Origin of the sequence: Haladaptatus halobius (assembly GCF_020618475.1) — an archaeon.
Classification (GTDB): domain Archaea; phylum Halobacteriota; class Halobacteria; order Halobacteriales; family Haladaptataceae; genus Haladaptatus; species Haladaptatus halobius.
Genome location: NZ_CP085336.1, coordinates 1,125,810 through 1,235,923, shown reverse-complemented (window position 1 = coordinate 1,235,923; position 110,114 = coordinate 1,125,810). Strand labels below are relative to the sequence as shown.

Sequence of the window (110,114 nt, the reverse complement as noted above, 5' to 3'; positions counted from 1 at the left end):
TGCGGCTCGAAGTACCTGAGTCCCGCCGTCGCGCCGTGAAGGAAGACGATAGGTTGGCCGTCACCGTAGTCCTCGTAGTAGAGGTCTGCTCCGTTACACTGGATGACTGGCATAGCGGGAAAATACGGCACGCTCACCCATAATCGTGTCGAGCAAGACACCGAGATGTGCTGAATTCAATCTCTATAGTCAGCACGGCGCTCGTGACAGCCGTTCGGCAGTACGTTCATTTACTGCTGAATACAAGGCGCGTATCTCGCACGCCAGTAATTCAGAATACGCCGATGATAGAAAGCTACAATCATTCGGCTTCGGGACTGTCAACGTTCACGACGAGAGGGCCGGTGCCGACGAAACTTTCGATGATTATCGTGTCTTCATCAGTCGGATTTTCGCCGCTGTGGACGACTCCAGGTGCTGTATAATAGAAATCGCCCGTATTCAATTCGAGTAGTTTACGGTCTGGTCCGTACTCACCAATTGCATGACCCTTGACCACGTAGCCGTAGGTGTGACGGTCGGCATGGTGGTGCCATCCTGATTTCACACCCGCAGATAGGGTCGCATGAATCATGATGTTGTTGTCGGTCTCGAATACTTTTCATCGGACAATACCAGCTGTCCCTTCCGCCTCCTCTAATTCATCTTGCGTGATTACAGTCTATTGGATCTCTCCCATATTTATAACCATTTATCATTATATTCCGTAGGTGCTTAGCGTTGCCGAGCTATCCGTAGTCGCCACGCGGTGGTCGCCGCGCCAATCGTCATCCTCGTCGTGCTGGGTGAACTCGGACTCCGCCGGATTCATTACGCGTCACAGCCGATCTGATAGTCTGTGGATAGTCTCACTCGTCTCGTCGAATCAGTCTAGTTCACAGTCTGGTTTTTTACGGAATCTCACCGGACATTTGTCTAGTTCCCAAGGAAAAGTCAGTTCTATTGAGGCGCCTGGGACTGACTCGGCGCCTCAGATTGGTGTTCCCAGAGCGAGCGCCCGAAGATGATCCAGGCGAGTCCGTAGAGCAGCATCGGCCCAGCCCACGGATCAGCGCCCTGTCCCATCACGTAGGTCGTGAATCCGATCGCAAACGGGACGCCAATGGGGAGCGCGGCGACGAGAAGCCACGCGCCACGTCGCGACACTGTCGTCGCGTCGGTGCGCAGCATCGCAACGCCGAATATGAGCGCGCCGATCATGCCGACGAGCATCCCGAGTAGGAACGCGAAAAATGCCACTCCAGGGCCGTAGATCGCCACGGGGAGTGCGATGGTTGCCACGATCCAGCCGACGCTCAAGAGTCCAAAGCCGACTGTCGCCAGCCGGCCGAACCAGTGGTGTTCGCTCACGTACAACGCCGGGAGTGCGAGCGCCAGGAGGATCATCGCCACAGCACCAAGCGGCTCGACGATCACGAACTCCGCTTCGTCCAGGACACTGAGCATGGCGAGTCCCGTAATCGCCATCAACACCCCTCCGAGGAGGCCGCTGAGAATGCTCACTCGCATCCATCGTGGGGTGAGTGGCTGTGCTAGTTGCTGTTGTTTGTAGTGAGTCATTATTTCTCCTGATCCTCGTAGAGCCCGGTGAGAAAACACCCAGCTCGCGGCGAATCAGTATAAATATAGGTTTTCTAACAGCTTAGTCGTTGCGCTAGTACGGCCTCCGACAACTACTCAGCTACTTCTGGTCACCCTCACTTTCAATCAGACTGGCGAACCACCCTGCTAGCGCGATCATGAAAACGGGCGTCACTTGGGATGTTCCGAGAAGAATGCCCAGTGCGAACACGAGCGAGACGATTCCCATCACGACGAAGGCACCAGCGACGCCGATCCGCCACCGGGAATTGTTGGAGGAGGCGCCCATCGACGGAGAACGTGGTTACCAGCAGTGCCAACCGCCCCGAGCCCAAGGAGATATGCGCCGAAGAGGACATCGTAATTGGCACCTGCGGAGCCAAACGTGACTTCCAACAGGTCAAATCCGACGATGAGGAGGTAGCCCGGGATTTGGATGGGCTGAAACTGGATACTTTGGGCGAGCCCACAGAGACCGACCAGAACCACTGTCGCGACGATCGCGTCGCGAACAAAGGAGCGACCGTGGCGCGCTACCGCTTTCGGCACAGCCATACCCTCGTCTTGGTGTCACTGAGTCAAAACGTCATTGCACGACGGGGACGACACTATCTGTCGTGCATAACGAGAAATTCACGGCAGTGACACTTCATAAATACTGAGGCTCCGTTGGGCGACGGAAATTTGGTGAGGAAGAGAGTCCATCACGGACGGGTCAAGCGAAGAACTAGATTACTGAGTGACAGTGCTCGCTACTCATTTTTGAGCGCCGCTGCGATCGCTTCGAGTTCTGCCTTCTGGAAGGCCCGTGGGATACGTTCTGGATTATCGTCATCTAACTCGCCGATTTTCCAGAGGATGCCAGCCCGCATCTGTGGTTTCGACGGTAAATTGTTCGTGTCGATATCGTAGCTGACAGCGGTACAGAGTGCAGCGAGGGCTTCTTTGGTGAAGGCTGTCGATTCAACGCGTTCGTATCTTCCGACTGCCTGTCGGATTTCGTTTCGGAGTTCATCAACGGTTTGTGTCATAGAGACAATGGTGATTGGATTCGCCGTGTGTATTCTGGTTCCTTCTACAATGGAGTGATCGTAGATTGCTTGTCCGGCACGCTGCTACCGCTCTTCGATCGTTCTCGACCGGTAACTCCGGGCAACGGTCTATTCATATATCGAAATTACGGCTCACGAATTGCCATTAGTTGACTATCGTAATTGTGACCAGGGTTCGTCTGAATGTACGCCGTGTCTCCGACGACAACTGGCGGCCCATTACGCGTACCGATTTCCAGTCGCCAGCGTCGTATCCCATCTGCAGTTGCGACTGCTGCGAGTTCCTCACCTTGATTGATGTAGATAGTGTCACCGGCGATGGTGGGTGAGAGAATGGCCCCAGTCTCAGTCTGGTACGTCCATACGTTACTCCCGTCGGTCATATCAATGGCATGCAAACGGCCGGTGTCGGCGTCCGGATGCCACTTTCCAACGTAGAGGGTTCCGTCTGCATATGCCGGGGGACTGGGTGTTTTGCCCGTGAGTTCCCAGTCCCACGCGACGGTACCGGACTCGGCTGCAAGCGCAAACAGTCGCTCAGTCCCTGAGCACTCAGAATCATCTAATCCTGTCGAGATATGCGGCTTCAATGCCGAGACAAAGACATTGTCGGAACCGGCGACAACACGGTCTGTGAGATACCAGCCATCTCCGACCTTCAACTCGGCGATCCACTCGTGTTCGCCAGTCGCGCGATCAACCACATATACCTCCCGCGTCGCCTGATAGCTATCGTTTCTGTCGAAGGTAAACGCACGGTCGGCGGTGACGGCCGGCGTCACCCAGTCAGTCCGTCACGTCGGCCCATCTGAAGTGTCAATGACATGTTTCCCGAGCGTGGCCATCCATTCAATATCACCGGTCGCCACCGCACACGCGACTATTTACCCTCGGCAGAATCGGTTCGACGCTGTTGATGTAACAAATCGCCAGCGATAAATACAATTACGCCGTTGAAATACCGATACCATACGTCTGGAATCAGTTATCCGATTCGATCGGCGCTGCGATGTTCGCAAGCGCTTCGCCCATTATAATCGTTGCTTCTTGCGTTAGCGCATATAAGAGTCCATCTCGATCCGCTCGAATGGTTTGGAGTGGCTTATACGTCGTCGGATCGTATAATGTTCCAAGAAACGCACCGCTTTGGACAGATGACCCCACAGTCACGTTCGGATCAGAGCGGAAGAGACCGGACTCTGATGCGACGATGCGACCGAGATGATTACGAGCGAGGGTCTGTGGCCCCGTGTCGACCGGTGTATCATCGAGGATGTCAAGGTGTCGCAACACGTTAAAATGCCCGTAACACCAGTATTCACGGCGTCTTCGAGAATTTGTTTGTTATACGCCAACTCAGGTGTGATACTCGGAATCCCCTCTTCGACCGCAGTGACGCGAAGTTTCCCGCCAAAACTCCGCCGATGCCACTCTTCGCTCGCCGCTGTGTGCGCTTGCTCGGTGAGCAGTAACTTCGTGCCAAAGACACGACCGAGCGCAAGTGAGTCCGCGTGCCCTTCGAGTGCGACTACGTGAGGAAGCATATCTGGACTTCCCGTGTGCAAGTCGATGATCACATCCGCTTGGCGAGCATAGCTCCACAGCCGCGCGGCCATCCGTTCGTGAACGCTCCCATTTTCATTACCTGGCCAGACACGGTTCATATTTGGATGGACTGAATCCAGTTGCTCGGGAGTAATATACGAAACATGGTCGAAGGTAAGCGGATCTGCAACCGGCACAGCGATGACTCGTCCCATTAAATCGGCGTCAACGATGTGGTCGTGGAGCCGGCGAAGAACCTCTGCTCCGTTTACTTCGCGTCCGTGTTGTGCAGCTTGTAAATAAACCGTTGGCCCATCGTTTAAACCGGTATAAGTGTGTATCGTCGTCTCGATTTGCGTCCCCGATGGTAACCGTGCGAGCGTTTCCTGTGTCGCCGTATGCGTGCTCTCTCCCATCTCTGATACCATGCGCGCGAAAACGAATTCTCTTCCGAATGCTCTCAATGATTTGGTGTATTTCTTCTCCACAGCCTCTGATAGCCCCTCATGCGGCTACCAGGAGATACAGTTGCCGTAGCAACGCCGACGGTGATACGTGAGTTGGTAACACCCCCTGTCCCGTTGCTTCTGAAATCATGCTGGCGAAAACTCACCGTCATCTCCTGGATGTTCGGTGGTTCGGTATGATTTCGATGGAACTCACAGCACTCAGCTCCGAACGATTCCGTCTATCTCTCATCCGTTTAACAATGACGCGTCGTGGTATCGCGACCCTCGGAAGGGTTATTCATTGCTGGGACTACATTTGTTTTTAATGGTAAACGGTACGGTTGATTTCTTCAATCACCCTGGCGGCTACGGTTTCATTTCCACTGAGGATTCGGACGACGACGTGTTCTTCCACATGGAGGACGTTGGCGGCGCTGACCTCGAAGAAGGAACGGATATCAAGTTCGACATCGAACAGGCCCCTAAGGGCCCGCGCACGACGAACGTCGTCCGCGCCTAAGAGACACTCCATCGCTCGCGGCGACGATTGCTATAATTTATTTTTAGGCATCAGATCGTGTAGCGGCAAATTTGGTGATCGTAGTCGATAACCACCTTAATGGTATGCTCTGCTCAGCATTTTCGAAGTTTCGTCTAGAGTGGCGATATTATCGAGTTCTGTCTCAAAGCGATCGAATTCAATTGACGGGGAGAGGAGCGGTGTACCATCGGATTTTGAGTATTTAGTGTATTAAGGATTACAGCGAGGGCTAACTTAGGGATAGAGTTGTTCGGCCTCGAGAGTCTTCTGCACAGCGTCGTCGAAGCGTTTCCGTAACTCTTCGCTGAAGTTTTGGATGTTTGTATCCTGTTGCACCACTTCTAGTGAGTTCCAGTCACCAGATTCGGTTGCAGCGTACAGTTGTGTGAATTTCTCTCCGTTGTTTCCGTACGCAATTACGATCACATACGGTCTTACCTCTTCCGAATCTTCGACTGAATGTCTTTCATGCCACTCATCGATTTCAGTCACGCTCACCCGATCAAATGTCGTCAATTCTGCGCTGAATTCGCTGGCACTGAGGCGTTGTACCAACTGTTCCCGATTCCATTGTCGTGTCTCGCCAGTATCAACATCTGTTCCCGTTACGGTCTCTGCTGTAATCGACTCAATACGCCAATTCGTCAGTCGTGGCCCAGCCATCTCAGCGGTCGACCTTGTACTGACGTCACCTTCTTGAATACGGTTACCTTCCTGCACACGAATATAACGTGGATTCGAAGCTGGAAGGTCGATAAATATCTCTCCTGGATCTGTACTGACGAGCGCATCGACTCCATCAATCGTTCGAACTTCTACCGTTCGCTTTAGATTTTCTTTGTCCATTGTTGTTGGTTATGGTGTATTAGTCTTTGAGAGTTGCAAGGCGGTACTTAAATTGCCGTCCGTGAGTTCGACCGATAATCAATACAAGTCATAATCGCATCGACTGCACCCATTGGCTTCGTTACTGATTTCGACCGCGACTCTCCCTGCTCATTATAGTTGGTCTAGACGTTTTACCCTGTCGTCTATTATAGAAGTGTGTATATTTTCATAACCACAACAACTCCAAGTCACCACTCCATGGCCTGAGCGATTACGCGTTGACACCCCAGAAGAACGCAATCCCGAGAACGGTGACGATTGACAGGAGCAACTGCAACGGCGCGCCGACGCGGAAGAAGTCCGAGAACGTGTAACCACCAGGCCCGTAGACAAAGAGATTCGTCTGATACCCGACTGGGGTCATGAACGCCGTCGAGGCCGCAAACGTTACAGCCAACACGAATGCGAACGCGTTCGCACCGATTGACTGTGCAGCGCTGGCAGCGACGGGAATCATCAACACGACGCTCGCGTTGTTGCTGATGACGCTCGTCAACAGGCCGGTTGCCAGATAGAATACCCACAGGACACCGATTGCCGGCAGGAACGTTGCTGTCGAGGCCACAACCTTTCCGAGAAGTGCGGCTGCCCCCGTCTGTTGGAGGGCGATTCCAAGCGGGATAACACCCGCGAGGAGGAAAATCACGTTCCACTCGACGGATGAATAGAGTTCGGTCGGTTTGAGCACGCCGGTAAAGACCATCGCAACCACCCCTGCGAGTGCTGAGACGACGATTGGAAGGATGTTCAGCGCCGGCAACGCGACGACGCCGGCGATGATGCCGACCGCGAACGGGATCTTTTCACTCCGATAGGTTACCTCGTCGAACTCGTGGGCGACGATGAAGTCCTCGTTCTCGACGAGTCGAGTGAGGCTATCGGGTGGCGCTTGCACCAAGAGCGTGTCACCGACGCGAATGTGGATGTCCTCGAATCGGTCACGAATCACGTCACCACGAGTTCGAAAGGCGAGAACGTTCGCATCGTAGCGCTGCCGGAACGTCGAACTCGCGAGGGTTTCGCCGACGAGGAACGACCCCGACGGAATGACCACCTCGACGAGGACTGGTTCTTCCTCTCCTGGATAGAGGTCATCTTCGCTTCGGGGGCCTCCAGTGAGCGTGAGCTCTTCGGCATCCATGATGTGCTCAAGCGTCGTTCGGTTCGTTCTGAGCCGAAGTGTATCGTTTTCGTGAATCTCTTTGCGAGCAAGGGGTTCGTCGAAGTGTTCTCCGTATCGAATCAGCTGTAACACGTCGATATCGAGGTCGTCATCCCCAAGTGCCTCCTCGACAGTCTGCCCGATTAACCCCGAATTCGCCGGCACGACGACATCCGCAAGATACTCTTGGAGGGCATACTCCTCGACGAGATCCTCGTCGGCTGGAATTCGCTCGGGGAGTAGCTGGACGCCGACCGTCATGAGATAAACTGCCCCGACCGCGAAGACGATAATACCGAGCTTAGTGAACTCGAACATCCCAAAGGCGTGCAACCCGAGGCCGGGTGATTCTGCACCCAACTGGGCAGTGATATCGCTTGCGAGAATATTTGTCGACGTTCCGATGAGTGTCAACATTCCACCGAACATTGAAGCGAACGATAGCGGCATGAGAAGCTTCGACGGTGACGTGTTACCCTCATGCGCAAGGTCGGCGATGACCGGCACGAGTATCGCAACGACTGGCGTATTGTTGATGAATCCCGATACCGGCCCGGTGACACCAATGGTCGCAGCGAGCTGCTTGCGCCGGTCGGTGCCAGCGAATGCGGCCATTTTCCGACCGAGTAGCTGGACGATTCCAGTTCGATTGATACCTGTACTTAGAATGAGCATCGCTAACACAGTAATCGTAGCCGGATTTGCAAACCCTGAGATACCTTCCTGTGCGGAGATCCGTGTCCACGGCTCTAGTACCATCAACAGAACCATCACCAAGATGGCCGTGACGTCGATGGGGAACCATTCGGTTGCAAACAGAACGAGTGCGAGGAGAATAAGCGCAAAAACGACGATCATATCGCTAGTCACGGGAGTGGAACCTACGCTCTGGACTAACAGAGAGGACTCAGATAGAGACATACCGTAAAGAGACAGTTACAAGGAAAAAGGGCTGTGGCTCGGACAAGATAACTCCGAGTCCCATGCCAGGGGAGGAGAAACGGCAGTGTGGCCCTGCCAGTGGCTCGGTCATGCCGACGGGGCTGCAAACCAACAAATATTCCACCCTTACGTCACGAGTAGCCCCGGCGTAAACGCCGGGGAGGAGGTTACTACTCGTCCCTTGTTCCCTGCATAGATTGTGTACGTTGGATTACGAGACGTTCGATTCGAGTGTCTTCGACGGTCTCAACCTGAAGGACGTACTCATTCTGTTCGATCTGATCTCCCACTTCGGGGACTCTCCCAAGGCGACTGAAGACAAATCCCCCGATCGTCTCGACATCATCGCTCTCGAATTCAGTGTCAAGCCGGTCGTTTACTTCTTGGACTGGAACACCACCGTCGACGACGTATGTCCCGTCGTCTCGCTTCTTGATGGAGGGTTTCTGGGCTGCTGTGTCGAACTCATCCTGGATGTCGCCCACAATCTCCTCGAGAATGTCCTCAATAGTCACGATGCCCTCGAAGACCCCCCATTCGTCGATCACGACGGCCATCTGCCCGCCTCCATGCGTTTGAAACTCGGCAAGGATCTCGTCGATACGTCGCGTTTCTGGGACGACGAGCACCTCCCGTGCGAGCTCACGAGCGGTGAGCGAGTCGTCGTAATCCGTCTCCGTTTCGATCACCCGAAGAATGTCCTTGGCGTGGACGAATCCAATCGGTTTCTCCCCGTCCACGTCGAGCACCAGGTAGCGCGTATAAGCCCCTGTAGCAGCAACTGACCGGAGTTCCTGAAGAGGCATCGAGGCAGGTACAGTTTCTACGTCCGGGCGCGGAACCATGATCTCACGGGCGATCGTATCCCCGAGTTCGAAGACGCTCTCGATCATCTCGACCTCGTCAATATCGATATGCCCCGTCTCCTCCGACCGGGTAATGATCATTCGGATTTCTTCCTCAGTGTGGGTTTCCTCGCTCTCGGATGCCGGAGAGATACCGACGAGGCGGGTGAAGTAGTTGGCAGTCCCGTTGAAGATGATTATGCCGGGCACGAATGCGTAGTAGAAGAACTTCATGAGCGGGGCCACAAGGAGTGCGATACGTGTCGCCTCCTGGATGGCGAAGGTCTTCGGCGCGAGTTCACCGAACACGACGTGGAGGAACGTGATGAAGCCGAATCCGAGCGCGAATGCGACGAGATGAATCGTTCCAGTCGGAAGTACTTGAATAAGAACAGGTTCGATGAGTGCTGCCACGGCGGGTTCCCCGATCCACCCCAGACCCAGTGAGGAGAGGGTGATCCCGAGTTGGCTGACTGCGAGATAGTCGTCTAGGTTCTGAATGGCGTTCTGCACGAGAGCCGCACCGGGCTTGCCTCGCTCGACAAGTGCGTTCACCTGAGTCGGCCGGACTTTGACGAATGCAAATTCCGCGGCCACAAATATCCCATTCATGACGACGAGGAAGAATGCGAGGAGTAATCCTCCGACGGAAATCAGATCTACCATATTCTCTCATTGCCGTGAGGGCACTTGTAGGAGACGGATACCCAGTAAAGTCAACGGACGGGTATCGATTGTGCTCGTCCTTTCGGCACGACGTGTTTTTACACAGTTACCCGGATAAATCGCCATCTATACGTCAGCATGTTACTTGGCGATCGCCGTTATTCCTTGGCGGTGTTGGCGTCAGCAGCCGGTACTCCCGTCGCCATCAGTCGGCGGGCGATTACCACGATACCGTTGTCGAACCCTCTCTCAAACACGGCTTTCTCCGTGTTAGCCTCTCCAGCGGGATTTTCTTGCATCGAACTGACTAGGATCGTGTTCTGGTCGATGACCAGCAGCCGACTGATCGTGATGGCATCCGATTGTTCGATCGAAGAACCGTTCAGTCGCTCCAACCCCGAGATGAACACTTGGGCATCGGGCAGTGCCGTTTCAACGCGGCCACGTGACTGATCATCCACGGTTCCGATGAGAAGTTCTCGCGCTTCTTGAATCTGGATCGCAGTGAGAATGTTCCCGATCGACGACCACGATAACTCTTGGAGTGGTTTACCCGACCGCTTGACGAGGTCAAGATAGCCGTCCGGATTCGTCTGGTTCCGCATGAATGTAGTAGTACGTCAGTTATCTTCCCGTGTCGCCGCGTCCAGTAGCATGATGCTGCATCCGAGCAGCGCGCAGTTCTTCAGGAAGTTTATCTTGTTCCCTTGACGCTCCTTGCCTTCCATCGTCCAGAAATTGTGGATGACGGGCGTCGTCCCGAGGAAGAATACGATGAGGGCACCGGCGGAGGCTCGCGGATACTTCCAGAGGACAATTCCCACATTGGCCACGAAGAGCAGTCCCGTGACGAACGGGACGAGGAGTTCCGGAACGGGGACACCGCTTTCCTTTGCGATTTCGACTCGTTTCTCGTTGTTCTTGAAGCCGTCAATTGCCATGTACGCCAGAATCCCGCCGTACAGGAGTCGCCCCAGCGGGGACGGTGGTTCGTTCGATGTCATTGAATCGGTGGTGGTTGGTTTGTTGGATGGTGCGTTCGTGATCTGTCCCACTGACCGCTCCGTTGTTACTCCTCTGAATCAGAGTACTTTGATGCGGCTCACGTTCGACGACAGGTGGCCGACGCTGTGATAGGTGCCGTCGTCGTCCCGACGCATGATGCGCCCCTCGACATCGTCGCGTGCGTCGGGTACGTCGAAGAGTCCCGATCCGCAGATGACTGCTCCCTCGTAGACATCCCACGTCTCGATGACTTCGTGGGGTTCACCCGGATATGACACGCGCTCGAAATCGCGACCGAAGTTCGTCGACTCGAAGAGGGCAGACTCATGTTCGTCGTTGACCCACGCCGGCGGGGCCTCCTCACCGCCACAGAAGAACACGGTGCCGTCGTGGACGAACACGCGCCGGATGTACGAGAAGTCGTTTCCGCGGTCGAGACGCGTCCACGAGTCGCCAGCGTCGACCGTTCGGTAGAGACCCCCCTCGCCGACCGCGTGGCCCAGCCCTAGATTCTCTAGATTGTGGTCGAGGTAGCCGGTCGTCGCGAGCCACACGTCCTCGGAGATGGGGAGAATCTGATGGACGTCGTCGACGATGGTGTCCCGGCGGTCCGTCCACGTCCGTCCCCCGTCGTTGCTGAGGTGGATGCCGCCGGCCTCGACGCCCGCGATCAGACGCTCCGGGCGTCCCGGAACGGATTCGAGCGCGCGCAAACGGGCGTAGTGAGGGTCGATAGGGGATTCCCAGTGACCTCTGGAGGGGAGGTCGCGAAATCCCTTCAGTTCGAACCACGTCTCCCCATCGTCGACCGACCGGTAGATGTAGGGGTCGTTCGTCCCGACGTACAGTGCTCCGTCCGATGTTCCAAGAATCGACCAGACCTCGCTCTGTCCGGCGTGCCAGAACCGGTCACCAAGCGGAACGCCCAAATCCGTCCACGTCTTCCCTCTGTCCGTGGAACGGAACGCCCCTTCGGAGGACGCCACGAAGACGCCTCGGTGGTGGTCGAACGTCTTTACGGCGGTTACGACGCCGCAGTCCAAGACCTGCTCGGCGTCTTCCTTCTCGAACGGAATCTCGGCGACGCGATACAGTCCGTCGTCCGTTCCGATGAGCAGCGTCATATGGGATGTGAAAGCGTGGCACATAATAAAGATTTACCAAGCCGTAAAACGCTAAGTGGCGGCCCTTCCTAGGCGAACGAGAGGCGTTCGCGGCCACGCGAGTAACACTCACTTTATATCATGAAATCGACACCACCTACGAAGCGACCGACCGACGCAGCGCACTTGGACGATGAACCACACTCGCTCCCGACCGAGCTGCTCAACCTCCCGTGGATTGACGGGCACAACCACGCCCACACGCTCTCGTGGGACGACCGCGAGCGATACGCCCTCTCGGGCTGTGAGGGGATGGTCATGGTCGCATCGGGGTACCACTGGACTCCATACAAGCCGGTGAGGGCCGAGGACGTTCGATACCTCTGGGACGACGCGATCAACCGGCGAGCGGCCATCGAGCGCAACCACTTCTTCGAAGCGCGGCTCGGACTCGGCATCCACACCGGTGTCCGTATCCAGAACCCCAATGAGCTACTCGACGCGATGGCCGACTACTGCGAACTGGACGAGGTCGGCGCGGTCGGCGAAACCGGGGTGACACCGTCGCAGCACGTCGAGGCGTGGGACGTAGACGAACAGCGTGCCATCGTGCAAGGCCAGATGGAACTCGCGGCTGCGCGCGACCTTCCGGTAATCCTTCACACCCCGAATACGTCGGCCGACGGCGGTCGTAGTTACCGCCCCGAGCTCGGGACGCCGGGGTACGAGAAGAACACGACGCTCGGCCAACCGCCGGTCCTCCCGGGAGAGAACCCGGCCTTGGAGTCCGTGAAACTCGACTTCGAGGCGGCACGCGACGCCGGGCTGGACGAGACGCGCGTGGTCGCCTCCCACGCCGACGAGAACAACACGGAGTACCTGATGAAGGAAACGAACTGCTATCTCAGCTACACCATCGGCCACTCGTGGCTGATCGACATCGACGCCGAGGACGTCGCAAACGCAATCGACGAGTACGGGCCGGAGCGGATCATGATCGATACCGATTGCGCGAATGTCCTCCGCACCGACCCCTTTGCCATCAAGCGGACGATCTTCGAACTCTACCGCTACGGTATCGCTCCCGAGTCGATTCGGCAGATCGTCCTCGAGAACCCTCGGGAAGTGTACGGATTTGCCGGGTGAGGGGCTCTCGCCTACTCGATTCGCGAAGAGAGTCTCGCCGTTTACGTCGGCGTTCTTGGTGCGTCCACGGTTCAGCAAATCGAACGGAAAAACCGGAAGCGTGGCGTTCGTTCTTTGCACTTCAGACGAAGGGTGAAGTCAACGGCAAGCCCGGATACTGGGGCAACGCCGAAGATGGTCGCGATCTTCGGACGTACATTCGGAATACGTCGTACTCGGTTGTGTGGGGCGAGTATTCCCGACTTGAAATCCTCGTCGGTCAAGATCTGAAAGAGGAGTACGGATTGAGATACCGCGAACGTCTGCGACTCGAAATTCGGGACGACACCAACTGGAAAGAATACGACGCGCAAGGTCGGTTGGAATTGTACTACGACGAGCACTCGGACCAGTACAGGGCCTTTCAGCCAGTTACTATCGACACTTCTCGCCTGGCACACCCACTGGCGGACGAAACCGTCGCTCTGGACATCGGTGCGAACAACCTCGTCGCCTGTACGACCACGACCGGCAAGCAGTATCTGTATGAAGGGCACGACTTGTTCCAGCGATTCCGCGAGACGACGCGAGAAATTGCTTGGCGCCAATCGCTCTTGGACGAAGGGCAGTACATCAGTCACCGAATCCGACGGCTGTACCTGCGACGGACACGCAGACGTGACCACACTCATGACACTCTCGCCCATGACTTAATCGAACGGTTGTATGACGAGGGCGTTTCCACGGTGTGAGTCGGTGCACTCACAGACGTATTTGACACGCACTGGGTGGCGGAGACGAACGCGAAAACGCACAACTTTTGGACGTTTCGCGCGTTCATTGACCGGCTGGCGTGTACTGCCGAGGAGTTCGGTATCTCGGTCGAAGTTCGGTCAGAAGCGTGGACGAGTCAAGAGTGCCCGAACTGCGGTTCGACCGACCGGACGACGCGCCACTGCGACACGCTATCGTTCCCATGCGGATTCAAGGGGCACGCGGACCTCACGGCGTCCGAGACGTTTCTTCGGCGGCAGTCAGGCGTATCACGGCCGATGGCACGGCCTGTATGCCTCAAGTGGGACGACCACACATGCTCGGAGTTACCACGCTCTCACCGTCCTAACGAGGAGCAGACGAACCTGCAAATTGCCTCCGTGGGTCGGTAGCTGATACCCCCAGCGCGAGGAAACCCCGGCATTTACGCAGGGGTGGATGTCATTCGAACGCGCAGTCGTTCGTTAGCTCTCCGAGTTCCTCGATGCCGATGGTGACGCTGTCGCCGTCATCAAGAAGCACGGGTGGCTCTCGATAGACACCGACGCCGGGCGGTGTGCCGGTGAATATCAGGTCGCCCGGTTTGAGCGTGAACGCTTGACTACAGAATGAGACGAGTTCGTTGACGCCAAAGATGAGGTTCGATGTTGAGGAGTCCTGTAGTCGCTCACCGTTGACCTCTGCCCATATGTGTAAGTCGTGTGGATCGGACATCTCGTCGGCGGTGACCAGCTCCGGGCCGATTGGAGCAAAAGAGTCGAGGCTCTTGCCCCGAATCCACTGACCGTCGCCGTGCTGGAGGTCGCGGGCCGAGACGTCGTTTCCAACAAGGTAGCCCGCGACGTGGTCAAGTGCCTCGTCCTCTTCGACGCGTCGCGCCTCGCTCCCGATGACGACGACCAACTCTGCCTCGTAGTCGACCTTCTTGGTGAGGTCGGGACTCCACGTGATGGTGCTGTCCGGCCCCGTGACGGTTGTGGGGAATTTCGAGAAGAGTACCGGCGACTCGGGAATCTCGTTGTCGCCTTCCTCGGCGTGATCGCGATAGTTCAGCCCGACGCAGACGACCTTCTCAGGATTCGTGACCGGCGCGTGTCGGTTGATTACCTCTGCGTCGTACAGGCCGCTGCCGGTCTTTTGGGCGAACTCGACCGCGAGTTCCGCCTTCTTCTGCCACTCCCAACTGGCCAGCAGTTCAGTGCTTGAGTTAGGGAGATCGACACCAGCCCCTGTCCCTGCCTCGGGGAGGTTGACCACTGTCCCTTCATCGAGTCGTATTCCCGTCCACGGTACTTCTGAATCATCCGCACTGTATTGTCCGATTCGCATATCTGTGTCGTGTTTGTGTTTGGTTTACTGATAGTTCCAATGGAATGCTGGTGACTCTCACGTTATAAGTCGAGTCCGGCCTCCTCGACGAGGCGGTAGCCGGACTGGACGAACCGGGCGAATTCCTCGTTTACCTTCGGATTGAGTAGCTCACCGTCGGTCTTGACGATTTCTCCACCAACGAGTACCGTGTCGATGTGCGAAGGGTCGGACTGGAACACAGCAGTCTGGATGGGCGAGTGAGAGGGGGCAGTCATGAAGTCACTGGCGTCAATCATGATGATGTCTGCCCGCTTACCGGGGGCGAGTGTCCCAATCTCGTCCTCCATGTTCAGGGCCCGGGCTCCCTCGATGGTCGCCATCTCTAGAGTGTCGCGGGCGGTGAGATTCACGCTTGTCACTTCTTCTCCCCCCTCAAGAAGCGTCTGATTCTCGAGCATCCGCTGGACTTGGAGGCCAATCCGCATCTGGCTACCCATGTCACCGCTGATGTTGGAACAGACGTCAACGCCCCACGTCGGACGGCCATCCGCTTCTAGCACTTTGCCGGTGACGGGGATGCCATGGCCCATCTGCATCTCCACTTCGGGCGTCGCCGAGAACGAGACGCCCTGATCGACGGCGTGTTCGATGTCCTCCTGCGAGAAGTGATTCGCGTGGGCGATATTAACGTCTGAAGCCAGCAGGTCGCTGATTGCGCCGAAGCCCTGATAGTCTGGATTGTATTCAGAGGATGTCCATTGCGCCGCCCCCATGTGAATGGTGGCGACGACGCCGAGTTCACGGGCGAGTTCGATGTCGCTGCGTGCGACCTCCTCGGTCGTGAAGTCCGGGCCGCGGAGGGCAACCCCCAGCGACAGCAGGTCATCATCTGCGATCTTTTCGTCGCGAAGTTCTTTGACATGTTCCTCCGGGTGGTGCGTCGAGCTGCCGAACCACCATGTCTCGGCATCGTTGCCCGGTGGGCCATACGCATAGAGCGCCCGGAGCCCAGCGTCCTTAATACCGTCGACGGCCCGCTCGGCGTGTTCCGGCGTGTTGATGGCGTGCGACCAGTCCATGGCAGTCGTTGTCCCGGTGTAGAGCTTCTCGAGGGAACCGAACAGGTTTCCAAGATACATATCCTCGGGCTGGTAGAGTCCGGCGATGTTGCCGAGCATATCTTGAAAGTAGTCACCCATCAGCGACCAGTCGCCCGCAATGCCTCGCACCTGCGTCTGCCAAAGGTGGATGTGTGAGTCGACGAAGCCCGGCAACACAATGTGGTCGGTCGCGTCTATTACTTCCGCGTTCGAGGTCGACAGTTCTTGACCGATCTCGACGATCTCGCCGTCGTCGATCAGTATGTCGGCTTCCTCCAATTCCCCGATTTCGGGGTCGAGCGAAACGACCGTCCCACTTTGTATGACTTTGTCTGCCATGGACGGTCAGGGCTTCGGACTATTACGATAAATATTTTACCGTCCGGTAAATCAAACCGAGAATCGATAGCCCAGACGATACTCCGCCATCCGAACGACAATCCGAGTATCGGTTAACATAGTTAACTTACTACACAGTAAACCGGCCCTCCGCCCGGTAGAACAAGCGATAAATATGCGCCTACAAAGTATAGCATATATGAGTGAGTCCGGAGAGGAAACGGTCCCCACAGAAACTCGAGAGGCCATCATGGAAGCGACTTTTCGAGCCCTCAGCAAGCACGGCTACACCGAACTCCGGATGCGCGACATCGGCGAGGAGATGGACAAGACCCGGCAAGTCATCCACTACCACTTTGACGGCAAGTACGACCTGATGTCGCACTTCCTCGAGTACATCATCGACCAGTACGAGGGGAGTGTGGAGGTCAACGCCGACGCCCCGCCCCGCGAGGAACTTGACGCGCGCATCGACCAGTGTCTATTCGGCCCCGAGTTCGACGACTTCAGCCACTGGGATCGAATGAAAGTCTACCACGAGCTGTTCACCCACGCCCAGAACGACAAGAAACACCGCGCTATTTTCAATGATCACTACGAGCGAATCCGCTCAAGTATCACCGAGGTTGTCGAGGACGGAATCGTGAAGGGTGCCTTCCGCGAGGTTGACGCCGCGAGGATGGGCCAGCTCATCACCGACGTAATCCACGCTGCACGCGGTCGTAAACTCTCGCTCGGTCACGGTGACGCTCCCGAAGAAGCTCGAAAGGCCATCGACGAATTCATTCTCAACTCCCTCCACACCGAGCCTCAATAGCGACGAGTTTCTTAGCTTCAGGGCTCTCCGGGAGTGATATGTTTCAATGGACGTGCTGAATGCGTGATGCGAATCTACCAACACCATCATTTCCATTTCGACCATTTCTATGTCGATCTCAGACTGTACTTTGTGGGACCGATTTCATTGACTGCTGACACATGACGGAGCAGCGGATGAGCAATCCAGAAAACTGTCATCGAAAACAACCCAGTAGTCAAAGCAGCCATTACAAGATCGATTCCTACAGTCTCTCCCGCTATCCCTCTGAGAATAAAACCAAGCGGTTTCGCTGCTCCACTCGCACTGAAACAGAGTCGCAGAACATGAGTTTATCGAAGAGAAAGTGACGGACGACGAATCAATCGGTCTCCTCGTCTGCGTCGGAGAGACTGGAAAAGAACTAGCAGGCACCATCGGATTGAAGCAGGCGACCCCGTCGATGGGTCGACGGAAATCGGTATTGTGCTTGCCCCCGAGTTCTGGGGTGAGGGACACGGTACTGAGGCCAGTTGGTTGCTCACAACGTACGCATTTGAAGAACGCCGAATCCATCGGATGGAGGCAGTAGCTGTCGACGAGAACACCGACTCATGTCGAATCTGGGAGAAGCTCGGGTTTTGCCAGGGAGGACACTTGAAGGAAGCAGCCTATCACCAAGGTCGGTATATGGATCTTCTCATATACGCAGTACTTGAAGAGGAGTGGCAAGGATGACGAATACTGATCCTGGTTAGAGTGGTGTTTTCGCAGAGTCGGTTGCAAGGTGCCGAGAATTGGTTAGGGTGGTAGAAATCGTAGTAAACTCCACCATCGAAATGGCGTCTGGAAATATCAAATTTTTACCACCAATAGCAACAGTCATAACTTAAAAACTGCCGAAAAAGTTCGGCACTACTTCCATGCTTGTCCCCGTCTTTTCTGCACCTGTAAACGAATATGAGATGGTACGTGCCGCACCGATAATATTACTAAGCTAAATAGAAGAAACTAAAATGACAACAAACATCCTTTCCCGTGGGCAGAAAGACGTTCGGAAGACAGGACGGAAAACTCAGATCCTACACTACTCCCTGTGGGTTGTACAAGGGTTGCTCGCCCTCGTTTTCCTATCCGCAGGCGGTGTGAAGTTGATCACACCACTTGAAATACTGCTCGCACAAATGCCGATTCCGCTGCAAGGCTTGTTTGTCCAATTTATCGGCGTAGCCGAAGTACTCGGAGCGATCGGACTAATTCTTCCCGGACTACTTCATGTTCGTGAAGGCCTCACACCGCTGGCTGCCGCCGGATTAGTAATTATTATGACTGGTGCAACGGTACTTACTCTTATCGCTGGCGGGGGTGTACTTGCGCTCTACCCGTTCGTGATAGGGCTCCTCGCGGCGTTCGTCGCGTATGGCCGCTGGCAGTTTCGACCGTTGCACGGCTAAGGCGGCCTTATCGAGCGTTATCATAACTGCGGTATGCCTGACGCGCGCAGATTCCCGGGTTACAGTTCGGTCGGCATCACAGGCAGATGTGGCCGATAGCTATCGTTATATTCCAGACATTCGTTTAGATCATCTGTATGAGTGGGTCGATAGTCAAAGCAACAGATGCAGAGAAAAACGAATTCCAAGGAGTCAGCTTCGACGTGCTCGCGGTTGGCGAGAAGTCGATGGTGACGAAAATGCACTTCGAGGAAGGAAACGATGTGCCAGCCCACAGCCACAAGAACGAGCAGAGCGGCTATGTCGTCTCGGGTCGCTATCGAATTCAGTTTGGAGAGTACGACGAGGTTATCGAAGCAGGCGATAGCTATTCGATTCCCGGAACCGTCGAACACAGCTACGAAGTCCTCAAATCCGGCACCGTTATTGACGTATTTTCCCCGCCACGGGAAGAGTTTCGTTAATCGCAGTCTGATCCAATGAGGAAAAAGTGAGTCCCTAGTCAATATAGTAGAGTGAAAATGCGTTAATGGTTATTTTCAGAGCGATCAGTCTCAACCAGTCGTGACAACCGCTGCGATCGCCTGTTTCAAGATTGACCGTGCAATGCCTAATAGGAACCGGAGCGACTGAGTCCTATGGATGTCAGCAGCTTCTATCCAGTGATAATGGTTAACGACATCTCAGCATCGAAAGCATTCTACCACGACGGTGAAGTATCTCATGGTCGGTTTCTGGGTCGCACGGTCGTCCGTACTCGCAGGGTAGCTCGTCGGTGGATCTTCCACCTGCCGGGATAGCGGCCATGCTCTTCCATGCTTCCACTCCACGCATAGATCAACAACCTGCTATTTAAAAACTGCCGAAGGGATTAGGCAGCATCTCCTTGCTCCGTTCTGTCTTCTCTTTGTCTGCAAAAGAACGGGAGGTACTACAGATGAGCGACATTGACACAGCAGATAATAATCCAGACCAGACATCCGAAATGCAGCGAAAAGTGATCGTCTCGGAGTATGTATCGGTGGACGGTGTGATGGAAGCCCCAGGTGGGGGAGAAGAATTCGAGCACGGTGGTTGGACGTTCCAGTTCGACCGTGGACCCGAAGGTGACGAGTTCAAACTCAATGAACTGCGCGCAAGCGACGCGCTTCTACTGGGTCGGGTGACCTATGAGGGGTTTGCAGCGGCTTGGCCCTCCATGACCGATGAGCAAGGGTTTGCCGACAAGTTCAACAGCATGCCCAAGTACGTCGTTTCGACGACGCTCGAAGAACCTCTCGAGTGGAACAACTCGACGCTGATCGAGGAGAACGTCGCGGATGAAGTCTCCAAGTTGAAACAAGAACTGGATGGGGACATCCTAGTTAATGGCAGCGCACAGCTCGTCCACACGCTGATGGAACACGATTTAGTCGACGAGTACCGACTCATGGTCTTCCCCATTGTCCTGGGTAGTGGGAAGCGCCTGTTCGGAGACGCAAGTGATACGACTCCTCTGCAACTCCAGAAAACAAAGACAGTCGGTTCAAGGATTATCATTCTCACCTACCAGCCAGCAAGAGAGGAGGCGGAGGAATAAACGGAAATAGAATTCGACGGCGAGAATACACTGTGCTGTTAACTACTGCGACTGTAGGTATCGATCGGCGGTGGCTGAACTGGCAATATAGAGACCCGCGTAGATTCCGGTTGTTTCGGCCGGATTTGGGTAGAACAACAGTTCTCTTGAACACAACATCTCTAAGATTTCTTTCAGTAGAATGGCTCTGTTGAAACCCTCTTGTTTAGACATATACTCTCGTGAAGGAACTGGTCACTACAGGGCGTATACAACACGAATCAGTTTCGGTCTCATGTTCGTCATCGACTGGAAACATCTTGGATCGATGATATTACCCTACTCCTCGACGATACGAATGGGTTCCTCTCGGGTGCCGTTGGGGGCAGATCAATTCATAGTAGATATTCGCCTCCTCGTCTCCAACTCGTTGAGCCAATTCGTCGTCCGGCAGATCGATGTTTTCGCCCGGTATCTCCCATGTGACGGTCTCGCCGGGAGGAATTTGTCGTGAGACAGCCGCAATAGGTCGGTGTGGATACCATCCCTTGGCGTTGATACCACCGACAAAGCGACCGAAGGTGTCGCCGGCATTCGTTACGGTACACCTGAATGTCATGCGCCCACCGAGAGGGACTGTCCGTGGAACGTGCCAGTCCTCGACGGAGAGCGGCGGGAATGGGGCAGCCAACCGTGTTCGTAACTGCTCGTCGGGGTGCCACTAGCCCACCGGACAGACGAGCGCCGCATCGCTTGCGTCCCCGGTCGCGGGTAACGCGAAGAGGATCCAGCCGCGTCCTTCGTCCGCGTCGTAGTGCAACATCGACTCCGACTCAAAGCCACGATAGACCGATGGCAACTCGTCGATCCCCATCGGTCTATGCGTTTCACCGGTAAATCGGAAGACGATGTCAGAAAGTGTTGGTTTCGTGTCGGAGGTCGGGGCGATATCGAGATAGAGATACTGGGACGACGGTGTCGATTACAGTTCGAGATAATCGATATTCAGGACAGCGAGTGCTGACTGGAGGGCGTCATGTACGACCGTCAGCTCCATCTCGGCGGCCGTTGCTGTCGGTGGGGTGGTAAGGGCTTTTGTGGATGGAGTGTCAGCCGTACTCGTAGTGATCCGTCGACCGTCGCGCTGTAGTGAAGAACATCCCGCAAGGCTAACCAAACTGGCATCATAAAAGGAGAGTACTTCTCGTCGATGCATATCTGCTTCTTGCTTCCGAATATTGAATATCTTCTGTGGATCGAGTACTGCATCAGGTCTCTTCACTGAGCTATTGGATCTCATAGGTGAGAATCGCAAAAATGTCGCCATATTTCCGCACGTCGGCCAGTTTCAGGGGCGGGGTGGTGATCCTGCGCGGCAGTAGTGGTGCACCCGAACCGAGCGTGACGGGAGCAACGCTAAGAATGATCTCGTCGAGTAGACCGTGATCGTGGAACTGTCCTACGAGGTCACCACCACCGACGAGCCAAATGTTCTTGCCGTCTGCGGCATTCACCATGTCCGCATGAATGGGCGCGACGTCCCCCTGCACGAAGCGAACGTCCGCACCATCGACCACCGGTAATTCCCGACTGCTGAACACCCACGCCGGGACATCGTATGGCCACTTTTCCGGGTCCTCCAGTAGGTTCTCATGCTCGATTATCCACTCGTAGGTCGTCGAGCCCATGGCCACAGCGCCAACCTGGTCTACGAACTGCGGGTAGTCGTCCTGTACACCCTCGATCTCCTCGATCTCTCCGAACTGGAAGAGCCAGTCAAGTGAGTTATCTTCGTCGGCGAGATACCCGTCGATACTCGTCGCTGTGTAATATTGGGTCTTCATCTGTTCACCCGCCAATTAGGAAGCGTTCAGGCGGTATAAACGTAACATACCACCAGTCTGCCACGCGCCACCTTATAATCGTGGCTCCTGAATAGAGGGCCCGTATCTTGTCCGAACTACATTTCGGAATCCGCCGAAGACTACATCGTCTGTACTGCTCGTTAGAGCGTTCGATCAAGATTGGGGACGATACACGCAAGGACAAGTTCACGAAACTGCTTCCACCAGTGGCGTGAGCGTACGAACGCACCGTATTTCCGCTTGAGTCGAGAGTTCAACGTCTCGATCTGACTCCGTTGACCGTAGATTTCACTATCTAATCGAGCATTCCACGCTTTTTGAAGTGATGAGAACGTCCGATGTTTGATGAGCGGGCGAACCCCACCGCGGGCCAGATATCGCGGCGAACGTCCTCGTCGTCTGTCCGAACCACCACGTCGACCTCGACTACGGGTCGGTGAAGATAGATCCGGAGACGCTGGAGATCGCGCACGTCTACGAGGAGCCCCTGTCGGGAGAACGCTCGCCGTGGAGGACGGACACGACGCCGGCGAGGAGTATCTCCGGTACAACAATCGGCACGTGGCGACGTTCTGATTCGCGCCTATCGTGGAACCGGTCACGAGCGCGGGACGGTAACCAAAAAGGGGAACCGTCCGTTATCGAGCGCGATTTGTTTCTCTTTCGAGTTTTCGACGATAGCGGGCGTGGCACCTTCGACTCGTATCCGGTGACTCGGGCGCGCCGTACGGTACCGTTCGCACGCCAAGATAACGGCGACGTCGAGCAGGGAGAGTGCGGAGGGTAGGTGTTACGCGACGGGGAGGCTAGGGATACCATGGCACGGTTTCTACTCTCCCTGCGATAGAAATTTACGATTTCCAGTCCATATACATTATGGCTAAAACAATATCGTAATTGGTTGAAAATTAGGGAGCGCCGTCGTGTTCGACCTCGAACAGTGATAGCTATTCCGTTCGCCGTCTCACCGTGATTCGTCGACCCTCACGAAGACCGATTCGCCATCGGCGAGTCTCCGTCGAAGGCCTCTATCGCCACGTATGCGTTGTTGATGGGATGGTATCCGGGTTCGACTTCGGTACCTCGATTCGGGTCGTCGCGGTCGTTTTCCCGGGACAGTCGCTCAAACCAGTTTCCGTACTTCGGGTTGACGAAGTTCGCTTCCGCGTACTCCCACAGTCTTTCGTACCAGTCGAGGTACTCGTCGTCGATTTCGCCGAGAAGCGCCGCAGCACCGATGGCTTCTGCGACCGCCCACCCGTACTTGTCGGCGATGACCGGTGTACCGTCCGCCTCAACCGTGTAGTAGAATCCGCCATACTCGTCGTCCCAACCCAGTTCGACGGCGAGGTCGAAGAGTCCCCGTGCGCACGTCGTCAACCAGTCGTCGTCCCGAAACGCGGCGAGCGTCAGGAGGAGTTTCGACCATTCGACGTGGTGGCCGGGTTGGTAACCCCACGGGCGGAACCGGTGGCGCGGTTCGTCCCTGTTGTAATCGAAGTCGTGGTTCCAGTTCGCGTCGTAGTGTTCCCAGAGGCGGCCGTCGGTCTCGGAAGCGAGGTCGTTGACGAAGGCGTCGGCGATGGAGTACGCGTGGTCGAGATACGGCTCTTCGCCGGTCGCTTCGTGGGCGGCGAGCAACGCTTCGCAGGTGTGCATGTTGGCGTTCTGTCCGCGGTACGGCGCGAGATTCTCCCATCGTCCGTCGGCGCGGTCGGCGCACAGTCCGTGCTCGGCTTCCCGGAACCGCTGGTCGATGGTTTCGAACGCGGTTTCGAGTTCGTCCCGCGCGCCGGGGATTCCGGCCTCGGTCGCCCGAGCGCACGCGAGCAACGCGAACGCGTGGCCGTAGCAGTATCGGGTATCGTCTTCCGTCTCCCTCCCGTCGAGGAGCCAATCGTAGCCGTCGCGTCGGTCGTCCCAGTGGCAGTTCGAGAGGAAGGTGAGTCCGTGTTCCGCCGCCGCCCGGCACCAGTCCGGGCCATCGACGAGCGCGCCGACGCTGAAGTTGTGGATCGCTCTGGCGGTTGCGACCAGATGTTTCGTGCGACCGTCGTAGACGTGCCCGTCCCGCTCGTCGAGTTGCGCGACGTAGCCGCCGAAACGGCGGTCGACGCAGTCAGGATAGTAGAATTTCAGGACGTTCAGCAACCGCTGCCGAAGCACCCACGGGTCGCGATTATCTGGCGAGGGCATACCTCTTTTTTTCGGGTGCGGCTATTAGGCTCCACCGGCGCCTATCGTGGGTACGGTGTTTCGCGCGAGGAACTCGACGTCGTGCTCGGCTCGGGCTTCGAGCGAGCACCGAAACAGACGACCGCCAACGCTTCGTCGGACGATCATATACATTGATGGCCAAAACTGTTAATTTATCGCGTATCGACTGACCAATCGCGGGGGACACCCGACTCGACACAGATCGTGCGAACGGTCGATATCAACCAAAGGACAACGAGTCGGTCGATCCCGATGGAGGGTCGACCGCCGATAACTCTCCACACGGCCCTCTTCGAAACGGTGTCGATAGCATCGAGACCGACGGACTCGTGCCGCGAGTCGACTTCTCGGAACGATTACACCGACGGATAGAGGACAACGTTTATGCCCGAAAGCGCCTTTTTTATTGAACAAGTGTCTCCCGGAGTAACAGTCACGATAGATCCCCACGTCCACTCGGAAGGCTCGTTCGACGGCCACGACCCCGTCGAACTGCTCCTCGAACAGGCGAGCGACATCGGTCTCGACGCCATCGTCATCACCGACCACGACACCATCGCCGAATCGAAACGGGCGGCGGCGCTCGCGGACGACTACGGTTTGATTGGCATCCCCGGCGTCGAAGTTTCGACGGCGGACGGCCACCTCCTCGCCATCGGCGTCGAAACGCTTCCGACGCCCAACCGGTCGCTCTCAGCGACGGTCGAGGAGATCCGCGACCTCGGCGGCGTCGCCGTCGTTCCGCATCCCTTCCAATGGAGTCGCCACGGCGTTCGAAAACGGAACATCACCGACTGTGACGCCGTCGAGGTGTACAACTCGTGGCTCTTCACGGGTCACAAGAATCGACGGGCGAAGGCGTACGCGGACGAGCATGGCTACCCGAGCGTCGCGGCGAGCGACGCTCACTCCGCCTCGTTGGTCGGACGCGCGTACACGGAACTGACCATCGATTCCGCCTCGTCCGTGGACGAGATCGACACGGACACCATCGTCGAGGCGTTCAGGGACGGGACGACCCGGATTCGGGGGAAACGCACGCCCATCCATCACAGCACGTACCACTACGCGATAGGCGCGAGCAAGCGGGCGAACGCCACGCTCACGTCGTCGAACCTGAATATCGCCGCGTTGCTCACGCAGGCGGCATACGCGTTCCACCGCGGGAAGTTGACGCAGGGGACGCTGCTGTTCGGCGCGGCGACGCTCTCGCTTCGAGATAGCCGCCTCTGGTATCTGGCCGAGGGGATGGTCACGGCGAAGTACCTCACGCGGCGGGTTCCGTGGTCGTTGTCCTGAGGCGCTTCTCCGAGGTCGTCATCTCAAATCGCGTCGTGTCCGCGGTCGGCGACTGCGAGACGTGCGCCGACCGCGACGAGGTAGTAGGTGACGAGCAGACTGGCCTCACACGCGTACTTCTCCCGGAGGAGACTCGTGAGGCCAATTCCCGTTCCATACGCGAGTAGACGCCGTCTCGGAACGTTACGTCACGCTTTGGCGCCTGCGACGAGGTGTGGCGTACTCGTCGGTTTTAACGGTAGAACTGCGCGAAGCGTCACCGAGCGACGAAGGAGTTCGGTTGGTTCGGGTTCACGCTGTGAAACACCGGTTCGAACTCGCCCACGTTCTCGGGGTTTTCGAGGACTTCGGCCATCATCTCGTCTTCGAGATCGTGGAACAGATGCGTCGAGTTTCGTCTGGTTTCTATCAACCGGTCGATGTCGTCCGTCTCGATGTACCGGACCAAGTAGTCGCCTCGTTCGGTTCGTTCTATGAATATCGAGAGCGTCCGCAGGCTCTCTTCGTTCCATATCTCCAGCACTCCTTCCCTGTCCGCCTGAGCCGCCTCTTTCAGCTCCGCCACCAGTTTCCTCGCACGTTCGGTCGTCTCCTACCGTATCTTCCGCTTTCTCACGAACGGCTCCGTCGTGTTTGGAAGTGGAACTGTATCTCTTAAAGTTACTCACTCGATACGTTTCGTCGCGGTCATACGTCCCACGTCTCTCGCGCGTAAGCCATCTCCCAGAATCGATGTTCGAGGCGAGCGCTGGTCAGGAACGTCTTGCGCATAGCTTCGCGTTCGCCGAGATATCGCTCGCCGCATCGGTCGACTCAGTCGCGCATCCACTCGACGGCGTCCGCGAACTCGTCGCTCGTGTACTTTTCGATGAACGGGGTGCACCGATGGTCTTCGTCGTCCGCGTCCGCCATGTGTCGCGCGACGTCGAGGTAGCCCTGCCCGCAGGGGTAGACCGCCGCGCTGATTTCGGCAATCGTCCCTTCGTGGGCGGTTCGCACCAGGAAGTTCGTGTAGGCGACGCAGGTCGGCGCTTTCCGCGTCCGTTCGAGTTCGTCGCGGTCGATGCCGTACTCCGCGGCGAACTTGCGGTGCAAGTCCATCTCGTAGTCCACGATAGTGTGGGCGATGTCCAGCAGGTGAGTAATCGTCTCCTCGTCGTTCGCCTTCGCACCCGCGAGCGAGAACATGCGAGCATAGTCGAGGAGGTACCGATAATCCTGTCGCACCCAGTGGAGAAACGCCTCGTCGTCCAGGGTTCCCGCCGCGAGTTCGCGGACGAAGGGATGGTTCTTCTGAGCGTCCCAGATCGGTTCGCCGCGCTCCAACAGTTGGTCACTGAAACTCATCCGTCGCGTCGAACGAGTGTCCCCAGTGTAGTATAACTGACTAATATCACTCGGTTATAGTCTGGTGAGCCAATCGGCGAAACTAGTTCGCGAACGCATCTTCGGAGCGCGCGAATCGCTACCTCTCGCCCGCTCGAACCGCGAAAAGATACTTCCGTCTCGTTTTTGGCGTGCTGTTTGGGCTACTCCAGTTGCTCCTCCGGCACGACGTGGACGGTCGTTTCCACGCCCAACTCTCGATTTTTCTGGGCCGCGATTCGTTCCGCCTGTTCCGCCGACACCCCGTGAAGCACGACCTCTATTTCCTCTTTTTCGACCGCGAGCACGACTGCGTAGGGGTCGTCGTTCTGCCGTGCGTTCGTCGTTCCGCGTCGTTTCTGGCGTACTGTCGGCATGGTTGGCTTAGTTCTGGCCCGTGGTGGTCTATCTCACGATACGTGTGATGCTACGGAGCGAAGTTTGAAAAGATTTGAGGCCCCACTCTATCCTCGATTCGTCCTTCGGTTCGTTCGAGAAGACGTTCTCGCCACGCTGCTTTCTGTGACCAACGGCGTCTCCGTGCCCGCGGGATATATGTAAATATAGTCGGATAACTTTTATGACGGTGAATACTAAACCCGGGCGTGGCTCGAACGTATCCAAACCTGACCGATACCAAGACGACGCGGATCGACCGACAGCGATTTCTCGGTGCGACCGCGGTCTGCGGAGCGAGCAGCGTCGCCACGGAGGCGACCGACACCGTTCGTGAACGGACGACCACGGTCGCCGGAGAAACCGGCACTCGCATCACCACTGACGCTTGCACCACCGTCGGTCGCGCGCACGGAGCGCGATTCCGTCCCGCTCGTTTGACTATCCGGGCGATTCAGAGGCCAAGAGCGACTCGCCGTCGCTGGTCAGCCGATAGACGACTTCCCCGGTGACGGCCGTGATGAGTTCGTGGTCGACGAGGAGTTCGCACCGTCGTTCGATGTAGGGGAGGTGCATCCCCAGTCGATTCGCCAGTATCGGTATGTACTCCGGCTGCGTTCGTTGGAGGGCCGCGAGGATGTCGATATCGACGGGACGCATCCAGTCAGGGCGTTCAGTCATTCGGTCGTGCTTCGAGAATGCGATGTGCTACCATATAACTATTCTTGCACACCGCTGACCGTTGAGTCCACGTCCGATTCGTCCATAACTCCCGTCTCTCCCGATTCGCGTCTCGCTACGCGGAACGAGTCAGATCGCCCGTTCGCGTCGAAGCGGCCGGTAGAACCACGTGTAGGCGATGAAGCAGAACAGGCCGCCGAGCGCGGCGACGCAGCCGAGTGCCAAGAGGGTGGCGAGCGAGCTCAGTATCATTCGGCAGTCGTCCATCGTCGCGTCGTTCGGCTCGTAACCTCGTTTCCGACCGTCATTCTCACGGACTACTGACACTCTGAGCGAGTTGAATCTTTCGAACGGGAAGTGTGTTTTCTCCTTACGGGTCCGGGTCGTAGACCCAGAGCATGTTTGGTCGGTGGAGGTCGTTATCCTCGCCGACGACGACGCGACCGTCGGGAAGGACGACGAGGTTGTCCGGGTTGGCGACGGTGTTCTCCGGGTCGACCGTCGAAGACGCGTCCGCGAGCTTTCGCAACACGCCTCCCGCGAGCCCTTTCGCCGCTTCGGTCGTTTTGTAGACGCCTTTCGCGCCGCCGGTCTCCCGAGTTTCCCGAGGTGCGGACGACCGACGTTCCTTCGTCGGGTTGAACGAGCAGTCCCGACAGACGGTGCTGTTCGAGTTAGGGTGCGAGTCGTACGGACAGCCGCCGCAGACGTTCGCGTTCGGGCCGACGACGATGACCGGTTCCATTCGGTCGATGTAGCCGTACCGATAGGCGTTCCCGAAGTAGCCGAGGTACTCCTCGACGGACCGTTCACCGTTCCCGTACGTCGTCTCCTCGGAACTGAACCATGCTCGCGCATCCGGTTCGTACTCCTCTGAGGTGAGCGGCGTCCCCCACGGGAAGACCGTCTCGAAGCAGTTGTTCCACGTCCCCTCGACCGGTCGGAAATCGAGGTTGCGTTTCTCCGTGACCGTCCACCCGCCGGTGTCGCTCGCCCGTTCGAGCGTCAGCCGACTCATCATCCCGGGTTGGGTTTCCCAGTTGGCGAAGAGATAGCCGCCGTTCCCGCCGTCATCGGGAACGAACCCGTTGAAGTCGGGGTTCGCCCCGTCCGTCAGCGGTGCCCCCGACTTCAAGTACGGAATTCCCAGTCGCTTCCCGTTCACTGTCGCGTCGCCGCCCTCCGCGAGAACTTGGTACGAGCCGTCCGCGATCTTGACGTACTCGGCGAGTGATTTCGGCGGCTGTACGCTCTCGAAGTCGCGGGGAAGGCGCGTCATATCGACGCCGGTGACCGCTCCTATCGCGCCCGGTCGGTACCGTCCGTGCGCCTCCGCACCCGGATGCTGGACGTTGAAGAAGAGCCGTCCGACGTCCGTCAGAAAGATGCCGGTGAACTCCGCGCCCGCGACGGTCGTCGCAAATCGGTTGAGCGTCGGTTTGGTCTCCCCGTGACCGCGACCGCGTCCACTCCTCGCACCGGCCATTCCCGCGTGGACGCCGAGCGACACCGCGATCAGCGATTCGAGCGTGGCGCGCCGTGACAGGCGTTCGCGCATGACGAGGTATGTCGGATTCTATCCGACTCATGCTTTTTGCAAATTATTTACGTATATAAATATGAATGTGAGAAATAGTATAAATAAAGGAATGATAGCTACATTGGAATACGTACCAGTACTTCAACCTGAGACGCCGGAATATCCGAGTGGGATTAGGGCGATTCGCTCGTCAAATCGCCGCTCAACCGCCCGAACTGCGACGTTCGACGGCGGCTTCCTTCGTCTCGTTCGCGTCGATGCCGAACAGGAACCCCGCGATGAATAGGAGTTCGTTTCCGACGTAGTACCGTTGGACGACGTACTCGACGAGCGATTGCAGCGATTCGGGAGCGACACCGCCGAACAAGACGAGGACGAGTGCGAATACGGCGGCGAGTCCGGCGAACCAACGAGTCACCGCCCCTGAGACGAAGCCGACGACGAAGACGCCGACCGCTGTGAGGAGGCTCATACCATCGATTGTGGCTCGTCTCGCGCTTAGCTATTGGGTTTCGAGCGAGTTGTCGGTCTCCCGTAGCCGATACTTCGTCATCCCCTTCTGTCGCCGTCGAGCGACCTGTCGTTCGACGACCAACTCGCTGAGCGCCGCTTCGACCGCCTCCCGCGAATCGCCTTCGACCAGCGAGACGAGCGACCGGGCGGTGACCGGTCCCGGATACGCTCGCTCTAACTCCCGTACGACCGCCCGTTTCGCTGATTCCGTCGTCATAGTTCTCCCTCGACCGCTCCTTCGAGACTCTACTCCATCGCCATGTGCGTCTGGGTGCTTTCGACCCCGTTGATCGTCAGCACGCCTGACGCGACGGTCTCCCTCACGGCCGCCGGCGAGTCCACCTCTACTTTCGCAATTACGTCGATATCGCCGGCGACGATGTGGGCGTCGACGACACCGTCGAGTTCCGCGACCGTATCGCGTATTCGATCCACTAACGGCACGTTCGCTTTGATGAGGACGTACGCGGTAACCATCGATTCTCCCCTTCCGAACTAGAAGCGAGCCACGACCAAAGTGTTGCCGCCGCCCGTTCGAACCGGGGTTCCGCGTCCCTTCGCGGAGGGCTTTCCTGACCCCTGCTGCCCGGTGAATCACCTCCGGTAGGATATCAAGGAGTATTCCCTCGGAAGGTGGACACGTACCGGTACGCGGCGTTACGATATTCGGTGGGCCAACGCGGCGATATCGGTCGGGTGGTTCGCGTTCGAGCCGAAACATATCGTAGAAGAGTTATAGAAAGAACTGTGTGAAGGCAATCTAACAGCTAGATTCGAACTAACACATGAGTAGCCTTCTACGGGAGTCCGTTTCCGACGGGACAAACGTTCTCGTCCACACGCCGCCGCTGGACACCGACGGCGATCCCAAGTGCCTCGATTTTCTCACGACCACTCCGCTGTCCCGGTCGAACGTTCTCATCGTCTACTACGTTCGCACCCCGACGAGTGGCTGACGCGGTGGCGCGAGTACGTCGGCGAACTCCCGGCGCGACTCGGATTCATCCACGTCGGTGATACGATGCACTCCGCGGCCGCATCCGCCCCGCAGTCGTCCACTTCGGAACGACGACCGCCGGACATCGTCGAAGGCGTGGCGAATCCGACCAACCTCACCGGTCTCGGCATCAAGGTGAGCGAATACCTCACGGAGTGGGAGGGCAACGGGAACCGGAGCGTCATCTGCTTCGACCCCCTCACGGTGCTCCTTCAGTACGCGGAGAACGTTCAGACCACCTTCAAGTTCCTCCACACGCTCATCGAGCGCGTCCAAGCGGCGCAGGCGCGAGCCTGTTACAAGATCATGCCCTCCGCCCACGACGACCGAACCGTTGCAACCCTGTCCAGCCTCTTCGACGGCGTTATCGACTGACGGCGAGTCGGACGTTTTCGCGCTTCGGGCGGAGACGGTTCCGGAACGGGCGTCGGAAACGTCCCGTCCGTCGCCTCTCAGCCATCGTCTCGTAGCTATCATCCCTCAGTCATCTTCTCTCACACGTCACCCGCGTCGCGGCGTCGGAAGAACACTTTCGGCTCCATCGAGAGCTTCGTCTCCCCCGCCTCGTTCTCCATCTCGATGTAGAACGTCACCAGTCCGCGGTTCGGGTCGCTTTTGAGCGGTCGCTTTTCCAAGACCTCGGTTCGGACGGAGAGCGTCTCTCCGGGGCGAACAGGGGCGGCCCATTCGAGACGCTCGACGCTGGGCGACCCGAGACTGCCACCGTCGCCGAGAACGTTGTCGACGAGGATCCGCATGCAGATGGCGGTGCTGTGCCATCCACTCGCCACGAGTTCGCCGAACAGCGACTCCGCCGCCGCCTCCTCGTCCACGTGGAACGACTGCGGGTCGTACTGCTCGGCGAACGAGATTATCTCCTCTTTCGTGACTTCGTAGCTACCGAACGTGTCGGTTTCGCCGACGTCGAGATCGTCGAAGTACGTGCCGGACATACGCTCGCCTTGGTGCGGTCTGACCAAATACCCGGCGGTCGTCAGTCAGGTCGGGCGGCGTCCGCATCGACGACGCGACCGAGGAAGAGCACGGCGTCCGTCGGTCGATGCCGAATCAGAAAGAAGAACGGGCGGTCGACGGTCATCTCGAACGGATCGAGCGCTGCCGATGACGCCTTCACCTCGACGGCCGTCGCGGCCGCGGCTTCGGTTCCCTCCTCGTCGACGGCGACGTAGCTCTTGTGGAGCACGTCATCGATACGCAGTTGCTCGCTCGTCTTTTCGAGGTCGGCCATCCCGCCGAAATCGGCGGCGTTCGAGAACGCGACCGGCATCCCGAGTTTTGCGAGCGTCTCCGGGAGTTCAAACGACGATTCGATGGTGAATCTCGGGAGCGCTATCGTCCCGTCCCGGCTCTCCATCGACTCCACCAACGCCGCCAGGCGGTCGACGTCCAACGACCGCGCAAACTCCTCAAACGTTCCCTCCTCGGGGAGAACGACGGCCATTCCGACCTCGTCACCGACGTACGGAAGTTCGATGATTTGGTGGCCGTCGACGGTCGCGTAAGGGAACGATTCGGATTGGCGCATCGTCGGAACCCGCGACGTCGTCCCGTCGAGCGCGGTGAACGGCCGCTGTTCCGTCCGGTCTTTCTCGAACGGCTCCGCCCACGTCGCTCGGAAGTAGACGGCGTTCGTCAGGACGAGCCTGGTCAGCGAACCGAGCGCACCCTTCGGAAGCAGATCGGTGATCCTCCCCTCGGTCCGCTCGGCAACCCAGTCGTTGATGGTTTCGGTCGCTTCGTCGTGATTCTCCTCGAAATCGTAGATGTTGAGACCGGCGTCGTAGTAGGTTGTGAGCGTCGTGAGAAAGTCGTCTCGCCACGGGTAGCCCCGTTGTCCCCAGATAGCGTTTGCGGTCGTCAGTTGGAAGGGAACGTCTTTCCCCGAATCGTCTCCGTCGTTCGCGGCCAGTCGCTCGTCGGTCTCGCCAAAGGCCGCGTGGAGCGAGGCGCCGTCCAGCGGAAATCGGAGCGCTTCGGCCATCTGGGTTCGCGTCTCGCCGCGCGCCCCGGCGTAGGTCATCGCCAGCGCGACTGAGATGCTGTAGGGCGAGACGAACTGGTTCTTCGCGGATTCGCCCTCCGCGAGTGACGAGAGGAGCGTCAGTCCGAACGCGGCGTTTCCGCGAGCCAGTTCGGAGAGAGCGCTCGCTTTCGCAGTGGCCGGATTTGGGTTCAGGCCGCCGGTCATGGTCTCTACGTTCACGTTCGACCCGTCGGACGACAGCGGCCCGAGACAGCCGGGGAGGAGGGAACAGCGACGAGCGCGTTCGAGAGCGCGAGGACGGTGCGTCGAGTCGGAGGCATACGCTACAGATGTATGTAAGCCGCGAAATGTGTTTGGAAGGCTCAAAGAACGGTTTGACATACGCGCGGGACGAGTGACGGTCTCGCGTAGTATCGCCGCGCGATTGCACCTTTTTCTCCGTCGAGTGCGTATCCGGGGTCATGTCCGCGTCGAAACTAGCGGTCGTGTTGTTCGGTTTCTTCGAACTCGCCTTCCCTAGGAAAGTGGTCGAGTTGGGAGAACGAGCCGCGTTCGAGAATCCGGGCGTGAGCGAACTGCGGTCGTGGACGATTCCCGTCGCCCGCGCCGAAGGAGTCGCCTTCCTCGCGCTGGTGTTGCGCGGCGACCAGTCGTACTCCGAAGTCGCGCCTCTCCTCGGACTTATCGGAGTGCCCGCGCTACTCGTACCGAGGCGGTTCGTCGACGCCTCGATGCGAATCTCGTATCGGGACTCGGCGGCGATAGAACTGAAATCGTGGGTCGTCCCGTTCACGCGCCTCCTCGGACTCGTCTACGTGCTCGTCGCGGTGCACGAATTCGCCGAGCGCCGATCCACCCGGTGAACCGTTCTCTCGCCGCTCTCGCAGTTACCGCGCTTCGTCGCTCCTCGTCGCTCCTCGTCGTTTCTCGTCGTTCAGATCCGATTCGAGGTAGTCGAGTCGGTCTTCGAGGTCGTCGATTCGTTTCTGCTGTTCCACGAACATCGAGACGAACGCCGTCATCTCGATGGGTTGGTGATTCTGGAGCCGACCCGCGTCGGCGTGCGCTCGCGCGTACTCGAAGAGTCGGTCGAGCGCTGCCTGGTCGGTGCCTCGAAGTGCGCGCCGGTACTCCTCCCACCGCGTCTCCATCGCGTCCAACGAGTCCTGATAAGTCGAATCAGTACGGTTCATCACGACTGACTATACTGCCGGGGAACACATAGGTACGACCGGGTCGTTTTCAGAGCTTCCGAAAGGAGCGTTGCGGGGCGGTCGGTGCGGTTTCCCTCCAGTGAAGAGCGCCCGCCGGTAAGGAGTAGGGTCGATATCGGTGGTGTACCCGTGGTCGTCCCGGGGCTTTCCGATTCCATTCCGAAACCCTCGTGAGAGCGACGAACCCTCCCGCCGCCCCAGCGAGTTTGTATACACAATCCGTTTGTAACGTACACAAAAAACTTAAACGATATCCGAACGACCATGGGAGTGACGTTGTCATGCCACAAGCCGTCTTCGACAGGAACGAGTACGAACGGCGGATAGAGCGGACGAAAGAACGAATGCGCGAGGCCAAACTGGACGCCCTCGTCGTCTCCGACCCGGCGAACATGAATTACCTCACCGGCTACGACGGGTGGTCGTTCTACGTTCACCAAGCCGTCATCGTGACGCACGACCGCGACGAACCGGTCTGGGTCGGGCGGGAGATGGACGCCAACGGCGCACGGCCGACGACGTGGCTCGCCGAGGAGAACATCCGGCCGTACAGCGACGACCACGTTCAATCGCCCTACGACCTCCACCCGACGGACTTCTTCGCCGAGGTACTGGAGGAACTCGACGTCGACGACGCCCGCATTGGCGTGGAGATGGACGCCTACTACTTCACCGCGAAGTCGTACACTCGACTCCAACGGAACCTCCCAGACGCGGAGTTCGACGACGCCACGCTCCTCGTCAATTGGGTTCGGGTCGTCAAGTCGAAACGGGAATTGGAGTACATGCGCCAAGCCGCCCGCGTCTCCGAGAACGCGATGCGGGCCGGACTCGACGCGGTCGCAGAAGGCGTCCCCGAGTACGAGGTGGCGGCGGAGATCTACGACGGACTCATCAGGGGAACCGACGAGTTCGGCGGCGACTACCCCTCCATCGTCCCCCTGATGCCCTCCGGCGACCACACCGGAACGCCGCACCTGACGTGGACGGATCGACCGTTCGAGCGGGGCGACCCGGTCATCATCGAACTCTCCGGCTGTCGGAATCGGTATCACTCCCCGCTGGCGAGAACGACGTTCGTCGGCGACCCGCCCGAGGAGATGCGGCACAGGGCGGAAATCGTCGTCGAAGGCCTTGAAGCGGCGCTCGACCACGTCGAACCCGGCGTCACCGCCGAATCGGTCGAACGGGCGTGGCGCGACGTCATCGGGAAGTACGACATCGAGAAAGAAGACCGGATCGGCTACTCCATGGGTCTCGGCTACCCGCCGGACTGGGGCGAACACACCGCCAGCATCCGCCCCGGCGACGAGACGGTGCTCGAGGAGAACATGACGTTCCACATGATTCCCGGCCTCTGGTTCGACGATTTCGGCGTCGAACTCAGCGAGACGTTCCGCGTCACGTCGAACGGAGCCGAGGTGCTGGCCGACTTCCCGAGGGAACTCTTCACCGCGTGACTGCCATCTCCGTCCTGTTTCGGGGTGCGTTGACGGCGCTCGATACCTTCGAAACGGACGATACCCTCGATAACGGAGCGTTGTGACTCGCTAACTCGATGGAACGATCGTCTCGTTTTATTCGCGCCCCTGTCCATCGGGTAGCGGGTCGAACCATGACGAATGAACCCAACGCATCCGAGGCACGAAACTCGGCGGAGGCGTCACACCGAACGCCGCTACGGAAGGGTGCACTGAGAGAGAGTACACCGACGACGGGGACGCTCGCGCTCGGACTCGGGAGCGCCGGGAGCGCGTCGGCCCAACGCCAGAACGTGCTGGTGTACACCTACGACTATCACCCGAACGTGCAGTTCCGCGTCACCGACTCGATAGAGCAGTCAGCCACCGTGCAACTCCTCCAACGCCCTGGCGGCACTGACGTTCCCGAGATAAGCCAACCGGACGAGTACGACGGGTACGTGATTCGCTATCTCCTCCGCGGGCGGGGCCGGAGGGGGAACATCACCGCGTTCGTCTTCGGCCGCGACCTCGTGCTGGCTCCGGGCGAGCGCCGCCGATTCTCCGGGGACGCGTCCGTCTTCAGCGGTACGCTCAACCTGCTCGGAACCACCATCCACGGACGCGACTGAGCGACTGACCGAGACGAAAGAAGCGGTCTCGTACCTCGTTATTTCGTCGTAGTCAGCGAGAGTCCGGCGCGAGCACCTGATTTTCGAGCGTCTCGCCCTCGTCGAGTCGTTCGACGTTTCGAGCCACGATATTGGCGAGTCGTTCCCAGTGGCGCGGCGTGTGTCCCCCGGTATGCGGCGTGATGAGGCAGTTTTCGAGGCTCCAGAGCGGATGGTCTTCCGGGAGCGGTTCGGGGTCGGTCACGTCGAGCGCGGCCCCGCGAATCTTGTTCGACCGCAGCGCCGACACGAGCGCGTCGGTGTCTACGATGGGGCCGCGCGCCGTGTTGACGAGAACCGCGTCGGTCGGCATCGTCGCGAACTCCGATTTCCCGACGAGTCCCCGCGTCGTCTCGGTGAGCGGGCAGGCGACGACGACGTACCGACTCCGCGAGAGGGCGTCGTGGATGGCTTCCTCCTCGAAACCGACGACTTCGTCGGTCGGGCCGCCTTTCTCCGGCGTGTATCGGACGCCGATGGTCTTGACTTCGAACCCGTCGAGTCGCTGGACGACGGCCTCGCCGATGGAGCCGAGGCCGACGACGGTGACGGTGCTGTCGGTTAGTTCGCCCGACTGGAAGTGGCGCCACTCGCGGTTCCGCTTGCGTCGCCAGCCTTCGTGGAGGCGGCGCGCGAAGACGAGCATGTTGCCGACGGCCTGTTCGGCGATGCCGGGCGCGTGGATACCGCCGGCGTTCGTCACGGCGACGCCGCGCTCCGCGAGGACGTCCATCGGAACGTGGTCGGTTCCGGCGAACGCGCACGCGAACAGTTCGAGTCGGTCGGCGCGGGCGAGCAGGTCTTCGCCGACGGTGATGCCAGTGACGACCCGCGCGTCCGCGACGAGTTCGCACTCCTGTTTCGGCGTCCGGGCGAGCGCGACCGTCCGGTCGGGGAGGCGTTCGCGCAACTCGTCTGCGTACGATTCCATCGAAAGTCCTTCTGTCCCCTCGCGGAGAACGACGATATCGGGGTTCTTGCTCATTCTATCTCCACTGCGTCTTCCGACGCGAATCGATAGTCGAACGATTGTGACACTCCAACTTATTCCTTTTGTGTAGCCACTGTCAACAGTAAGCGTTTACAATTAAGTGCGTGGAGCGTGTTAGGGTCACGCATGCCCGAGTCGATACGAGAGCGTCTCGCCGAGGTGCGCCGCGAGTTCCACCGCCACCCGGAGCCGGCGTGGTGCGAATTCTACACGACGCACCGCCTCGTCGAGGAATTGCGAGCCATCGGCGTCGACGAACTCGCGGTCGGAGCCGAGATTTACGACGGCGAAGACCGCATGGCCGTGCCCGAAGACGACGACATCGACCGGTGGTACGAGCGAGCGATCGAACGCGGAGCCGACTCTAACGTGCTCGACCGGATGACCGGCGGAAACACGGGAGTCGTCGCCGTCCTCGACGGGGGCGACGAACCGACGGTCGGCCTTCGGGTCGATATCGACGCGCTGTTCATCGAGGAATCGGCAGACGACGACCACGCACCGACGGCCGAGGGATTCCGGTCGGAGCACGACGGGACGATGCACGCCTGCGGCCACGACGCGCACATGACGTGGGGTCTCGCCGCCGTCGAAGCCGTGAAGGAGAGCGACTTCGACGGGAGACTCGTCGTCTTCTTCCAGCCCGCAGAGGAGGTGTCGGGCGGCGGCTATCCGATGGCCGAGAGCCGATTCGTCGACGGTCTCGACTACTTCTTCGCCGTCCACGTCGGTCTCGACCACCCGACGGGCGAGGTCGTCGCCGGAATTGAGCGACCCCTCGCGATGTGTCACGTCGACGCGACGTTCGAGGGAACGTCTGCGCACGCGGGGAAAGCGCCCGAGGAGGGGGACAACGCGATGCAGGCGCTCGGCACCGCCATCCAGAACGCCTACGGCATCCCCCGCCACTCCGACGGGATGACCCGCGTGAATCTCGGGAAGGCGGAGGCGGGGACGGCGAGCAACGTCATCGCCGAGCGCGCCCACGTCTCGGCCGAAGCGCGCGGCGAGACGACCGAACTAATGGAGTACGCGAAATCGCGGCTGATCGGGACGCTCGAAACCGCCGCCGAGATGCACGGTTGCGACGCGAACGCCGACGTCGTGAGCGAGTCCCCGCGCGCCGACAGCGACTCCGAACTGGTCGCCGTCGTGGCGGACGCGGCCCGCGGCGTCGATGGCGTCGATTCGGTCGTCCCGACGGCGGATTTCGGCGCGAGCGAGGACGCGACGTTCCTGATGGAGCGAGTGCAGGGGGACAGCGGTCTCGCCACGTACCTCATCGTCGGCACCGACCACCCGACGAGCCACCACACCCCGACGTTCGACGTGGACGAGCGAAGCCTCGGCATCGGCGTCGACGTGTTGACGAAGTCGATACTCGCAGTCGCGGAGGACGGCGTATGAGTTCGGAACGGACGACGGGCGAGGTGCCGACCGCCGCCGACATCGTCACCATCGCCGACGTCGAGGCCGCCCGAGACCGGCTGGAAGACGCGGTTCACCGGACGCCGCTCGACCGCTCGACGACGTTCGCGGAGCGGAGCGGGGCGGCCTCGGTCGGTCTCAAACTGGAGAACGTGCAGCGAACCGGGTCGTTCAAGATTCGCGGCGCGTACAACGCGATGGCTCAACTTTCTCCGGAGGAGCGCGAGCGGGGGGTCGTCGCGTCGAGCGCGGGTAATCACGCGCAGGGGGTCGCCCTCGCGGGGCGGTTGCTCGATATCGACACGACCATCGTCGTTCCCAAGGTGACGCCCGCCGCGAAGATAGAAGCGACGCGCGGCTACGGCGCGGAGGTCATCGTCGAGGGCGACATCTACGAACGCTCATACGAGTACGCGCTCGACCTCGCCGACGAGGGGGATCTGTCGTTCGTCCACCCGTTCAACGACGGGGCGATCATCGCCGGGCAGGGAACTGTCGGCCTCGAACTGCTGGAGCAGTATCCCGAACTCGACACCGTCCTCGTCGCGATCGGCGGCGGCGGACTCATCTCGGGTATCGCAACCGTGCTCAAGGAACGCGACCCGGACATCCGCGTCGTTGGTGTCCAACCGGAGGGGGCGTTCCACGCCAAACCATCGCTCGACCGCGACGCGATACACGAACTCCCCGACGTGGACACCGTCGCGGAGGGTATCGCCGACACGCGCCTGCTGGAGAAGACCTTCGCGGTCGTCCGCGAGCGCGTCGACGACGTGGTCAGCGTCAGCGACAGGGAGTTGAGCGTCGCCGTCGCACTCCTCGCGGAGCGAGCCAAGACCGTGGCCGAGAGCGCCGGTGCGGCGCCGCTCGCCGCGCTCCTCTCCGGCGCGGTCGACGTGGACGGCGAGCACGTCGGCGTCGTGATCTCCGGCGGCAACGCGAACCTCACCGAACACGGCGAACTCGTACGTACCGGCCTCGCGGAACTCGGCCGGTACGCGGACGCCCGTCTCGCCGTCGACGACTGGCCGACCGGCCTCGGCGCGCTCTCGGAGACCATCGAGGAAAACGGCGCGGAACTCGACGTGCTAGAACGCGCCCGCCGAACCGCCGAGGACGACCCGAACCGGACGCCCGTATCCATCAGCCTGACCGGTAGCGGCCCGGAGCACGTCGGTGAGGTGCTGGACGTGTTGGACGCGTTGGACGGTGTGGCGGTCGTCGCCGACAGCCTCGACCGATAACGCGCTTCTCGGCTATCGGTAGTTCGTGTTACGTGCAGAGCGGGTATTCGACAAAACACCGAGTCCGCGGACTAGGGTTCCGTCCGCTTCGGCCGCGGTGCATCCTCGTCCTTTCGAATCTTCTCGGTCTTCTCGACCCGGGCGTAGAGGTCTTGCCACGCCTCTGCTTCGTCGAGCAGGCCGTGTTCAACGAGTAGCTGCCGGCCGCTCTCGGTGAGACCGTAGAAGACGTGCGGGAGATCCCGACTCCGTTCGCCGACGGGGATTTCGACCGTCTCCACGACGTCGACCGCGACGAGTCGCCGGAGGTGATCTTGAATCGTGGTGCATTCGACGGGCGGGCTCATGTAAAACATCCGCACTCCCGAACCGATTCCTCTCAGCGACTTCGTCTCCCGACCGAGCTATCGTTTCGGCCCGCAAGTCTCCGCTCGAATCCCGACAGAATCGAATGCTACCTTCAAGCCGCCTCGATGGCTTGGTTCAGGATGCCGATACCGAGTTCGATTTCGCGCTCGGTCGAGTCGAGCGGCGGGAGCAGGCGGATGGTCTTCTCGCCGCACCCGAGGACGAGCATCCCCCGGTTCAGCGCCTCCGCGACGACGGCGTCGCGTCGGTCTTCCGTGTCGAACTCGACGGCGAGCATCAGGCCCTTGCCGCGAACGTCATCGACGTGCGGGGATGCGACGTCCCGAAGCAGTTCCTTCGCCTGCCGGCCGCGCTCAGTCGCGTTGGCGAGCAGGTCGTGCTCCTCGACGGCTTCCAGCGTGAACACGCCCTGCATCGACGAGAGAACGTCGCCGCCGCCGAACGTCGACCCCAAGCGATTCTTCTCGGTCGGGAAGACGTTGGAGCGCGAGATGGTCGCGCCGACGCGGAGCGCCTTCGCGCTGGCGATGATGTCCGGTTCGATAGGGTAGTGGTCGGAGGCCCACATCTCGCCGGTTCGGGCGATGCCCGACTGAATTTCGTCCACGACGAGCGGGATGTCGTACGTCTCGCAGACGTCGCCTACCTCCGCCATGAACTCCGCGCTCGGGAAGCGATACCCTCCGACTCCCTGAATCGGTTCGACCACGACGAACGCGATTTCTTCGGGGTTGACGTGGCCGCCTTCGGGTTGGAGCGCGTTCCGGAGCTGCGAGCCGCCGCGCCGGAAGAACCCGCAGTCGCAGTCGTCGGCCGTGCAGTGGCGGTCGTCACAGAAGGGAACCGTCCGAACGCCGGCTATCTCCGGATAATGGCGGGTGTACACCTCGTTCGAGCGAGTGAGAGAGAGGGTGCCGAGCGTCCGTCCATGAAAACTGGCTTCGAACGCGTAGGCGTACTTGGCGGTCGGATTGCGGTCGTGGCTGATCTTCATCGCGTTTTCGATGGCTTCCGCGCCGGAGTTCGAGAGGAAGACGGTGTCCATTCCGTAGTGGCTGGAGACGTCGACCAGCTTCTCCATCAGGTGACTGGAGCCGGGGAACTCCGTCGTCTCCGGGTCGGTTCCCGCGCCGAAGTACATGTCCTGGCCGGCGATCTTCATCGGCTCGACGAGCGTGAACTCGCGGAGTTTCTCGACGATCTTCTCGTTGTTGTAGCCGAGGGGTGCCGCACCGATGTGGCAGGTGAAATCGAGGAGGACGTTCCCGTCCACGTCGGTGACGAACGGACCGTCCGCCTCGCCCGTGGTGTCCCAGACGAACTCGTGTGAGAACTCGCTCGGAGCCGCGTTCGACCTGTGGAACTCGATCCACTTCCGGGCGTTCGGGCCGGGGAGTGCGCCAGCGTCGGGTTCCGCCGTATCCCTATCCATACACAAAGAATGTATATGGCGTCAATTAAAACTTGTTATGGATTGGCCGAGAGAAGGAATTTTCGTCGGTCAGTCGTCGTCGGCTGGGTCTTTCCGACCCGCCGATTGCTTCGCCGCGTCGCTGGTGCCGAAGATCGACGTCTCCTCCTGTAATAGGACGCTTCCGTGCTCGTCTTGGAACGTCCTGATGAGGCCGATAACCGCCACCGAACAGACGATGAGGAACGGGCCGCCGGTTGTGATCGCGGCGGCCTGAAGCGCGTCGGCACCGCCGATGACCATCAGGATGGACGCGACCGTACCCTGAAGCAACGCCCAGAAGATGCGGTTGATGGACGAGGGGTGTTCTTTCCCGCCGGTGGTCATCATCGAAACCGCGAGCGTCGAGGAGTCCGCCGACGTGACGAAGAACGTCGTTACGAGGACGAGGAACCCCAAGAGGAACAGCTGGCCGAGCGGGAGCGCACCGTAGAGGATGTACCCGGAGACGGCGGAGCCGAGGTTGGGATTGTTGATGGGTCCGAGTGCGTTCACGGCACCGGTGTGTTGCAGCCAAACGCCGGTGCCGCCGAGCACGACGAACCACGGAATCGTCGCCATCGCGGTCGCGCCGATGCCCGTGAAGGCGACCTCTCGAACCGTGCGACCGCGAGAGATGCGCGCGATGAACAGCCCCGCGAACGGCGACCACGCCAGCGGCCACGCCCAATAGAACACCGTCCAGTCGTTCGCCCACTTGCCACTTTCAGTAACGTGGGTAAACAGGCTCATCTTAAAGAAGTCGCCGATGAGGCCGCCTATCGCCTGCGTCCCGACTTCGAAGATGAAGAACGTCGGACCGACGATGAGGGTGCCGACCATCAGCACGAAAAAGAGCGTCATGTTGAAATTCGACAGCCGACGGATGCCCCGGTCGACGCCGAACAGGAGCGACACGGTGAAGATGACCGTCATCCCGGTGATGATGGCGATGGTTCCGGCGTCGCCGAGCTGGATGCCCCACCGGTACTGCAGGCCGGTGAGGAACTGGCTCCCGATGAATCCCAGCGAGGTCGCAACGCCCCCGAGGGTGGCGAACACCGCGAGGATGTCGACGAGGGTTCCCCAGAAGCCGTCCACGTTGTCGGCGCCGAGGAACGGCGTCAGCATGGCGGAGACGCGGAGCGGCGCGCCATAGTTGTAGACGAAGTAGCCGATGCCTAGTCCCATCACGGTGAAACACGACCACTGGGTGAGACTCCAGTGGAACAGCGAGTACTGCACGGCGATGGGCATCGCCGCCGCGGACTGGTCGGGAACGTTGTAAAGCGGCGGGACGCTCCCGTAGTGCGTGAGCGCCTCGGCGGGCCCCCAGAAGACGATGCCCGCCGCGAGTCCGGCGGAGTACATCATCGCGAAGTACGAGAAGTAGCTGTATTCGGGCGGTTCGTCGCCCAGTTTCAGCTTCCCCCACGGGCCGAAGATGAGGAACACGAGGAAGACGACGAAGCCGAGCATGCCGATGAGGAACGCCCAGTTGAAGTGGGCGAGCATGAACTCCTGTACGGCAAAGACGACGTCACCCGCCGCCTTGGGACTGTAGGCGAAAATCGCAACGAATAGAAGCGTGATTCCCGCGCCGAACGCGAAGATGGTCGGCTCGATCTCGTCGAAGAACTCGGCGACCGCACCCTGCTCGTTCGACCGACTCATAACCGCTCACCCCCTTTTCGGCGATTCGACCACTCGTCCACCGCGTCGGAATTTCCCGTCTCGTACTCCGACGACCGCAGTTCCACCCTCTCGGAGCGTTCTTTCGGTTGTCGATTCACCTGCGCGCGGTCACAACGGTCGTGCGGTTTTGATTTCATGGTTAGTGTATGCTCTCAACGACCATGCCGTGCGGTACCATACACTCCACCAGTCGTGAAAGACCCTGATAAATATTACGATTATTGAACCCCATGGTTACAGAATACGTTTACTAATAGAGTTCGAGAACGTTAATTGTGTACAGTAATAACAGAGTAATTTGGTAGCACGCAGCAACGAGTTGAGTATCAGCACGGCGACCAATATTCGAAGCTGCTATCAAAACCATTTCAGAACAGACGGTAAATATTAACGCTAAACGAACGAGTTTTGTTTCCGCGTCTGACGTACTGCCACCGTCGAGCGCGACGATTCGACGAGTTGGTTCGAAGTTATCGATTCTTACGCACCGAACATCGAACGATTTCGAAATGCTTCGTAACCCTTAATCCCGTCTATACACAAATTCTGTGTATGAGCGACCAGCCCGACGAGACAGAGCCCCCGAACGACCTCGCGTACTCCGCCGACCGGGATAGGGGTATCCTCACGCCGAGCGACAGGGAGTACCTCATCGGACGAAAGTCCGACTACACCGAACACTCCAAGAAACAGAAGCGAAATCGGATTCGCCGCCGTCTCCGCAACGCCATCCTCGACTTCACGATACTCTTCGAACACCTCGAAGACCGCGACCGGGAGACCGTCTTCAACCCCGACGACGATGCGAGGGACGCTTACACGCGGGGCATCACCGACATGCTCGCGTTCCTCCACCTCGGGACGATGGGCTACTACACCCCATTCAAGGACATGCTCGCGCAGGGCGTCAACAAAGCCGAACAGGAGCTCGCGGGATCGGACTACCGAATGGTGACCGTCGATTTCAACGTCGACCCGGTCGGCCGCATCGACGTGGACGAGGTCATCGACAAACTCGAATTCGGCGACTTCGAGGAGATCACCGACGAGGAACTGCGCGCGTTCGTCCGCCTCCTCGCCGAATCCGGAGATTTCTCCGCGACCTCCATGCGCTCGGAGATGAAAGAACAGATGAGCGAGTTCATCGAGAGGGTCGACGCCGCGACGGAGCAGCGCGACCGACGAGTCGAAGAACTGAACGACTGATTTTTGCCGCTCAGCCGAGATACGCCACGGCGTCCATCTCGACGCGCACGTCGCTGGGGAGGCGCGACACTTCGACGCAGACTCTCGCGGGAGGGTCGCCCACGAACTGCGCGGCGTAAGCCTCGTTGACCTCGTCGTAGTCGTCCAGGTCGGTCAGGTAGACGGTGACTTTGACTACGTCGGCGAGACCGTCACCGCCCGCCTCGTCGACGACGGCGGCGATGTTGTCCAACACCCGTTCAGTCTGTGCCTGGATGTCGCCTTCGACGTCCTCGCCGGTCTTGGGGTCGACTGGGCCGTACCCCGAGACATACAGCGTGTCGTCGGCGCGAACCCCCTGCGAGTACGGGTTGTCGGTGCGCGGTGCGTCGTCCGTCGTGATTCGGTCTGTTTCGCTCATGGTTTTCGGATAGGGGAAATTCAGGCGGCGCGTTGTTCGGCGGTGGCGTGGCGGATTGCCTCGACGATGACGTCCATCGCCGTCTCCGCGAGTTCCTCGGCGAGCACCAGCGGCGGGAGCAGGCGGAGGACGTTTCCGTGTCGCCCGGCTTTCCAGACGAGGACGCCGCGTTCGTAGCAGTGCTGCTGAATGGCTTTGACGGTGTCGCCGTCCGGCTCCCCGTTCGAATCGACGAACTCGGCGCCAATGAACAACCCTTTTCCGCGAACCTCGCCGAGTCGGCCGGTCTCCGCCGCGGCCTTGCGTAGTCGGTCGCGAATGTAGTCGCCGACCTCCCGCCCGTGGGCGAGCAGGTCGTGGTCTTGGATATACTCGATGGCCCGTGTGCCCGCGCGCATCGCCACCACGTGACCGCGGTACGTCCCCGCGTGGTCGCCCGATCCCCACGTGTCGAGGTCTTCGCGATACATCGTCGCCGAGAGCGGGAAGCCGACACCGCCGAGCGCTTTGGCGGTCGTCATTGCGTCGGGCGTCACGTCGTACCACTCGCTCGCCCACCACTGACCGGAGCGACCGAGCCCGCTCTGAATCTCGTCGAAGACGAGTAAAACGTCGTTGTCGTCGGCGATTTCACGCAACCCTTCGAGGAAGCCCTTCGGCGGCGTGATGACGCCCCCTTCGCCCTGAATCGGTTCAACGAAGATGCCCGCCGGATTGGCGAGTCCACCGTACGGGTCTTCGAGTATCGCCCGCACCTCTTCGAGCGCGTGGTCGACCGCCTCCTGCGGGGTCTTCTCCTGTCCGAACGGGTGGGGATACGGCGCGTGGACGACGTCCGAGAGGAGCGGCGTGTAGTGGCCTTTGAACCTCTTGTTCCCGGTGAGGCTCATCGCGCCGCTGGTCGCGCCGTGGTAGGCTCCCCGGAAGGCGATGAGGCTGTTCCCGTCCGTGTTGTACTTGGCGAGTTTGATGGCGGCCTCGATGGCGTCGCTGCCGGTCGGTCCGCCGAAGACGACGCGGTTGTCTCCCCGCAACTCCCCCGGCGCTATCTCGTCAAGCTTCTCGATGAGTTCGAGGCGCGCGTCGCTCGGAAAATCGACCGTGTGGACGAGTTTGTCCGCCTGTTCGTGCACCGCTTCGAGCACGTACGGGTTCGCGTGTCCCACGTTCAGCACGCCGATACCGGCGAACATGTCGATGAACGTGTTTCCATCGGCGTCGCGAACCGTCGCGCCCTTGCCCTCCTCGAACGCGACCGGGATGTCCTCCGGATAGGCGACGGCGCTACTGTCGATTTCGCGCTGTTTCTCCAACAGTTCGCGGGAGTTCGGCCCCGGCACGGCGTCGACGTTCGGTGCGTCCTCGTAGTGCAGTTGGTCGATGGGTGGACCGGCCGTCATACGAGAAACCATGTGGAACAGTTATAAATAAGTTGTCCACGAATTCTATTCAGACCATATACGAAAACTGAATTCGCATCGCAGTTTCATCTCGATAATAGGTGATGACATACACAGTTTCCGTATCAAAATAACGGTGCGCCGCCGGACGTCGCGGTGACGGTTCACGCGAGACGATGGGACGGAAATCAGCGAGACCGGTACGTGCGCGCACGGTTCTTCCCGTCGGCGACGACGAGTCGATAGTGATCCATCTTGGCGAGATAGTTGCGAACCGTCCGCTTGGTCTTCGGTTCGTCGACGCGCTCAGCGTAAGCGTCGTAGAGCTCTCCGGGGTCGAGTTCCCCTTCGTCCTGCAGTATCTCGTAGAGAGCGCGCTGGTGCGGGTTGAGCTGTTCGACGGTCTTCTGGCGGACTTCGCGGCGGCCGTCCGGAACCGCCTCGCGGACGATTTCGGTCGTGATTCGCTCAGTGCCCGACTGGTCGGCGCGTCGTGCCGCATTTCTGAGGATGCCGATCGCGACTCGAGCGTCCCCGGCGGCGGCGTCGGCGATGATGGCCAACTGCTCGTTTCCGATTCCGTCCTCCGTAAGCCCCCATCGAGCGCGTGATTCGAGGATGGAGACGAGTTCGTCGAGGTGGTACTTCTCGAAGAGGATGCGGACGCAGGTCTGTAACCGGCTGGTCAGGCGACCGTCCAACTGGCTGAACAGCTCCGCTTCCCGGTTGGTGATGAGTATCATCGAGACGTTCCGCATCCGATAGAGGTCGTAGAGTACGCTCTTGTCTTCGAGTTGGTCGACCTCGTCCAGGATGACGACGAACTGCGATTCGTCGTACCCTCGGAGCCTGTCGAGTAGTTCGTCTTTCGGCGTTGAGCGACGGTGGATATCGACCGTCCGACCGATGCCGTCGAGTAGCCGATACAGTACTTGAAATCGGGTGTACTCCTGCCAGCAGTTGACGTACCGGGTGTCGATGTCGAGGACGTTCTCGCGCAGGCGCTCGACGGTGTAGTTGGCGATGCAGGTTTTCCCCGCACCGGACGGCCCCAATAGGAGCGACGTCTCTCCGGTCTGTCCGTCCATGATGGGTTTGAGCGTGTTCGAGAGGGCGTTGACCTCGGCGTTGCGATGCTCGACCTCGTCGGGAATGAACTGGGACTGTAGGACGCGAGCATCGCGTATCATGTCTATGCACTCGATATTTCCCCCGACGTAATAAACGGAACTGCGTTACTTCCGATTCTTCCGATTCGTCGTCCTTTATCGAAAGTTAGAGGTTATGTAAATACAACAAGAATGGAGAGTATCGGCTACGTATTTCGGCGAAACTCTTACGTAGTATCATATCATTACTATATATGGTGTAAGAGAATGTCTACCAAGGAAGGAGAGGAAACAAACTCCATCGACGCGGACAACGTTCCCGCGGGGAACGCCCCTACCCCGACACGAACCGTCTCGCTCTCGGTCAGTGCGACGTTAGAATTGCTCGCTAGCCGGAAGCGGAGAATGGTTCTCGAATTTCTCAGGGAGATGCCCGACGATACCGCGACGGTCGCCGAACTCGCGGAGCATCTCCGGCAATCGGGAGACGAATCGACGGACGGAACATGTCAGAATATATCGATGATGCTCACTCATGCTCATCTTCCGAAACTCGAAGACGCGAGTGTCATCGAGCGCGAGGGCCGAACCGTTCAGTACCGACGTTCCGACCGCCTCGACGACTGGTTACTTCGAGTCCGTGCCGAGGAGACAAACTGACGAACGCGACGGTCGCACCGACTTCGACCGAATTCGCCTTCCGACGATTTCGACGCGTTCGAGCGATAGCGATTCGACCGTCGCTCGGCGCGATTCGCGGCGTTCATTCGGTCTTGGCAAACCGTTATCCGTTACGAAGTCGGCTGGGTCGACATGCTAACATATGCCTCGTGGGATAGCAGTCGCCGATTCGCGCTCCTCGGCGGGTGTGTCCTCTCTCTCGTCACCCTCGTTTTGTTCGTGGTAGTGTTTCCGGCGTACAATTACGGTCGTACTTCCGTGGCGGAACTGCTATGGTACACCGTTGGAGCCTTCTCCTTGGGAGTGGTTACAGTTTCCTGTTCGGTCGGTATCTAATCACGTTACCGGTCGTCGTCACGACGGGTCTTTACGTCGTCTCGCTCGTTTAAACGTGGACTAGAATCACGAGTGCCTACAAAAAAGGAGCAACCCTCCACGACGGCCCCACGGCCGTAGCCTTCCTCCTCACGGTCTGGGTCGTTCCGTTCGCTCTCATCGGCCTCGTCGGGGGGAACGAGTGCGTGTTCAAACACTTACTTCGTCGACATCGTGTTCGCCGTAGTTCGGGGGAGTGACCGCCGTTTCGATGATCGCATCGTACAGTCGCTCGGTTCGCGTTCCTATCGCTCTCGTCCGGGAGTCGGTCGCGGTCGAACGATGCCGAGCAACGTGTTTCTGTCGCGGTCTCGACTCGTAGCGTCCCGCGACACTGCTACTCGTCGTCGAACAGCGACGGTTCGTCCTCGTTCGTTTCGAGGAGCGGGACGGGCGGCCCCCAGAGATACCGATGTTCGCCTTCGCACTCCGGGCAGTCGTACGTGGCGATTCCCTCCCCGTCGCGCACGTCGGAATCCCAGTCGTCGGGATCCGTGTGCTCGGTCGCTATCAGTTCTAACGTCTCGGGACATCGAATCTCGACCCGATGGTCTCGGTCGAGATCCGTCCGGTTCTCGGACGCGTTAGTGAATCGGTCGAACATGAGTATCGGTGAAATTTCGGCCGCGTACTGGAACCGTTCGCACGCCGTAGCGATATTGGGTACCGGAGCGATACCAATGCGTCGATTTCAATCTTCAGCTTTCTTTGAAAGTAATGGCGGGCGAAAATCGGTACGTTTCCTGCGTCGACAGACCGGACTACCAATCCGATCGGTCACGCCGCGTCCGCGGTCGTCGCGTCCTACTTATCGCTCGCGGTCGGCTCGGTGAACAGCGCGTCGAAGAGTTTCCGTTCCGTGAGTCGGACGTGCCGATGGAACGTCGGCGCGCTTTGAACTCGCGGGTCTCACCGGCCAGCGCGGCACGGTAGTTCGCCTTGAGTAGTTCTCTGATCTCGGGCTGGGAGTAGAGGTCGTCGGACACTTCCTCGGCCGCACCCGTTCGCGGCCGCCACCAGACGCGCCCGCGAGCGCCCACCTTCTTGGTTTCCACGTCACCGCGCTCCACGAGGCGGTTCAATCGGTCGTACGCCGCGCGTCGCGTGTAGTCGAGGACGTCCGCGACTTCGCTCGTCGTGAGCGGTGCGGACGGCGGGTCGGCGGCAGCGAAGACGTCGAGCGTTTCTGCGAGGATGTCCTGCGAGAAGTCCACAGAACCCATGCGACGACGTCTCACCGACCGTAGTTAAATCCCCGTCAACGGAAGTCACCGTTTTCGGTCGCTCTCCAACGACGTGAGTACGAAATAGTTCCGAACGTCGCGTTCGTCGACTCACCACGAATCGAAATCCGACGAAACAGTTAGATAGAAAACACTAATACTTTATGACCAACCGTTAGGGGCTGACGGTGATACTTCTCGGTAAGCATCGCGACACGATGCGGACTATCTAGAGGTAAAATAATGATCGATCTCAGAAGGCTATCAGCGACTACTCAACTGTCAGTGACTACTCGACTACCGGTAGCGACGGGGGGAACGGTACGAACCGAACGAAGCGAGGTATCGACTATCGCCGAGCGCGGAGACCGCCGGTGCAGGGAGGGGACGCGTGACGAGGGTCGTCTGTGACGAGTGCGGAACGGAACAGACGGTGACCATCTTCAGTCCGAAATGCTCGGAATGCGGATCGGCGGAACTGACCGTCATCGACGAGGAAGACGAGACGGACTCCGAGTAGCGTCGCGTGAGCGGTCGCGGAGACGGTGCGAAATCACGGAGCGTCCGCGTCGGTCGCACGTTCGAGACGGAACACGTCGACGTCGGTGCCGGTATCCGAATTTCGTTGGGCGACGACGCGGAGCGTCTCTCGAACGAGTTCTTCGACGGCGTCGAGTTCCTCGTCGGTGTCCGCATCTTCGAGTCGTCCGAACGCGACGGACGCGCCGCTTCCGAGCGCGGCGGTGTCGGTCGATAACACGCGCCCGTCGCTCCCGACCTCGCGGAGCGGAACCGTCCCTTCCGGGTCGCGCGCCACGACGAGCGTATCGACGCCGACCGCTTCCGCGATTTCGCTCGCCGTCCGGGCAACGCGGTCGAGGGCCATCGGTTCGTCCGTCTCCACTCGGTAGGTTCGTAGCTCGGCCCCGAACCGCCTGTCGAACTCCTGTATCGCCCCGACCTCGCCGACGACGGCAGCCCCGGCGAAGTCGTAGTCGAACACCCGCCGCACCGTCTCGCTCTCGACCGATCCTCTGCTCGTCTCCCGCCGGTCGCCTGCGAGCACGGCACCGTCGGGGCCGGCGACTCCCAGTACAGTTGCCATGGTTGGGGTTCGACCAGCGAGGAAAAGAGAGTTGTTGCCGCTACCCGTGGACGCACTCGACTCCCGCTACTCGACTTCGATCTCCACCACGTCGTTATCGTCGTCGAACCCCGTGCCGCCGAACTCCTCGCGGAGAGGGTCGGTCACGAGGTCTTCGATGACCAGTTCGAGGTTGCGCTTGTTCGACTTCCAAACGGCGTCGATGATGCCCCCGACGTAAGGGAGCGACCCGCCTGCGACGTCGATGGTGACGTTCGCTATCATCCGCAGGAGCGTCGTGTACGAGACGCCGAGGCGGGCCGCTTCGAGGACGATATAGAGCGAGAGGCCCGCGCTGATGACGTCGCCGACGACCGGGAGCGCGCCGAGCACGGGGTCGATGCCAACCCGGAATTCCGTCCCCGGCACCCGGACGAAATCGTCGAAGACCCGCGCGACCGTCCGCATGCGCTCGATGGCCGCCCTGTCGACCGTTTCCGGCAGTTCATCGTCCAAGTCGCCGCGGAATGCGGCGTTTCTGTCGAATGTTTTTCTGTCCCCAGTCATAGGTGATAACTATCGTCGTAGTCAAATAAATCCGGTGCCTGCGAGCGCGGCGAACGCTTCTCTCGGACGATTACGTTCCGAGTCCCCGCGAACCGACGAACCGCCGAACGCCGAGGTACGCCGCGACCGACCCCACTACGTAGACGCCGACCATCGCGTGCGTCAACGAAGTCTGACTGCCGATAGCGAGCTTTGTGACCGTGTTCGCGGGCGATTCCGGAAGCAGGTAGGTCGCGCTGAAGACGACGGTCTTGCCGGATTCGCCGAGGTCGCGCGTCAACTCGATGATGTAGTTCGTCGTGAGCGGGTCGAGACCGCTCGCTGGTTCGTCGTACACGAGCACGTCGGAGTCGTTGACCAGCGACCGCGCGATGGCGACCTTTCACCGCATCCCCTTCGACATGTCCCCAGCCGTCGGTCGCGGTGGTCGAGTTCGAGGCGGTCGAGCGTGCGACGGATGCGCTCGTCGGCGATTTCGGTCGGAACGTCGTAGAGGTCGGCGAAGAACTCCAGATACGAGAGCGGCGTCATGTCCTCGTACAGCGGCGACTCCTCGGGGAGGAACCCCAACTTCATTCACATCTCGGGGTCGCTGGCGTCGTAGCCCGCGACGCGAGCGGTTCCGCTCGTCGGTTCGATGAGACCCGCCAGCATCTTCAGCGTCGTTGTCTTCCCTGCCCCGTTCGGCCCGTTGATGCCGAACACCTCGCCCTCGGACACCGAGAAGCGACTTCCTTCGACGGCTGTGAACTCGCCGTATTTCTTCCGCAAGTTAGACACATCGATCACTGAAATGTTTGATCCTCGATATCAACAGAACTTGAGTGTTTGGCAGTCGCAGAACGCCCGCAGGAGAGAACCTTTCACCGCTCCGAGCGGGCGTCCGGCGAGCCCGAACTAAATTCAACGGATAAGTAATCTCTTCGACACCGAGATTCATACTCACGGGGTACTTTCGCTGTGGCATGGAAGTCGACGGTCAGCGACTCAGGGACGATATCGAGGCGAACGCCGAGTTCGGCGCACTCGACGGCGAGGGACGCGGACGAACGGTGCTCACCGGCACGGAGGCGAACCGACGGGCGCGCGAGTATTTCGTCGAACGTCTCGAAGACGCCAGACTCGACGTTCGAGTGGACGCGGTCGGTAACATCGCAGGTCGGTGGATGCCGGAGAGCGCGAATCCGGAGGTCGCCGCCGTCGCGGCGGGGAGCCACCTCGATTCGGTTCCGGAGGGCGGTATCTTCGACGGTCCGCTCGGCGTCTACGCCGCGCTGGAAGCGGTTCGAACGATGCGGGACGGCGGCGTCAAACCGACCCGGCCGATCGACGTCGTCTCGTTCACCGAAGAAGAGGGTCAGCGGTTCGCCGACGGCTTACTCGGCTCGTCGGTCGCGACGGGCCACCGCTCGGTCGAGGAGGCGCTCTCGCTGACCGACGGGCGGACGACGCTGGAAGACGCCCTCGACACCGCGGGATTCCGCGGTAAGGGCCGAATCGACGCGAGCGATTGGGACGCGTGGCTCGAACTCCACGTCGAACAGAGCGAGCGCCTCGAACGCGCAGGAATCCCGGTCGGCGTCGTCACGACCATCACGGGTATCACGCACTGCGACGCCGAAATCGTTGGCGAAGCGAACCACGCGGGGGCCACCCCGATGTCGGAACGAACCGACGCGCTGACCGCCGCGAGCGAGTTCGTCCTCGACGTGGAGCGCGCCGCCCCCAACGTCGGAGAGACGGCGGTCGGGACGGTCGGAAAACTCGACGTTCGCCCGAACGCGACGAACGTCGTCCCCGGGCGAGTCGAGATGGGCGTCGACATCCGCGACGTGAACTACGAGGCGATGAACGAGATCGTCTCCCGGGCGCGGGACGCCCTCGACCGCCTCGAAGCGGAACGCGGGGTCGAAACGAGGTTCGACCGCGAGTTCGACCTCGAACCGACGGACATGAGCGACCGATGCCGGAAGGCGGCGCACGAGGCCGCCGAGGACGCAGGTATCGACACCGTCGACCTCCACTCGGGGGCGGCCCACGACACAATGCGAATCGCGGACGTGACGGACGCGGCGATGCTGTTCGCGCCCTCGCGCGATGGCATCTCGCACAACCCTGCCGAGTGGACGGAATGGAACGACTGCGCCGCTTCGACGCGGGTGCTCGCCGGTGCGCTCGCCTCGCTGGCGCGCTAATCGCGGCTCCGGCTGGTCGCCGGGTCGTACCCCGTTAGCTGTCGAAGTTCGTCCTCCGAGAGGCCGTCGCCGCCGACATTCATCTCGTCGATGCCGACCCCACTGGTGACGACGGCTCGGAACGCTTCTTCGAGCGTGAGGTCGATGTCCAAGAGTTGGTGGTCGGGGACGTTGACGACGAACCCGCCCATGACGGGGTTCGGAGCCATCGGGAGAAAGATGGTCGTCATGGCGTCTTCGCCCGCCGCTTCTCGAATCCCTTTCGGCGTCTCCGCCGTCACGAAGACGATGGTGTAGCTGTCGTCGGTCGGAAATTCGAGTAGTTTCACGTCCCGAAAGTGGTCGGCGTCGCTCTCTATCATGGCGTCGCCCATCCGTCGGAAACTCCGATAGACGGTTCCGAATCCTGGCACTTGACTGATAACTTGGTCGAAGCTGTCGATCGCTCGCTCGCCGAAGGGCGAGTGAGCGACGAAACCGACGACCAGAATCAGCGCGAAAACGGTCATCGTAGTGATACCTCCTAAGACATATATCGAGGATATTGATACGAACTTGAGCAGCGGTCTGAGCACCTTCGCCACGAAATCGAGCAAGACGACGATAACGTACACCGTGATGAGCAAGGGAACGACGACGGTTACGCCGGTGAGCGCCGCCTCGCGCACCACCTCGAATAAAGACAAACTCTCGGAATCGTCCATCGTTCATCACACGAGAGTACTACATAAAGAGCGTACCGCCTGCACCTGCCGGCATCGAGTCCGCCATCGGAGAATTCGCCGGCAGAGTCTTTCGTGAGTGAGCCGTATAACGCGTATGAGTACCATGGCTGTTGTGCGGCTCTCGGCGGCGGGATTCGCACTGCAGACGACACTCGAACGCATTCCGGAGGTCGAATTCGAAGTCGAGCGCGTCGTCGCACACGAAACGGGGAAGGTGATGCCCTACATCTGGGCGACGGCCGACCCCGAACACGCGGACGATCTCCGGGCGGCCCTCGAAGACGACCCGACGACGGGCGGCGTGGAACTCCTCGTGGAGGCGGACGGCGAGTGGCTCTACCGGATGGAGTGGGTCGGGCAGACGCAGTTCGTCGTCCACATCCTCGTCGACGAGAAGGGAACCATCGTCGGCGCGACCGGAAAGGAAGGCGAGTGGCGACTCCAAATCATGTTCCCCGACCGGGACTCTTTGGGAGAGACGTACGATTTCTGCGAGGTCAACGACATCCCCATCGAGATAGAGCAGATATATCGAATGGATCAGTCCCCTCGGCGAGGGCAGTACAGCCTCACGGAGGAGCAGTACGAAACGCTCGTGGCCGCCTTTGAACGCGGCTACTACGACATTCCACGGGGGATATCCGGCGACCAGCTCTCCGACGAACTCGGCATCTCGCACCAGGCGCTCTCGGAACGTCTCCGACGGGCGTACAAGAACCTGATATCGAACGCGCTCGTCGTCAGGGACGACGAGTGCCGATAGTCTAATTTCGCCACCGCCGGCCGAACGCGGACACCGGCGTTTCCGGTGTCGCTCGCCTACCCGTTTTCACCGTCGGCATGGAGCATCCGCGGAAACACCAGCCACAGGAATTGGACGACGACGACCATGACGAACGGGCCGAGGAAGATGCCGTACCAGCCGAAGGTAGGCGGGCCGAGGAGGTACGCGAACATGATGAGTCCGGTGTGGAACATGCGGCCGGAGAGGGACGGTCGCACGTAGGTTCGGATGACGTTGTCGAACACGAACCCCATAATGACGTAGAAGAGGACGGGAAACCAGAGGCGCGCGGGGTCGGATTGCACCGCAACGACCCCAAGATAGAGGACGACGAGGAGGTACACGATAGACCGACCGATGAGCGGAACGATGGTCGCGAGCCCTGTTGCGATGGCGACCAGCATCGTCTGCGGGATCGCCATTTCGGGCGGCGCAACGAGATTCAAGACGTTGTAGATAACGGCGGACAGGACGATGATGACGAAGATGGTGAGCGTGTAGCCGAAGTAGACGGAGGTCAGGCCGCGGTCGACCGCCCGCAGATACTCGTACACGGTCGTCCCCTCGTCGGCGACGGTCGAACGGAACCAGTCGGCGATCCGCTCCTCGTCGCGCACCGCGAAGAAGACGAAGAGTAACGCGAGGAACAGGCCGTACGCTTGCACCGCGAACGTCCCGACGACCTCGCGCAACTGGCCGAGCAAGGAACGGATGGAAGGGTCGCGGAGCAGCTCCGAGACCGAGTCGTACAGTCGGCTCGGGTCGGTCGGAATCGTCTCGATGTCCGTGCCGGGGAAGAGTATTCGTACCACCCGTTCCACGTCCACCGGTCGAACCGACGAGAGTTGGCCGAACGCGACGACGGCGATGGCGCCGAGGAGGGCGACGAAGGGGAGGATGATGACCCCGAGTGTGACGAACGAGGCGACGCCCGACGACAGTCCGCGACGCCGGAGCCATCTGGCGATGGGACGGGCAACATAGTACAGGAAGAGACCGAATATCGACCAGCCGAGGTAGGCGTCGAGCGAGACGACGAGGACTACGACGAGAGCGACCGCGAACAACCACCAACCGATTCTACCTCCGTCCGACCCCCGCTCGTTCCAGAGTTGCATCTCGCTCCCTCTACGGCCAGTGTACGATAGAGATACTGATAATTCTCTTGGAAAGTCAGACGCCGACGCGAGTAGGATATTCGCCCGACTCGGATGCGTGGTGGCGGAAATCGCGACTTTCCGACCGCATGGAGCGAACCGAGTATCGACTCGATTGTACTTCGCGGAGGTGTCCCCACCACCTTTATCAGCGTCCTCGCCGACTCACGAGTCAATGGCCGCGGAAAACGTCGAAACGAGGGAGACGGGCGAAGCGGGCGTCCGGATGGTAGCCCTCTGGCTGTTGCTCACCGTCGCATTCTTCGTCCTCACCAAGGGACGAGACGAGAGATGACCGACTAGTTATCGGGTCGCAGACTACCTTTCGAGCGCGCGCCCTCCGAAAACCCCGGAGTATTAACCCGCCTGCCGACGTGCGGTAACGTATGACGGATATCCTGCCGGACGAGACGAGACGGTTCCTGCGCGCCGCGATTCCCGAACCGGACGAGACGCTCCGCGAGATGGAAGAGCGCGGCGAGGACTTCCCCACCGTCGGGCGTGAGGTCGGGCAGTTCCTCCGACTGCTGGCGCGCGCCGTGGACGCGAAGCGAATCTTCGAGTTCGGGTCGGGGTTCGGCTACTCCGCCTACTGGTTTGCCGGGGCGCTCTCCGAGGACGGCGAAATCGTGCTCACCGAGTACGACGCCGACGAACTGCGCGAGGCCCGCGAGTTTCTCGAACGAGGCGGTTTCGCCGACCGCGCCGTCTTCGAGAACGGCGACGCCAACGAGACGATCGACCGCTACGACGGTCCGTTCGATGTGGTGCTCGTCGACCACAACAAGGACGGCTACCCCGAGGCGCTGGGGGCGGTTCGGGAGAAAGTCGCGCCCGGCGGCGTCGTCGTCGCCGACAACGCGATGGTCAGCGGCATCCAGGATTTCGACGCCATCCTCGCCGCGCTGGAGGGTGACGATCCCGAGATGGACGACGAGACCCGCGGCATCGCGGAGTATCTGTTGACGATGCGCGACGACCCCGCGTTTGAAACGTCGGTCGTCCCGTTGGGCGAAGGAATCGCCGTGAGCTACCGGAAATAATTCTTCCTTATCGAAATGTCAGAGGCGGTGACGAGATGAGGTCGGAGTGTTGGCGCCAGACCTCCATTCCGTGTCACGGGTATCTCGTCACGCTTCTTGCTTCGGCCGCTTCGGTAAAATGCTTTGTGGAGTGTTTACATGGGACGGGGGATTCACACAGGACGGGTACTGGGTCAGCCCGGATGCGACTACCCGCGCACGAGCCACCAGAGCGCCGTTCGAACGCGTCCTTCCGCGGCGAGTTTGGCGCCCGCTATCGGGACGAAGACGATCGCTGCGACGGCCACGATGCCGAACAGCAACGCGGCCTCGGCGGTCTCACGAACTGTCTCACGGGTATCTGTCGAGTTCATTGGACACTCACCTGCCTCGAAGTGTAGGCCATTCGGGTCGAGGATAAGCCTAGTGGGCTCCTCGAAGCGAACATCTATCGGCGTGCCGACCGACGTTCGAACGAATGCCCGAACTGCTCGCAAATCCGTACGAGTCGGTCGATTGGGAACGGGTCAACCGGCGAAAAGCCCAGTTTCACGCCCACTCGTCCCATCCGTCGACCGACGGCCACTCCGGAAACGAACCGCCGGACGAAGTCATCGACGCCTACGCCGAGGCGGGATACGCGGCGCTCGCCCTGACCGACCACGAGTACACCGTCGAATCGTCGAACTGGCCGTGGGAGAGGTGGAATCGGAATCCCGCGGATTCGGAGATGGTCGGCGTCGAGGGCGTGGAGCTCGGCGGCGACGCAGACCGAATCCCCCACGACACGCTGAGCCTTTTCAACGACCTCGCGGACACGACCGGCATGACGGTCGACGATGCGCTCGACGCGATCACCGAGCGCGACGGCGTGGCGATATTCGCTCACCCCGGTCGGTACCACGACGCGTCGGACGTCGACTGGTACGTCGAACGCTTCGAAGTGCATCCACGACTGCTCGGGTTGGAGGTCGTCAACGCGACGGATCGGTACGCGACCGATCGGGGGGTCTGGGACGCGGTGCAGTCGCGACTCGGCAACCGCCGCGCCGTCTGGGGGTTCGCCAACGACGACTACCACGGACGCGAGATGGGGTACGGTTTCGACCACGCCTACAACGTGTTGCTGCTCACTGACGTAACGGAAGCGGCAGTTCGCGCGGCCGTCGAGGAGGGTCGATTTTACTGGCAATTCGTTCCGGACGAGGGGTCGCCGCCGAATATCGACGCGATTCGTCACGACCCCGACCGCGGTACGCTGCGGGTGGTCGCGGGCGACTGCGACGTGGAATGGATCGCCGACGGGGAAGTCGTCGGTCGAGGCGATTCGTTCCGCTACCGCGCTCTACCTGACGGGGTCGAATACGTTCGTGTCCGACTCGTGACCGCGGAGGGAAGCGAGGCGAGTACGCAACCGTTTCTACTCGGGTGACGGCCGCGTCGTCGTCGTTTCGGGTGTTCCAGTCGGTTCGGTCTTTTCGATCGTTTCGGTCGTTTCGCCCATCCTGGTCACCCCATCATAGATAGGCGCAAGACCTGCTTGTATCGGTGACCCTCGACAGATGCTGCCTGGATACGGGAGTAAAAGCGAGTCGGCGCACACGCTTCTAGCATGACGCTAGTTATCAATCAGCTTAGTTCGACGAGCGCGATATCGACGGACGACGGGGGTGACGGTCGTGAACACGGTTGAGCGGTGGAAGCAGGAGAAACACCCGCTGGACGTCATCGAGGACGTTTACGAGTACGCTGACGAGGGACTGTCGTTCGACGAGATCGAAGCTCGCGCCGGCGACGGCGAGTGGGAGCGCCTGAAGTGGGCCGGTCTGTACAAACACGGCCAGCACCGGGGTTACTTCATGCTCCGCACCAAGGTGCCCGGTGGCCGGTTGACACCCGAACAGGCCGAAGTCATCGGCGAGGTCGCCGACGACTTCGCAACCGCGCCCGACGCGCACGGCGGCGAGAATCAGAACTCGGTTTGGGGCGACGCCTTCCTCGACATCACGACCCGACAGGACATCCAGATGCACTGGATAGAGATCGAGGACATGCCCGAAATCTGGCGACGTTACGACGAAGTCGGTCTCACCACCGTCCAGGGCTGCGGCGACGGCGCCCGGAACGTTCTCGGTTGCCCCGCGGCGGGTCTCACCGACCACGAGTGTTTCAACGCGCAGCCAGTCGTCGACGCCGTCTCCGACTTCTTCACCGGTAACCGCGAGTACGCGAACCTGCCGCGGAAGTTCAAGATGACGGTAACCGGCTGTCGGGAAGACTGCGCGCAGTCGCAGATCAACGACATCGGCCTGACGCCCGCCCGGAAGCGAATTGACGGCGAGGAGTACTACGGCTTCCACGCGAAGGTCGGCGGCGGTCTCTCGGACGGGCCGCGCATGGCCTCCCCGCTCGACGTGTTCGTTCGCCCGGAAGACACGGTCGAGTTCTGTCGTGCCGTCGCGCAGGTGTTCAAGGAGTTGGGCGACCGCCACAACCGCGGCGTCTGTCGGATGCGCTATCTCGTGGAGCAGATGGGCGTCGAGAACTTCGAGGAGGCGGTTCGAGACCGCTGTTCGGTCGACCTTCGCTCGCGCGGCGTCGACCGCTCCGAGAGCTACACCGGTGACCACGTCGGAATCCACGACCAGAAGCAAGAGGGCCTCCGGTACGTCGGATTCAACGTCATCGCGGGACGAATGGGCGGCGACGAGTTCGCTGAAGCGGCGCGCGCGGCGCGGCGTCACGGCACCGACGACGCGACGCTCCGACTCGCCACCGACCAGAACTTCCTGATAACGCACGTTCCCGACGACGGCGTCAAGGAACTCGTCGACGAACCCTTCGCGGAGGACTACCAGCCCGACCCTGGACCGTTCTCTCGGGGTGCCGTCGGCTGCACCGGTTCCGAGTTCTGCAACTACGGCATCATCGAAACGAAAAACCGCGTCCGTCGATGGGCCAAGGCGTTGGATGAGCGGATCGATACGCCCGACGACCTGGACGTCGTGCGGATGCACATGAGCGGCTGTTCGGCGTCGTGCGCGCAGCCCCAGATAGCTGACATCGGCTTCCGCGGCGAGACGGTGAACGTCGAGGACGCCGACGAGACGACGAACGAGGAGGGCGACGCGATAGTCGAAGGGATGGACTTCGGCCTCGGCGGTTCGCTCGGCGCGGACAACGAATTCATCGATTGGGTCGAGACCGCGGTTCCCGCGAACGCGGTCATCCCGGCCATCGAGGAACTCTTCGAGGCCTACGTCGACGAGCGCGCCGACGGCGAACGGTTCTACGAGTGGAACCGCCGAACCGACGACGACCGACTTCGAACCGTCATGCAGCGCGCCGACGCGCCCGTCTCAAAGGGGGTGGCGCAGGATGACTGAGCGATCGATGCCCGGCGTGCCCGGCTCGGCCGCCGACTCGGACGAGTGCTGCGAGGACGGCCGGTGTACGTGTTCCGCGGACGAGGCCGCGACGGGCAGCGGCGAACGAGGCGACGCGACGCGAACCGCGTCTGGGCTTCGTTCCGACGGCGGCGCGCGGCCCGCCAACGTGGACGACGACGGGAACCTCGGCGACGTTGAGTTCACCGAGCCGTCGGTCGGCACGAGTCAGGACGTGGACGGCGGGAATCCGACGGCCCGACCCGGCGTGCCGGAAGGCGTCGAACTCGACACGCCTTCCTACTCCATCCGAAGCGAGATGAACGACATCGACACGCCGGACGACAAGACGTGGTTCATGGAGCTGGACGAGGCGGTCATCGAGGAAGACCGCTGTATCCAGTGCGGCACCTGCGTCGCCGCCTGTCCATCGGACTCCATCGGCATCGGCGACGACGACCTGCCAGAACTGGTGAAGATGTGTACCGGTTGTTCGCTCTGTTGGGATTTCTGTCCCCGCGGCGGCCTGCGCTACGAGCGCCAGTGGAAGATAACCGGCGGCGACGACAACGTCTCGGGCGCGGGCGACCCGATAACGGAGTTCTCCGCGAAGGTGTCGGACGACTGGCGCGAGAACGCCCAGGACGGAGGCGTCGTCACGTCAATACTCAGCCATCTCCTCGAAGCGGGCGAGATAGACGGCGCACTGATCGCCACGGAATCAGACGAGGAAGCGTGGAAGGCCGAGAGCTTCCTCGCCACGAACCACGAGGAACTGGTCGAGAACGCCGGGAGCTTCTATAATCAGACGATGGCGCTCGGCAACTTAGACCTCTCGCGTTGGGAGCACAAGCTTCCCGACAAGAGCATCGACGAGATGAGCCTCGCTATCGTTGGGACGCCCTGTGAAATCGAAGGCATCCGCGCGCTCCAAGATTTCGACTGGGACTACCAATCCCAGGAGGGCGGCGTGCGCGCCATCGACTACACCATTGCGCTGATGTGCACGAAGAACTTCAACCACGAGCGCCTCATCGGCGAGCAGTTAGAGGAGAAACGGGATATCTCGCCCGAGGACATCGGCAAACTCGACGTACTCGACGGCGAACTGCGGGTGTACGACCACGACGGCGAACTCGCGTTCGAAGAATCTATCAAGAACTTCCACGACGCCGCGCTCAAGGGCTGTGACGAGTGCGCCGACTTCACGGGGTACTGCGCCGACCTCACCGTCGGCTCCGTAGGGAGTCCGGACGAGTACTCCAGCGTCATCGTCCGGACTGAAACCGGACTGGAAGCGTGGAACCACGCCGAACCGGATCTCGAATACGACGATCTCTACAACCGGAGTGCCATCGGACGGCTGCAGAGTTGGGACAAGGACAAGGCGTTCTCCTCGCTGGAACGACCGTTCGACCCGGACGCACCGCGGTTCATCGAGTACACCGACCACGCCGAGGCGTACGGTACCGAGCGCAATCCCCACGAAGCCGACCACTGATTTTTCGTCTTCCTCTCTGGTTTCTGTCGCGAAGTTCGCGCCGGTGCTTCCCCGACGGCCACCTCAAGATTAACGTAGTTACGAATCCGAATTATATAACTACTGACCGATACCATGAGAAAAGTGATGCTTCGCTTCCCGCGATCCGTCTCGTCGATGGGGTGGGAGCACGTCGTCGTGGCCTTGGGCTGGCTGTACGTCGTGCTCGCCGGGGGACAGGTCGCGCTGGCGACCGCCGTGGGCGAGCCACTCGCGGAAGCACTCATCGACTTCGTCCTCGTGGGCGGCCCCGGTATCATCCTACTGTACGTCGGACACCGATTGCCCAAGACCGAACTCCACCCGGAAGCGTATCCGCGCATCATCACGTGGTGTCTCGGCGGATTTGGGTCGCTGCTCGCCATCGTCGGCCTACTCATCCTCAACCCCAGCGTCACCGTCGACCATTCTGCTTTGGACGCTCGCGCTCGCCACGGGAATCGGTGCGGTCGGCGGCCTCGCCATCGGAACGAACGAAGCGCGGGCCATCACGCAGGCGTACGAGGCCGAACGGCGCAACCGAGAGCTGACGCGGTACGAGACGCTCATCGAAGAAGCGACGGACGTCAACGCCATCCTCGACCCCGACGGGACGCTCCGGTATCTGACGCCGTCGGTCGAACACGTCCTCGGATACGCGCCCGACGAACTCGTCGGGCGGAACGCGAACAGGAATTCCAGCGCCAGAACGACCGATTGGAGTGCTTTGCGAGCGTGCTGGCCCACGAACTTCGGAACCCGCTCTCCATCGCGCAGGGGTACCTCCCGTTCGCCGCGGAGGGTGACGAAACCGCCGCGGACGAGGTCGTGACCGCGCTCGACCGCATCGAGGAGCGGATAAACGTCCTGCTCGTCACCGCACGCGGAGCCGATTCGACCGTCGAACGCGAAACCGTGGCGCTCTCCGCCGTCGCCGCGGACGCGTGGACGAAACGCACCGCGGACGCGGCGAACTCGTCGTCGAAACCGAGCGAGCAGTCGAGGCCGACCCGGTTCACCTCCGACATCTGCTCGAAAACCTGTTCCGAAACGCCGTCGAGCACGGCGGCGAGGAGGTGACAGTTCGCGTCGGCGACCTCCCGACCGGCTTCTACGTCGAGGACGACGGCACGGGAATCTCCGAAACGGCGCGCAAGTCGGTCTTCGATGTGGGGTACACCACGGAGACGGGGGAATCGGACTCGGTCTCACGATCGTCGCGCGACTGGTCGACACGTACGATTGGGACTGTACCATCACCGAAAGCGAGTCCGGTTGCGCGCGGTTCGAGTTCACGGCCGTCGACACGCCCCGCCTGCGGAACGACGACTGAACGAACCGACGTGCGGTCGCGGCTTCCGTCTCGAATTCGCACGAACCGCGGTGTTTAACCGGTTTCCGCGCAACTATCGACGCCATGTTCTCTCGAATCCTCGTCCCGACGGACGGAACGCCTAGCTCGGCCTGTGCCGTCGAAAACGGACTCGGAATCGCGGCCGAATACGGAGCCACCGTGCACGCACTGTACGTCGTCGAGACGAGTTCGTCGATGGGACACGTCGACTTCGTCGTCGAGCGCCACGAAAAAGCGGGTGAAGACGCCGTCGACGCGGTCGAACGACGGGCGGTGGCGTTCTCGGTCGCAGTCGTCAAGGCGTTTCGCTACGGCGTTCCGGACGAACAGATACTCGACTACGCCGACGACCACGACATCGACCTCATCGTGATGGGCACGCACGGACGCTCGGGCCTCGGCCGGTTCGTGAAGGCGGGCAGCGTCGCGGAACGCGTCGTCCGCGACGCCGACATTCCCGTGATGGTCGCGGGGCGGGACGCCTGTACGCTCCCGACTTGAGCCGATGCAAGTCGGCACCACCGCCGATTTCGAAAGCTCAACCCGATACTTTGGCTTTCCGTAGTGGATGTACGCGCACTCTGCTTCGAGAACAGGAACCGTATAACAAGGACGGCGGAACAAGTGCGCTCTCGTATGGAGATACCGGAGTCGAAGGGGCGAATCGAAAATCCAGCTTCCGAGGAAAGCGATACGGGGGCGGACGGGGATCACGGCGAGGCGCACTCGAATCCGATGTGGGGGTTCTGGACGGCGTTGGTTCTCAGTAGCGTGTTCGGACTGTTTCTCTGGTTCGGCGTCGTCAGCGTGCTGTTCGGGTACGAACTACTCAGCGTCTTTTTCGTCCTTCTCGGATGCCTGTTCATCTCGACCGCATCTCGTCTCGTAGCGTAATGCGATCCACTGGGCGAGTTTTCCGACCGCTGCGTACTCGCACTCGGGATAGTTCGCCGACGGTAACCACAAAAACGATAGACGGACGAGGTGGAGTACAAACGATGGTGATGAAAATATCACGGCCACAATCCCTTTTGCCGTTGGAGAAATCCCCCTTATACGCGACTCCGGTTTGCCCTCATGAGCAGTACTGATAAAAATACGGACGATTCTTCGGGATGGTTCGAACACGTCCTCGAAAAAACTCGCCTCTCCGTCGTTTCGTCCGCCGGCCATCGTCGATTGGCGTCCGTCCTCGCCGTCGCCGTCTTTGTCAGCAGCGCCTATCTCCTCACGCACCCCTACCCGGCGTACGGTGCCGGCCTCTTTCTCGAGATATCCGAGACGATAGCGGAGCGAAACTACGCGTTTCCGAAACGTATCGCCGGATACACGCGAGGTGGTGTTCCGTTCGCGTATCCGCCGCTCGCGTTCTACGTCACCGCGCTTCTCCTCGATATCGGCGTCGATCCGCTCGTGATAACTCGCGCGCTTCCGACCGTCGTGACCGCTTTGGCGTTCGTTCCGTACTACTTTCTGGCCCGCGAACTCCTACCGTCGCCGAATCGAGCGGGCGTCGCTGCGATAATCGCCGCCGTCACTCCCGTGCTCCTCGAATGGCACCTCTCGGCCGGCGGCATCGTCCGCGCCCCCGCGTTCTTGCTCCTGCTCACCGGGCTGTACTTCGGAGTTAGATTGTTCCGCGACGGGAGCCGACCGTGGCTTTTCCCCGCGTGCGCTCTCTTCGGGCTGACGGTGTTGACGCACCCAACGTACTCGGTCTTCTTCGGCGTGAGTTACGTACTCTTTTACGTCGCGGAGAGTCGGTCGCTCGTCGGCTTACGGGATGGCGCCACTGTCGCGGGGGTCGGACTGGCTATCGCGGTGCCCTGGGTCGCGTTGGTCGCTTCGAATCACGGTATCGGCGTTCTAACGTCCGCGGCGGGAACGCACGGCGGACTCGGTGCGGGGGCGACGCTGTTCGTCCGACGACTCGGGGATCCGCTTTCGACGTCCGTCTTCATCGTCGTCTGGTACCTCCTCCTGACGCTCGGTGTCTACTACTTCGTTTCTAAACGACGACCGTTCATTCCCGTCTGGTTCGTCGTTTCCGTCTTCCTGATGGACGAGATACGATTTGCCTTCGTTCCCGGTGTCTTGCTCGTCACGATGGGTCTCACCGACGTGGTTCCGGCGATACGATCGCGACTCCCCGGGTCGGACGGGAAAACGATTACTCCGACCGCCGTTCAGGCATTCGTTCTGGGACTCCTCGTCGTCTCCGGTACGCTGTTCGTGGTCGGGATTCCTATCGCGGGCCAAACGCCGATGCCGGCGTTCATCGACCAAGAGGACACCGAGGCGATGGAGTGGGCGAAAACGGAGACACCGAACGATGCGGAGTTCGTCGTCCTCGGCGACGCCGCTGAGTGGTTTCCGTATTTCACGGAGCGGACGATACTCGTCGGCCCGTGGGGCGTCGAGTGGACGACACCCGCGAAGTACCGCCAGCAAATGGACGTGTACACCGACCTTTCGACCTGTCACACTGCAAGATGTTTGACGAACGAACTTCGCGTACAACAGTCCCAGCCGACGTATTTGTACGTTCCAAAGGGAACGTACACGGTTCGAGGAACGACTATCGATCAACCGAAGCGCATGCGTCGCTCGCTGGAGCGAAGCGAGCGATATCGAATCGCGTACGAAAACGAGGGGGTGTTGGTCGTCCGAGTTCTCGCCGACGGTCGTCGATGAACCGATTCGGAGACGACCGCGGGTCGTTACCGCCACCGTCCGAAAAAATGATCCGTCAGGGGCCGGGTACCCCAAGCGCTCGGGGAGCGACTATGTTGAGCAGCGTGAGAAGGTACAGCACGACGGCCGACGCGACCCACGCGATCAACCCGATCACGATGGCGTTGCCCCACCCGCCGGGGTAGCGCCAGTTGATGACGCCGACCCAAGCGATGAGCGCCAAGAGGGCACCGACGATGGGTATCCACCCGACGAAGAAGCTGACGATTCCCCACACTATCGCGCCGATTAGCGCCGTGACGATAGCGTGGGTGTAACTCGTCGTGTGACCGAGTATCGTTCTAGCACCGATGTAGATGCCCAACCCCCCGACGAGCAGGCTGATGATGAAGATGATGAGCGTGGATACGACGCCCATGCTTACACCCCCGTCGAGGCGCTGTACGATTCTTGACCTGTCCGACGTTCTTCGTATTCGTACATCGCTCTCACCACGTACTGAGTACGACGGAATTGTTTGAATGTCTATTGGCTAGACAGAGTCCGTCCGTGAACTGAATCGAATCCGAACTCGTCCAACTCAGAACTCGGTGACGACGGGAATGCCGACGGTGTCGTAGTTCCCTAACGATGCGATGGTCTCCGGCACGTCTTCGAGGGCTATCGTCTCGGCGACGATTCTGCCCGGGTCTATCGACCCGAACTCCATCATCCGGAAGATCTCGTCGTACCTGCTCGGCGGCATCCCGAACGCGCCGTAGAAGTCCCGCTCGTCCATGGCCATCACGTCGACCGGCAGGGAGACCTCGCCTTCCTCCTCCGACGTCGTCAGACCTATCTGCAGGTGTTGGCCGCCCTTCCCCAGACTGTTCACCGAGTTACGGCAGGTCTCGGCGATGCCGAGCGCGTCGATGGAGATGTCGACGCCGCGGCTGCTTTCGGTGACCCCTTTCACGGCTTGGGGAACGTCGGCTACCTCGGTCACGGCGACCGTCTCGACCGCACCGAGTTTCTCGGCCTTCGAGAGGGCGGCGTCGTCGATATCGACGGCGACGACGTTTGCGCCGAGGGCGTCGGCGATGTGAACCGCCGACAGGCCGACGCCGCCGCAGCCGTGAACCGCGACCCAGTCGCCCGGCGTCAGGTCGACGCGGTGAGCGAGGCCGTGGTACGCGGTGGCGAACCGACAGCCCAGACCGGCGACGCTGACGGGGTCGACCTCGTCGGGCAGTTTCACCGCGTTCTGATCCGCGGCCCGAACCGGGAACCGCTCCGCGAATCCGCCCGGAGCCATCTCCAGAAAGCCCATCGGAACCATCCGTTCGCAGATGTTCCCCCGTCCGTTTCGGCAGTGGACGCACGTCCCGTCGCTTAAGTTGAACGGCGCGGTGACTCGGTCGCCCTCGCGGAGTCGTTCGACGTCGTCCCCGATTTCGACCACCGTCCCGGCGGCTTCGTGGCCGAATATCAGTCCCTCGGTGGGCGTGACGCCGATCCAGTCCCAGTCACCCTGCGACGCGTGCCAGTCGCTTCTGCAGACGCCGCACGCTTCCGTTTCGACGACGACCTCGTCGTCGGCTGGCTGTGACTCGTCGACCTCCTCTATCTGGAGCGGTTCGTTCACTCCTTTGAACACGGCGGCTCGCATGACCCCGTATCTAGCCCAAGAGGTGATTAGTGTTGGGCAGGGCATGCGAGGTTCGTTTTTCGAGGGGCTTTAACGCGCCGTGTATTAGTGGCGCTACCGCTATCGCGTTCCGTGATGACACTTATCCGTCACACCGCGAGGCGGAGACGCCTACGAGAACGCCGCGAACGACGGTGACGATATCCCATGCAACGCGAGAACGATTCCGAATACGGAGCGATAAGCGAGGACGTAGAGGAACACCACCGAACGGTCGCCGACGATAACCTCTCGGACGAGCAGTACGGACTGCTCGTCGGGGGTGAGTGGGTGACCGGCGAGACGGGTGAGACGAACGAAGCGACCGACGCGACGACGGGAGAGACGCTGGCGACCTTTCAGGCTGGGACGCGGGACGACGTCGACCGGGCGGTCGCGGCCGCGCAGGACGCGTTCGACGGGGCGTGGGGACAGCTGTCAGCGACCCAACGCGCGGACACGCTGTTCGAAATCGCGGACGAGATCGAGGAGCAGAAAGTCGAATTGGCCCGCCTCGACTCGCTCGAGATGGGTAAGCCGAACCAACACTCGCTGCTCGTCGATATGACGATCACAGTCGAGCAGTTTCGCCACTTCGCGAGCATCGCGCGGACGGCCGAGGCCGGACGGCACCCCTCCACGAACGGCGACAAACTGTGTTACACGCGGAGCGAGCCGTACGGCGTCGTCGGGCAGATAAGCGCGTGGAACTTCCCGTCGATGTTCGTCGCGTGGAAGGCCGCCCCCGCGCTCGCCGCCGGGAACGCCGTCGTGTTCAAACCCGCGAACCGAGCCGTCCTCTCGACACTCGAACTCGGGCGGATCATGAACCGAATCCTCCCGGACGGGACGGTCAACGTCGTCACCGGGAGCGGCTCCGAAGTCGGGTCTGCGATAGCGAACCACGAAAAGATACGGAAGGTCGCACTCACCGGTTCGACGGCGGCCGGACGGTCGGTGATGCGGGACGCCGCGGAGACGATAACGCCGGTGTCCCTCGAACTCGGCGGGAAGAGTCCGAACATCGTCTTCCCCGACGCTGACCTGGAGAAGGCGGTCGAGGGGACGCTCATCAGCATCTTCTTCAATCAGGGCGAGCAGTGCACCGCCGGGTCGCGGTTGTACCTCCACGAGGACATCGCCGACGAGTTCCTGGAGCGGTTCACGGACGAGATGGAGCGACTGACCGTCGGCGACCCGCTCTCCCCGACCACCGACATCGGCCCGCTCGTGGACCACGATCACTTCGACGCCGTCCGGTCCTACGTCGAAACGGCGACGGCCGAGGGCGCGCGAGTGCTCGTCGGCGGGGAACGACTGGACGACGAGGAACTCAACGGCGCGCCGTTTTTCGAACCGACCGTCCTCGTGGACGTGGAACCCGACCACACGGTCGCGCGGGAGGAGATATTCGGCCCCGTCCTTTCCGTCTTCGAGTGGTCGGAGCAGGACGAGGTCGTCGAGCAGGCCAACGATACCGAGTACGGGCTGACCTCCGGGGTCTGGACGACCGACCTCGAAACGGCGCACGAGATGGCCGCCGAAATCGAGGCCGGGACGGTCTGGGTCAACACGTACAACGAACTCGTCGACAACCTCCCCCACGGCGGCTACAAACAGAGCGGTATCGGACGCGAACTCGACGCGGAGGCGTTCGACGCCTACCGCCAGACAAAGACGGTCGTGTGTAACTTCGGCAACCTCCCGAAGTTCGGGTGAGTCCATCGGACGCCCTCGGGGTCGTCCGCCTCGTCCGGTTCGGAACTGAGCCGACGAGCGACGGTCGATCGAAACCGTCGCTGCACCGATAAAATCTCCACTTTCGTAGCAAAATATATAGTGTGATGAGTATAATGTATGTGCGTCATGTCAAAACTTGACAGGCGAAACTTTCTGAAAAGCGCGGCGGCCGGTGCCGTCGCACTGACCGCGATGGGCGTCTCCGGCGCCTCGGATGGCCGCGACCAGTTCGTCGTAACCGTCCGTGAGAAGGGCGTCCGAGAGCGCCTCGACCGAGCGGGGGTCGACGTTCGGGCGGCGATCGCCGACGGGCGCGTTCTGCTCGTCGGCGCCGACGCCGAATCGACCGTTCGGGGGGTCGACGGCGTCGAACAGGTCGAGCCGAACCTCGGCTATCGACCGGTCGGGCCGGAACTGGAATCCACCGACGAATCGCTCGACGAGGAGTACGCGAGCCTCCAGTGGGACAAGCAGGGGGACACGACCGGTGCGTTCGAAGCGCACGACAGCGCGACCGGCGTCGGAAGAACGGTCGCCATCATCGACACCGGCATCGACACCGCGCATCCGGACCTCCGCAACAGCGTCGAACGGGGTAAACTGTTCCGCGTGGACGGCGTGACCAGCCCCGACGGACGCCCCACGGTCGCGGGCGATACGACCATCGACGCGCGGCTCCCGCCGAGCGGCGAGGAAATCGCCTCCTACACCTATCTGGGAGCGCCGAATACGCGGTCGCAGACGGCGGCCGACGACGTACACTCGCACGGGAGTCACTGCGCCGGCATCGCCACAGCGAAGAACGAGGGGAGCCTCGGCGTTGCGGGAATGGCTCCTGACGCCGAAGTGGTTCCGCTTCGAGTGTTCTACTGGAAGAAACTCACCGACTACCCCTACGACGAGGACGGCGACGGCGAGGAAGAGAGTGTCACCGTGACGACGCTCTGGACGACCGATTTCGACATCCTCAGTGCCATCGACTACGCGGGCCGAATCGGCGCCGACGCCGCGAACATGAGCCTCGGCGGCGGCGTCATCAAGGGCAACGCGCACAGCAGCGGCGAGCATGTCGCCTACCAGACGGTCATTCAGTCCGCCGTCCAAAGGGGTACCGTCGTCACGACGAGCGCCGGGAACTCCAGCGCCGACCTCCAGCACGAGGGCTACTACACGCTCCCGAACAGCGTCCCCGGGTCCATCAGCGTCTCCGCGACGGGGCCGAACAACGAACGCGTGTTCTACTCGAACTACGGCACCAGCGATATCGACGTCGGCGCGCCCGGCGGCGGCTACGAGACGCTCGAAAAGACGCTAGCGTCGGACACCGAGTGGCCATACCCGACGAACCTCGTCCTCTCGTCGGTGCCGCCGGATCTCAACGACGGTTCCGCGTACGCCTGGTACGCGGGCACGTCGATGGCGGCCCCACAGGTCGCTGGACTGGTCGCGCTCGTCCGTGAGGTCAATCCGGACTTGAGCGCGAAGCAGGTACAGAGCGTCATCGAGAACACGGCGCGCTACAGCGACGGGAAGGGCGACACCGACCTCGGCGCGGGAATCGTCCACGCGCCGAGGGCCGTCGCCGAAGCCGAGCGGCGCGAGTAGCACGGGACAGCTCTTTTCGCCCCCTCCGACGGTTCGACCACCACTGTCGCGTCAGCCGGTTCAGTCGCGGCCGAGCACGTGCTCGATTTCGTCCGGTGAGACGCCCGCACCTCGGAGCACGTCCTCGGTGTGCTCGCCGTGGTCGGGGACGGTCGTCGGAACCGATTCGGCCGCCGGGGTGAGAGCGGGGAATCCGAGACGAGACGGCGCTCCCGCCGCAGTCTCGACCATGTTTCGCGCCCGCGTCTGCGGCCGGTCGAGCGCCTCCGGAAGGGTGAACACGCCGCCCACCGCCGTGTCCGTATCCTCGAACTCGTCGAGCCACACTTCGAGCGTTTTCGACTCGAACACGTCCCGAAGCGTCTCTCGGACGGCCGTTCGAACCGCTGGGTCGTCGCTGAGATGATTTTCGGCGAGTTCGGGGCGGTCTATCGCCGCGCAGAGCGCGTTCCAGAACTTGGGTTCGAGGGCTGCAAGCGTCAGATATCGTCCGTCCGCGGTGCGATACACGTCGTAGCAGGGGAACTTCCCCGTGAGCATCGTCTCCCCCGGTCGAGGCGTATCGCCGGCGAGCGCGCCGCCGGCGAAGAGCTGCGAGAACGACAGCATCACGTCCGTCATCGCAATATCGACGCGGGTTCCCCCGGAACCGAGTTCTCGAGAGAGCAACGCGCCGACGATGCTGAACGCCGAAAAGAGGCCGCTCGCCATATCGACCACCGGATAGCCGGGTATCGTCGGCTTCGAGTTCGCGTCCGGTCGGGTCATGTCCAAGAGACCGCTGACGCCGGCGTAGTTGAGATCGTGTCCCGCCCGCTTCGCGTGGGGACTTTCCTGTCCGTACCCCGAAAGGGAGACGTAGACCAACTCCTCGTTGTACCGCGAGAGCGTCTCGTGATCGATTCCCAGTCGCTCGGCGACACCGGGTCGGAAGGTCTCGAACACGACGTCTGCATCCTCGACCAGTTCGTAGAACGCCTCGCGCGCGGTCTCCTCCTTGAGGTCGAGGGCGACGCTCCGCTTGCCGCGGTTCACCGCTTCGAAGATGTGGCCGTAACCGCTCTCTCCGACCGCCCCCATCCGTCGCGCGTAGTCGCCGCCCGCCGGTTCCTCTATCTTGAGCACCGTCGCGCCGAGGTCGGCGAGGAGTTGCGTCGCGTACGGTCCGGGGAGGAGTCGGGAGAGATCGAGCACGCGCACGTCATCGAGTCGCATGGCAGTAGAGAAGGAGAGGACGACTAAATGGTTCGGGGACGCCGAACGTTTCAAGCGAGTCGCGCGGTAACCGTCTCGCATGGCAGTCTCCGGGACCGTCGACGCGCACGTCCACCTGATGCCGCAGCGCCTGATGGCGGCGATACGCGACTCGCTCGCCCGCGACGCGGGGTGGACGTTCGACCATCCGACGGAGCGAGAAGCGATGGAGACCGCGTTGCGGTCGGCGGGCGTCGAACGCTACTTCGCGCTCCCCTACGCGCACGAGGAGGGCATGGCCGACGACTTGAACGAGTGGGTGCTCCGCGAGGCCGCCGACTCGGAGATGGCCGTCCCGTTTGCGACGGTTCACGGCGACGACGACGTCGTGGCTGTGGTTCGAAAGGCGTTCGAGGCGGGCGCACGCGGACTGAAGTTCCAGTGTCCGGTTCAGGAGTGCGGGCCGGCGGATCCCCGACTGGAACCGGCGTTCGACCTTGCCGCCGAATACGACCGACCGATACTGTTCCACGCCGGAACCGCCCCGATGTTCCAGGACAGTCCCCACGTCGGAGCCGACCAGTTCGCCGAGTTCGTCGAATCGTACCCGGACGTTCGGGCCTGCGCGGCGCACATGGGGACGTACGAGGTGACGGAGTTTCTGGAGTTCACTCGCCGGCACGACCAGGTGTTCCTGGACACGACGATGGCCCTCTCGCCGCGCTCGGCGGACGTGCTGGGATTCGACCCGGCGACGATACCGGACGAGGCGTTGACCTCGCTCTCCCGCTCCGTCATGTTCGGCTCTGACTTCCCGAACCTCCCATACCCCTACGCCGAGGAGCGACGAGGATTGCTCGACCGCGACCTTTCGGAATCGACGTATCGAGACGTCTTCCGCCGAACCGCGGAACGGTTCCTCGGCGAACGGGACTGACGAGCCGTTTTCCGCGCTTCGGCGAACGCGGCCGGGGACGGCGGTCGCGTCGCCGAACTCACTCGCCGAGTTCGGTTTCGACCGAACACCATCAGAGGTTGCCCCGTCCGCGGGCCTCGGCGCGTTCGAGGACGCCGTCCTCGACCATCTCGTCGAGTCGTTCTCGCATCGAATCGGGTGACGTTTCGAACTCGTCCGCGAGATACCCCGTGTTCACGACCGGCGCCGGCGCGTCCCGAATCGCGGTCACGAGTTTGTCGCTTTCGATCCGCTCCGGCGAGTCGCCGTGGTTCTTCTCGTCGGAAGTCATGGTCGTGCGAACTTTGGCCCGCCGACGCTAACTGTCGTTCGGCGACGGTGGGCGAGTGACCGGTCGGCTCTGCTCGCGTCGACTCGTCTTCAGTATCCACCGCCACCGTCCGACGACGTCGTTGTCGTCGTCTTCGATTTCATCGGCATGCCGTCGGGCGCGAGCACCCACCACACGTCGCTGACGCCCTGTCCGTTCGCGTCGCCAGGGTTCGCGTCGGAGGAGAAGTAGTACAGCGGCCAACCGTTGGCCGTCACCTGCTTTTCACCCGACTTTCGCTCGAAGGTTTCGATCATGGCCGTGACGCCGTCGCCTTTGGTCGGCGACTCTTTCACCGTGAGCGGCGGCCACGCATCGACGCAGGAGTCGTAGCACGTGCTCTCCATCTTTCCTTTCGTATCGCTGTCGAACATGTAGAGCGTCATCTCATTCGGGCCGACGAGGATATCGTCGAGCTCCGGGTGCGATGAGACTCGGACGGTCGCTTTCGACGTCTGTCTGTTCGTCGTGGTCGTCGTTTTCGTCGTTCCCGCCGTCGTCGTGGACGTGTCCGCCGCGGTCGTCGTGGTCGTCTGGTTCGCTTCGCCATCTCCGCCGAGACATCCGGCCAGCGTCATCGTCGCGCCGACCGTCGTGAGGAACGCGCGTCGTGTTGGGCGCATAACCGAACGGTGGTCGAGTCGAGGGATGAGCGTTTTCCGAACTCAGTCCAAAATTCGTCCAACTTCAGCCCCGAATCAGAGCCACGTGATTCGAGCGAGGAACGCGAGCGCGACCAGTTCGAGGCCGCAGAGGAGCGTCACGCCGACTTGCACGTCGACCCCGGCGTGGTCGAACCAGCCGATGAAGTCCGGATGGAGGAGGTAGAAGTAGAGCCAGAGCGCGTTCTCCACGAGGAGGAAGACCGCGAACACGAGCAGTCCGAGGGTGTGTCGAGCGCCGTGCTGGCGGTAGTTACGAAGCCAGACGGAGCCCAACGCCAGCAGTAACAGTAGGTTCACCCCTGCGGCGGCCCGGGCGACGTCAAGCCAGATGGTCATCGGTACTCCGTTTGCAGTCGGCGGCTATATGCTCTGTCCAAATTTCGTCCGGAATCATTGCTCCTCCGAGTCGACGACGGCGATTATCTCCTCGACCGTTTCCCAGTTCGATTTCACCTGCTCGGTGAACAGGTAGACTGCGGCGTACTCGTCGTCCGTTCGCTCGACGACGTTGTTCTCCATCAGCACGTCGAGGTGGTGACGAATCGTCGTGTAGTCGAGTTCCAGTTCGGTCGCGAGTTGGTTGGCGTTCCGCGGTCGCTCGTCCAGCGCCCGGAGGATGCGGACTCTCGTTGGCCCGCCCCGGGAACTCGCCAGAAGATACCAGAGAACGCCTTCCATCACTCCACTGATGGAAGGGTGGTAACAAAATACGTCCGGTCGAACGACGAAACTCACTTCTGGGATTCTCGAAGGATGAGCGGGCCGATGGCGAGCGTTCGCTTGGCTATCGGCGCGATGCGGAGGATGTACGACGTGAACAACAGGAAGGGGATGAGCGTGATCGTGAACGCTCCGCTGACGACCCATGTGACGGTCGGAATCGACAGTACGGTTCCGGAGAACGTCTCGGCTCCGACGAACGTCAGCATGCCGCCGGAGACGATGAGCGCCGGAATCGCGGCGTAGAGGATGTACTGCGAGAGATCGACGAGCGCCCACTGGAAGTAGAGCGTCTTGATGTGCTCGCGGGCCGGTCCGAACATGGCGAGCGCCGTTTCCAGGTCGTCGAACGCGGCGCGCTGGTCGTCGTTCAAGGATTCGGAGAACTCCTCGCTCATCCGTTCGACCTGATATATCTTCCACCCGTAGTTGAAGTTCAACGCTGCGAACAGCACGTCGAACGTCCCGAACTGCGCTCCTTCCAGTTCGTCTTGCACTTCCTTGGCGTTCCCGTACAGACTGTCGATGAATTCAGACGCTTGACGAATCAGCTCCTCGTCGTTGCTCTCTCGGACGAGACGGTCGAGTACCTCGGCCCGCCGTTCGGTCGCGGCAACGAGCCGACCGAGAAACGTCGAGGGGTCGGCCGGAACAACGGAGCCGAACAGGTCTTTCGTGTACGTTCGAAAGTCCATCGCGTCGCTCATTCGCTCGCGTTGGTCGCCGAGTGGGCCGTTCTCCTGCGAGAGGACGAGTTGACTGATGGTGACGACGAGCGTCGTACCGGTGACGATCACGCCGATCATCGCCGAGAATATCGTCTCGATGGTGTCTGTCGATTTGATCTCGCTCGGAAGCGGCGGGTCGAGAGCGGCGCTAAACGCGACGAACGAAACGAAGACGAGGAACGCGAGCAGCCCGGTGAGGAGAAACCGATTCGTGCGGAAGAGCAACCAGATTTTGAGCCGACTTTCCCCCGACCGGCCCCGCATCGTGTCTGCAGTCCCGATGTCGCCCGTTTCGTCGTTACTCATCCGCTACCCCCGCGTCTCGATTCCGCGGTCGCTTCAGAACCAAGAACTTCGTTCCGCCGCCGGTGTAGTCGATGGTGTCGACGAACTCCCATCCATCGTCGCCGAGTTCGTTGAGCTGGGCCGTTGGGTCGCTCGCCTCCTTTTGCGTTTCCTCGCGTGGAGGTCTGAGGCTTCGATACTCCCACTTGACGGGATCGCTAGCGCGCATAGAAACACCACTAGCGACGCTACCATAAGCGTGTTAGCGTGCGGCGGAGGCGTTTCGAGCGACGGACGAGCGTGCAGAAACAGTTTCGTCAAACGGTGTACGCGTTCCACTCCGGCATCGTGCGTACTACTTTTTCACCTCGTCAGGGCCTCGACCGATGATGAGGGTGTTCTTCACGAGGTTCTCGTGGGCGCGCCGGAGGCGTTCGGAGACCGCCTGATGCGTGATACCTAACTCGTCGGCGAGGTCTCCGGCGTCCAGATTGCGGGGAATGTCGTAATAGCCTTCGTCGTACGCGAGCGTGAGCGCGTCCTGCTGTTCTTCCGTCAGGCCGAAACGCCCCTGCCGACCCTCTTCTAACTGATAGATGTTCAGAATCTCGAGCGAGAGTCCGTTTTCTTCGCAGTACTCGTAGGTTCGTGACAGGGAGTCGCGGTCGGGAAACAGGATGCGAAGGTTCCAGTGGTCGCTGTTGCCCGTCGCGGCGAGAACGGTTCCTTCCTCCTCGATGAGAATCTGGACGAGCGTCTCTATCTGGTCGACCCACTCCATCCGATAGAACCACTCGTCGTTCGGACTGGCGAGCAACTCGAACTGGTTGACGCTTGGATCCTCGGAGAAAGCGGTTTCTATCTCCTCGCGCTCGCCACCGCTCACCCACACGAACGGCATCATCATGGCGGAATCGTGGGCGACGACGCGTTCGATTTCGAGTTCGGAGCCCTCCACGTCGGAGAGCGTCTGGCTGAGCGCGAACTCGTTGGCCGGAACCTCGACTTCGACGACGGTACCAGTCATGTAATAGTGGTGGTGTAGGTCACAGATATACCCGTTGGCTCCTGAAACGCGAGTTACGGCAGCGACAGAGGCGAATATGCGACCACGCCACGAGTTCAGCAAACCGGCGTCCGTAGAACGACTGGCACCGCATCTTCTGGCGTAATCGGCCGGCATAATGGAGGCGAAACGTTTTTCTCCTAAACCGCCGGAACTGAAACCGGTATGTTCGCAGCCACCACTGCCGGTGGTCGATTTTGGCCGACCACGGCACGCTGAGCCGATTTCTGCCGTACCGTTAGTGAAAACGTTCCGCGAGGAGGCCGGTCGTGACTAAACTCGACCCGTGGGGCGACGTGGAGGTGACCGACTACGAGGCGACGATGGAGCAGTTCGGCATCGAGCCCATCGAGGAGGTAGTCGACCGGCTTCCGGATAACCGGCTCGTTCGTCGAGGATTAGTGTTCGGCCACCGCGACCTCGACACCGTCCTCGACGCCCGCGACGACGGCGAGCCGTTCGCGGTGATGACCGGAATCATGCCCTCAGGCGTCTTCCACTTCGGCCACCGCACTGTGGTCGAACAGATACTCCTGTTTCAGGAGATGGGCGCGGAGGTCACGCTCTGCGCGGCGGACATCGAGTCGTACGCCACGCGGGACGTGTCCCTCGAAGAAGCGCGCGAACTCGTCGTCGAGGAGTACCTGTTGAACTACGTCGCGCTGGGGTTAGACCTCGACGCGACGGACTTCTACTTCCAATCCGGAGCGGGCAACGACCACCACGTTCGGAGCAAACTGTTCGCCCGGCACGTCACCCAGAACGAGTTCGAGGCGACCTACGGGAGCGCCGACCCCGGAAAGCTCGTCTCGGCGCTGACCCAGTACGCCGACATCCTCCGCCCGCAATCGCCCGACCGCGTCGGGCCGAAACCCACGGTCGTCCCGGTCGGCATCGACCAAGACCCGCACGTCCGACTGACCCGCGATGTCGCCGCCCGCTACCGGGATGCAGGGTACGTAAAACCGGCGAGCACGTACCACCGGTTCATGCGCGGCCTCCAAGGCGGGAAGATGAGTTCGTCCGACCCGAAGAGCCACATCGCGCTCACCGACTCCGTGGCGGACGCGAAGCGGAAGATAGACGAGGCGAAGACCGGCGGTCGGGTCAGCGTCGAGGAGCACCGCCGGGAGGGCGGGAACGTCGAGGAGGACATGGTGTTCGAGCTACTCGCGTACCACCTCGTGGAACACGACGACGAACTGGATCGCATCCGCGAAGAGTACGAGTCGGGCGAGATGCTCTCCGGCGAGTTGAAGCAAATCGGAAAGGAGCGACTCGAAACGTTCCTGCGCGACCACCAGCGCAGGCGCGAGGAGGCTCGCCCGAAGGTCGAAGCGTATCTCGACGAGCACACCGCCGTCGGAGCGTCCAATTGATGCGTATCCGGCGACTCCGGGCGGACGAACTCGTGACGCTCGTCGACGACCTCTGGTTACCCTTCGCCCGCGAGATGGCCGCAGTGGACGATTTCGACACGCTCGCCGAACAGGGCGTCCGACGGGAGATTCACTCTTACGTGACGGAACGTTTTTCGGACGACGACGTCGCCACCTACGTCGCCGACGACGCGGAACTGGTCGGCTACGTCACCGTCGAAAAGCGGTCGTCTCCCTCGGTATTCGCCCGCGGCCAGCGAGGGTACGTCGATGGACTCTACGTCGTACCGAAGCGCCGCCGGGAGCGCATCGCCTCGTACCTCCTCGCGCGCGCCGAAGCGTGGGCGCGACGACGAGGATGCGACCACCTCTCGCTCGACGTTCACGCCGAGAACGAGACGGCGCGGTCGCTGTACGATGACGGTGAGTTCGAGACGAAGCGACACCGGATGACGAAGCGGTTGTAGTAGTACCGGCAAACGGAGATTTATACCTTCGCGCAAAGCTACCTTCTCCATGTACCTCGCCGACAGAACGTGGCCGGAACTCGGAGACTACGTCGCGGAAGAATCGGTCGCTGTCGTCCCGCTGGGTTCGACCGAGCAACACGGTCCGCACCTCCCGCTGGCGACCGACCATCTCATCGCGGAAGCGCTGGCCCGCGAGGCCGCCGACCGCGGGGGCTACCTCTGCACGCCGACCGTCAACGTCGGCGTCAGTCCGCACCACAAGCAGTTCCACGGGACGATGTGGGTCGACCCGCCCGCGTTTCGGGACTACGTCGAGAGCTTCTCGCGGAACCTCTCTTACCACGGTATCGACCGAATCGTCTACGTCAACGCGCACGGCGGGAACATGGAACACCTGCGGGAGGTCGGTCGCCGACTGCGGGAGGACGAGGTGGCGTTCGCCGTCGAGTGGATGTGGGACGAGTCCATCCCGACGCTCGTCAGCGACCTCTTCGAACACAACGGGCCGCACGGCGGCCCGAAGGAGACGGCGATGATCATGCACATCGCGCCGGAACTCGTCCGCGAGGGGAAACTGGAAGACGCCCGGGACGGCGGACTGGTAGAGCTGTCCGACGGGGATCTCTTCGTTCACGGTGCTCGAAACTACTACGACGCCATCGACAACACGGAAAACGGCGTGCTCGGCGACCAGACCGATGCGACGCCGGAGAAGGGCGAGCGGTTGTTCGACGCCGCGACCGACCAACTCGTGAACCTGCTCGACTGGATAGACGAGAAACCCTTCCCCGACCTGATGGCGAAACCGCACGTCGACCCGCAACCGGGAAGTCGGCGGTCGTAGGTGTCGAGAGCGAGAGAAGCCAGGGATTATCGGACGATATCCGTCCGTCGGACGCGGTCGATTCAGTGAACCGAGCGCTCGTCGGATGTGTCGATACTCTCGATGGGTTCGCTGTTTCCGCGTTCGATGTCGGGGCCGTCCTCGTTCGGCGCGGCCCAGTCGCAGGCGTTCGCCAGCACGCGCTGGATATCGTCGTCGTGGTAGACGGGATACGTCTCGTGACCCGGTCGGAAGTAGAATACCCGCCCTCGGCCGCGCTGGTAACAGCACCCACTTCTGAACACCTCGCCGCCCTCGAACCACGAGTTGAAGACGAGCGTATCTGGTTCCGGAATGTCGAAGTGCTCGCCGTACATCTCGGCCTCGGGAAGTTCGATGTACTCGTCGATACCGTCGACGATAGGGTGTGCCGGGTTGGTCACCCACAGCCGCTCGGTCTCGGCGGCCTCGCGCCACTTCAGCCCGCAGGTCGTCCCCATCAGTTTCTTGAATATCTTCGAGAAGTGCGCCGAGTGGAGGACGAGCAGCCCCATCCCGTCAAGGACGCGTTCTTTCACCCGCCGCACCACCTCGTCTTCCACCTCATCGTGGGCGGCGTGGCCCCACCACGTCAGCACGTCCGTCCCGTCGAGAACCTCCTCGGATAGCCCGTGCTCCGGTTCGTCGAGGGTGGCCGTCCGCGTCTCGAAACCGCGGTCGGCGAGCGCATCCGCGATGATCGCGTGGATACCGTCGGGGTATATCTCCGCGACTTCGTCGTGGTTCCGCTCGTGGACGTACTCGTTCCAGACGGTGATCGTTTTCGACATGGCTACGTACTACCGCCGTGCGATTAAACCGTTTGACCAAGCGGCAAAACTCCACCTCCGACGGCGGTTCTCAAATCGCCTCGATGTCGCACGAAATCGGCGTCGACTCGAAACGAACGGTGGACTGAAACGCGTCGGTCGCGTTAGTGCAACAACGAATGTCCATCCACGCATCCGACGCCAACGAGTGTCCCGCCTGCGGTACCGAGTACGACCAACAGATCATCGTCGAACGCGGCGACCGGTGGGACGACCTCTTTCCGGGGTCGCCGCTCGATTTCTTCATCCGCTACCGGCGTCGATGCACCGCGCCGTACGACGTGGACGCGGACAGACAGTTGCCAGAACGCGAACGAGCAATCTACTTCCACGAGAAATAGCCGACCCGCCGTACGGTTCTTCTCGCGCCGTCCGATCGAGAAACTCGTCCAAACGCCTCGTCGGTTCTAGAATCCTTTAACAGCGAGGATGGTGTGCGATGACACATGTCAGCCCCTCCGTTCGATTACGGCCGCCACGACGACGGTCGCGGCGTGAACTACTGGCGCTACGACCCGGCATTGCGGAAGGAAGTGCGACGAGTCTACCCCGAAGACGAGTTCGAGTGGGCCGAAGACCGACTGGACGAGTTCGGTGCCATCATCGGCGACACCATCGCGGACAACGCGGACGTGATCGACGAACGCGGCCCCGAACTCTCCACGTACGACGAGCGCGGGAACGTCGAGAACGAGGTGTACTACCATCCCGCCCAGTACGAGAACGAGAAACTCACCTACGAGCGCGGCGTCGTCGCCGACGCCTTCCGGGCACCGCCAGGACGCGACGAACCGCTCGGTCTCGTCCACACGCTCACGATGCAGTTGCTCCTCTCCTACGTCGACGCCGGCTTCGTCTGCCCGGTCTCCATGACGGCGGGGGCCGCGCTCGTCCTGCGGAACCACGACGAGGAAGGCCATCTCGACGACTACTTCGAGGGGCTGACCAGCCGGAACCACGACGACATGATCGAGGGTGCGATGTTCCTCACCGAGGAACAGGGCGGCAGCGACGTGGGCACGAACGAGACCGTCGCCGAACCCGTCGGCGACCGGTCGGAGACGCGAACGTACGAACTCACCGGCGAGAAGTGGTTCTGTAGCAACATCGACGCGCAGGGAACTCTCGTGCTCGCGCGCCGCGCCGGTGCGCCGGAGGGGACGAAGGGTCTCTCGCTCTTCCTCGTCCCCCACGAGACGCAGGACGGCGAGTTGAACGACCAACTGTACCGACGCCTCAAAGACAAACTCGGTACCATCAGTGTCCCCACAGGCGAAGTCGAGTTCCGCGGGGCGGAGGGCTACCTCGTCGGCGAACCCGAGCAGGGGTTCAAGTACATGACGACGATGCTGAACTGGGAGCGCGTCACCAACGCCGTGGGCGCGGTCGGCATCGTGGGACGCGCGCTCTTGGAGAGCAAGGTTCAGGCCTCGAACCGCGAGGCGTTCGGTCGGCCGATTCGGGAGTATCCGCTGATGAAGCGCGACCTCGTGGAGATGACGGTGGACTACGAGGCGGCGCTGGCGTTCGCGCTGGAGGCCGGTCGTTGGCTCAACCGGTACGAGCGCGACCGCGACGATCGCGAGGCATTCCGCCTGATGCGGACGCTCACGCCGATCGCCAAGCTTCGAACCGCTCGCATGGCGGTCGAGAACGCCTCCTACGCGATGGAGATCCAAGGCGGAAACGGCTACGTCGCGGATTTCGTCACCCACCGACTCCTCCGCGACGCCCAAGTGCTCCCCATCTGGGAGGGAACGTCGAACGTCCTCTCGCTCGACCTCCTGCGAACCTTGGAGAAGGAGGACGCCCACGAGGCGCTCCTCCCGCTCGTCGAAGGATTCCTCGCCGACGCGGAGCATCCGTACCTCGAACCCCTCGCCGAAACCGTCTCCGAGGAGTTCGCCGCGTTACAGGAAGCCATGCTCACGCTGGCGACGGGGGACGACGAGTACGCGCAACACGAGGCCAAACGACTCGCGAACTACGTCTTCGACGTGGTGACAGCCAGCCTCCTGCTGGCGAATGCGCAGCGCGAACTCGACGAGGACGAGGACGCCCGGAAAGCGATCGTCACCGAGTGGTTCGTCCGCCACACGCTCACGTCGCCCCCCGCCCGCGGCATCGCCGACCTCGACGCTCCTCCGCTAGAGCACTTCGACGCCGTCGTTCGCCACGCGCAACTCGACCCGGCGACGCTCGGCGAACCCGCACCGGCCGACGACTGAGTTCGCCTGCCGGTGCCGTCGACCGCCCCGAAGCCGCGACTTCGAGGCGACTCACCCCTCGTACTCCGGAACGTTTTCGAGTTCGCTCGGGTCGACGTTCTCGAACGCGTCGCGGGCGATGACGCGCTTGTGAACCTCGTCGGCGCCGTCGACGATGCGGAATGCGCGGACGTTCTCGTAGAAGTCGGCGATGGGGAGGTCTTTCCCGATTCCGCTTCCGCCGCAAAGTTGGAGGCAGTCGTCGATGACGTCTTGGACGACGTTCGCCGTGAACACCTTCGCCATGGAGACGGGGACGCGAGCCTCGCCGCCGGCCTCTATCTCGCGGGCGGCGTGCCGAACCATCGTCCTCGCGGCATGCAGTCGCGTCTCGGCGTCGGCGACTCTGAAACGGGGGTTCTGCTTCTCGCTGATCGGCGTCCCGAACGCCTCGCGCTCGCTCGTGTACGCCTTCGCGACGTCGAGCGCGCGCTCGGCCATCCCCGAGAAGCGCATGCAGTGCGTGAGCCGGGCTGGACCGAGGCGCTGTTGCGCGTGTCTGAACCCCGCGTCGAGTTCGCCGAGGAGCGCGTCGTCGGGAACGCGGACGTTCTCGTACTTTATCTCGGCGTGCCCGGTACCGGTGAGACCGCCGCCGACGTGCGGGATATCCCGGACGATTTCGACGCCCGGCACGTCCGCGGGGACGAGGAAGAGCGAACACCCGCGGTAGGGATGGGCGTCGGGGTCGGTTCGCGCCATCACGATGAGCACGTCCGCTTCGTTTCCCTGCGTCGTCCACCACTTGTGGCCGTCGATGACCCACTCGTCGCCGTCCTTCTCGGCGGTCGTTCGAATCATCTTCGGGTCGGACCCCGCGCCCGGCGACGGTTCCGTCATTGAGAATCCCGACCGCGCCTCGCCGGCGACGAGTGGGCCGAGCCACGCTTCCTTCTGCGCTTCGGTTCCGAACTGCTCCAGGGTGTGCATGTTGCCCTCGTCGGGCGCGTCGACCCTGATGGCCGCCGGGCCGAGCAGACTGTGCCCGGCCGCTTCGAATACCGGAAGCATATCTCGATAGCTGAGTCCATAACCGCCGTACTCCTCGGGGAGGTGCGGGGCGTAGACCCCGTCGTCGCGGGCGGCGTCGCGCAGTTCTCGAATCGTCTCATCGTCGACTGGCCCGTTTCCGAGCGCCTCGCGCTCGACGGGAACCACGACCTCGTCGATGAACTCTCGCGTCCGCGCGGCGAACGATCTGGCTGTCTCGGAGTCGTCGTACTCCATACCGTCTACACTCTCCCACATTGTAAAAAGAGTAGCGCAGAACTGCCATTATCGTTAAGCTGCACCCATAAATACTCGTACAATGAACACGAATGGAGCGGTATGTCCGACTCGAATCAGGAGGAGTATTTCGACCGACTCGTCGACGAGGACGCGCTGGAGGCGTTTCTGACGGACGAACTCGGCTCGGCGGAGCCGTATGCGGTCGAACGCCACGCGGCGGGCCACTCGAACGAGACGCTGTTCGTCGAGTGGGGCGAGCGAACGCTTGTCGTCCGACGACCGCCACCTGGCGAGACAGCGGACACCGCCCACGACGTTCTCCGTGAGTTTCGCGTTGCGGACGCTCTCCAAGGAACCGAGGTGCCCGTTCCGAAGACAGTCGCGGCGTGCGAGAGCCACGACGTAATCGGGAGCAACTTCTACGTAATGGAACTGGTCGAGGGTGACGTGCTCCGCGAGGTGGAACCCGACCGGTTCGGTTCGCGGTCGCATCGCCAACGAATCGGCGAGGAACTCGTCGATACCCTCGCGTCCGTCCACAACGTCGAGTACGAGGCGGTCGGCCTCGGCGAGTTCGGCTATCCCGAGGGGTACACGGAGCGGCAGGTCGAACGCTGGGGTCAGCAATTAGCGTGGGCGTTCGAGCGCACCGTCGAGGAGCGCGCAGTTCCGGAACTGGAACGAGTCGGCGAGTGGCTCGAAGCGTCGACGCCGACGGAACATCCCCGGACGCTCGTTCACGGGGACTACAAACTCGACAACGTGATGTTCGGGCCGGAAACGCCGCCGGAACTGGTCGCGGTCTTCGACTGGGAGATGAGCACGCTCGGCGATCCCCGGGCGGACCTCGGCTGGATGCTCTCCTACTGGCGGGACGCGAAAGACCCCGGACCGGCCGTTCCGGAGCTGACGGCGACGTTCATGGAGCGCGACGGTTACCCGACCCGACGGGAACTCGTCGAACGCTACGAAGAACGGACGGGAATCGCCTTCGAACACGAGCGATTCTATCGGACGCTCGCGGTCTACAAGCTCGCCGCGCTCGGCGAGATGTTCTACCGGCGCTACTTGGAGGGGAACAGCGACGATTCGATGTACCCGCTCATGGAAGAGCGGGTGCCGGCGCTCGCCGAGCGCGCGGTTCGGATCATCGAAGGGGACGAACCGCTGTGAGCACCTACGCGAACGTCACCGTCGGCAGCGTCGACGAGTTCGGCAGCTACGAGGTCACGAAGGAGGAGATCGTCGAGTTCGCGCGACGGTACGACCCCCAGCCGTTCCATGTGGACGAGGAGGCGGCGGCGGAATCGATGTACGACGGATTGATCGCCAGCGGCTGGCACACCTGCGCGATGACGATGCGGTTACTCGTGGAGAACTCCGTCGAGGACGCTAGCCTCGGGTCGTCGGGTATCGACGAGATTCGGTTTCGTCGACCGGTGCGTCCGGGGGATATCCTCTCCGTTCGAACCGAAGTGACCGGAAAGCGACCGCTGGAGAGCGACCCGCGGCGAGGTCTGGTAACCTCTCGCGTCGAGACTTCGAATCAGGAAGACGATATCGTGCTCTCGATGGAAACCGCGATGTTCGTGCGTCGCGGCGAATGAATTCACCAATTGCTATCGAAATCCGACCTTGACTTTCCAGTGGTTTCTCTGAAAGGTATTTTCCTAACAACGTAATATCAAAAGTGAGGATTAATGTGGGACGGCGCGAACGAGTAGGTATGGGAGTCACCGACATCGAACGCGTCGCGGTGCTTGGCGCGGGCAACATGGGTCACGGCATCACCGAAGTTGTCGCCATGGCCGGGTATCCGGTCATGATGCGCGACATCGAGAACGACATCGTCGAGGACGGATACGAGAGCATCGAGTGGAGCCTCCGGAAGCTCGCGGAGAAAGACCGTCTCGACGAATCGCCGGAGGACATCCTCGGCCGCATCGAGACGACGGTCGACCTCGAAGCGGCAGTTTCGGACGCCGACTTCGTCATCGAGGCCGCGCCCGAACGACTCGACCTCAAACGGGATATCTTCGCGGAACTCGACGAACTCGCGCCGGACGGTGCGCTGCTCGCCTCGAACACGTCGTCGCTCTCCATCACGAAGATCGCCGAGGCGACCGACCGACCCGACCGCGTCGCCGGGATGCACTTTTTCAACCCGCCAGTGAAGATGGATCTCGTCGAGGTCATCTACGGAGCCGAGACCGACGACGAGACCGCCGAAATCGTCTACGAGTTCGTCGAGGCGGCGGGCAAGACGCCGATCTACGTCCGAAAGGACGTGAACGGGTTCGTCGTGAACTCCGTGCTCGGCCCGTTCGTGGACGAACCCGCGTGGATGGTCTCGAACGACGAGGCGACCGTCCGGCAGGCGGACGCCGCGATGGTTCACCGACGCGGCTACCCGATGGGGCCGTTCGAACTCGCCGACCTCACGGGACTCGACGTCGGCTACCACGTCCGGAAAGAGGCCGGGAGGGACATCCCACCCATCCTCCAGGAGAAGGTCGACGCGGAGGAACTCGGCCGAAAAACCGGCACCGGGTACTACGAGTACGAGGACGACGACGGCACAGATTACGCGCCCGAGGACGGGGAGGGATTCGACACCCTCCGCGTCGAAGCGCGGATGGTGAACGAGGCCGCGAAACTCGTCGGGGACGACGTGGCCACCCCCGAAGCGGTCGATACGGGAATGCGTCTCGGCACCGGTTTCCCCGAAGGTCCGTGCGGACGCGCGGACGAAACCGGACTCGACGTAGTGCTCTCGAAGTTGGAGGAACTCCGCGAGGAGACCGGCGAAGACCGCTTCGAACCCGCCGACCACCTCGTCGAACTCGTCGAAGCTGGGAAGACCGGGAGGGATTCAGGCGAGGGGTTCTACGAGTACTTGACCGACAGCGTCGGCGACTATCGATTCCTGAACTACGATCTCGACGATGGCCTCCTCACCGTCGAACTCGACCGTCCCGAGCGACTGAACGCGCTCTCGGGCGACCTCCTCGGCGAGATCGACCATCTCCTCACGAACGCGGACGCCGACGACGTTCGCTGCGTCCTGTTCGAAGGGGCGGGCGACCGGGCGTTCAGCGCGGGGGCCGACATCGGCGGCTTCGCGGACGCCACGCCGACCGACTTCATGGACGTGACGCCCACATTCGAGACCGTCAACGAGTTCGACCGCCCGACGATAGCGAAGATCGACGGCTTCTGTCTAGGCGCCGGCCTCGAACTGGCGCTCGCGTGCGACCTCCGGCTCGCCACCGAAGGCTCCGAGTTCGGCTCGCCGGAGATTGGACTCGGACTCATTCCGGGCGGCGGCGGAACGCAGCGTCTCCTCCGGATACTCGGGGAGACGCGGGCGAAGGAACTCGTCTTCCGCGGCAACCGAATCGGCGCCGAGCGAGCCGAGGAGTGGGGTCTCGTCAACCGCTGCGTTCCCGAGGACGAGTTCGAAGAGACCGTCGCGGAGTTCGTCGACGACATCCTCGAAGGACCGCCCATCGCGCTGAAGGTTGCGAAGACGGTGATGAACGAAGGTGGTGACGCCAGCCTCGACGCCGGGCTGGCGATGGAAAGTCAGGGCTTCGGGCTGCTCATGAGCACCGACGACGTCCGCGAGGGAACGGCGGCGTTCCGCGAGAAGCGCGACCCCGAGTTCGAAGGGCGCTAGTTCCGTCACTGTTACCCTGGCTCCGTCATTAGCGAGATGACGTAGCAGTACAACGCCCCCATCCGTTCGCTACGAATCACGTTTACTTGAGATGAGAAAAACAGCGAGGAGAGGACTTCAGAAGCTCCCAGGCATTCGCGGTCGCTTCAGCGACCAGGTAAACGCGAACGCCTAGCCCTTTTCAATCCACCCAGACGCACCGCAACCGCGACCGCCACGGCCACACCCTCCCCAACCGACTCCCGTCGTTCGTTGCGTTCACTTCGGTTGTCCCTCGCGCGATTGCCAGTCAGGCCCTCGGCCGAATTGGCCTCGGGCCTGCTGGCGCGTGCGCCAGCACGGTTTCTCCCTGTTCGTGAATCCCCTATTTCAGCGTGACGCGCGCTGGCGGGGCGGCGAGGACACGTCGTCCGAGCCGCCAGCGCCACAATTCGCGCAAGGGATGACCGGAACGACTGAAAGGAGTGGAGGGAATCGGCTGGGGAGGCATGTGGCTGATGCGGTTTGGGTGGGACTGAAAGGGGCCGTCCGCTCGCGTTCACGTGGTCGTCTCGGCGACTCCTCTCGGAGGAAGTGAGCGAAGCGAACCGACGAAGAGATGTCGCCGAGCGAGTCACGCGAACTGATGTGAGTGTGATTACGGAAGTCGCACGCCCGCGCAGGGAACCTACGACCGAGCAGGACCGTCTTTCGGTGCCGCGAGCGGACGGTGGGCTTTCTACACCGTAATCACGTTGCTGCTATCGTAAAAGCAAATTCGAAGCGGCGGGCGAAGCGTTCGACGACTGTCTCTCCAGCGTAGTACGAGTCACTCCGACGACAGAAGGAGAGTCGAATCGCGAACGCTCGTCGCGAACTTTCGTCGGAACCTCACTCCCCACCTTTCGGCAGGTGGTCGAACAGTTCCGAACTCGTTCCGAACTTCAACACGTTCGTCACAACACTGTTTCGGATGTTGTCCACGACCTTCCCGTGTTCCTTGTAGAACTCGTGAATCCACCGCGATTCGGCCTCTCGGGTCTGGAACATCATCACCGATTTCCACTGGTACTCGCCGTCCGAGAGGAAATAAAAGAGCGTATTCTCGTCGTTCTGGATGTACTCCATCGCATCCCGCCACCCCTCCGCGAAGTGCTCGGGGTTGAACTTGAACTCGAAGAGCGCGAAAATGAAGTAGGCCTCGTTCGGGATGACGGCCTCCCGGAAGACGCCGGCGTTCCGCATTTTCCGGATGGATTCGCTCACCGTCACGTGCGAAACGTCGATGTCGTACTTCTCGGCGAGAACCTCCGTGAGATTTCGAGAGGATATCTGCGGGTCGTGCGCCAATTCCTGTAGGATGGCGATATCCCGCTCTTTGAACTCCCAATCTGGTTCGTCCTCGGTCATACTGCGGTCTACGAAAGACATCGTTTTAGTTCCGTACGATGTTCGTCCGCTTTTCGCGCCATCGTTAGAACAGGCGGCCGGAGATGATGTTCTTCTGGATCTCGCTCGTCCCCTCGTAGATCTTCGTGATGCGGGCGTCGCGGTAGTACCGCTCGACCGGATGGTCGGTGACGAACCCAGCGCCGCCGTGCACCTGAATCGCTTCGTCGGCGACGTCGACCGCGTGTTCGGACGCGAAGAGCTTCGCCATGCTCGCAAAGCGAGTCGCCAAGTCGTCGTCCCCGGAATCGACGTGGGATGCCGCGCGGTAGGTGAGCGATCGGGCGGCTTCGACGTTCGTCGCCATCTCGGCGACCTTGTGACCAATGGCCTGATACTCCTTGATGAGTTGGCCGCCCTGCTCGCGCTCGTTTGCGTAGTCGATGGCCTCGTCGACGGCGGCCTGCGCGACCCCGACGGCCTGCGAGGCGACGCTCACCCGACCCGACGCGAAGAAATCCATGAGCTGATAGAACCCCTCGTCTTCCTCGCCGATGACGTTCTCGGTCGGGACGCGAACGTCGTTCAGGACGATTTCGGCGAGGTCGGACGCGCGGATGCCGAGCTTGTTGTCTATCTTCGTGGGTTCGAACCCGTCCGTATCGGTGGGGACGAGGATGGCGCTGATACCGCGGTGTGGCGGTTCCGCCTCGGGATCGGTCTTCGCCATGACGACGGCGACGTCCGCGACGGTGCCGTTCGTTATCCACATCTTGTTCCCGTTCAGGACGTACTCGTCGCCGTCCGTCTCCGCGACCGTCTCGATGCCGGCGACGTTCGAGCCGTGGCCGGGTTCGGAGATACAGCTACAGCACGCCGACTCGCCGCTGGCGATGCGCGCCAACCACTCCTCTTTCATCCACTCGTCGCCGAACTTCCGAATCATGTTCGAGCCGAACCCGCGGCTCCCGATGGCGCTCCCGATACCTCCGTCGGCGCGCCAGAGCTCCTCGGTGACGATGATGGACGAGAGGGTATCCATCCCCGCACCGCCATACTCAACGGGGATGCTCGGGGCGACGAAGTCGTACTCAGCAGCCTTCTCGACGAGTTCGTGAGGGTACGATTTTTCCTCGTCGTGTTCGCGCGCGACGGGTTCGATCTCGTTCTCGCCGAACTCGCGGACGGCCTTCCGGATGGCGCGGTGTTCGTCTGAGAGTTGGAAACTCATATGGCCACCTTTGCGTTCCATTGTTTAGTATTTTTCCGATATAGGAAACTAAGTTAACTGACGTTCCCGGTAGCGCCGGGCGAGCCCGTATTCCCTGAGAGGTGACGGAACTCGCGAGATACGTTTTTCCCTTCCGGGTTCGATGTGAGAGTATGCCCAACAAATCGCTCTCCGCCCTCGAATCGCAGGTCGGACAGACCAATCGAACCGTCGATGGGTTTCAGGTGGAAGCCGGGAAGGTGGACGAGTTCGCACGGGCGATTCACGACTCGAGTCGAATATACCGCGGCCGGCAGACCGCTCGTGCGGCCGGCCACCACTCGCTTCCCGCGCCGCCAACATTCACCCGGTCGTCGTTCTTCCCTCGGTACCGCCCGCCAGGCGTCGACCACGACTTCGGCTTCGACCTCGGATTCCGCCGCGAATACGTGCTCCACGGCGAACAGCGGTTCCGGTACGAGCGTCCGCTGCACGTCGACGACGAACTCTACGGCGAGACGACGCTCGAAGACGTGTACCAACGCGAGGGACGAGGCGGTGGTGCGATGACGTTCGCCGTCCTCAGAACTGACTTCTACGACGCCGACAGCGACGACCTCGTCCAGTCGGCGTGGAACACCCGCATCGAGACCGACGGCGCACCGGCGGAGGAAAGCGACCCACCGAGCGGCGAAATCGAGGCCCCGAAGGACGCAGACTCCGCCGAAGACGCCGCCGATCTCGCGGTTGGTGCTGTCGGTTCAACGGTCGAAACGCCGCCGCTAGAACGCCGCGATTTCGTCCGGTACGCCGGGGCGAGCGGCGACTTCAACCCCGTCCACTACGACGAACCATACGCGACTGACGCCGGGCACCCGAGCGTCTTCGCCCAAGGGATGTTCAGCGCAGGCGTCGCGTCCCGCCTCCTCCGGGAGTGGTTCGGACTCCGCGGACTCGAATCTTACCGAACGCGGTTCACGGCGCGCGCCTTTCCGGGCGATGCCCTCTCCGCGCGCGCCAGAGTTCGAGAGGTTGCGGACGCGAGCGACGACGGTGCGGACGAGCACGACGGTCGGCGCGTGACCGTCGTGCTCGAAGTCGTCGCGGACGACGGTCGAAAAATCGTCGACGGTGACGCGACCGCGGTCGTCTGATTACTCGCCGAGGTAGGCGGTTCTGATGTACTCGTCCCCGCGAAGCGTCTTGGGGTCGCCCTCTCGCTCCACCTTTCCGTTCTCCAGAAGGTACACGCGATCCGCGTGGTTCATCGTGAACGTCACATTCTGTTCGGCGAGCAACACGGTCACTCCGGCGTCCCGAATCTCGTCGAGACCGTCGCTGATGTCGCCGAGGATGACGGGTGCGAGTCCGAGCGTCGGTTCGTCCAAGAGGAGGACGTCCGGATCGCCCATGAGCGCCCGGCCGATGGCAAGCATCTGCTGTTCGCCGCCGCTCATCGTCCGGGCGTTCTGGTCGGCGCGTTCCTCGAGCACGGGAAAGAGGTCGTAGACGAACGCGAGACGGTCTTCGACGCCGTCGTGGTGACGGTACGCGCCGAGTTCGAGGTTGTCCTCGACCGAAAGATGCCCGAAGAGGTCGCGGCTCTCCGCGCAGTGGACCAACCCATCAGCGACGAGGTCGGCGGGATGGTGGCCGGCGACTTCTCGGTCTCGATAGGCGACGCGTCCCTCGTAGTCGTGGAACCCGGAGATCGTCTCGACGAGCGTCGTCTTCCCCGCGCCGTTCGGGCCGATGACGCCGACAATTTCGCCGTCGTCGACGTGCGCGGAGATTCCCCGGAGCGCGGCGACCTCGCCGTACGACACGCGAACGTCCTCGACCGTTATCAGGTCTGTCATAGATCCGCCCTCCCGAGGTAGGCTTCCTGAACCGTCTCGTTCTCGCGTATCGCCGCGGGCGACCCCTCGGCTATCTTCGACCCGAACTGGATGACGACGGCGCGGTCGATGAGCGAGAGCAGTCCTCGCATGTTGTGATCGACGACGACGAGCGTCACGCCCTCGTCCCGGAGCGAGCGAAGGAGGTCGGACAGTTCGGCCACTTCTCCGCTCGAGAGTCCGGCAAACGGCTCGTCCACGAGGAGGAGGTCGGGGTCGGTTGCCAGCGCGCGGGCGAGTTCGAGGCGGAGAAGTCCCGCGTGCGGCAGCTCGTCCGGCGAACTGTCGGCGCGGTCGCCGAGTCCGACGCGCTCGCAGATGTCGGTCGCGCGCGAGAGTGTCTCGCCGCGCAGTCCCGAGAGCGAGAGGATGCGGTCGGGAGTGAGCGCGATTGCGACGTTCTGGCGAACCGTTCTGTCGCGGAGCGGCCGGAACGACTGGAACGTTCGCGCCATCCCGCGCTTGACCATCTCGTAGGCGGGTTCGCCCGTGACGTTCTCGCCGCGATACCAGACGGTTCCCGACGTCGGCGGGTACGCCCCGGTGACGCAGTTGAACGTCGTCGACTTTCCGGCCCCGTTCGGCCCGATGAACCCGAGTATCTCGCCCTCCTCCACGGCGAACGAGAGGTCGTCGACCGCGGTGAGACCTCCGAACTCCTTCCGGAGGTCGTCGAGGACGAGGATGCCGTCCGACGGGTCGCGCTCACCGCTCACGGTCGTCACCTCCGATTCGGTCGACCGTCTCTCGGTAGGCGTCGAGAACCCGCTCTACCGGCGTCCGGCCGCCGTCGGCGACCGGTTCCGGGTTCTCCACGACGACGCTCCGACCCCGTTCGATGCCCCAGCGGAGGAGTCCGCCGGGCAGGAAAAACAGGAGCGCGAGCGTGACGAGTGAGAACAACAGGAGGTCGAGGGAGGCGACCTGAACGTTCAAAATCGGAACGGTCGCGCTCACGTCCGAGAGCCACTCCCGGAAGAGGCTGAAGAACAGGCCGCCGACCGCCGCACCCGTGATGGTTCCCATCCCGCCGACGATGGTGGCGATGATGACCTCAATGCTGACGGACATCACGAGCAGTTGGCTGGGTTGGGGTTTGCCGACCGTGTGCACGAAGACCGCGCCCGCGAGACCGCCGACCGCTGCGGAGAGCACGAACGCGAATATCTTGAATTTCGCCGGGTTGATGCCCGCGGCCGCGACCGCCTCCTCGTCCTCCCGGATGGCCGTGAAGACCGACCCGGCGTCCGAGCGCGTCACCGCGAGCAAGACGCCAAGGATGGCGACGAACAGCGCGAACGCGACGTAGTAGTCCGTCATCGTCTGCGCCGTGAAGCCCGACACCGGGACGAGCGGGTCGGGACTCGGAAGCCCGAGTTCCCCGCCGAACGTGTCGCTGAACACGATGAACAGTTGGAGCAGAATGAGGGGTGCGACGAGCGTGATGAGCGAGAGGTACGGTCCTTCGAGACGGAGCGCCGGAACGCCGATGAGAACGCCCGCGAGCGCCGCGGCTACCGTTCCGAGAAGTATCGCCGCGACCGGCGGAACGCCGAGTTCGAGGTTTAACAGCGCGGAGCCGTAGCCGCCCACCGCGAAGAACAGCGCGTGGCCGAAGCTGATCTGGCCCGTGTAGCCGGAGACGGCGTCCCAGCTCATCGCGAACATGGCGAAAAAGAGCGCGACGGTGAGCGTGACGACGGCAAGGATGCCACGACCGCGACCGAGGACGGCCGGGAGCAGGAGCGGCGCGAGCGCGAGAACGACGAGCCCCGCCAGTCCGAGTTTGTACCGCGGCGCGAGCGAGACGACGGAACGAGGGTTCCACGGGTCGACGTCTTCGCTCATCGAATCATTCCTCCAACTCCCGTCCGAACAGCCCTTCCGGTTTCACGAGCAGGATGACGACGAGGACGACCAGCGACGCCAGCCCGCTCAGACTCGAATCCACGTACGAAACCGTGAACACTTCGAGGAAGCCGATGATGTACGCGCCGACGAGGCTGCCCCGGATGGAGCCGATGCCGCCCAGGACGACGATGGAAAAGGAGAGCACGAGGGGTTCCCGCCCCATCGCCCAGTCGGCGGTCTGTATCGACCCGAGGAAGACGCCCGCGAGTCCGGCGAGCGCGCCGGCAATCATCCACGTGTAGAGGTACATCCTGTCGGTCTCGATACCGACGAGCGCCGCACCGCGCGTGGACATACTGGTCGCCAGAATCGCCTTGCCGGTTCGGGAGTAGTTCACGGTGGCGAAGAGGACGCCGATGACGACCCACGAGAGCGCGAACGCGAGCACGCGGTTCGACTGGACACCGCCCGCGATTGCGAGGTGCCCCGCGAACAGCGACGGGATGGCCTGCGGTTGGGTACCGACGAGTATCTTCACCACCTCCTCGACGACGATGGCGACGACGAGCGTGAGTATCATCACGGTGATCGGGTTGTCCTTCACACGGCGTATCATCACGAGGTACAGTGCCGCCGCGAACAGGGCCGGGACGACGAGCGCGGCGACCATCCCTACCCAGACGTTGAGTTCGATCACCCTCGTGACGAAGTACGCTGTGAACGCGCCGACGGTGATGTTCGCGCCGTGGCTGAGATTGAGAACGCCGCCGACGCCGAATATGAGCGTGAATCCGATGGCGACCAGCGCGTACAACGCGCTGATGAGCACCGCGTTGACGACGGTGTTGAGAATCCCTGCCATAGCAGTGTCTCACACCCATGGCGGCTTCTTGTACGACCCCGTGGCGATATCCGATGGCCAGATGGGTTTCTGGACGCCGCTCCCGTCCTTTTCCTGCCACTGGAGCCACATCGGCCACGCGGCGTCTTTTCCGTAGACCACGTCGTGCGGGTACTCCTTGTCCTTCCCGTAGTATCTCAGCGTGCCCGTCGTGCCCGTGTACGTCGACGATTCGAGCTTGGGGATGACGTCGTCGGCCTTCCGCGAGTCGGCGCTCTTGACGGCGGCCGCGTACTGCTTGACGGCGTCGAACGTGATGTAGCCGGTGTAAACGGGATACTTGTCGTACTCTTTCTTGTGACTCTTTGCGAACGGGACGGTCTTCTTCGTGACCTTCGAGGTTGGGGTCGCGGAGTTCTGCGTGAGCGCGTACCGACAGGCGCCGCTCACCGAGCCGTAGTATGACGGGAACTGCATCGGGACGTGGATGCCGCCGAACTCGAACTTGCGCTGTTGTTTCGCCCATTGGACGACCGCGGCCGTCCCGGTGTGGGCCATGACGACGTAGGCGGCATCCGCGTTCGCGCTCTCGATGTCGTCGTAGATGGGCGAGAAGTCCTTCGTTCCGCTCGCGTACCGCTTGTTGAGGGGAACGTCGACGCCGGTACTGGAGAGTTGTTTCCCTAGCACCTTTGTCACCGGCTTCGTCCAGGCGTAATCCTCGGCGAGGACGGCGACGGACTTCCAGCCCATCTTGTCGAACTGCGACTTCGCGAAGTCGACCATGTTGACGCCGAGGAAGTGGGAGTTCACCGGACCGGTTCGGAAGAAGTACTTGTACTTATCGTAGTTCTCGGCGACCCGCTTGCTCGCCTCCGGCGTGGCCGCGCCCGAACCCATGTGAACGGTCTTTTGTTGGGCGATGGAATCCATGAGGTTCAACAGCACCTCGCTGGTGAACACGCCGGTCGTGAAATCGACGCTCTCCCCGACGGTGAGGTTCTGGTACTTGGATTTCCCCGTCGAAGGGTCTTCGTGGGTGTCCTTGACGATTACTTCCACGTCTTCGCCGAGAACGCCGCCATCGTCTGTGAGCTGTTTGGCGGCTAGCCTCGCGCCGTTTGCGATGGACGCGCCGATGGGATTTTTCGTCGGTTCGGGTGCGAGCACGCCGACCTTGACGGTTCCCGAGGGGCCGCCACTCCCGCTTCCGAGGCACCCGGCGAGACCAACCGTTCCCGAGACACCTGCGGTTTTCAGCACCGACCGACGAGAAAACAGCCTCGAAGTTTTCGTTGTTTGCTTGACAGGGCTGTTCCTCTTATTCTGGGTCGGTTTCCCGACGCCTTGGTTACTATCGTTAACCATCGTCTGTGTTGCCTATAGCAGAGATACATCATAAATATGCGGGTTGGTAGCACCCGTCCTGACGGCGAAGACGACCGACGTTCGCGCGTCGTCAGCGTTCGAAAAGCGGAGAGGGGCCGTACTTTCGCCTACACATCCGGCGATTCGTCGATGCGTGGAACGCCTTGGGCGGTGATGGTCTCGCCGACGAGGTACGAACTCGCGGGGCTGGCGAGGAACTGCGCCACGTCAGCGATCTCGTCCGACGTGCCGATGCGGCGTTCGACTTCGTCGCGGTCGAGGTTCTCGGCGGAGACGCCCATCTGGGACTCGACGCCCGGCGTAGCGACGAACCCGGGTGCGATAGCGTTCACTCGCACGTCGTCGCCTGCCCACTCGTAGGCGAGCGTCGTCGTGAGGTTGATGACAGCGGCTTTCGCCGCGCCGTAGTGGCTCATGAGCGGCGAACCGCGCTGTCCGGCGACGCTCGCCAGATTGATGACGGTGCCGCCGTCGCCCTCACGCATGTGTTCACCGGCGACCTGCGTACAGTGGTACGTGCCGGTGAGGTTGATATCCACGATGGTTCGCCAGCCGTTCGGACTGATGTCCTCGAACGCCGCCATGAAGCTAGCGCCCGCGTTGTTTACGAGACAGTCGACGCTCCCGTACTTGTCGACCGTCGCCTCAACCAGCGCCTCGACCGCGTCGCGGTCGGTCACGTCGCACTCGACCGCGAGGGCGGTTCCGCCGCGCTCATCGTTTATCGTCTCGGCCACCGGGTCGACGTTCTCCTGTTCGCGCGAGCAGACGACGACGTCCGCGCCCTCGCGCGCGAACTGTTCGGCGATTTCGCGCCCGATGCCGCTCGACGCCCCGGTGACGATGGCGGTTTGCCCGTCGATGGTGAATCGGTCGTTCATCGCGACAGCCCCCTGTTCGCACACTCTATTAGCATCGTTAACTCGCGTCCCTTGTTTCTCGTTATCGTTAATAAATACTCGTACTCGACCAACCTCCGTTAAGATAATGTATGATACCATAGCACATAGTGTATGGACGTACCAGCAGCGCTCCGCTCCGTTCCGGCGGGGAACGCCGCCCGCCTCTTCGAAGCGACCGCCGACCGCCGCGGCAACCGAGTCGCCGTCGAGATGAACGACCGCGAACTCTCCTACGCGGATATCGGCGAGCGGGCGGCCGCCTTCGCGGGGGGGCTCCGCGAGCGCGGTTTCGAACCCGGCGACCGCCTCCTCCTCTACCTCCCGAACTGCCCCGAGTACGTCGTCACCATCCTCGGTGCGTTACGGGCGGGCGTCGTCGTCTCGCCGGTCAACCCGCAGTACAAGACGCGGGAGCTGACACACCAACTCAAAGACGCGGACGCTCGAATCGCCGTCACGCACCCGGCGCTGGTCGACCATCTCGCGGACGCCTGCGCGGAGACGAACCGCGACCCCACCGTCGTCACCGTCGGTGAGACCGGCGACGCCGTCGCATTCGAGGACGTGACGGGCGAGCCCGTGTTCGTCGAACGCGACGCCGACGACACAGCGATGCAGCCGTACACGTCCGGAACGACCGGTCGGCCGAAGGGCGTCCTCGTCACGCACGGAAACCTTCGCGCGCAGGCGTACTCCGGATTCCAGTTCACCGAGCGGTCGCCCGACGAGCAGCGCGAACTCGCGGTTCTCCCGCTCTATCACATCACCGGCTTCGTCCACTCGACGTGGCAGGCGCTGGTACGGGGCGGGACGGTTCATCTCCGGAATCCCGCCGACTGGGACGCCGACGCGGTGATGCGGACGATAGCGGAACGCGAGATAACGAGCTTCATTGGTGTCGCCGCGATGTTCGTGGATATGGTGAACGCCGACTCGTTCGGCGACCGCGACCTGTCGAGCCTCGACACCGTGAACGAGGGCGGCGCGAAGATGCCGGTGGCCGTCCAGCGAGCCTTCGAGGAGACCGCCGGGGTCGAGATGACCGAAGGGTACGGGTTGACCGAGACGACTGCGGCGACGCACACGGGCGTCGGCTCGACGTTCGGCGCGAAACACGGTTCCATCGGCCAGCCGCTCCGGATGACCGACTGCAAGATAGTCGACGATACTGGCGAGGAAGTTCGGCTCGGCGAGACCGGCGAACTCCTCGTACGCGGCCCGCAGGTGATGAAAGGATACCACGACCGACCGGACGCCACGGACGCGGCGTTCACCGACGACGGCTACTTCCGAACCGGCGACGTCGCGCGCCGGGACGACGACAACTACTACGAGATCGTCGACCGGAAAAAGCACATGATAAACACCGCGGGCTACAACGTCTATCCGAGCGAGGTCGAGGAGTTGCTGTTCGAACATCCGGACGTCGCCGACGCCGGCGTGGTCGGTATCCCCGACGAGCGCCGGAATGAGACAGTGAAGGCGTTCGTCGTCCGCGCGCCCGGGAGCGACCTGACCGCGGACGAGGTGCGGGAGTTCTGCTTGTCAAACCTCGCGGAGTACAAGCACCCGCGGGAGGTCGCCTTCGTCGACGAACTCCCCCGAACCGCGAGCGGGAAGGTTCAGAAATTCAAACTCGTGGAGCGCGAGGCCGACGAATGACCGACTACGACGCCGTCTTCTGGGACGTCGGGGGCGTCCTGCTCGACGTGTCGTCCGTTCGGGAGGCGCACGCGGCGTTCGTCGAACGACTCCTTGCCGAAAACGATATCGACGCCACCGCCGACGAATCGCTCGACGTTTGGCGGAACGTCGTCGGTCGGCACTTCCGGGAACGCGACGGAACCGAGTTCCGGTCGGCTCGCACGGCGTACGGTTTGGCCGTGGACGAGGTTCTCGCTCGGGACGTTCCCGAAGACGAGTGGTTCCCGCTGTTTCGCGCGACGGTTCGGGAACACCTCCGGCCGAATCCGGGTGCGCGGGAAGTAACCGCACGGCTCGCCGACGCGGGAGTCTATCAGGGAATCGTGAGCGACGCGGACGCCGACGAGGGTGAGTTCATCCTTGAACATCTCGAGGTACGCGAGCACGTGGACGACGTGACGACCTCGGAAGCCGTGGGGCGGACGAAACCCGACCTGGCGATGTTCGAGGCGGCGCTGGAGAAGAGTCCGATTCCCGCCGAGGGGACGGTGATGGTCGGGGATCGGTACGAACACGATATGGCGGGCGCTGCCAGGCACGGTATCCATCCCGTGAGTCACGGCGCGGAGGACGGGTCGGCGGTCGAGTACGTCGTGGACGACCCCCGCGGCGTGCTCGCGGTCGTCGGCGTCGACGACTGAACTCGCCGAGTCGGCGTCGGTTCGTCGCTCGGTCGAACCGACTATCGTCCCTCGAAGTCGGGGGTTCGGCCTTCGAGGAAGGCCTCGACGCCCTCGGCGTGGTCGGCCGTCTCGAAGACGACGCCCTGCGCGGTCGCCTCGTCCACCATCGCGCGGTCGAGCGGCTTGTCGAAGCCGTCTTGGATGAGGCGTTTCGCGTGTCGAAACGCGACGGTCGGCCCGTCCGCGATTCGTTCGACGAGCGCGTCCACGCGCTCGTCGAACTCGTCGTCCGGGTAGACGTGGTTGAAAAGGCCGAGTTCGGCGGCGCGCTCCGCGTCGCACACCTCGCCGGTATAAACGAGTTCCTTGGCGACGTTTTCGCCGACGATTCGCGGGAGCAGATACGAGGTGCCCGCGTCGACGGTGAGGCCGACTTGCCGGAAGACGAAACCGATGCTCGCCGACGAACTGGCGAGTTGGATGTCGCAAGCGATGGCGAGATTCGCGCCCGCACCGACCGCCGGGCCGTCCACCTTCGCCACCGTCGGATACGGACAGTCGACAACCCGGGACATCGTCTCGCTCGTGGTGCGTTCGAGCGTGGCGACGGCGTCGTCCAGTGACTCGTCGCTTTCGAGGCGCTCGCGCATCCGCTCGATGTCGCCGCCCGCGGAGAACGCGCTGCCTTGGCCGGCGACGACGACGCATCGGATATCCTCACGACACTCGATCTCTGCGAGATGGTCTCGGAGGGCGGCGGAAACGTCTTGAGTGAGGGCGTTCCGGGCGTCCGGTCGGTTCAGCGTGAGGGTAGCGACCTCGTCGGTGACGTCGAGGGTGGCGGCGTCGGTCAACGCGACCACCCCATGCTATGAGATAGCATACACCATCATTACCGTACGAAGGAATAAAAGTTCGCCACTAGAAACACCATCGTTCAATATTTGGTTCCCTATCTTTCCATCGTTGTCCGCAAGGCGAAGATTTACCGTGGCAGCCGCATGATTACGAACGAGATGACGAGCATCCATCCGGAGCGGCGGCGTCGCAACCGCCACCGTCGGGAGGGGTCGCCGTGACCGAACCGGAGTCGTTCCAGTCGTTCATCGACGCCCACGGCTACCTCTCGTGGCTTGACCTCCGCGTCGAGACCGTCGAGGAAGGTTACCTCGAGATGCGGATTCCGTACGACGAGAAGCTCCTCAATCCCATTGGGAGTCCGAAGACCATCCACGGCGGCATCGCCGCGACGCTTGTCGACACCGCGAGCGGGTTCGTCCTCCGGACGACCTTCGACGACCCCGCGAACGCTCGATTGGCGACGACCGACCTCAACGTCTCGTACCTCCGGCCCGCGAACGACGACCTCCTCGCGGAGGCGACCGTCGTCCGGGCCGGAAATTCGATGGGCGTCGTGGAGGTTATCGTCCGAACGACCGACGCCGACGGGGAGCGGACGGAGGCGGTCGTCGGCCGCAGTTCCTATCGGCTCTTTCACTGAACGATTCGACGATGTCACATGATATATTCGAACTCGACGGTCGCGTCGCGGTCGTTACGGGCGGGACGCGCGGTATCGGTCGAGCCGTCGCACGAGCGTTCGCGGACGCGGGGGCCGACGTCGTCCCGACTTCTCGGAGCGAGGACGCTGTCGATGCCGCCGTTACCGATATTCGCAATCGAGGTGTTGACTCGCTCTCGTGTCCGGTCGACGTCGCTGACGAGGACGATATCGACGCCCTCTTCGAGCGAACCGAGGCGGAACTCGGCGGCGTCGACGTGGTCGTCAACAATGCAGGTATCAACCCGGAGGCAGCGCTCGGTCGTCCTGAAGTGGTCGACACCGACGCGTTCGACGAGACGGCGGAGGTCAATCTCCGGGGCGCGTTTCTCACCGCGAAACGCGCCGCCGAGCATCTACACGACTCCGGTGGGAGCGTCATCAACGTCGCCAGCGTCGGAGGTCTCGTCGGACTCCCCCGTCAGCATCCTTACGTCGCGTCGAAGCACGGACTCGTGGGACTCACGCGGAGCATGGCGCTCGATTGGGCCCCTGACGTTCGCGTGAACGCCGTCGCACCCGGCTACGTCAGCACTGAACTGACGGACGACCTCGAAGCGAACGACCGGTTGCGCCAGTCCATCCTCGACCGAACGCCGCTCGATCGGTTCGCCGACCCCGAAGAGATCGCCGGCCCCGCGCTCTTTCTCGCCAGCGACGCGGCCTCGTTCGTCACGGGGAGCTATCTGACCGTGGACGGCGGGTGGACGGCGCGCTGAACCGGCCCGACGACGCGCTTTGTGAGCGGCGCGAGCGTCGGAGACTCGGTACACTCATGGAGATTCGACGGCGAGTGCCACGAAACCAGACACGTATGTCCCATCAACAGTTCTCAGGAGCGTCTCGTTGGCAGATTCTGATGCTAGCCGGAAACTGCGGCGTCCTGCTCGGCCTCGCGCTGACGGCGTACGCGTCGGAACTAACCTTCCTCTGGCTATCACTGTTCGGCGTCGTTCTCATCGCCGTCGCAGCGTACGATTACCGGACTAGCGAGGAGTACCGCGCGTCTCTCGACCTCGAAGAGGAGTCGAACGGAGGATAGGCCGGACTCGGTCGGAACGCCGCGGAGGTTCGCTGGAGCGCGTCATCGCCCCCACGTCCACCGCGCGTCGAGGACGTATCGATACAACCCGGTGAGGCCGATGGCGCTGGCGTTTGCGACGAGGTAGGGGATACTGCGCCACGTCACGAGGACGTAGAGAACGCCGAGTTGGATGGGGATGGCGCTCCCCCGGACGACGTTCGTCTTGAGCAGTCCGACGAAGTACGAGACACGACCCACGTTCCGAGTCGCTCGAAACGTCCACGCGTTGTTGAGAACGTACTGAAAGACGATGGTGAACTCGATGGCGAGAAGCGCGCCAACGAGGTAGTCGAGTCCACCGTGTTCGACGAGCGTCCAGAGGAGCATCGTCTGCACCCCCGCGGCGATAGCGCCGACGATGACGAATCGCCTGAGTTGCGGCGCGATCGGCCCGCTGAGGAGATTCCGAAGGAACGCACGCAACATCAGCGGTCTTCCTCCGGTTTCGTGGACCCGCGCCGGCTCGGGGCGGTCGGCGTAGTCGTATCGGTATCGACCCGCCCGTCGTCTCGGCGTGCGTCGGTGCGTGGCGCGTCCACAGTGTACGTTTCGGCGGTCGACTACTGAAAGTTCCGGCGTCCATCCGCGGTCGCACGCTCCGCGACTGCGACACCGGCCACAGATTTCTCCCGTGCCGAGAGCCAATCCCGTGCCGACGGGCGACGAACGCGTCAGGAGAATCCTATCGATGTCACCGGACACGTCTTCGATGCGGAGTGATCGACTCGACCGAATCGAACGCGGTCTCGACCTGCTGTTCTCGACCGAGATCGCAAAGGAAATCCTCGACAGCGTCGACGTCGAGGCGCTCGACAGCGGTGCGAGTTTCGACGAAGCGGTCGATTACGAACGACTCGGCGAGATACTGGGTAGCGCGCTCGGACACGGCCTCACGAAGCAGTTGCTCGACCGCGTCGCGAGCGACCGCTTCGTCACGCGGGTCGTCGGTAGCTCGGTCGCCGGACGACTCGGCGCGATGGTCGTTCGGGAGCTACTCGACCGAACCGACCCCGAGGAACTGCTGACGTGGCTCACCGACCTCGCCGACGAAGAGTCGTTCGACGCCGACGACGCGATTCCCATTCCGGTCGAGAGCGACGGACGAGAGTGATCGAGACCGCCAACGAATCACGCCGCTCGTTCGCCGACCGAAGTCCGCTGCTCTACGCTCGGTGCATCGGTGAGACGCCGCCGCATCGCCGCACCGCCACAACGCATATTCGACTCCCTCGGGTATCGGGTAGTATGGTACGACCCTCGACTCTGATACTCCTCGCGGGAATCGTGCTCCTGTTCGTTCCGATTCCCCCGGTTGCGACGATCCTCGGAATCATCGTCATCGTCGTCGGTGTCGCACTGCGGTTGCTCACCAACCGATAACGGTCGGTCGACGATCCGGTAGGGGGTGGCGGAGTTGCGGTCGCGGTCTCCGTTCGAACTACATCTGCTCTTCTAGCTGTTCTATCATCTCGTCGGCGGGACGCTCCGTCATCGAATCGTCTGCGAGTTTGAGGCGAAGTCGCGGACGACCGACGTCGATTGGAACTTTCTCGGTATCCAAGATGCCGAGGTCTTCGAGTCTCGTCTTCGTACGCGAGAACGTCGCTTTGCTGGCGAGACCGACGTCCTCGCCCCACTTGCTGATGTCGTAGAGCAGGATGTTGTTCCGCGCCGCCACCAACAAACTGATGGCGACCTCGTCCAGCCCGTTGCTGCCGCGAATCTCGTCCAAGGATGTGAGAACCGTCGTGAAGTCCTCTTCCACCTGCGGGCCGATCTCGTCCCGCAATGTCTCGCGCACCTCCGAAATCGGCGGGGTTCGGAGCGTGAACTCGTCTCCCTCCTCCCACGCCGACATCAACGACTGCCGCGCCGTCTCGACCAACTCACCGTCGTCCGACTGCAACCCGTCGATTCGGCCGTCGAACTGGACGAGCGTGACGATTCGGTCTTCCATCACCACCATCGAACTCCGATAGACCTCGTCTACCGTCCGCAAGGACAACTTGTCGCGGTGGATGAGATCCGCGGTTTCGCTCGCTATCAGGAAATCGTCGGCCATCGTCTTGAGCGTCTCCGGAGCGGCGATGATCCGGAGTTCCGGCAGATCGTCCTCGTACTCGCTCGCGGTGACGATCGCGGCTTCCAACTGTACCTCTGATGGGTTGACGAACAGAATCGGCTCCGATGTTTCCTCGAAGAGTTCTACGAAGATATCCCCCATCTCTCGGTCGAGTAAGTCAGCCATCGACATGGATATTGGAACAGACCCGACGTACTTAGTATTGAGTCAGTTAATTTAGAGTAATCCAGCGTTGTTTCGCGCATTTCACGGAAAGCCAATCATACGACCGAGCGGTCTCCACTAACGTCGTCATTATCCGAATCTATGTCTCCGTAAGCACAATTTACCACCGGGGTCTCTCTGCCTCAAACTGCCCCGTCGATGGGTGATACCATCAGCTTCCATAACGTTTTTCCTGCGGTGATGACGTAATATGTTAATGACAGATGAACGACTCCAGACGGGGATTCTCGCCGTCCTCGATACCGTCCTGAACGGTGGACTCGTTTCGAAACGCTCCTTCGTCCTCCGCGGCGACTCCGCGCGGGCAAGACCCTCACGGGGTTGCGGTTTCTCGAAGCCGGAGCCGAAGGCGGCGAGACGACCCTGTTCGTCTATCTCTCCGAGACTGAGGTCGAACTTCGGAAGAAGGCGGCATCGGTCGGTATCGACGCCGAGACGATCTCGTTTCTCGACCTGCGCGCCGACGCCCCCGACGCGGACGGCCGACAGGAGACCTTCGCGCGACCGTGGACGACGCGGCCCTCGTCGGCCGGCTCTCCGAGCGCATCTCCTCGCTCGATTCCGACCGCGTGGTCGTCGATCCGGTCACCCGCCTTCAGGATCTCCTTTAGAGCCGAGAACGGTACCGGGAAGAGGTCGTCGGTCTGGGTCGGCATCTCAATGACCGCGGCGCGACGGTTCTGTTCACCTGTCGCACCGACCGGTACGGAGACGACCTCTCGTTCGTCGAAGACGGGCGGTGCGAACTCCGAACGAGCGAGCGCACTCGGACGCTGACGGTGTCGAAAACCCTCGCCGAAGGCGCACGGGACGGGTTGCACGGTGTTCGCATCTCCGATGACGGCATCGACGTCTTTCCCTCGTTCGACCCCGAGGTTCACGACAGGGATTTCGAACCCGAAAGCGTCTCCTCGGGCATTCCGCAGGTCGATCAGTTGCTTCACGGCGACATCGAACGCGGTACCGTCACCGTCGTCAGCGGCCCGACCGGGGTGGGGAAAACCACCGTCGGAACGCAGTTCATGAAGGAAGCGGCCGGGCGCGGCGAACGCTCGGTCATTTCCATGTTCGAAGAATCGACCGAGACGTTCCGAGAGCGCAGCGAAGCCATCAACGTCCCGTTGGCCTCGATGGTCGAGGATGGGTCGCTCCACCCCGAAGAGATAGAACCCGTCAAGCGGTCGGCTATCGAGTTCGCAGATACGGTTCGAAACGAGGTCGAGAACCACGAGACGGACATCGTGATGATAGACGGCGTCGAGGGGTACAACGTCTCGCTACAGGACGACAGACTGAATCTTGTCGAGACGATGCAAGCGCTCTGTCGCTATCTCAAGAACATGGGGGTGACCGTCATCCTCGTCACCGAACACGACTCGCTGACCGGGCAGGTCAAGGCGACCGGCGAGGGCATCAGCTACCTCGCGGACAACATCATCCTACTGCAACATCTCGAACTGGGAGGTGAGATGCGGAGAGCCATCGGCGTCCTGAAGAAGCAGACGAGCGACTTCGAGCATCTCCTTCGAGAGTTCCGGATAACGGAGAACGGATTCAAAGTCGGCGAACCGATGGCGAACGTCCAGGGTGTGCTGACGGGGATGCCCTAGATTCGAGAGGAGACCAAGTGACCGAACCTTCTCGAACGCCCGCCCCTGATGCGCGGTTACGGATATCTACAGTGGCGATGTAACGCTCACCGGCTCCGAGAGCAGTCCCGTCGCGGTGCAGAATTCAGAGGACGTGTTCTTCCGGATGCACAGCGTCGACGGCGACCTGGAAGTACGGAACGCCGAATACGTGTTCACCCATCAGTCTGTCGGCGACGGCCTCGACGTTGGACCGCCGGAAACGACGATTCGCGGCAACGTAGAGGACGGCTACGCGGAGACCGACGGCGTGAGCGGCGATGTCGTGATTAACGATGCGGACGGCGTTTTCGTACCGGCCGATGCCGTCGGCGGCGACTTCGCGGTCGTCGGGGTCGAGAACGTCTATTCGGACTCGGTCGAACCGGGACACACTCCCCGGGAGTACGACATATTGCTCATCGGCTGTGAACAGTCCGGAAGCGCGACCGATCCGGACGTCAGCGTCTACGTGACCGGTATGAGCCACGACGTTTGCGTCGACGGGACGCGAACCGATATCGAGGTGTACGTCGTGGGACACGCCCACGATATCTCCGTGGACGGTCGGAACGCCACGGTCGAGGTCGTCCTCTTAGGATACGCCAACACGGTGCGACTCGGCCCGAACCTCTCGGCAGACGTCGTCGCGGAGACAGGATTCGACAACGAGATCGTAGAAGAGCCATATCCGGTCGAAGACCTGATCGAGATGCCGAAAACCGACGCGTTCGGCAACGCTGGGTTCGGTCGAAGAAAGGTGACGTTTCAAGTGCCGGCGGGCGACGAGGATTGGTGTCGGAACTGCGGTGAACCTGCCGACGCGATCATCGAACGACACTAGATGGAGGCGTTCTTCCTGTTCGACCATCCACTCAAGACCTACGATCGAAGCACGAACCCGGCGGTGGAGTGCGAACACTGTTCGCCGAACGCCGTCACTACGGATCTTTCCGAACACGAACGGAGGAATATCCTCGGATGATGGCGACATCGGTCGGCTGATTTCACGATTCTCGTCACGATGTAAGGGACGTTGAATGGGTTGTTCTTCACCCTACTAACGTTCATACGGATGCTGAGTGGAAGCTGAACCGTTCCGTCTCCAGTGAGTACCCCTACGTAGACGGTCGATCGCCCTGGATACTATTCAAGCGCAACGTCCAGCCGTCAGCGTAAGGAAGTCGAACGAGGGCTCTCCGCCTAATCGTCAGACGCGCGCCTGACTGACTTACTTGTAGGTGTGTGCTGACGCCCATCGTATGGCACTCACAACCGTCCCGCACGTCGCCGAGATGGAGAGAAAAGACGGGAGGTGGCCGGGATGACCGAACGAGCGATCGACATCGAACTGTTGGTCGCGGACGCCCCCGACGACGCGCCGCCCGTCGAACCGAACTCTCGCGTCGACGTATCGGTGGACGGCCAGATGTACCCGACCGCGAAACTGACCGACGGTCGCTACGTCGCGTGGTGGTTCGAGACGACGGCGCCGCCGCCGGACGACCGGTTGACGACCGAGTGGGTGGCCGCACCGACCCGCTACCTCGCGGCGGCGACGTTGGGCGAACTGTGGGAGAATCCGGCGGCGTTCGACTCGCTCACGAAATCGACGATTTCGTGAACTCGTCTCGGAGGCGAAAGTTCAGATATCGGGAGTCGGCTCCGAGAGGCGCTCGACGCCGTCGACCCGCTCGATGGTAGTGTCCTGCGAGAGGATGCCCCGCCATAACGCGAATTCCACGTACTCGGCGGCGTAGCCGCCCGCGGACTCGTTCGTGAGCCCGGACAAGCGGGGCAACGCGTCGGAGACGGCGGGTAACGGTTCGGTTGTCGGGGCGAACGTGGGTCGGTCGGTCGCGGACGTCCGGTCGGCCGAGTTCGCGGCAGCCGGATAGCCCGCGAGAACGATCAGGACGGCGAGAGACGCCGAGAGAACTCCGAATCGACGGTTCGGTTCCATGCGAACCGCGACGTATCCTCGCACCTAATCCATCACTCATATGGTGGTTTGAGCCATCGGGGGCGGGCGTCTGCTACCGCGGTGCGAACACCGGGGCGGGCATCCCCTTCGTCTCGATACTGTCGACGAACTCGACGGCGTCTCCGACCTCGACGCGTCCCTCGATTCGACCGAGGAGGTGCGCATCGCCGAGGTCGACGATTGCGACTTGGTACGGACCCTCGACCCCCGCAGGCGGCACGTTTATCGTGGTCTCGCTGTGGACTTCGCCGGTCTGCGGGAGTCGGCGGGAAGCGAGCTCGCGGTCGCCGCAGTCGATGCACGCGCGCTTCGGCGTTGCGGTGACGTGGCCGCACGACCGACATTCGAGTCCCAAAAGCTCGCCCGCATCGAGGTGTTCTCGCCAGTCGGCGTACGTAACGGCGTCCCCTTCGGACGGGTCGTTCGAACTCACGTTCGCGCCTCCATGACGGTGACGACGGTCGTCGCGGCGTCGCCGCCGAGGTTGTGCGCGATACCCGTCGCGGCCCCATCGACTTGGCGGCGGTCGGCGTCGCCGCGTAACTGTTTGGTCAACTCCACGATCTGCGCCGTTCCGGTCGCGCCGATGGGGTGTCCCTTCGCCTTGAGACCGCCGCTCGGATTCACGGGGATGTCGCCGTCGAGGTAGGTGCGGCCCTCGGCCGCCGCCCGCCCGCCGGTGCCGTCTTCGAAGAAGCCGAGCGCTTCGATGGCGAGCACCTCCGCGCCGGTGAAACAGTCGTGCACTTCGGCGAAATCCACGTCGTCGGGGGTGATGTCGGCCTGCGCGTATGCTTCGGTCGCGGCGTCTCGGGCGGCCAGCGTCGCGGTGAGCGATTCCTTGTCGGCCAACGGAACCGCGTCGGTTCTGTGGCCGACCCCCGTGACGGAGACCGGCTCGCCGGCGAAGTTCTCCGCGCGGTCGTCGCCGACGACCACGACCGCGGACGCGCCGTCGGAGAACGGACAGCAGTCCATGAGGTGGAACGGATCCGCGACGGTGGGACTCTCCAGCACCGCCTCGACGGTCGTGTCGCGGCCGAAGTGCGCGTTGGGGTTGTACTGCCCGTGGTGGTGGTTCTTGACGGCGACCTCGGCGAGTTGCGCCTCGGTCGTTCCGTACTCGTGCATGTGGCGCTTGGTGAGCAGCGCGAACACGCCGGGAAACGTCAGTCCCGCCGGTTGCTCATACTGTCGGTGGGCCGCGCTGGCGAATATCTCGGTCATCTCGCCGGTGCCGAGACCGGTTTCGGGGGTACACCGTTCGACGCCGCCCACCAAGGCGATGTCGTGGACGCCGGATTCGACCGCTTGGACGGCGTGTTTGAACGCGTTCGACGAGGTGGCGCACGCATCCTCGAACCGCTGGCAGGGGATTCCGCGGAGGCCGACGTGCGTCGCCAGTTTCGGCGCGAGGTGCGTGTCGCCCTCGGCCTGCCCGCCCAGCGCGTTGCCGAAGTAGAAGGCGTCTATCTCGTCTAAGGCCACGCCGGCGTCGTCGATGGACGCGAACGCGGCGTCCGCGAAGAGCTCTTCGAGTGGCCTGTCGTGCGGGCCGAACTCGGTCATCCCGG

At 61.6% G+C, this 110,114-nt stretch carries 129 protein-coding genes and 5 pseudogenes (2 of these 134 cut by a window edge); 58 read left to right on the top strand and 76 right to left on the bottom strand.

The annotated features are described in order from the left end of the window. The 8 genes and pseudogenes from LIW51_RS23260 to LIW51_RS23230 all read right to left on the bottom strand — a co-directional run. Window positions 1–113, bottom strand: the beginning of a protein-coding gene (locus LIW51_RS23260) for an alpha/beta fold hydrolase (protein ID WP_227377464.1). 691 nt of this gene lie to the left of the window's left edge; 113 of the gene's 804 nt are visible here — the first part of the coding sequence; it begins with the start codon at window positions 111–113; the stop codon falls past the left edge of the window. Window positions 114–301: 188 nt separating this feature from the next. Then, a complete protein-coding gene (locus LIW51_RS23255) occupies window positions 302–574 on the bottom strand; it encodes a cupin domain-containing protein (RefSeq protein WP_227377463.1) in 273 nt (90 codons plus the stop codon). 365 nt (window positions 575–939) lie between these two features. Beyond that, entirely contained in the window at window positions 940–1,560 is a 621-nt protein-coding gene (locus tag LIW51_RS23250; RefSeq protein WP_227377462.1) for a hypothetical protein, read from the bottom strand. Window positions 1,561–1,681: 121 nt separating this feature from the next. Next, window positions 1,682–1,810: a hypothetical protein gene (locus LIW51_RS38690; protein ID WP_255767530.1), complete on the bottom strand. Its 129-nt coding sequence runs from the start codon at window positions 1,808–1,810 to the stop codon at window positions 1,682–1,684. After that, window positions 1,810–2,136: a hypothetical protein gene (locus LIW51_RS23245; RefSeq protein ID WP_227377461.1), complete on the bottom strand. Its 327-nt coding sequence runs from the start codon at window positions 2,134–2,136 to the stop codon at window positions 1,810–1,812. Before LIW51_RS23245 ends, LIW51_RS38690 begins: the two co-directional genes overlap by 1 nt. Window positions 2,137–2,333: 197 nt before the next feature. Next, a complete protein-coding gene (locus tag LIW51_RS23240; protein WP_227377460.1) occupies window positions 2,334–2,612 on the bottom strand; it encodes a hypothetical protein in 279 nt (92 codons plus the stop codon). A 146-nt stretch (window positions 2,613–2,758) separates the two neighbouring features. Continuing rightward, window positions 2,759–3,415 (bottom strand): outer membrane protein assembly factor BamB family protein, encoded by a 657-nt coding sequence (locus tag LIW51_RS23235; protein WP_227377459.1) that lies wholly within the window; start codon window positions 3,413–3,415, stop codon window positions 2,759–2,761. Window positions 3,416–3,614: 199 nt separating this feature from the next. Then, window positions 3,615–4,594, bottom strand: a pseudogene (locus tag LIW51_RS23230) (succinylglutamate desuccinylase/aspartoacylase family protein). A gap of 358 nt (window positions 4,595–4,952) precedes the next feature. Here LIW51_RS23230 and LIW51_RS23225 point away from each other — a divergent pair. Further along, window positions 4,953–5,147 carry a cold-shock protein gene (locus LIW51_RS23225; RefSeq protein ID WP_227377457.1) on the top strand — a complete coding sequence of 65 codons (195 nt, stop codon included), beginning with the start codon at window positions 4,953–4,955 and terminating at the stop codon, window positions 5,145–5,147. Window positions 5,148–5,402: 255 nt separating this feature from the next. Here the strand turns inward: LIW51_RS23225 and LIW51_RS23220 are convergent, their stop codons facing one another. The 6 genes from LIW51_RS23220 to LIW51_RS23195 form a co-directional block, all read right to left on the bottom strand. Further along, entirely contained in the window at window positions 5,403–6,014 is a 612-nt protein-coding gene (locus tag LIW51_RS23220; RefSeq protein ID WP_227377456.1) for a hypothetical protein, read from the bottom strand. Between the two features lie 253 nt (window positions 6,015–6,267). Then, entirely contained in the window at window positions 6,268–8,076 is a 1,809-nt protein-coding gene (locus LIW51_RS23215) for an SLC13 family permease (protein WP_227377455.1), read from the bottom strand. A gap of 254 nt (window positions 8,077–8,330) precedes the next feature. After that, window positions 8,331–9,671 (bottom strand): hemolysin family protein, encoded by a 1,341-nt coding sequence (locus LIW51_RS23210; RefSeq protein ID WP_227377454.1) that lies wholly within the window; start codon window positions 9,669–9,671, stop codon window positions 8,331–8,333. 158 nt (window positions 9,672–9,829) lie between these two features. Next, window positions 9,830–10,276 carry a hypothetical protein gene (locus LIW51_RS23205; RefSeq protein WP_227377453.1) on the bottom strand — a complete coding sequence of 149 codons (447 nt, stop codon included), beginning with the start codon at window positions 10,274–10,276 and terminating at the stop codon, window positions 9,830–9,832. A gap of 15 nt (window positions 10,277–10,291) precedes the next feature. Further along, on the bottom strand, window positions 10,292–10,675 hold the full coding sequence (locus LIW51_RS23200) for a DoxX family protein (protein ID WP_227377452.1): 384 nt from the start codon (window positions 10,673–10,675) through the stop codon (window positions 10,292–10,294). Between the two features lie 78 nt (window positions 10,676–10,753). Continuing rightward, the gene (locus tag LIW51_RS23195; RefSeq protein ID WP_227377451.1) at window positions 10,754–11,800 is read right to left on the bottom strand and encodes a WD40/YVTN/BNR-like repeat-containing protein; all 1,047 of its coding nucleotides are present in this window, start codon (window positions 11,798–11,800) and stop codon (window positions 10,754–10,756) included. A gap of 120 nt (window positions 11,801–11,920) precedes the next feature. On the opposite strand from LIW51_RS23195, the gene LIW51_RS23190 reads away from it, so the two are divergent. Together LIW51_RS23190 and LIW51_RS23185 are read left to right on the top strand one after the other, a co-directional pair. Then, on the top strand, window positions 11,921–12,925 hold the full coding sequence (locus LIW51_RS23190; protein ID WP_227377450.1) for a TatD family hydrolase: 1,005 nt from the start codon (window positions 11,921–11,923) through the stop codon (window positions 12,923–12,925). Between the two features lie 42 nt (window positions 12,926–12,967). Then, window positions 12,968–14,070: pseudogene (locus LIW51_RS23185) on the top strand (RNA-guided endonuclease TnpB family protein); the annotation flags it as partial. 49 nt (window positions 14,071–14,119) lie between these two features. Here LIW51_RS23185 and LIW51_RS23180 read toward each other — a convergent pair. Then, window positions 14,120–15,007, bottom strand: a complete 888-nt coding sequence (locus LIW51_RS23180) for a fumarylacetoacetate hydrolase family protein (protein WP_227377449.1) — start codon at window positions 15,005–15,007, stop codon at window positions 14,120–14,122. 62 nt (window positions 15,008–15,069) lie between these two features. Further along, complete coding sequence (locus LIW51_RS23175; protein ID WP_227377448.1) at window positions 15,070–16,428, bottom strand: amidohydrolase family protein; 1,359 nt, start codon at window positions 16,426–16,428, stop codon at window positions 15,070–15,072. A 199-nt stretch (window positions 16,429–16,627) separates the two neighbouring features. Here LIW51_RS23175 and LIW51_RS23170 point away from each other — a divergent pair, with 199 nt between their 5' ends. The 5 genes from LIW51_RS23170 to LIW51_RS23150 all read left to right on the top strand — a co-directional run bounded on the left by LIW51_RS23170 (window position 16,628) and on the right by LIW51_RS23150 (window position 20,257). Next, window positions 16,628–17,245, top strand: coding sequence for a TetR/AcrR family transcriptional regulator (locus tag LIW51_RS23170; protein ID WP_227377447.1), 618 nt, complete (start codon window positions 16,628–16,630; stop codon window positions 17,243–17,245). A 360-nt stretch (window positions 17,246–17,605) separates the two neighbouring features. After that, entirely contained in the window at window positions 17,606–17,962 is a 357-nt protein-coding gene (locus LIW51_RS39440; RefSeq protein ID WP_368411833.1) for a GNAT family N-acetyltransferase, read from the top strand. Window positions 17,963–18,240: 278 nt separating this feature from the next. Continuing rightward, a complete protein-coding gene (locus tag LIW51_RS23160) occupies window positions 18,241–18,678 on the top strand; it encodes a DoxX family protein (protein ID WP_227377446.1) in 438 nt (145 codons plus the stop codon). A gap of 137 nt (window positions 18,679–18,815) precedes the next feature. Then, window positions 18,816–19,142, top strand: a complete 327-nt coding sequence (locus tag LIW51_RS23155) for a cupin domain-containing protein (RefSeq protein WP_227377445.1) — start codon at window positions 18,816–18,818, stop codon at window positions 19,140–19,142. Window positions 19,143–19,615: 473 nt separating this feature from the next. Further along, entirely contained in the window at window positions 19,616–20,257 is a 642-nt protein-coding gene (locus LIW51_RS23150; protein ID WP_227377444.1) for a dihydrofolate reductase family protein, read from the top strand. A 700-nt stretch (window positions 20,258–20,957) separates the two neighbouring features. On the opposite strand, the gene LIW51_RS23145 is transcribed toward LIW51_RS23150, so the two are convergent. From LIW51_RS23145 to LIW51_RS23135, 3 genes and pseudogenes are all read right to left on the bottom strand, one after another. Further along, on the bottom strand, window positions 20,958–21,110 hold the full coding sequence (locus LIW51_RS23145) for a hypothetical protein (protein WP_227377443.1): 153 nt from the start codon (window positions 21,108–21,110) through the stop codon (window positions 20,958–20,960). Window positions 21,111–21,522: 412 nt separating this feature from the next. Beyond that, complete coding sequence (locus LIW51_RS23140; RefSeq protein WP_227377442.1) at window positions 21,523–22,080, bottom strand: dihydrofolate reductase family protein; 558 nt, start codon at window positions 22,078–22,080, stop codon at window positions 21,523–21,525. 161 nt (window positions 22,081–22,241) lie between these two features. After that, a pseudogene (locus LIW51_RS23135) lies at window positions 22,242–22,463 on the bottom strand (transposase); the annotation flags it as partial. A 74-nt stretch (window positions 22,464–22,537) separates the two neighbouring features. Here LIW51_RS23135 and LIW51_RS23130 point away from each other — a divergent pair. After that, window positions 22,538–22,888, top strand: coding sequence for a hypothetical protein (locus tag LIW51_RS23130; protein ID WP_227378321.1), 351 nt, complete (start codon window positions 22,538–22,540; stop codon window positions 22,886–22,888). Between the two features lie 197 nt (window positions 22,889–23,085). On the opposite strand, the gene LIW51_RS23125 is transcribed toward LIW51_RS23130, so the two are convergent. After that, on the bottom strand, window positions 23,086–24,297 hold the full coding sequence (locus tag LIW51_RS23125) for an AGE family epimerase/isomerase (RefSeq protein ID WP_227377441.1): 1,212 nt from the start codon (window positions 24,295–24,297) through the stop codon (window positions 23,086–23,088). A 405-nt stretch (window positions 24,298–24,702) separates the two neighbouring features. Here LIW51_RS23125 and LIW51_RS23120 point away from each other — a divergent pair, with 405 nt between their 5' ends. Then, the gene (locus LIW51_RS23120; protein ID WP_227377440.1) at window positions 24,703–25,617 is read left to right on the top strand and encodes a CehA/McbA family metallohydrolase; all 915 of its coding nucleotides are present in this window, start codon (window positions 24,703–24,705) and stop codon (window positions 25,615–25,617) included. Then, window positions 25,602–25,784: a hypothetical protein gene (locus LIW51_RS23115; RefSeq protein WP_227377439.1), complete on the top strand. Its 183-nt coding sequence runs from the start codon at window positions 25,602–25,604 to the stop codon at window positions 25,782–25,784. Before LIW51_RS23120 ends, LIW51_RS23115 begins: the two co-directional genes overlap by 16 nt. A gap of 89 nt (window positions 25,785–25,873) precedes the next feature. Here LIW51_RS23115 and LIW51_RS23110 read toward each other — a convergent pair whose 3' ends face one another. The 10 genes and pseudogenes from LIW51_RS23110 to LIW51_RS23065 form a co-directional block, all read right to left on the bottom strand. Further along, the gene (locus tag LIW51_RS23110) at window positions 25,874–26,182 is read right to left on the bottom strand and encodes a hypothetical protein (protein WP_227377438.1); all 309 of its coding nucleotides are present in this window, start codon (window positions 26,180–26,182) and stop codon (window positions 25,874–25,876) included. Between the two features lie 122 nt (window positions 26,183–26,304). Further along, a pseudogene (gene tenA / locus LIW51_RS23105) lies at window positions 26,305–26,964 on the bottom strand (thiaminase II). A 182-nt stretch (window positions 26,965–27,146) separates the two neighbouring features. After that, on the bottom strand, window positions 27,147–27,359 hold the full coding sequence (locus LIW51_RS23100; protein ID WP_227377437.1) for a hypothetical protein: 213 nt from the start codon (window positions 27,357–27,359) through the stop codon (window positions 27,147–27,149). Window positions 27,360–27,575: 216 nt separating this feature from the next. After that, window positions 27,576–27,791: a hypothetical protein gene (locus LIW51_RS23095; protein ID WP_227377436.1), complete on the bottom strand. Its 216-nt coding sequence runs from the start codon at window positions 27,789–27,791 to the stop codon at window positions 27,576–27,578. Between the two features lie 28 nt (window positions 27,792–27,819). Next, the gene (locus tag LIW51_RS23090) at window positions 27,820–28,059 is read right to left on the bottom strand and encodes a hypothetical protein (RefSeq protein ID WP_227377435.1); all 240 of its coding nucleotides are present in this window, start codon (window positions 28,057–28,059) and stop codon (window positions 27,820–27,822) included. 129 nt (window positions 28,060–28,188) lie between these two features. Beyond that, window positions 28,189–28,386 (bottom strand): hypothetical protein, encoded by a 198-nt coding sequence (locus LIW51_RS23085; protein ID WP_227377434.1) that lies wholly within the window; start codon window positions 28,384–28,386, stop codon window positions 28,189–28,191. 43 nt (window positions 28,387–28,429) lie between these two features. Continuing rightward, complete coding sequence (locus tag LIW51_RS23080; RefSeq protein ID WP_227377433.1) at window positions 28,430–29,617, bottom strand: PhoX family protein; 1,188 nt, start codon at window positions 29,615–29,617, stop codon at window positions 28,430–28,432. Window positions 29,618–29,801: 184 nt separating this feature from the next. After that, window positions 29,802–30,071 (bottom strand): hypothetical protein, encoded by a 270-nt coding sequence (locus LIW51_RS23075; protein WP_227377432.1) that lies wholly within the window; start codon window positions 30,069–30,071, stop codon window positions 29,802–29,804. Window positions 30,072–30,101: 30 nt separating this feature from the next. Beyond that, window positions 30,102–30,329, bottom strand: coding sequence for a hypothetical protein (locus LIW51_RS23070; protein WP_227377431.1), 228 nt, complete (start codon window positions 30,327–30,329; stop codon window positions 30,102–30,104). A 29-nt stretch (window positions 30,330–30,358) separates the two neighbouring features. Further along, window positions 30,359–30,589: an Lrp/AsnC family transcriptional regulator gene (locus tag LIW51_RS23065; protein WP_227377430.1), complete on the bottom strand. Its 231-nt coding sequence runs from the start codon at window positions 30,587–30,589 to the stop codon at window positions 30,359–30,361. Window positions 30,590–30,983: 394 nt separating this feature from the next. Between LIW51_RS23065 and LIW51_RS23060 the strand changes: the two genes are divergently transcribed. Next, a complete protein-coding gene (locus tag LIW51_RS23060; RefSeq protein WP_227377429.1) occupies window positions 30,984–31,484 on the top strand; it encodes a DUF7504 family protein in 501 nt (166 codons plus the stop codon). Window positions 31,485–31,603: 119 nt separating this feature from the next. Here the strand turns inward: LIW51_RS23060 and LIW51_RS23055 are convergent, their stop codons facing one another. Further along, window positions 31,604–32,062, bottom strand: a complete 459-nt coding sequence (locus LIW51_RS23055; protein ID WP_227377428.1) for a MaoC family dehydratase — start codon at window positions 32,060–32,062, stop codon at window positions 31,604–31,606. A gap of 41 nt (window positions 32,063–32,103) precedes the next feature. Beyond that, window positions 32,104–33,333, bottom strand: a complete 1,230-nt coding sequence (locus tag LIW51_RS23050) for a serpin family protein (RefSeq protein WP_227377427.1) — start codon at window positions 33,331–33,333, stop codon at window positions 32,104–32,106. A gap of 242 nt (window positions 33,334–33,575) precedes the next feature. On the opposite strand from LIW51_RS23050, the gene LIW51_RS23045 reads away from it, so the two are divergent. Further along, window positions 33,576–33,977, top strand: coding sequence for a hypothetical protein (locus LIW51_RS23045; RefSeq protein ID WP_227377426.1), 402 nt, complete (start codon window positions 33,576–33,578; stop codon window positions 33,975–33,977). Window positions 33,978–34,001: 24 nt separating this feature from the next. Here the strand turns inward: LIW51_RS23045 and LIW51_RS23040 are convergent, their stop codons facing one another. Further along, on the bottom strand, window positions 34,002–34,307 hold the full coding sequence (locus tag LIW51_RS23040; protein ID WP_227377425.1) for a DUF8156 family protein: 306 nt from the start codon (window positions 34,305–34,307) through the stop codon (window positions 34,002–34,004). Between the two features lie 302 nt (window positions 34,308–34,609). Between LIW51_RS23040 and LIW51_RS23035 the strand changes: the two genes are divergently transcribed. After that, on the top strand, window positions 34,610–35,788 hold the full coding sequence (locus LIW51_RS23035) for a M24 family metallopeptidase (RefSeq protein WP_227377424.1): 1,179 nt from the start codon (window positions 34,610–34,612) through the stop codon (window positions 35,786–35,788). A gap of 155 nt (window positions 35,789–35,943) precedes the next feature. Continuing rightward, window positions 35,944–36,420: a hypothetical protein gene (locus LIW51_RS23030; protein WP_227377423.1), complete on the top strand. Its 477-nt coding sequence runs from the start codon at window positions 35,944–35,946 to the stop codon at window positions 36,418–36,420. 52 nt (window positions 36,421–36,472) lie between these two features. Here LIW51_RS23030 and LIW51_RS23025 read toward each other — a convergent pair whose 3' ends face one another. Beyond that, a complete protein-coding gene (locus LIW51_RS23025) occupies window positions 36,473–37,444 on the bottom strand; it encodes a D-2-hydroxyacid dehydrogenase (RefSeq protein ID WP_227377422.1) in 972 nt (323 codons plus the stop codon). 132 nt (window positions 37,445–37,576) lie between these two features. On the opposite strand from LIW51_RS23025, the gene LIW51_RS23020 reads away from it, so the two are divergent. Together LIW51_RS23020 and ilvA are read left to right on the top strand one after the other, a co-directional pair. After that, a complete protein-coding gene (locus LIW51_RS23020; protein ID WP_227377421.1) occupies window positions 37,577–38,857 on the top strand; it encodes an amidohydrolase in 1,281 nt (426 codons plus the stop codon). Beyond that, entirely contained in the window at window positions 38,854–40,122 is a 1,269-nt protein-coding gene (ilvA, locus tag LIW51_RS23015) for a threonine ammonia-lyase (RefSeq protein WP_227377420.1), read from the top strand. Before LIW51_RS23020 ends, ilvA begins: the two co-directional genes overlap by 4 nt. A 71-nt stretch (window positions 40,123–40,193) precedes the next feature. On the opposite strand, the gene LIW51_RS23010 is transcribed toward ilvA, so the two are convergent. The 4 genes from LIW51_RS23010 to LIW51_RS22995 form a co-directional block, all read right to left on the bottom strand. Next, a complete protein-coding gene (locus LIW51_RS23010) occupies window positions 40,194–40,469 on the bottom strand; it encodes a hypothetical protein (protein WP_227377419.1) in 276 nt (91 codons plus the stop codon). A gap of 113 nt (window positions 40,470–40,582) precedes the next feature. Then, window positions 40,583–41,923: an aminotransferase class III-fold pyridoxal phosphate-dependent enzyme gene (locus LIW51_RS23005; protein ID WP_227377418.1), complete on the bottom strand. Its 1,341-nt coding sequence runs from the start codon at window positions 41,921–41,923 to the stop codon at window positions 40,583–40,585. Between the two features lie 69 nt (window positions 41,924–41,992). After that, the gene (locus LIW51_RS23000) at window positions 41,993–43,615 is read right to left on the bottom strand and encodes a BCCT family transporter (RefSeq protein ID WP_227377417.1); all 1,623 of its coding nucleotides are present in this window, start codon (window positions 43,613–43,615) and stop codon (window positions 41,993–41,995) included. After that, window positions 43,612–43,773, bottom strand: a complete 162-nt coding sequence (locus tag LIW51_RS22995; RefSeq protein WP_227377416.1) for a hypothetical protein — start codon at window positions 43,771–43,773, stop codon at window positions 43,612–43,614. The genes LIW51_RS23000 and LIW51_RS22995 overlap by 4 nt, the downstream gene beginning before the upstream one ends. A 415-nt stretch (window positions 43,774–44,188) precedes the next feature. On the opposite strand from LIW51_RS22995, the gene LIW51_RS22990 reads away from it, so the two are divergent. Continuing rightward, window positions 44,189–44,842, top strand: a complete 654-nt coding sequence (locus LIW51_RS22990; protein ID WP_227377415.1) for a DUF8102 family protein — start codon at window positions 44,189–44,191, stop codon at window positions 44,840–44,842. Window positions 44,843–44,852: 10 nt separating this feature from the next. Here the strand turns inward: LIW51_RS22990 and LIW51_RS22985 are convergent, their stop codons facing one another. The 3 genes from LIW51_RS22985 to LIW51_RS22975 form a co-directional block, all read right to left on the bottom strand. Further along, window positions 44,853–45,242: a Rid family detoxifying hydrolase gene (locus tag LIW51_RS22985; protein ID WP_227377414.1), complete on the bottom strand. Its 390-nt coding sequence runs from the start codon at window positions 45,240–45,242 to the stop codon at window positions 44,853–44,855. Window positions 45,243–45,262: 20 nt separating this feature from the next. Continuing rightward, window positions 45,263–46,642 (bottom strand): aspartate aminotransferase family protein, encoded by a 1,380-nt coding sequence (locus LIW51_RS22980; protein WP_227377413.1) that lies wholly within the window; start codon window positions 46,640–46,642, stop codon window positions 45,263–45,265. Window positions 46,643–46,830: 188 nt separating this feature from the next. Further along, window positions 46,831–47,832 (bottom strand): Cdc6/Cdc18 family protein, encoded by a 1,002-nt coding sequence (locus LIW51_RS22975; protein WP_227377412.1) that lies wholly within the window; start codon window positions 47,830–47,832, stop codon window positions 46,831–46,833. A 186-nt stretch (window positions 47,833–48,018) separates the two neighbouring features. On the opposite strand from LIW51_RS22975, the gene LIW51_RS22970 reads away from it, so the two are divergent. Beyond that, complete coding sequence (locus LIW51_RS22970; RefSeq protein ID WP_227377411.1) at window positions 48,019–48,411, top strand: DUF7344 domain-containing protein; 393 nt, start codon at window positions 48,019–48,021, stop codon at window positions 48,409–48,411. Between the two features lie 153 nt (window positions 48,412–48,564). Then, on the top strand, window positions 48,565–48,768 hold the full coding sequence (locus LIW51_RS22965) for a hypothetical protein (RefSeq protein ID WP_227377410.1): 204 nt from the start codon (window positions 48,565–48,567) through the stop codon (window positions 48,766–48,768). A gap of 5 nt (window positions 48,769–48,773) precedes the next feature. Here the strand turns inward: LIW51_RS22965 and LIW51_RS22960 are convergent, their stop codons facing one another. From LIW51_RS22960 to LIW51_RS22950, 3 genes are all read right to left on the bottom strand, one after another. Then, window positions 48,774–48,965 (bottom strand): hypothetical protein, encoded by a 192-nt coding sequence (locus LIW51_RS22960; protein ID WP_227377409.1) that lies wholly within the window; start codon window positions 48,963–48,965, stop codon window positions 48,774–48,776. 179 nt (window positions 48,966–49,144) lie between these two features. Next, complete coding sequence (locus LIW51_RS22955) at window positions 49,145–49,411, bottom strand: hypothetical protein (RefSeq protein WP_227377408.1); 267 nt, start codon at window positions 49,409–49,411, stop codon at window positions 49,145–49,147. A 157-nt stretch (window positions 49,412–49,568) separates the two neighbouring features. Further along, a complete protein-coding gene (locus LIW51_RS22950) occupies window positions 49,569–50,030 on the bottom strand; it encodes a hypothetical protein (protein ID WP_227377407.1) in 462 nt (153 codons plus the stop codon). A gap of 391 nt (window positions 50,031–50,421) precedes the next feature. Between LIW51_RS22950 and LIW51_RS38685 the strand changes: the two genes are divergently transcribed. Then, window positions 50,422–50,550, top strand: coding sequence for a hypothetical protein (locus LIW51_RS38685; RefSeq protein WP_255767529.1), 129 nt, complete (start codon window positions 50,422–50,424; stop codon window positions 50,548–50,550). 33 nt (window positions 50,551–50,583) lie between these two features. On the opposite strand, the gene LIW51_RS22945 is transcribed toward LIW51_RS38685, so the two are convergent. The 3 genes and pseudogenes from LIW51_RS22945 to LIW51_RS22935 form a co-directional block, all read right to left on the bottom strand. After that, window positions 50,584–51,135, bottom strand: a complete 552-nt coding sequence (locus LIW51_RS22945) for an Ntn hydrolase family protein (protein ID WP_227377406.1) — start codon at window positions 51,133–51,135, stop codon at window positions 50,584–50,586. A 66-nt stretch (window positions 51,136–51,201) separates the two neighbouring features. Further along, window positions 51,202–51,681, bottom strand: a complete 480-nt coding sequence (locus LIW51_RS22940) for a DUF4112 domain-containing protein (protein ID WP_227377405.1) — start codon at window positions 51,679–51,681, stop codon at window positions 51,202–51,204. A 70-nt stretch (window positions 51,682–51,751) separates the two neighbouring features. After that, a pseudogene (locus LIW51_RS22935) lies at window positions 51,752–52,470 on the bottom strand (ABC transporter ATP-binding protein). Between the two features lie 176 nt (window positions 52,471–52,646). On the opposite strand from LIW51_RS22935, the gene LIW51_RS22930 reads away from it, so the two are divergent. Beyond that, complete coding sequence (locus tag LIW51_RS22930) at window positions 52,647–53,876, top strand: Zn-dependent hydrolase (protein ID WP_227377404.1); 1,230 nt, start codon at window positions 52,647–52,649, stop codon at window positions 53,874–53,876. Here LIW51_RS22930 and LIW51_RS22925 read toward each other — a convergent pair. Next, the gene (locus LIW51_RS22925; RefSeq protein WP_227377403.1) at window positions 53,873–54,580 is read right to left on the bottom strand and encodes a DUF502 domain-containing protein; all 708 of its coding nucleotides are present in this window, start codon (window positions 54,578–54,580) and stop codon (window positions 53,873–53,875) included. The two genes, LIW51_RS22930 and LIW51_RS22925, sit on opposite strands and share 4 nt — an antisense overlap. Before the next feature lie 124 nt (window positions 54,581–54,704). On the opposite strand from LIW51_RS22925, the gene LIW51_RS22920 reads away from it, so the two are divergent. After that, the gene (locus LIW51_RS22920) at window positions 54,705–55,364 is read left to right on the top strand and encodes a helix-turn-helix domain-containing protein (protein ID WP_368411811.1); all 660 of its coding nucleotides are present in this window, start codon (window positions 54,705–54,707) and stop codon (window positions 55,362–55,364) included. A 56-nt stretch (window positions 55,365–55,420) separates the two neighbouring features. Here the strand turns inward: LIW51_RS22920 and LIW51_RS22915 are convergent, their stop codons facing one another. Next, complete coding sequence (locus tag LIW51_RS22915) at window positions 55,421–56,503, bottom strand: AI-2E family transporter (RefSeq protein WP_227377401.1); 1,083 nt, start codon at window positions 56,501–56,503, stop codon at window positions 55,421–55,423. Window positions 56,504–56,928: 425 nt separating this feature from the next. Here LIW51_RS22915 and LIW51_RS22910 point away from each other — a divergent pair, with 425 nt between their 5' ends. Then, entirely contained in the window at window positions 56,929–57,585 is a 657-nt protein-coding gene (locus LIW51_RS22910; RefSeq protein ID WP_227377400.1) for an O-methyltransferase, read from the top strand. 188 nt (window positions 57,586–57,773) lie between these two features. On the opposite strand, the gene LIW51_RS22905 is transcribed toward LIW51_RS22910, so the two are convergent. After that, on the bottom strand, window positions 57,774–57,938 hold the full coding sequence (locus LIW51_RS22905) for a hypothetical protein (protein ID WP_227377399.1): 165 nt from the start codon (window positions 57,936–57,938) through the stop codon (window positions 57,774–57,776). A 104-nt stretch (window positions 57,939–58,042) separates the two neighbouring features. Between LIW51_RS22905 and LIW51_RS22900 the strand changes: the two genes are divergently transcribed. The 9 genes from LIW51_RS22900 to LIW51_RS22865 all read left to right on the top strand — a co-directional run bounded on the left by LIW51_RS22900 (window position 58,043) and on the right by LIW51_RS22865 (window position 66,517). Further along, a complete protein-coding gene (locus tag LIW51_RS22900; RefSeq protein WP_227377398.1) occupies window positions 58,043–58,996 on the top strand; it encodes a PHP domain-containing protein in 954 nt (317 codons plus the stop codon). Between the two features lie 247 nt (window positions 58,997–59,243). Continuing rightward, complete coding sequence (locus tag LIW51_RS22895; RefSeq protein WP_368411832.1) at window positions 59,244–60,950, top strand: nitrite/sulfite reductase; 1,707 nt, start codon at window positions 59,244–59,246, stop codon at window positions 60,948–60,950. Beyond that, a complete protein-coding gene (locus tag LIW51_RS22890) occupies window positions 60,943–62,451 on the top strand; it encodes a Coenzyme F420 hydrogenase/dehydrogenase, beta subunit C-terminal domain (protein ID WP_227377396.1) in 1,509 nt (502 codons plus the stop codon). Before LIW51_RS22895 ends, LIW51_RS22890 begins: the two co-directional genes overlap by 8 nt. 385 nt (window positions 62,452–62,836) lie before the next feature. Next, the gene (locus LIW51_RS39435) at window positions 62,837–63,301 is read left to right on the top strand and encodes a PAS domain S-box protein (RefSeq protein WP_227377395.1); all 465 of its coding nucleotides are present in this window, start codon (window positions 62,837–62,839) and stop codon (window positions 63,299–63,301) included. Continuing rightward, window positions 63,205–63,549, top strand: coding sequence for a histidine kinase dimerization/phospho-acceptor domain-containing protein (locus tag LIW51_RS39430; RefSeq protein ID WP_368411810.1), 345 nt, complete (start codon window positions 63,205–63,207; stop codon window positions 63,547–63,549). Before LIW51_RS39435 ends, LIW51_RS39430 begins: the two co-directional genes overlap by 97 nt. After that, a complete protein-coding gene (locus tag LIW51_RS22880) occupies window positions 63,498–63,860 on the top strand; it encodes an ATP-binding protein (RefSeq protein WP_255767548.1) in 363 nt (120 codons plus the stop codon). The genes LIW51_RS39430 and LIW51_RS22880 overlap by 52 nt, the downstream gene beginning before the upstream one ends. A gap of 26 nt (window positions 63,861–63,886) precedes the next feature. Further along, on the top strand, window positions 63,887–64,324 hold the full coding sequence (locus tag LIW51_RS22875) for a universal stress protein (RefSeq protein WP_227377393.1): 438 nt from the start codon (window positions 63,887–63,889) through the stop codon (window positions 64,322–64,324). 135 nt (window positions 64,325–64,459) lie between these two features. Further along, on the top strand, window positions 64,460–64,717 hold the full coding sequence (locus tag LIW51_RS22870; RefSeq protein WP_227377392.1) for a hypothetical protein: 258 nt from the start codon (window positions 64,460–64,462) through the stop codon (window positions 64,715–64,717). Window positions 64,718–64,900: 183 nt separating this feature from the next. Beyond that, window positions 64,901–66,517 (top strand): ArnT family glycosyltransferase, encoded by a 1,617-nt coding sequence (locus LIW51_RS22865; RefSeq protein ID WP_227377391.1) that lies wholly within the window; start codon window positions 64,901–64,903, stop codon window positions 66,515–66,517. A 55-nt stretch (window positions 66,518–66,572) separates the two neighbouring features. On the opposite strand, the gene LIW51_RS22860 is transcribed toward LIW51_RS22865, so the two are convergent. Both LIW51_RS22860 and LIW51_RS22855 read right to left on the bottom strand, forming a co-directional pair. Continuing rightward, window positions 66,573–66,935: a hypothetical protein gene (locus tag LIW51_RS22860; RefSeq protein ID WP_227377390.1), complete on the bottom strand. Its 363-nt coding sequence runs from the start codon at window positions 66,933–66,935 to the stop codon at window positions 66,573–66,575. A 162-nt stretch (window positions 66,936–67,097) separates the two neighbouring features. Further along, a complete protein-coding gene (locus LIW51_RS22855; RefSeq protein WP_227377389.1) occupies window positions 67,098–68,165 on the bottom strand; it encodes a zinc-dependent alcohol dehydrogenase family protein in 1,068 nt (355 codons plus the stop codon). Window positions 68,166–68,351: 186 nt separating this feature from the next. On the opposite strand from LIW51_RS22855, the gene LIW51_RS22850 reads away from it, so the two are divergent. Further along, window positions 68,352–69,902, top strand: a complete 1,551-nt coding sequence (locus tag LIW51_RS22850; protein ID WP_227377388.1) for an aldehyde dehydrogenase family protein — start codon at window positions 68,352–68,354, stop codon at window positions 69,900–69,902. A 147-nt stretch (window positions 69,903–70,049) separates the two neighbouring features. Next, window positions 70,050–71,528, top strand: a complete 1,479-nt coding sequence (locus tag LIW51_RS22845) for a S8 family peptidase (RefSeq protein ID WP_227377387.1) — start codon at window positions 70,050–70,052, stop codon at window positions 71,526–71,528. Between the two features lie 60 nt (window positions 71,529–71,588). On the opposite strand, the gene LIW51_RS22840 is transcribed toward LIW51_RS22845, so the two are convergent. Next, window positions 71,589–72,743 (bottom strand): CaiB/BaiF CoA transferase family protein, encoded by a 1,155-nt coding sequence (locus tag LIW51_RS22840; RefSeq protein ID WP_227377386.1) that lies wholly within the window; start codon window positions 72,741–72,743, stop codon window positions 71,589–71,591. Window positions 72,744–72,822: 79 nt separating this feature from the next. Here LIW51_RS22840 and LIW51_RS22835 point away from each other — a divergent pair, with 79 nt between their 5' ends. Further along, a complete protein-coding gene (locus LIW51_RS22835; protein WP_227377385.1) occupies window positions 72,823–73,659 on the top strand; it encodes an amidohydrolase family protein in 837 nt (278 codons plus the stop codon). Between the two features lie 91 nt (window positions 73,660–73,750). Here the strand turns inward: LIW51_RS22835 and LIW51_RS22830 are convergent, their stop codons facing one another. From LIW51_RS22830 to LIW51_RS22800, 7 genes are all read right to left on the bottom strand, one after another. Then, window positions 73,751–73,969: a hypothetical protein gene (locus LIW51_RS22830; protein WP_227377384.1), complete on the bottom strand. Its 219-nt coding sequence runs from the start codon at window positions 73,967–73,969 to the stop codon at window positions 73,751–73,753. 89 nt (window positions 73,970–74,058) lie between these two features. Further along, window positions 74,059–74,631, bottom strand: a complete 573-nt coding sequence (locus LIW51_RS22825) for a COG4315 family predicted lipoprotein (protein WP_227377383.1) — start codon at window positions 74,629–74,631, stop codon at window positions 74,059–74,061. Window positions 74,632–74,706: 75 nt separating this feature from the next. Continuing rightward, a complete protein-coding gene (locus LIW51_RS22820; protein WP_227377382.1) occupies window positions 74,707–75,009 on the bottom strand; it encodes a DUF8036 family membrane protein in 303 nt (100 codons plus the stop codon). A 54-nt stretch (window positions 75,010–75,063) separates the two neighbouring features. Next, window positions 75,064–75,351 (bottom strand): winged helix-turn-helix domain-containing protein, encoded by a 288-nt coding sequence (locus LIW51_RS22815; RefSeq protein WP_227377381.1) that lies wholly within the window; start codon window positions 75,349–75,351, stop codon window positions 75,064–75,066. A gap of 53 nt (window positions 75,352–75,404) precedes the next feature. Then, window positions 75,405–76,427: a DUF7972 family membrane protein gene (locus tag LIW51_RS22810; RefSeq protein ID WP_227377380.1), complete on the bottom strand. Its 1,023-nt coding sequence runs from the start codon at window positions 76,425–76,427 to the stop codon at window positions 75,405–75,407. After that, entirely contained in the window at window positions 76,420–76,635 is a 216-nt protein-coding gene (gene sp36, locus LIW51_RS22805) for a Sp36 family protein (protein ID WP_227377379.1), read from the bottom strand. The genes LIW51_RS22810 and sp36 overlap by 8 nt, the downstream gene beginning before the upstream one ends. A 126-nt stretch (window positions 76,636–76,761) precedes the next feature. Then, a complete protein-coding gene (locus LIW51_RS22800; RefSeq protein WP_227377378.1) occupies window positions 76,762–77,433 on the bottom strand; it encodes a helix-turn-helix domain-containing protein in 672 nt (223 codons plus the stop codon). A 308-nt stretch (window positions 77,434–77,741) separates the two neighbouring features. Here LIW51_RS22800 and trpS point away from each other — a divergent pair, with 308 nt between their 5' ends. The 3 genes from trpS to LIW51_RS22785 are packed head-to-tail and all read left to right on the top strand — an operon-like array spanning window position 77,742 to window position 80,165. Further along, the gene (gene trpS / locus LIW51_RS22795; protein WP_227377377.1) at window positions 77,742–78,851 is read left to right on the top strand and encodes a tryptophan--tRNA ligase; all 1,110 of its coding nucleotides are present in this window, start codon (window positions 77,742–77,744) and stop codon (window positions 78,849–78,851) included. Then, window positions 78,851–79,318, top strand: coding sequence for a GNAT family N-acetyltransferase (locus LIW51_RS22790; protein WP_227377376.1), 468 nt, complete (start codon window positions 78,851–78,853; stop codon window positions 79,316–79,318). Before trpS ends, LIW51_RS22790 begins: the two co-directional genes overlap by 1 nt. A gap of 49 nt (window positions 79,319–79,367) precedes the next feature. After that, on the top strand, window positions 79,368–80,165 hold the full coding sequence (locus LIW51_RS22785) for a creatininase family protein (protein ID WP_227377375.1): 798 nt from the start codon (window positions 79,368–79,370) through the stop codon (window positions 80,163–80,165). Between the two features lie 62 nt (window positions 80,166–80,227). On the opposite strand, the gene LIW51_RS22780 is transcribed toward LIW51_RS22785, so the two are convergent. Continuing rightward, complete coding sequence (locus LIW51_RS22780) at window positions 80,228–80,974, bottom strand: ThuA domain-containing protein (RefSeq protein WP_227377374.1); 747 nt, start codon at window positions 80,972–80,974, stop codon at window positions 80,228–80,230. Window positions 80,975–81,132: 158 nt separating this feature from the next. Here LIW51_RS22780 and LIW51_RS22775 point away from each other — a divergent pair, with 158 nt between their 5' ends. Then, complete coding sequence (locus LIW51_RS22775) at window positions 81,133–81,354, top strand: hypothetical protein (protein ID WP_227377373.1); 222 nt, start codon at window positions 81,133–81,135, stop codon at window positions 81,352–81,354. Between the two features lie 105 nt (window positions 81,355–81,459). Continuing rightward, a complete protein-coding gene (locus tag LIW51_RS22770; RefSeq protein WP_227377372.1) occupies window positions 81,460–83,241 on the top strand; it encodes an acyl-CoA dehydrogenase family protein in 1,782 nt (593 codons plus the stop codon). Window positions 83,242–83,292: 51 nt separating this feature from the next. On the opposite strand, the gene LIW51_RS22765 is transcribed toward LIW51_RS22770, so the two are convergent. Continuing rightward, entirely contained in the window at window positions 83,293–84,507 is a 1,215-nt protein-coding gene (locus LIW51_RS22765) for an acyl-CoA dehydrogenase family protein (RefSeq protein WP_227377371.1), read from the bottom strand. Window positions 84,508–84,609: 102 nt separating this feature from the next. Here LIW51_RS22765 and LIW51_RS22760 point away from each other — a divergent pair, with 102 nt between their 5' ends. The 4 genes from LIW51_RS22760 (at window position 84,610) to LIW51_RS22745 (ending at window position 88,918) form a co-directional block, all read left to right on the top strand. Next, a complete protein-coding gene (locus LIW51_RS22760; protein ID WP_227377370.1) occupies window positions 84,610–85,683 on the top strand; it encodes a phosphotransferase family protein in 1,074 nt (357 codons plus the stop codon). Next, window positions 85,680–86,117, top strand: a complete 438-nt coding sequence (locus LIW51_RS22755; RefSeq protein WP_227377369.1) for a MaoC family dehydratase — start codon at window positions 85,680–85,682, stop codon at window positions 86,115–86,117. Before LIW51_RS22760 ends, LIW51_RS22755 begins: the two co-directional genes overlap by 4 nt. 119 nt (window positions 86,118–86,236) lie before the next feature. Continuing rightward, window positions 86,237–88,189, top strand: coding sequence for a 3-hydroxyacyl-CoA dehydrogenase/enoyl-CoA hydratase family protein (locus tag LIW51_RS22750; protein ID WP_227377368.1), 1,953 nt, complete (start codon window positions 86,237–86,239; stop codon window positions 88,187–88,189). Window positions 88,190–88,693: 504 nt separating this feature from the next. Further along, entirely contained in the window at window positions 88,694–88,918 is a 225-nt protein-coding gene (locus LIW51_RS22745) for a hypothetical protein (RefSeq protein WP_227377367.1), read from the top strand. Window positions 88,919–89,059: 141 nt separating this feature from the next. On the opposite strand, the gene LIW51_RS22740 is transcribed toward LIW51_RS22745, so the two are convergent. After that, window positions 89,060–89,578 carry an Lrp/AsnC family transcriptional regulator gene (locus LIW51_RS22740; RefSeq protein ID WP_227377366.1) on the bottom strand — a complete coding sequence of 173 codons (519 nt, stop codon included), beginning with the start codon at window positions 89,576–89,578 and terminating at the stop codon, window positions 89,060–89,062. Window positions 89,579–89,642: 64 nt separating this feature from the next. Then, a complete protein-coding gene (locus LIW51_RS22735; RefSeq protein ID WP_227377365.1) occupies window positions 89,643–90,788 on the bottom strand; it encodes an acyl-CoA dehydrogenase family protein in 1,146 nt (381 codons plus the stop codon). Between the two features lie 152 nt (window positions 90,789–90,940). Here LIW51_RS22735 and LIW51_RS22730 point away from each other — a divergent pair, with 152 nt between their 5' ends. After that, the gene (locus tag LIW51_RS22730; protein ID WP_227377364.1) at window positions 90,941–91,921 is read left to right on the top strand and encodes an FAS1-like dehydratase domain-containing protein; all 981 of its coding nucleotides are present in this window, start codon (window positions 90,941–90,943) and stop codon (window positions 91,919–91,921) included. On the opposite strand, the gene LIW51_RS22725 is transcribed toward LIW51_RS22730, so the two are convergent. From LIW51_RS22725 to LIW51_RS22700, 6 genes are all read right to left on the bottom strand, one after another. Then, window positions 91,922–92,626 carry an ABC transporter ATP-binding protein gene (locus tag LIW51_RS22725; protein ID WP_227377363.1) on the bottom strand — a complete coding sequence of 235 codons (705 nt, stop codon included), beginning with the start codon at window positions 92,624–92,626 and terminating at the stop codon, window positions 91,922–91,924. Beyond that, window positions 92,623–93,381: an ABC transporter ATP-binding protein gene (locus LIW51_RS22720; protein ID WP_227377362.1), complete on the bottom strand. Its 759-nt coding sequence runs from the start codon at window positions 93,379–93,381 to the stop codon at window positions 92,623–92,625. The genes LIW51_RS22725 and LIW51_RS22720 overlap by 4 nt, the downstream gene beginning before the upstream one ends. Then, on the bottom strand, window positions 93,371–94,513 hold the full coding sequence (locus LIW51_RS22715) for a branched-chain amino acid ABC transporter permease (RefSeq protein WP_227377361.1): 1,143 nt from the start codon (window positions 94,511–94,513) through the stop codon (window positions 93,371–93,373). The genes LIW51_RS22720 and LIW51_RS22715 overlap by 11 nt, the downstream gene beginning before the upstream one ends. A gap of 4 nt (window positions 94,514–94,517) precedes the next feature. Further along, entirely contained in the window at window positions 94,518–95,378 is an 861-nt protein-coding gene (locus LIW51_RS22710; RefSeq protein WP_227377360.1) for a branched-chain amino acid ABC transporter permease, read from the bottom strand. 9 nt (window positions 95,379–95,387) lie between these two features. Further along, on the bottom strand, window positions 95,388–96,620 hold the full coding sequence (locus LIW51_RS22705) for an ABC transporter substrate-binding protein (RefSeq protein ID WP_227377359.1): 1,233 nt from the start codon (window positions 96,618–96,620) through the stop codon (window positions 95,388–95,390). Window positions 96,621–96,853: 233 nt separating this feature from the next. Further along, window positions 96,854–97,627 carry an SDR family NAD(P)-dependent oxidoreductase gene (locus LIW51_RS22700; protein ID WP_227377358.1) on the bottom strand — a complete coding sequence of 258 codons (774 nt, stop codon included), beginning with the start codon at window positions 97,625–97,627 and terminating at the stop codon, window positions 96,854–96,856. 132 nt (window positions 97,628–97,759) lie between these two features. On the opposite strand from LIW51_RS22700, the gene LIW51_RS22695 reads away from it, so the two are divergent. Next, window positions 97,760–99,310 (top strand): class I adenylate-forming enzyme family protein, encoded by a 1,551-nt coding sequence (locus tag LIW51_RS22695; RefSeq protein WP_227377357.1) that lies wholly within the window; start codon window positions 97,760–97,762, stop codon window positions 99,308–99,310. After that, window positions 99,307–99,993: an HAD family hydrolase gene (locus tag LIW51_RS22690; RefSeq protein ID WP_227377356.1), complete on the top strand. Its 687-nt coding sequence runs from the start codon at window positions 99,307–99,309 to the stop codon at window positions 99,991–99,993. Before LIW51_RS22695 ends, LIW51_RS22690 begins: the two co-directional genes overlap by 4 nt. A 41-nt stretch (window positions 99,994–100,034) precedes the next feature. Here the strand turns inward: LIW51_RS22690 and LIW51_RS22685 are convergent, their stop codons facing one another. After that, window positions 100,035–100,838 (bottom strand): enoyl-CoA hydratase/isomerase family protein, encoded by an 804-nt coding sequence (locus tag LIW51_RS22685; protein WP_438267382.1) that lies wholly within the window; start codon window positions 100,836–100,838, stop codon window positions 100,035–100,037. Between the two features lie 212 nt (window positions 100,839–101,050). Between LIW51_RS22685 and LIW51_RS22680 the strand changes: the two genes are divergently transcribed. From LIW51_RS22680 to LIW51_RS22670, 3 genes are read left to right on the top strand one after another with little or no spacing between them, the layout of a single operon-like run. Next, window positions 101,051–101,476: a PaaI family thioesterase gene (locus tag LIW51_RS22680; RefSeq protein WP_227377354.1), complete on the top strand. Its 426-nt coding sequence runs from the start codon at window positions 101,051–101,053 to the stop codon at window positions 101,474–101,476. An 11-nt stretch (window positions 101,477–101,487) separates the two neighbouring features. Further along, a complete protein-coding gene (locus tag LIW51_RS22675) occupies window positions 101,488–102,255 on the top strand; it encodes an SDR family NAD(P)-dependent oxidoreductase (protein WP_227377353.1) in 768 nt (255 codons plus the stop codon). Beyond that, on the top strand, window positions 102,240–102,578 hold the full coding sequence (locus tag LIW51_RS22670) for a hypothetical protein (protein WP_227378320.1): 339 nt from the start codon (window positions 102,240–102,242) through the stop codon (window positions 102,576–102,578). Before LIW51_RS22675 ends, LIW51_RS22670 begins: the two co-directional genes overlap by 16 nt. Before the next feature lie 42 nt (window positions 102,579–102,620). Here LIW51_RS22670 and LIW51_RS39425 read toward each other — a convergent pair whose 3' ends face one another. Continuing rightward, window positions 102,621–103,046 carry a GtrA family protein gene (locus LIW51_RS39425; protein ID WP_368411831.1) on the bottom strand — a complete coding sequence of 142 codons (426 nt, stop codon included), beginning with the start codon at window positions 103,044–103,046 and terminating at the stop codon, window positions 102,621–102,623. A gap of 283 nt (window positions 103,047–103,329) precedes the next feature. Between LIW51_RS39425 and LIW51_RS22660 the strand changes: the two genes are divergently transcribed. After that, entirely contained in the window at window positions 103,330–103,731 is a 402-nt protein-coding gene (locus tag LIW51_RS22660) for a hypothetical protein (RefSeq protein ID WP_227377351.1), read from the top strand. Between the two features lie 134 nt (window positions 103,732–103,865). After that, window positions 103,866–104,000, top strand: a complete 135-nt coding sequence (locus LIW51_RS22655) for a transporter (RefSeq protein ID WP_227377350.1) — start codon at window positions 103,866–103,868, stop codon at window positions 103,998–104,000. A gap of 58 nt (window positions 104,001–104,058) precedes the next feature. Here the strand turns inward: LIW51_RS22655 and tbsP are convergent, their stop codons facing one another. Next, the gene (tbsP, locus tag LIW51_RS22650; RefSeq protein ID WP_227377349.1) at window positions 104,059–104,868 is read right to left on the bottom strand and encodes a transcriptional regulator TbsP; all 810 of its coding nucleotides are present in this window, start codon (window positions 104,866–104,868) and stop codon (window positions 104,059–104,061) included. A gap of 381 nt (window positions 104,869–105,249) precedes the next feature. On the opposite strand from tbsP, the gene LIW51_RS22645 reads away from it, so the two are divergent. From LIW51_RS22645 to LIW51_RS22625, 5 genes are all read left to right on the top strand, one after another. After that, on the top strand, window positions 105,250–105,705 hold the full coding sequence (locus LIW51_RS22645) for a P-loop NTPase family protein (protein WP_227377348.1): 456 nt from the start codon (window positions 105,250–105,252) through the stop codon (window positions 105,703–105,705). Window positions 105,706–105,707: 2 nt separating this feature from the next. Next, window positions 105,708–106,538: an ATPase domain-containing protein gene (locus tag LIW51_RS22640; protein WP_227377347.1), complete on the top strand. Its 831-nt coding sequence runs from the start codon at window positions 105,708–105,710 to the stop codon at window positions 106,536–106,538. 115 nt (window positions 106,539–106,653) lie between these two features. Then, window positions 106,654–107,400, top strand: coding sequence for a hypothetical protein (locus tag LIW51_RS22635; RefSeq protein WP_227377346.1), 747 nt, complete (start codon window positions 106,654–106,656; stop codon window positions 107,398–107,400). After that, window positions 107,401–107,541, top strand: coding sequence for a hypothetical protein (locus LIW51_RS22630; RefSeq protein ID WP_227377345.1), 141 nt, complete (start codon window positions 107,401–107,403; stop codon window positions 107,539–107,541). It begins immediately after the preceding gene. Between the two features lie 339 nt (window positions 107,542–107,880). Next, entirely contained in the window at window positions 107,881–108,180 is a 300-nt protein-coding gene (locus tag LIW51_RS22625) for a hypothetical protein (RefSeq protein WP_227377344.1), read from the top strand. Window positions 108,181–108,201: 21 nt separating this feature from the next. Here the strand turns inward: LIW51_RS22625 and LIW51_RS22620 are convergent, their stop codons facing one another. The 3 genes in view from LIW51_RS22620 to LIW51_RS22610 are tightly spaced (at most 49 nt apart) and all read right to left on the bottom strand, a layout consistent with a single transcriptional unit that may run on beyond the window. Then, window positions 108,202–108,543 carry a hypothetical protein gene (locus LIW51_RS22620; RefSeq protein ID WP_227377343.1) on the bottom strand — a complete coding sequence of 114 codons (342 nt, stop codon included), beginning with the start codon at window positions 108,541–108,543 and terminating at the stop codon, window positions 108,202–108,204. A gap of 49 nt (window positions 108,544–108,592) precedes the next feature. Then, window positions 108,593–108,973, bottom strand: coding sequence for a Zn-ribbon domain-containing OB-fold protein (locus tag LIW51_RS22615; RefSeq protein WP_227377342.1), 381 nt, complete (start codon window positions 108,971–108,973; stop codon window positions 108,593–108,595). Continuing rightward, window positions 108,970–110,114, bottom strand: partial view of a thiolase domain-containing protein gene (locus LIW51_RS22610; RefSeq protein WP_227377341.1) — the 3' portion only. 25 nt of this gene lie beyond the right edge of the window; only the last 1,145 of its 1,170 coding nucleotides appear in the window; the start codon falls outside the window, past its right edge; the stop codon is at window positions 108,970–108,972. Before LIW51_RS22610 ends, LIW51_RS22615 begins: the two co-directional genes overlap by 4 nt.

Bases quoted from the DNA above. Each gene is read 5' to 3' on its own strand.
- LIW51_RS22675 (WP_227377353.1), top strand. From the start codon at position 101,488: ATGTCACATGATATATTCGAACTCGACGGTCGCGTCGCGGTCGTTACG.
- LIW51_RS22890 (WP_227377396.1), top strand. From the start codon at position 60,943: ATGACTGAGCGATCGATGCCCGGCGTGCCCGGCTCGGCCGCCGACTCG.
- LIW51_RS23145 (WP_227377443.1), bottom strand. From the start codon at position 21,110: ATGGGGATCGACGAGTTGCCATCGGTCTATCGTGGCTTTGAGTCGGAG.
- LIW51_RS22995 (WP_227377416.1), bottom strand. From the start codon at position 43,773: ATGAAATCAAAACCGCACGACCGTTGTGACCGCGCGCAGGTGAATCGA.
- LIW51_RS22910 (WP_227377400.1), top strand. From the start codon at position 56,929: ATGACGGATATCCTGCCGGACGAGACGAGACGGTTCCTGCGCGCCGCG.
- LIW51_RS22775 (WP_227377373.1), top strand. From the start codon at position 81,133: ATGTCCATCCACGCATCCGACGCCAACGAGTGTCCCGCCTGCGGTACC.
- LIW51_RS22945 (WP_227377406.1), bottom strand. From the start codon at position 51,135: ATGGCAACTGTACTGGGAGTCGCCGGCCCCGACGGTGCCGTGCTCGCA.
- LIW51_RS22820 (WP_227377382.1), bottom strand. From the start codon at position 75,009: ATGACCATCTGGCTTGACGTCGCCCGGGCCGCCGCAGGGGTGAACCTA.
- LIW51_RS22915 (WP_227377401.1), bottom strand. From the start codon at position 56,503: ATGCAACTCTGGAACGAGCGGGGGTCGGACGGAGGTAGAATCGGTTGG.
- LIW51_RS22855 (WP_227377389.1), bottom strand. From the start codon at position 68,165: ATGCGAGCCGCCGTGTTCAAAGGAGTGAACGAACCGCTCCAGATAGAG.
- LIW51_RS22725 (WP_227377363.1), bottom strand. From the start codon at position 92,626: ATGACAGACCTGATAACGGTCGAGGACGTTCGCGTGTCGTACGGCGAG.
- LIW51_RS23205 (WP_227377453.1), bottom strand. From the start codon at position 10,276: ATGCGGAACCAGACGAATCCGGACGGCTATCTTGACCTCGTCAAGCGG.
- LIW51_RS23030 (WP_227377423.1), top strand. From the start codon at position 35,944: ATGACGAATGAACCCAACGCATCCGAGGCACGAAACTCGGCGGAGGCG.
- LIW51_RS23210 (WP_227377454.1), bottom strand. From the start codon at position 9,671: ATGGTAGATCTGATTTCCGTCGGAGGATTACTCCTCGCATTCTTCCTC.
- LIW51_RS23220 (WP_227377456.1), bottom strand. From the start codon at position 6,014: ATGGACAAAGAAAATCTAAAGCGAACGGTAGAAGTTCGAACGATTGAT.
- LIW51_RS22990 (WP_227377415.1), top strand. From the start codon at position 44,189: ATGAGCGACCAGCCCGACGAGACAGAGCCCCCGAACGACCTCGCGTAC.
- LIW51_RS23070 (WP_227377431.1), bottom strand. From the start codon at position 30,329: ATGACGACGGAATCAGCGAAACGGGCGGTCGTACGGGAGTTAGAGCGA.
- LIW51_RS22900 (WP_227377398.1), top strand. From the start codon at position 58,043: ATGCCCGAACTGCTCGCAAATCCGTACGAGTCGGTCGATTGGGAACGG.
- LIW51_RS23255 (WP_227377463.1), bottom strand. From the start codon at position 574: ATGATTCATGCGACCCTATCTGCGGGTGTGAAATCAGGATGGCACCAC.
- LIW51_RS23180 (WP_227377449.1), bottom strand. From the start codon at position 15,007: ATGCGAATCGGACAATACAGTGCGGATGATTCAGAAGTACCGTGGACG.
- LIW51_RS23200 (WP_227377452.1), bottom strand. From the start codon at position 10,675: ATGACATCGAACGAACCACCGTCCCCGCTGGGGCGACTCCTGTACGGC.
- LIW51_RS22780 (WP_227377374.1), bottom strand. From the start codon at position 80,974: ATGTCGAAAACGATCACCGTCTGGAACGAGTACGTCCACGAGCGGAAC.
- LIW51_RS22765 (WP_227377371.1), bottom strand. From the start codon at position 84,507: ATGGAGTACGACGACTCCGAGACAGCCAGATCGTTCGCCGCGCGGACG.
- LIW51_RS22825 (WP_227377383.1), bottom strand. From the start codon at position 74,631: ATGCGCCCAACACGACGCGCGTTCCTCACGACGGTCGGCGCGACGATG.
- LIW51_RS22865 (WP_227377391.1), top strand. From the start codon at position 64,901: ATGAGCAGTACTGATAAAAATACGGACGATTCTTCGGGATGGTTCGAA.
- LIW51_RS39425 (WP_368411831.1), bottom strand. From the start codon at position 103,046: ATGTTGCGTGCGTTCCTTCGGAATCTCCTCAGCGGGCCGATCGCGCCG.
- LIW51_RS22870 (WP_227377392.1), top strand. From the start codon at position 64,460: ATGGAGATACCGGAGTCGAAGGGGCGAATCGAAAATCCAGCTTCCGAG.
- LIW51_RS22630 (WP_227377345.1), top strand. From the start codon at position 107,401: ATGGAGGCGTTCTTCCTGTTCGACCATCCACTCAAGACCTACGATCGA.
- LIW51_RS23150 (WP_227377444.1), top strand. From the start codon at position 19,616: ATGAGCGACATTGACACAGCAGATAATAATCCAGACCAGACATCCGAA.
- LIW51_RS22970 (WP_227377411.1), top strand. From the start codon at position 48,019: ATGTCTACCAAGGAAGGAGAGGAAACAAACTCCATCGACGCGGACAAC.
- LIW51_RS22845 (WP_227377387.1), top strand. From the start codon at position 70,050: ATGTCAAAACTTGACAGGCGAAACTTTCTGAAAAGCGCGGCGGCCGGT.
- LIW51_RS22785 (WP_227377375.1), top strand. From the start codon at position 79,368: ATGTACCTCGCCGACAGAACGTGGCCGGAACTCGGAGACTACGTCGCG.
- LIW51_RS23250 (WP_227377462.1), bottom strand. From the start codon at position 1,560: ATGACTCACTACAAACAACAGCAACTAGCACAGCCACTCACCCCACGA.
- LIW51_RS22950 (WP_227377407.1), bottom strand. From the start codon at position 50,030: ATGGGTTCTGTGGACTTCTCGCAGGACATCCTCGCAGAAACGCTCGAC.
- LIW51_RS23120 (WP_227377440.1), top strand. From the start codon at position 24,703: ATGCCCGAAAGCGCCTTTTTTATTGAACAAGTGTCTCCCGGAGTAACA.
- LIW51_RS23160 (WP_227377446.1), top strand. From the start codon at position 18,241: ATGACAACAAACATCCTTTCCCGTGGGCAGAAAGACGTTCGGAAGACA.
- LIW51_RS23090 (WP_227377435.1), bottom strand. From the start codon at position 28,059: ATGACTGAACGCCCTGACTGGATGCGTCCCGTCGATATCGACATCCTC.
- LIW51_RS23035 (WP_227377424.1), top strand. From the start codon at position 34,610: ATGCCACAAGCCGTCTTCGACAGGAACGAGTACGAACGGCGGATAGAG.
- LIW51_RS22710 (WP_227377360.1), bottom strand. From the start codon at position 95,378: ATGGCAGGGATTCTCAACACCGTCGTCAACGCGGTGCTCATCAGCGCG.
- LIW51_RS23195 (WP_227377451.1), bottom strand. From the start codon at position 11,800: ATGACGCTGCTCATCGGAACGGACGACGGACTGTATCGCGTCGCCGAG.
- LIW51_RS22800 (WP_227377378.1), bottom strand. From the start codon at position 77,433: ATGACTGGTACCGTCGTCGAAGTCGAGGTTCCGGCCAACGAGTTCGCG.
- LIW51_RS23215 (WP_227377455.1), bottom strand. From the start codon at position 8,076: ATGATCGTCGTTTTTGCGCTTATTCTCCTCGCACTCGTTCTGTTTGCA.
- LIW51_RS22810 (WP_227377380.1), bottom strand. From the start codon at position 76,427: ATGAGTAACGACGAAACGGGCGACATCGGGACTGCAGACACGATGCGG.
- LIW51_RS22790 (WP_227377376.1), top strand. From the start codon at position 78,851: ATGCGTATCCGGCGACTCCGGGCGGACGAACTCGTGACGCTCGTCGAC.
- LIW51_RS23000 (WP_227377417.1), bottom strand. From the start codon at position 43,615: ATGAGTCGGTCGAACGAGCAGGGTGCGGTCGCCGAGTTCTTCGACGAG.
- LIW51_RS23080 (WP_227377433.1), bottom strand. From the start codon at position 29,617: ATGCGCGAACGCCTGTCACGGCGCGCCACGCTCGAATCGCTGATCGCG.
- LIW51_RS22925 (WP_227377403.1), bottom strand. From the start codon at position 54,580: ATGGACGATTCCGAGAGTTTGTCTTTATTCGAGGTGGTGCGCGAGGCG.
- LIW51_RS23240 (WP_227377460.1), bottom strand. From the start codon at position 2,612: ATGACACAAACCGTTGATGAACTCCGAAACGAAATCCGACAGGCAGTC.
- LIW51_RS22735 (WP_227377365.1), bottom strand. From the start codon at position 90,788: ATGAGTTTCCAACTCTCAGACGAACACCGCGCCATCCGGAAGGCCGTC.
- LIW51_RS22695 (WP_227377357.1), top strand. From the start codon at position 97,760: ATGGACGTACCAGCAGCGCTCCGCTCCGTTCCGGCGGGGAACGCCGCC.
- LIW51_RS22690 (WP_227377356.1), top strand. From the start codon at position 99,307: ATGACCGACTACGACGCCGTCTTCTGGGACGTCGGGGGCGTCCTGCTC.
- LIW51_RS22700 (WP_227377358.1), bottom strand. From the start codon at position 97,627: ATGAACGACCGATTCACCATCGACGGGCAAACCGCCATCGTCACCGGG.
- LIW51_RS23045 (WP_227377426.1), top strand. From the start codon at position 33,576: ATGTCCGCGTCGAAACTAGCGGTCGTGTTGTTCGGTTTCTTCGAACTC.
- LIW51_RS22940 (WP_227377405.1), bottom strand. From the start codon at position 51,681: ATGACTGGGGACAGAAAAACATTCGACAGAAACGCCGCATTCCGCGGC.
- LIW51_RS22980 (WP_227377413.1), bottom strand. From the start codon at position 46,642: ATGACGGCCGGTCCACCCATCGACCAACTGCACTACGAGGACGCACCG.
- LIW51_RS23190 (WP_227377450.1), top strand. From the start codon at position 11,921: ATGAAATCGACACCACCTACGAAGCGACCGACCGACGCAGCGCACTTG.
- LIW51_RS23040 (WP_227377425.1), bottom strand. From the start codon at position 34,307: ATGAACCGTACTGATTCGACTTATCAGGACTCGTTGGACGCGATGGAG.
- LIW51_RS22920 (WP_368411811.1), top strand. From the start codon at position 54,705: ATGGCTGTTGTGCGGCTCTCGGCGGCGGGATTCGCACTGCAGACGACA.
- LIW51_RS22860 (WP_227377390.1), bottom strand. From the start codon at position 66,935: ATGGGCGTCGTATCCACGCTCATCATCTTCATCATCAGCCTGCTCGTC.
- LIW51_RS23025 (WP_227377422.1), bottom strand. From the start codon at position 37,444: ATGAGCAAGAACCCCGATATCGTCGTTCTCCGCGAGGGGACAGAAGGA.
- LIW51_RS22715 (WP_227377361.1), bottom strand. From the start codon at position 94,513: ATGAGCGAAGACGTCGACCCGTGGAACCCTCGTTCCGTCGTCTCGCTC.
- sp36 (WP_227377379.1), bottom strand. From the start codon at position 76,635: ATGCGCGCTAGCGATCCCGTCAAGTGGGAGTATCGAAGCCTCAGACCT.
- LIW51_RS23065 (WP_227377430.1), bottom strand. From the start codon at position 30,589: ATGGTTACCGCGTACGTCCTCATCAAAGCGAACGTGCCGTTAGTGGAT.
- LIW51_RS22840 (WP_227377386.1), bottom strand. From the start codon at position 72,743: ATGCGACTCGATGACGTGCGCGTGCTCGATCTCTCCCGACTCCTCCCC.
- LIW51_RS23175 (WP_227377448.1), bottom strand. From the start codon at position 16,428: ATGGCAGACAAAGTCATACAAAGTGGGACGGTCGTTTCGCTCGACCCC.
- LIW51_RS22975 (WP_227377412.1), bottom strand. From the start codon at position 47,832: ATGATACGCGATGCTCGCGTCCTACAGTCCCAGTTCATTCCCGACGAG.
- LIW51_RS38690 (WP_255767530.1), bottom strand. From the start codon at position 1,810: ATGGGAATCGTCTCGCTCGTGTTCGCACTGGGCATTCTTCTCGGAACA.
- LIW51_RS22730 (WP_227377364.1), top strand. From the start codon at position 90,941: ATGCCCAACAAATCGCTCTCCGCCCTCGAATCGCAGGTCGGACAGACC.
- LIW51_RS22875 (WP_227377393.1), top strand. From the start codon at position 63,887: ATGTTCTCTCGAATCCTCGTCCCGACGGACGGAACGCCTAGCTCGGCC.
- LIW51_RS23055 (WP_227377428.1), bottom strand. From the start codon at position 32,062: ATGTCCGGCACGTACTTCGACGATCTCGACGTCGGCGAAACCGACACG.
- tbsP (WP_227377349.1), bottom strand. From the start codon at position 104,868: ATGGCTGACTTACTCGACCGAGAGATGGGGGATATCTTCGTAGAACTC.
- LIW51_RS22655 (WP_227377350.1), top strand. From the start codon at position 103,866: ATGGTACGACCCTCGACTCTGATACTCCTCGCGGGAATCGTGCTCCTG.
- LIW51_RS23010 (WP_227377419.1), bottom strand. From the start codon at position 40,469: ATGAGCCCGCCCGTCGAATGCACCACGATTCAAGATCACCTCCGGCGA.
- LIW51_RS23245 (WP_227377461.1), bottom strand. From the start codon at position 2,136: ATGGCTGTGCCGAAAGCGGTAGCGCGCCACGGTCGCTCCTTTGTTCGC.
- LIW51_RS23100 (WP_227377437.1), bottom strand. From the start codon at position 27,359: ATGCCGACAGTACGCCAGAAACGACGCGGAACGACGAACGCACGGCAG.
- LIW51_RS23005 (WP_227377418.1), bottom strand. From the start codon at position 41,923: ATGGATAGGGATACGGCGGAACCCGACGCTGGCGCACTCCCCGGCCCG.
- LIW51_RS23140 (WP_227377442.1), bottom strand. From the start codon at position 22,080: ATGAAGACCCAATATTACACAGCGACGAGTATCGACGGGTATCTCGCC.
- LIW51_RS22830 (WP_227377384.1), bottom strand. From the start codon at position 73,969: ATGACTTCCGACGAGAAGAACCACGGCGACTCGCCGGAGCGGATCGAA.
- LIW51_RS22930 (WP_227377404.1), top strand. From the start codon at position 52,647: ATGGAAGTCGACGGTCAGCGACTCAGGGACGATATCGAGGCGAACGCC.
- LIW51_RS22770 (WP_227377372.1), top strand. From the start codon at position 81,460: ATGTCAGCCCCTCCGTTCGATTACGGCCGCCACGACGACGGTCGCGGC.
- ilvA (WP_227377420.1), top strand. From the start codon at position 38,854: ATGAGTTCGGAACGGACGACGGGCGAGGTGCCGACCGCCGCCGACATC.
- LIW51_RS23155 (WP_227377445.1), top strand. From the start codon at position 18,816: ATGAGTGGGTCGATAGTCAAAGCAACAGATGCAGAGAAAAACGAATTC.
- LIW51_RS22955 (WP_227377408.1), bottom strand. From the start codon at position 49,411: ATGTTCGACCGATTCACTAACGCGTCCGAGAACCGGACGGATCTCGAC.
- LIW51_RS23225 (WP_227377457.1), top strand. From the start codon at position 4,953: ATGGTAAACGGTACGGTTGATTTCTTCAATCACCCTGGCGGCTACGGT.
- LIW51_RS22760 (WP_227377370.1), top strand. From the start codon at position 84,610: ATGTCCGACTCGAATCAGGAGGAGTATTTCGACCGACTCGTCGACGAG.
- LIW51_RS22750 (WP_227377368.1), top strand. From the start codon at position 86,237: ATGGGAGTCACCGACATCGAACGCGTCGCGGTGCTTGGCGCGGGCAAC.
- LIW51_RS22850 (WP_227377388.1), top strand. From the start codon at position 68,352: ATGCAACGCGAGAACGATTCCGAATACGGAGCGATAAGCGAGGACGTA.
- LIW51_RS23020 (WP_227377421.1), top strand. From the start codon at position 37,577: ATGCCCGAGTCGATACGAGAGCGTCTCGCCGAGGTGCGCCGCGAGTTC.
- LIW51_RS22905 (WP_227377399.1), bottom strand. From the start codon at position 57,938: ATGAACTCGACAGATACCCGTGAGACAGTTCGTGAGACCGCCGAGGCC.
- LIW51_RS22965 (WP_227377410.1), top strand. From the start codon at position 48,565: ATGCTAACATATGCCTCGTGGGATAGCAGTCGCCGATTCGCGCTCCTC.
- LIW51_RS22625 (WP_227377344.1), top strand. From the start codon at position 107,881: ATGACCGAACGAGCGATCGACATCGAACTGTTGGTCGCGGACGCCCCC.
- LIW51_RS23170 (WP_227377447.1), top strand. From the start codon at position 16,628: ATGAGTGAGTCCGGAGAGGAAACGGTCCCCACAGAAACTCGAGAGGCC.
- LIW51_RS23075 (WP_227377432.1), bottom strand. From the start codon at position 30,071: ATGAGCCTCCTCACAGCGGTCGGCGTCTTCGTCGTCGGCTTCGTCTCA.
- LIW51_RS22835 (WP_227377385.1), top strand. From the start codon at position 72,823: ATGGCAGTCTCCGGGACCGTCGACGCGCACGTCCACCTGATGCCGCAG.
- LIW51_RS22815 (WP_227377381.1), bottom strand. From the start codon at position 75,351: ATGGAAGGCGTTCTCTGGTATCTTCTGGCGAGTTCCCGGGGCGGGCCA.
- LIW51_RS22660 (WP_227377351.1), top strand. From the start codon at position 103,330: ATGCGGAGTGATCGACTCGACCGAATCGAACGCGGTCTCGACCTGCTG.
- LIW51_RS23125 (WP_227377441.1), bottom strand. From the start codon at position 24,297: ATGCCCTCGCCAGATAATCGCGACCCGTGGGTGCTTCGGCAGCGGTTG.
- LIW51_RS22740 (WP_227377366.1), bottom strand. From the start codon at position 89,578: ATGACCGAGGACGAACCAGATTGGGAGTTCAAAGAGCGGGATATCGCC.
- LIW51_RS22985 (WP_227377414.1), bottom strand. From the start codon at position 45,242: ATGAGCGAAACAGACCGAATCACGACGGACGACGCACCGCGCACCGAC.